The organism is Gordonia iterans (assembly GCF_002993285.1).
Taxonomy (GTDB): Bacteria; Actinomycetota; Actinomycetes; order Mycobacteriales; family Mycobacteriaceae; genus Gordonia; species Gordonia iterans.
This window is the reverse complement of sequence record NZ_CP027433.1, coordinates 2,700,781-2,816,123: the sequence shown is the minus strand read 5'-3', so window position 1 is coordinate 2,816,123 and position 115,343 is coordinate 2,700,781. Positions and strand designations below refer to the sequence as shown.

Genomic DNA, 115,343 nt, shown 5'->3' with positions numbered 1-115,343 from the left:
CGCGGAAGAAGTGGCCGAGGCGGGCGCCGAGCGGTGCGCCGCCGGAAATGGCGAGCTCGCACTGCCCGCCGAGGGCGGCGGTGAGTTTGGAGTAGACGAGCTTGTCGTACAGCTTGTGACGCAGTTCCAGGAGGGTCCCGACGGAGCCTTGATCGGTGGCTTTGGAGTAGGCGATCGCGGTGGACGCGGCCCGGTCGAAGATCTTGCCCTTCACCGGACTCGCGTCGTAGGCCTTCTGCCTGGCCGAGTTGTACACCTTTTCGAAGACTCGCGGCACCGAGAGGATGAGCGAGGGGCGGAACACCTCGAACGTGGTGAGCAGGTTCTTGATGTCCGACGTGTAGCCGACCTGTACCCCAGCTTCGATGGCCACCAGGTTGATCGCGCGGGCGAGCACGTGGGCCATCGGCAGGAACAGGAGCAGGCGCTTGTCCTCGCCGAGCAGCTCTTGCAGCGAGGTGTCGAGCACTCCGCCGATCTCGCCGAGCAGGTTCCGGTGGTAGCACATGACGCCCTTGGGGCGGCCGGTGGTGCCGGAGGTGTAGATCAGGGTGGCGGGGGAGTCGGCGGTGAGAGAACGACGACGTGCGTCCAGTTCGGCATCGGTGACGCCGGCGCCTGCCGCGGTGAGCTGTTCGACGACGCCGGGCCCCTGCGCCGTGTCGATCACGAACACGCTGGTCGCCGCCGTCACGTGGGCGACCTCGGCGAGGAGGTTCCGCTTCGCGTCGTTCTCGACGATGATCGCGGTGGCGCCGGAGTCCTCCATGATCCAGTCGATCTGGGCGGCCGAGGAGGAGTCGTAGATGGGGACGGGAGTGGCGCCGGCGGACCAGACGGCGAAGTCGAGCAGGGTCCACTCCAGACGGGTCGCCGACAGCAGCCCGACACGGTCGCCGGCGTTGACACCGGACGCGATCAAGCCCTTCGCCAGCGCGCGCACCGTGTCCGCGGCCTCCCGGGCGCTGACCGGCAGCCAGTCGGCGCCGTCCTGCCTCAAGAAGACGGTCCGGCCGGGGTTGGCGGCCGCGACGTCGAACAGGACGTCGCCGGCGTTACGCTCCGGTGGGATCGTGTATGCGGCGGGCACGCGGCATTCGGCCATGGAAGTGAACACCCTTCGGTTGCGGCGTCGATCTACGCACTGATCGGCGATCAGCGAAAGTCTAACGCTCGCACCGGTGCCGCTGATCGGCACGGGTGACTTTCGCCGTCGGCGGACCGTGTGTGATGCTAATGGGGTGACGACCATTCAGGTGGCTGACGAGACCTTTGTGGCCGCGGCCCCGACGACGGCCGGCGCCGTGGTGAACGATCGCGCGCGCTGGAAGCGGTGGTTCGGCGATCTGCGGCTCGAGGTGGTCGAGGATCGCGGTGATCAGGGCGTGCGCTGGCGGGTGAGCGGGCCGCTGGAGGGCACGATGGAGATCTGGTGCGAGGCGGTTCTCGACGGCTTCGTCCTGCACTACTATCTGCACGCCGAGCCGACGCGTCCGTTGCCGAGCGAGCCGGCGGCGGCCATGGCCGAGGTCGCCGAGCTGAACAAGCAGCGCCGAGTGGCGGGCAAGGAGATGTCGTTCGAGGTGAAGGCGCTGCTGGAGGGCGATCGCGAGATCGGCGGGCCGGCGACCCCGGACCCGGCCTGCGCAGACCCGGCGAGCGCTGATCCGGGGAGCGTCCGTGGCTGATCACACCGAGCGGTCCATCGTCGTCGGCGCCGACGTGGACGCGATCATGGACGTGATCGCCGACTTCGACAACTATCCGTCGTGGGTCACCGCTGCGCGCGAGGTGACGGTGCTGGAGACCGGTCCGGACGGCCGCGCGGCGAAGGTCCGCTTCGAGCTCGATGCGGGTGTCCTCACCGACACCTACGTGCTCGACTATCAGTGGGCGGCCGACGGCACGGCGGTGTCCTGGCAACTGGAGTCCAGTGACCTCCAGCGCGACCAGCGCGGGTCGTATCGGCTCAGCCAGCAGGTGCCGGGCTCGACCAAGGTCACCTACACGCTCACCGTCGACCTGAAGATTCCGATGATCAGCCAGCTGAAACGGCGAGCCGAGAAGGCCATCACCGATGCCGCGCTGACCGACCTGAAGAAGAGGGTCGAAGGCTGATCGATCTGGCACCACTCCATCTGGTTCTCGGGCCCGGTGGTTCGGGGGTATCCGTGCTCGCCGCGGCCGGGGCGCTGGACCTGGCCGAGGCGTCCCGGGCGACCCGCCGTGCCGACGGAGCCGGCGCGACGCGGCCGTCGTGGGCTTCGGTCGGCAGCACTCTCCTGGTGACGGTCGACCCGCGGTCGCCGCTCCCGCGCCTGCTCGGTGTGTTCCGGGTTCCGGGCGAGGCGGTCTCGGTGACGGCCGAGTTGGACCTGCTGACGCTGGATCGGCTCGCGGTGACCGAGTCCGCGTGGATCGACTTCACCGCCGCCCTGAATTCGGCGGGAGCGGTCGGCAACCTGTTGCCGGTCGTGGGCACGATCGCCGGCATCGATGCCGGCGAGCTCGCCGGACTGCCCGGCGCCCAGGAGTTTCTGCTGCTGCGGGCGGTCCGCGAGGCGGCGACCTCGGGCCGCTGGCAGCGGATCGTGGTCGACCTGTCCGGTGCCGGCGACCCGTACGAGCTGCTACGCGCGCCGACGGTGCTGGCGACGGCGATCAGCCGGCTCTGGCCCCGTCATCGTCGGCTCGCGGAGGCATCGGAGAAGCCCGCCCTCGCCCCGCTCGCGGGAGCCGTGGAGGGCATCGCCCGCGACTGTGAGGACCTCGGCGAGCTTTTCACCGATCCGCACGCGGTGGCCGCCCACCTGGTGCTCCCCGGCGGCGAGCGTGGGGTCGAGGCACTGGGCGACCATGCGGCGCTCGCGGACCTGATGGGCCTGCCCCTGCGTTCGGTGCTGGTCGACGCCGGCCCGGGCCTGCTGCCGACGGATCCCGTGACCGCGGCGGCGCGGAGGGTGTTCGGCGCGGAAGCGGGTTCGGCCGTCTCCGTCCTCGCGATCGACGGCGCGGACGCCGCCCCGTCACGGTTGTCGCAGCTGCGCCGGCTGGACGTGCGGTTGCCGGCGCCGAACGGCAGGCCACGGGGTGCGGCGGCGGCGAACGTCGTGCACCTCGGGGGCGAAGGCCTGGCTGCGCGCTATCGGCTCAGCTGGCGTCAGCGCCTCGCCGATCCCGAGCGTCTTGCTCTCGGTCGGTCGGGCGACGACCTGCTGGTGACGGTATCCGGATTCCGGCATCCGGTCCGGCTGCCGTCGGTGCTGCGTCGGTGCCGGGTGACCGGGGCCGACTGGGACGGGGAGAGTCTGCAGGTGGACTTCGCCCCGGATCCGGCGGTCTGGCCGCAGCGCTGAACGTCCGGCGCTGAAGCATCCGTCCGGCGCCGAATCGTCCGGCCGGCGAGGAGCGCCGGCGCGGCGGAGAGTATTCTGTCCAGACCGCCGAAGACGATGAGGGGATCGCGCGAGATGACCGACGCCGGACAGGGAAGCGCCGGAGACGCCGCAGGCGATCCGTTCGGTCCTCTGCTGCTCGGATTCGCCGCGCAGATCGATCAGCTCGCCGGCCTGATCGCCGGAAGCAGTGTCGGCGGAACCGGTCCGGCCGCATCGTCGGCCGGGGGAACCGAGCACGGCGTTCCGGTCGGCGAGTTGATGTCCGAGGTCGGCACGCTGGTCGGCGAGCTCGGGGATCTGCTCGCCCGGCTGCTGAGTGCGCTGATCGCGGTCCTCGAGGCCGTCGCGGCGATGCTCAGGTCGGACCAGGGGACGCCCGGGCGCGCGCCCACCTCGTTCCAGACGATTCCGGTGCGGATCACCACCGCACCGGCCCATCCGTGACAGGGTGTTCGCGTGAGCACCATGAATGATCTCACCATCGGCATCGACATCGGGGGCACCAGCGTTCGCGCCTCCGTGGTCGACGGCCGCGGAAGCATGCTGGACACGTTGCGTGCGGCCACCCCGCCCACCGCCGGGGCACTGGAACACTGCCTCGACCGCCTGGTCGCCGAGTTGCGCGACCGGTGGGCGGTGCGCGCGGTGGGGCTCGCCATCGCCGGGTTCCTCTCTCCCGACTGTCAGACGGTCCGCTTCGCGCCCCACCTGGCGTGGCGGGAAGCCGCGGTGCCCGCCGAGATGAGCGCCCGGATCGGCCTGCCGGTGTTCGCCGAGCACGACGCGAACTCCGCCGCACTGGCTGAACTGCACTTCGGCGCCGCGGCCCGCGGGCACAACACGCTGGTGATGGCGCTGGGCACCGGTATCGGCGCCGGCATGCTCATGGGTGGCGAGATCTACCGCGGAAGCTTCGGGGTGGCACCCGAATTCGGCCACATCGTCGTCGTTCCGGACGGACGGCCGTGCGACTGCGGAAAGCGCGGCTGCCTTGAAAGGTATTGCAGCGGAACGGGTCTGGTTGATACCGCAGTGGAGTTGCTGGCACGTGAAGACGCGCGGCATTCGGTTCTCGCGGCCGAGTCGATGGCCGATCCGGGCTCGTTGACGGGCCGCCGGGTCGCGGCGGCGGCCGCCGACGGCGATCCGATCGCGCTCGCGGCGTTCGCGAGTCTCGCGCGATGGCTCGGTCAGGGCATGGCGATGATCGCCGACGTCTTCGATCCCGACCTGATCGTGATCGCGGGCGGCCTCGGCACGGCGTCGGGTCTGTATCTCGATGAGGCGCGCGAACACTACGCCCAGGTGGTCACCGGGGCCGGTCACCGGCAGCTCGCCCGGATCAGGGCGACGCAACTGGGCGAGAGCGCCGGTGTGATCGGGGCCGCGCAGATGGCGCGGCTGCGGCTGGCGAGCCGGTCCGCGCAGGCCGAACCGGCGCTGTCCGCCGCTGAAGTAAAGTGAGGGCCCATACTCAGGTCCCGCGTCGACAGAGCGGGCACAGCGAGGCAGGGAGCGGGTCGGCAGATGTGGTATTACCTCTTCAAGTACGTGCTGATGGGGCCGTGGTTGTGGCTCATGGCGCGGCCGAAGGTCGAGGGCTTGGAGAACATCCCGGACGACGGTCCCGCACTGCTTGCGAGTAATCACCTGGCGGTCGTCGACAGCTTCTATCTGCCGCTGATGGTGCGGCGGCGCATCTTCTTTCTCGCGAAATCCGAGTACTTCACCGAGCCGGGTCCCAAAGGCCGCTTCAAGAAGTGGTTCTTCAGCTCCTCGGGGCAGATTCCGATCGACCGTTCCGGTGCATCGGCGGCGGCCGGGGCGCTGTCCGCGGGCAAGCGGGTGATCGAGTCCGGCGGCCTGCTGTGTCTCTATCCCGAGGGCACTCGTTCACCGGACGGCCGTCTGTACAAGGGCAAGACCGGGCTCGCGCGGATGGCGCTGGAGACCGGAACCCCGGTGATCCCGGTCGCGATGATCGGCACGGACAAGATCAACCCGCCCGGAACCATCCTCCCGCGGCCGACGCGGATCACCTTGAAGTTCGGTAAGCCGCTGGACTTCTCGCGTTACGAGGGGATGGCGGGCAACCGCTTCATCGAGCGGGCGGTGACCGACGAGATCATGTACGCGCTGATGCGCCTGTCCGGTCAGCAGTACGTCGACGTGTACGCGGCGAGCCTGAAGAATGCGACGACCGACGACGCTCCGGCCAAGGGCGACACCGCCGCCTGATCACCGTCCGCGGCGCTCCGCGGCGGGGTCCGCTGCGTCGGTCGGGGTCACCGCGGGGCCGTCGTCGGCGATGCGAAACGGTTTGACGGCCAAGAGCAGCAGAAAGCCGAGCGCCCACAGCAGGTAGGCGTTCCCGGCGATCTGCTGCCACCACGACCACGCGGTCACATCCTCGGGCATCAACTGGAACGGACCGATCGCGAAGATCGGGATGCCGACCACGCCCAGCAGTCCGAAGAGACGTCCGCCGAGCCGATCACGCGTCGCCACCCCGATCGTCAGGCAGGCGAGCACGGCCGGCAGCGACCAGACCCAGTGGTGCGACCAGGTGGTCGGCGCCACCAGCAGCCCCCAGAAGGCGACGATGCAGGCCGCGATCAGGGCGTTGACGTCGTCGCGCGGAGTCGGCGCCGGTCCGAAGGACTCGCTCGGGCGGCTCCGCCACAGCGCCACGGCCGCCAACGCGGTCACGACCAGGGCCGAGATCACCCACGCCGCCGGCGCCGCTGGGTTGTCGACGCCCAGCAAGCGCAGCCACGCGGCGTTGAGGTTCTGATTGATCGGACCCTCCGGCACCCCGATCCGGGTCGTGTGGAAGACGGTGTACGACCAGTACTTCGCCGAATCCGCGGGCAGCCAGGCTGCGGCGATCAGCCCGGCGGAGACGAAGGCGCCGACCCCGACCCAGGCCGCCCGCCAGCGCCCACTCGCCGCGAAGACGCCCAGGAAGACGAGCGGAGTGAGCTTGACCGCTGAGGCCAGCCCGATCAGCGTGCCCCGCAGCGGTCCGTCCGGGCGGACCACGAACAGATCCACCACGATCAGCACCAGCAGGATCACATTCACCTGACCGAAACTGAGCGTCATGCCGAACGGGTTGAACCACACCGTCGCGGCCGAGATCACCAGGGCCAGCAGCACGCGGTTGCCGGGGTGGCCGATGCCGAGCAACCGCAAGAAGACCACGGTCACGTACACCAGACACGCGATGCTGACGACGGACAGGCCGATCCCGGCGATCCCGAGGGGGATCGCGCCGAGCGGCGTGAACAGCAGCGCCGCGAACGGCGGATAGGTGAACGGGAGCCAGATGCCGTCCTGGGTGAACGGCAGCGAACCGTCGGCGTACAGGCTGATGCCCTGCTGCCACAGCGCGCCGCCGAGCCGGTAGACGTCCAGGTCGAACCGCGTCCGGGTGCCGAAGCTGGAGGTGCCCGGCACCCCGACGATCTGCAGCACAGCCGAGACTGCGAAGACCAGTGCGGCGGCGGCCCAGGCGAAGGCCCCGGGCCGCCAGCGTCGCAGGGCGATCGCCGTCGGACGCGCGTGCGGGGACATGGCGTCAAAGGTACTTCGAAGCGGGCGTCGTGGATAATCGGCACTCGTGCGCTACTTCTACGACTGCGAGTTCATCGAAGACGGCCGGACGATCGACCTGATCTCGATCGGCGTGGTCGCCGAAGACGGTCGTGAGTTCTACGCGGTGTCGACGGAGTTCGATCCGGCCAAGGCCGGCCGCTGGGTGCGCGACAACGTCTTGGACAAACTGCCCTCGCCGGCCGACAAAGCGTGGCGGAGCCGACGGCAGATCCGCGACGAGCTGTACGAATTCCTGGTGGCGGGCGAGGGTGAGGTCGAACTGTGGGCCTGGGTCGGGGCGTACGACCACGTCGTCGTCTGCCAGCTGTGGGGTTCGATGGTCGACCTTCCGCGGGAACTGCCGCGCTTCACCCGGGAACTGCGGCAGTACTGGGAGGCAGCCGGTTCGCCGCCGCTGCCCGCGACCAGCCGGGACGCGCACAGCGCCCTGGTCGACGCCCGGCAGAACCTGCTGCGCTGGCGGGCCATCGAGGCGGCCGCGGCGGCGCCTACTCGGTGATCGCCGCGGGTGCGCACACGATACTGTGGAGCCCGTGGTGAACTGGACCGTAGACGTGCCCATCGACGAACTGCCGGAGCTGCCCCCGTTGCCGGGCGCGCTGGCCGACGAGTTCGCGGATGTGATCTCCCGCCCGGCGCTGCAGCAGCCGAGCTGGCCGGCGGAAGAGGCCCGCAAGATGCGGACCGTGCTGGAGTCGGTGCCGCCGATCTGCATGCCGTCGGAAGTCGAGAACCTGTTCGGTCAGCTCGGCGAGGTGGCCCAGGGCCGGGCGTTCCTGCTGCAGGGCGGCGACTGCGCCGAGACCTTCGCGGCCAACACCGAGCCGCACATCAAGGCCAACATCCGCACGCTGCTGCAGATGGCGGTCGTGCTGACCTACGGGGCCAGCCTGCCGGTGGTGAAGGTGGCGCGGATCGCCGGTCAGTACGCCAAGCCGCGGTCCTCGGACACCGATTCCCTGGGCCTGCTCAGCTACCGCGGCGACATGATCAACGGCCTCGAGCCGAACGACGCTGCGCGCGTGCACGATCCGTCGCGCCTGGTGCGCGCGTACGCCAACGCCGCGGCGGCCATGAATCTGGTGCGTGCGCTGACCGGTTCCGAGGCGAGACTGGCGCGCGTGCACGACTGGAACCGGGAGTTCGTGCGGACCTCGCCTGCCGGTGCGCGCTACGAGGCCCTCGCCGCCGAGATCGACCGGGGCCTGCGCTTCATGGATGCGTGCGGAGTCCACGACTCGAGCCTGGAGTCGGCATCGATCTTCGCCTCCCACGAGGCGCTGGTGATGGACTACGAGCGCGCCATGTTGCGGCTCGCCGACGACCCGCAGGGCGGCGACGATCCGGTCCTGTACGACCTGTCGGCGCACTTCCTCTGGATCGGTGAGCGGACCCGCCAGCTCGACGGTGCCCACATCGCGCTGGCCAAGACGATCGCCAACCCGATCGGCGTCAAGATCGGTCCGACGACGACGCCCGAGCAGGCCGTCGAGTACGTGAAGCTGCTCGATCCGCAGAACCGTCCGGGCCGCCTCACCCTGGTCGCCCGCATGGGCAACGACAAGGTGCGCTCGGTGCTGCCGCCGATCATCGCCGCCGTCGAGGCCACCGGACACAAGGTGATCTGGCAGTGCGACCCGATGCACGGCAACACCCATACCGCGTCGAACGGGTTCAAGACCCGGCACTTCGACCGCGTGGTCGACGAGGTGCAGGGCTTCTTCGAAGTGCATCGCGCTCTTGGGTCACATCCGGGCGGCATTCACATCGAACTGACCGGCGAAGACGTCACCGAGTGCCTCGGCGGCGCACAGGATCTGTCGGATCTCGATCTGGAGAGTCGCTACGAGACCGCCTGCGACCCCCGTCTGAACACGCAGCAGTCGCTGGAACTGGCCTTCCTCGTCGCCGAGATGCTGCGCGGCTGACACTCATGACCGCGGGTTCGGCACCCGATGCATGGCCGAAGTGGAATCGGTGGCTCACGATCGCCGGCGGCGTGCTGCTGACTCTGGAGTCGGCGGCGCTGGGGCTGTTGACCGTGATCTACTTCCTCTCCACAACGATCTGCGGGTTGTATTGCGAGCAGGCCTGGGAGTACTTCGGGCGCGGCCTGACGGCGCTCGCGATCGGCGGGCTGGTGACGGTCGGCGCGGTGATCGGGGCGTGCGTGTGGCGACGCTGGTCCAGCGTGTTCCTGCTCGCCGGGATCCTGGTGCTGGCGGTGACCTTCGTCGTGATGATGCTCGTGGGGACCGGGCCGCTCGGCGAGGCGTAGCCGAGCTCCTCAGGACACGAACGTCTTCAGGACACGAGCAGGGCACCGACCATCCAGCCGGCACCGGCCAGGATACCGGCGACGGCCAGGACGACGATCATCCAGACGACGACCGTCACGCCGCTCGCCAGGTGCGGGGACTCGTCGAAGAGCGGTTCGCCGAGGTCGTCGTCGAGAGCGGGCCGCCCGGGTCCGCCGAACCGGCGTCCGGGGCTTGCGCGGTCGGGATCGTCTCGCTCGAAGGGATGGTCGCCGGGGTAGGCGTCAGCCGGATCTCGATCGTGGGGGTCGCCGTATCCGCCGTACTGGTCCCTCCCGTTCTCGTCCCTGTCGTCGTCGTAGTCGTCGTCCTCGCTGTATTCGTCGTGCCCCGGTGCGGGATCGTGCTGCCGGTCGGCTCGTGCGGGGGCGATCGGGCGTGCGATCGCCGAGGTGACCCGAGCCGAGGCCCGGCGGGGTGCCGGCACCGTGAACGGGGGCAGCCCGAGGTCGTCGATGGCGTCGAGCAGTGCGTGCTGCATCGCGAACCCGTCGGCGTAACGGTGTGCCGGGTCGCGCTCGGTGGCGCGCAGCACGATGTCGTCGATCTGGGGCGGCACGCCGGGAATCACGTCGCTGGGCGCGGGGACGTCGTACGACAACCGCTGGTAGGCGAGGGCGAGCGGGGTGGAGCCGCGGAACGGCTGCCGTCCGGTGAGCAGCTCGTAAAACAGCACCCCGGCGGAGTAGACGTCGCTGCGGGCGTCGATCTGAGTGGAGCTGACCTGTTCGGGGGAGAGGTAGGCGGCGGTGCCGAGGATGATGCTGGCGGAGGTGACTCCCGCTTCGGCCACGGCCCGGACGAGACCGAAATCGGCGACCTTGACGTCGCCGGTGTCGGAGATCAGGACGTTTTCCGGTTTCACGTCGCGGTGCACCAGGCCGGCCCGATGCGCGGTGCCCAGACCGCCGAGCGTGGGCAGACCCACCGCGGCCACCGCGTGCGGCGGCATGGGGCCGCGCTCGCGCAGGAGTTCGCGCAGGCTGCCCCCGCGCACCAGCTCCATCACCAGGAAGGCGATGTCGCCGTCGATGCTCTGGTCGTACACGGAGACGAGGCCGGGATGGCTCAGCCCGGCGACCGCGCGCGCCTCGAACTCGAAGCGGCGGAGGAACTGCGGGTCGCCGAGGTAGCGCGCATCCATCACCTTGACGGCGACCCGCCGGCCCAGCCGCAGATCGGTGCCGACGTAGACCGACGACATGCCGCCGCGCGCGATCGGCGCGTCGATCCGGTAGCGCCGCTCGAGCACACGGCCCAGGAGCGGATCGTCGGGGGAGCTCACGAGGGCGAATCTACCCTGATCCGCGCGGCGCGTCGGTGACCCCGGGCCGGTTTCGGGTGTCGCGGGGGCGGTGCCGGGATTGGTAGTGTCAACGACCGTGAGTTCCCTTCCGCTGTCCATCGGCATCCTTCCCGACGACGCCGAGGTGCTGACGCTCGACGAGGCCGCCGACAGCCTCCGCGTCTCGCCGAACCGGATCCGGACGCTGATCCGGGACCATCATCTGCTCGCGGCGTCCCGAGACGGCCAGCCGGTGATCCCGGCCCTCTTCTTCTCCGGCGACGGCCACCTGGCCAAGCATTTCGAGGGTCTGGTGACGATCCTGCTCGACGGCGGGTACACGCGTGACGAGGCGCTCGCCTGGTTCTTCACCGAGTACGACGATCTGGGGATGTGCCCGGCGCAGGCGCTGCACTCGCATTCGGCGCGCGAAGTGATCCGCCGCGCGCAGGCGCAGGCCTTCTAAGACTCCGCAGAATCTCACTCCGCGGATCCGCGCGGCACACGGGCCTGTTTCCGCGGATCCGCGCGCACACCGCGCCGATCCGCGGAACAGTCCCTGGATTGTGCTCCGCGGCTATCGGTGTCCGAGCGTGACCGCCGACTGGAGCGCGTGGCGCAGGCGCCGTCGGCCGGGTACGACGGCCCGCCGCGCGAAGATCTGGTAGTCGGAGCCTTCGATCTCGGCGAGGATGTCGCTGTACGAACGGGCCGCGGCGGCGATGGCCGGGCGAGACCGGCGCGGAAGCGCGGCGATCGCCGGTGTCGTGCGCCGGTACTGATCTCGGTTGAGCGCGATCAGATGCTTGAGGGCGCGTCGCAGTGCGCGGCCTGTGCGCCGCCGGGCCCGGTCCGCACGCAGTCGTTCCTCGTCGACGTCGAACGCGGCCAGTTCGGACAGCGGCAGGTAGATCCGGTCGCGGTCGAGGTCTTCGCCGACGTCGCGCAGGAAGTTGGTCAGCTGGAACGCCTCGCCGAGCAGTTCGGCGCCGGCCGCGATCTCGCCGAAGTCGGCGCGGGCGGCCGGGACGCCGAGGATCGGCAGCATCTGCCGCCCGATCACCGCGGCGGACCCGTACGTGTATTCCGCGAGCTGAGCAAGGGTGGCGTAGCGGTTGCGGAACTCGGCGGTGCCCGGCAGGTCCATGCGCATCGAGTGCAGGAAGGCGCCGAAGGTGGCGGGATCGATCCCGAAGCGGTTCACGGTGTCGGCCAGAGCCGCGAGCAGGCTCTCCTGTTCGGACGAGAGGGCAGGTGCGGGCGGCCGGGCCGGTTCCGCGGGCGCGGGCCGGCCGCTGTTCGTGGCTCGCCGGTGCAGGACCGCGTCGAGCCCGGCGGTCACGGCGTCCAGGGCGCTCACCTGCGCTGCCGGATCGCCTCCGGGCGCGTCGACGATGTCGTCGGTCATCCGGGCGAAGCCGTAGAGGGCGAACACCCCCTGCCGGTGGGCCGCCGGGAGCAGCGCCGAGGCCGAGTAGTAGGTGCGGCCGGCGGATGCTGTCATGCTCCGGGCGAGTGCATAGCCGCGGGCGGCACTCACCTCCGCCGGACGTCGCCGTTCCGCGGTGTCGGGACCCGCGCCGTTCCACACGGTCTTGTCCGGCACGTCAGGAACCGTCGTCGGACGACGCGGACGTCCGCCCCGGCGACGCCTGGGCGTGGGCGCCGCGCGCCCGATCCGGGGCGTCGAGGGCGAACGCCCAGCGCCGGAGGGCGTCCAGGCGAAGCGGATCTCGCCGCCCCAGGGAGACCGCCGCGAGCACGGCCAGGGCCAGGGCGATCACGGTCTCCAACGGCTTGTAGAACAGGATCGAGTCGTCGGGCTGGAACACGATCAGGAAGAACACGCTCACCCCGACGACGATCTGTCGCACCCACAGGGGAAGCGGGAACGCCACGGCCAGCACCAGCGTCCAGACGTAGTACCAGGGCAGGGTGGACGGCTCCAAGAGGAGGACGGCGAGCATCGCCCAGGCCGCGCCCGCGACCGCCGAACGCGTGTCCGCGCGGAACCGCCACCACAGCCAGACCAGCAGGACGGCCAGGACCACCGAACCGATGCCACGAGTCACCGGCAGGACCTCTTGCAGGTTCCACACGCGGAAGGGCGCGGCGACGTAGGTGACCACGTGCCCGGCGAACGTCGGGATGCTGAACGGATTGATGATGCGCGACGCCCAGGAAAGGCCGTTCAGCCAGCCGACGCCGAGCCCGAGGAGCAGAGTGAACGCCCCGAAGACCGCCGCGGGGATCAGCGCGGTGGCGGCGAACACCCCGGCACGGTCGCGCGGGGTCACCGGCCGCCGGGTGCGGAGTTGATCCAGCCACATCCAGAACACGAACGGGATCGCGATGGCCGCGGTGATCTTGATCGACGCCGCGATGCCGAGCAGCAGCAGTCCGACAGCCGGGCGTCCGCGCGCGGCGACGGCCGCTCCGGCCGCGAGGAAGCCCATCATCAGCAGTTCCACGTGGGGGCCGGCGACCAGGTGTGCCAGCAGCATCGGGTTGAGCAGCACCAGCCACAGCGCCATCACGGGTGAGGCGCCGAACCGGGTCGCCAGGGCGGGCAGCGCCCACAGACACAGGGCGAGGCCGACCAGCAGCACCAGTCGCATCAGAAAGACGCCGGCCCAGACGTTCTCGCCGGTGACTCCGACCACGCCGCGGGCGAGGAGCAGGAACGCGGGCGTGTACGGCGCCGTGGTCGGCGCCCAGATCTGGGCCATGCTGTCGACGGCGGGCCCGGGATGATGGGCGGGACCGTCGAGATACGGGTTGAACCCCTCCGCGAGGACGATGGCCTGGCCGAGGTACGCGTAGACGTCTCGGCTGAAGACCGGGATCGCGAAGACCATGGGCGCGGCCCAGGCGCCGACCGTCCAGCGCGCGCGGCGAAGGTCCAGCGGGGCGCGTCCGGATGTCCGGCGACCCGACGGGGTGTCGAGGGCCCGGCCCATCCGCACCCAGGCGATCACCATGAGGAGCGCGCCGCCCCAGAAGACGAGCCACGCCAGGGTCTTGCCGTGACCGTAGGTGAAGGGGGCCAGGCCGAGGTCGGCCAGCGTCGAGTCGTTCCGGGGGATGTCGGCCAGCCCGTACGTGCCGACGCTGAACATCAGTGAGCCCAGGAATCCCAGAACCGCGTCGGGGTGGAGACGACCGCGCAGGGAGTCCGGCCGGGATCGGGTCAGCGCGCGCATGTCGGTCATTCTCGCAGGCCGCCCTGCGGGAGCGCGGAGGGCCTCACCTGGTCGGCCGCAGCAACGCATCGACGCGGTCGGCGGCCAGGCCTCCGGAGACCAGGACGGGTGGAATGCCCACGCCGGGCACGGTGGCACTGCCTGCCAGGAAGAGATTGCCGATCCCGGGCCAGGTGTTCGGGGTCCGGAGCGGACCGGTCTGGCCGACGGTGTGGGCCGCGGAGAACGGTGTTCCGGCGGGCAGTCCGGCGCGCTGCCAGGTGCGTGGATGGTCGACGCGCAGCACCCGCATGCGCTCGACGCCCGGATATCCGCGCCGGGCCAGCTCGGCCAGCACCTCGGCGACGTACGGGCGGGCCACCGCATCCCAGTCGAGTGCCGCGCTCTCCAGGTTCGGCGTCGGTGCGAGCACCGAGATCGACTCCAGCCCGTCAGAGACGAACGTCTCCGGGTCGCTGATCGCGCTGCGGGTCACCAGGAAGGAGCCGTCGCTCATCGGCCGGCCCCGCCGCCCGGTGATCTCGGCGAAGGTCTGCGTCCAGGCCGCGCCGAAGTCCAGGGTGTGATGGCCCGATCGCCAGGCCTCGGTGGTCCCGACCGGCACGACGCCGTGGGCGACCACCGCGCTCGGCGAGTACCGCAGACGGCGGGCGGGCCGCAGGCGCCGGCGAGGCCGTCCGGTGATCAGCGCGGCCACCGCATCCCGTTCGGCGGTGGCGATCACCGCATCGGCGGGGATCGTCTCGCCGTCGACGTCGACTCCGTGCACCGCGTGCGGGGAGCGCAGGGGCAGGCCGCGTGCGAGGGTGCCGTACCGGAACGTGACACCTGCCTTGGCGAGGGCGTCGGCGAGCACCCGGCCGATCCGACCCATGCCCCCGGCCGGAGCGGACAGCCCGCGGCCGATGTCCATGTCGGCGATGATCGCGTAGATGGCGCGGGCCCGGTGCGGCGGCACTCCGGCGTAGAGCGCTTGGAAGGTGAAAGCGCGCTGGACGCGCTCGTCGTCGACGAATCGGGCGACGGCGCCGGTCAGACCGCCGAGGGTGTGCAGGCTCGCGAGGCGCAGCGCGGCGCGGCGCGTCCGGGCGCCGGTGAGATCGCGGACGCCGTCGAAGTTGCGGGCGATGAACACGTCGAACTCGGCGTCGTACACCTGTCGTAACCAGTCGAGAAGCTCCCGGGTGCCGCGGGCGGCCGCCGGACCGAAGGCGTCGGCGACGGCCTCCGGGATCCGCGCCGGATCGTGCGGCACGGCCAGGGACGTGCCGTCGGCGTAGTTCATCACGTAACCGGGATCCACCGGGCGCAGTGCGAGGCGGTCGAGTGCCTGGGCAGGGTCCAGACCCAGTGCGACGAGGGGGTCGACGATCAGGCTCGGCATCGTGAGGATCGTGGCGCCGGTGTCGAACCGGTGACCGTCGACGGTCTCGGTGCGGACCAGGCCGCCGGGGGCGTCGGTCGCCTCGACGACGGTCACCTCGTAGCCGCGTCCGCGGAGGCGGGCGGCCGCGGCCAGGCCGGAGAGGCCGGCGCCGACGACGACGACGTGGGGAGCGGGGGTCATGAAGTCTCTCGGGGTTCGGCGGGGCTGTCAGGTGTGCCGGTGCGCGATGCGGCGGGCCAGCGCGCGCAGGTCGTCGCGCGCGGCCGCGTCGACCGGCAGGGCGTCGATCTCGTCGAGTGCGACGGTCAGGTGCCCGTCGACCTGGGCCTCGACTTCGGCGAGCGCGCCGGAGCCGGTGAGGATCTCGCGTGCCTCGGACAGTTCGTCGTCCGACAGCGACCGGCCCAGGAACCCGCGGAGGTCGGCGGCGACGGCCGGTACCGAGCTCGCCAGCGCCTCGGTGACCAGCACGGTGCGCTTACCCGAGACCAGGTCGTCGCCGGACGGCTTGCCGGTCTGCGCCGGATCGCCGAACGCGCCGAGCACGTCGTCGCGCAATTGGAAGGCGAGGCCGAGACCGGTGCCGATCCGGCGGAGCGACTCCGACAACTCCCGGGGCGCCTCGCCGAGTGCCGCACCGATCTCCAGCGGGCGCGCGACGGTGTAGGCGGCGGTCTTGTACTCCATCACCCGGTAGGCGGCGTCGACCGACTCGTCGCCGGACACCTCGTTCGTGATGTCGAGCAGTTGTCCGCCGAGGACCTCGGTGCGCATGCGGGACCACAGAGTCCCCGCGGCCGCAGGCAACGGCATCCCGGCCGGGCCGGTCGCCGGGCTCGCACCGGCAGGGGCGTAGCCGTGGACCAGATCGTCGGCCCAGGCGAGCGCGAGGTCGCCCAGCAGAATCGCCACCGACACGCCGTGGTGGGCGGCTTCGCCGGACCAGGCGAGATCGTCGTGCAGCCGCTCGAAACGACGATGCACGGTCGGATTGCCGCGCCGGGTGTCGCTGCGGTCCAGTATGTCGTCGTGCACCAGGGCGCACGCCTGAATCAGCTCGATCGCCGCCCCGGTCCGCAGCATCAGCGGCTCGGTGCGCGCCGGATCCGGGCGTTCGTCCGGCGGACCGGCCGAGAGCGCGCAGCGCCAGCCCGCGTGGACGAACAGCGGCCGGATGCGTTTGCCGCCGCCCAAGACGAACTCGGCGAGGGCGTCGCCGACCTGGGTCACGACCGGGGAGATCTCGTCCAGGGCGGTCGCGGTGGCGTCGAAGTAGTCCCGCAGGACGCCTTCGACGGCGCGGGGCACCTGCTGCTGACTCAACACGCGGGCAATCCTACCGAGCGGCAGCGCTAGCGGATCCGGGCCGGGGCAGTCAATACCCTTCGCAGGCTTGCACAAAACTCGTTCGGCGAATCGCTCCCCGCGGCGTTCGGCCCGTAACATCGGGCGCGTGACTGCTCATTCCGCCGAATCCGCCGGGCAGCCGACCGTCGTCGAGCGGCTGGCCGCTCCGCACAGCGGGCCCGTGCCCTTCTCCGTCGAGTTCTTCCCGCCGCGGTCGGCGGACGAGGAGGCTCGCCTGTGGCATGCCGTGCGGGTCTTCGAGCGGATGAACCCGGCGTTCGTCTCGCTCACCTACGGAGCCGGCGGTTCGACGCGGGACCGCACCGTCCGCATCGCGGGCGAGCTGGCGACGTCGACGACGCTGACGACGGTCGCACATCTGACCGCGGTCGATCACAGCGTGGACGAACTGCGTGGGCTGGTCGGCGCCTACGCCGACAAGGGCATCACCAACCTGCTCGCACTGCGCGGCGACCCGCCCGGGGATCCGCTCGGCGAGTGGGTGGCCCACCCGGAGGGCGTCCAGTACGCCAATCAGCTGGTGGAACTGATCAATTCGCTCGGCGAGTTCCACACCGGCGTCGCCTCGTTCCCGGAAGGCCACCACCGCGCCCCGAACCTCGCCGCGGACACCGGCAATCTGGTCCGCAAGCTGCGGGCCGGCGCCGAGTACTCGGTGACGCAGATCTTCTTCGACGTGGAGCACTATCTGCGTCTGCGCGACCGGGTGGTGGCGGCCGACCCGGAGCAGGGTGCCAAGCCGATCATCCCGGGGATCATGCCGATCACCTCGCTGGCGAGCGTGCGCCGGATGGTCGAGCTCTCCGGCAGCGTCCTGCCGGCAGCTGTCGCCGATCGCCTCGCCGCTGCCGCCGGAGACGGGCCCGAGGAGAACCGTGAGGCGGTGCGCGCGGTCGGTATCGACCTGTGCACCGAGATGTCGCAGCGGCTGATCTCCGAAGGGGTGCCGGGCCTGCACTTCTGCAGCCTCAACTTCGCCCGCGCCACCAGCGAGGTGCTCGAACGCATCGGCGTCGACACCCGCGGCGCCCTGACGCCGGCCTGACGCACCCGCCCGGTGAGCGCCCCGCGGCAAGCGCCCCGCGGGGGAACGACCAGCCCGCCCGCTGTCAGTCTGTTCGGTTCTTCGCGGGCTGCCGCCGATCCGCGGAGTCGCCGTCGGCCGACTCGGCGTCGTCTCCGCCCTCAGCCGAACCGCTGCGTCGGAAGAACCTTGTGCCCAGCAGGCCGGGCCCGGGGGAGCCGGAGTCCGGGCGCGGTGCGACGTAGCGCGGTGTGCGATCGCGGAATCGGTAGGCCAGCGCGCCGACGAGCGCGACGACGGCCAGGCAGAGCAGCACCATGAACCAGGTCCAGCTCGGCAGTGCGGCGGTAGCCGGATCCGGATACTCGGCATCGGCGTTGAAGTCGGCGTTCTGGCCGGGTTCGGGGATCCAGCTCACCGAGTTCTCCCCAGCGCGTTCGCCGTTGGTCGCCACGACCGGTCCGCCGAAGTCGACGGTGAGGGCCAGATAGTCGTTCTGCGGCGTGAGGCCGGTGAGCGCCGCCCCGCCGCGCAGCCGAACGATGTCGCCGCTCCGGGTGGCGCTCAAGTCGACCGTCGCGCCGTTGCCGAGCGCGCCGGAGACGATGTCACCCAGCTGGCCGAACTGTCCGGCGGTCAGGTTGGAGAAGGTCATCCGGGAACCGTTCTTCCCGGCGGCAGGGGACTCCGGGTCGTCGCCCCTCCGGGCGGGTCCGTCGCCGGGGAACTCGGTCACCGCGATCGACCCGGACATCGAGGCCGGAATGTCGAAGGTCGGCGGCGACGGTGAACTGGCCGGTGTGGCCGCGACCACGATGGAGCCGGAGAACTGATCGCCGACGTTCTCCGAGCGGGTCAGGCAACCGCTGAGCAGCGGGACGAGCGTCAGCAGCGCGACGGCGGCGAGAACCGGAAGGCGAGCGAGGGAAGACACGCCTGTCATCGTGCCAGAGTCGGCGGACAGTCCGGGGGAGGCTGGTCGGGCAGGGGCAGGGTGCGGCCGAGGAACGCGAACGGCCGTGGATCGCCGGCGAAAGTGAAGTGCCGCAAGACGTCGGTGAAGCCGAGGCGCCGGTACAGGGCCCATGCTCGGTTGTTCTCGCCCTGGACTTCCGGAGTCGAGAGCAGGACCCGGGACTCCGCGCGTCCGGTGAGCAGACCGGTCAGCAGCGCGTGTCCCACACCGCGCCCCTGGGCGAGCGGATGGACGTGGATCTCGGTGAGTTCGAAGTAGTCCGAGGCGATCGCGTCGATCTGCGCACGCGGAACTCCGCGGCCGGCCAGCCCGGCCCGCAGCTGCCGGTTCCACCATTGATCGGGATACCCGGTGTAGCCGTACGCGATGCCCACCAGGATCTCGTGGTCGCCGGTCCACGGGGCCTCGATGCGCAGGCGAGAGTACGTCGTCCGAAGGAGATCCATCGACGAGGCGGTCTGCATCGCCGCCACCGCCCGCCAGCCCGGTCTCCTCAGGTGGTCGCGCCAGAGGCCGATCCGGTTGAACTCGGTACCGCGGGGATACCGCATGGCGGTGACGTAGGTGTGCACGGCGGGCTCGAGCCACCGATGAGCATCGGCGGCGGGAAGCTCGATCAGCCGTGTCGACATCGTCCTGCACCTCGGGTCCGCGCACTCGTCTCCGGCGGGTGACCGGGGCGCCGCGGGCGCAGCGAATCGTGCGTGTGCGCAGAGACTATCTGGACTTGCCCCGGTCCAGGTGTCCGGGCTACTCTGGCCAGTATCGAACAAATGTTCGATGAAAGGCGGCGGTCCGGTGGGGAAGACACCGGACCGCCGCCGCTTTCGTCGCCGACCGGAATTGTCGGTGGGTCGTGAGAGGTTCTCCTTGACGAAAGGAGGTGGCGCGATCATGACGGTCGATCCACATGTCGTGCACCGCAGCCGGGACCTGCTCGAACGGGCCGAGGTGCTGTTCGAGGAGGCTTCCCGGGTCACCGACGACGGGGCCGAGCGTTTCCGGCAGTTCTATCTCGCCGCCATCCGGGCGTCCGGGGCGGTGCTGGCCCTGTACGAACCGCCGGGTCCGGTACGCCGAAGGCGGAACGCCCGGGACGCGTGGAGCCGCATCAAAGCGGTCGCCCCGCAGTACGCCGACCTCGCCGAGTATTTCGGTGGACTGTCGCGGATGCGGTCACGTGTCGAGGCAGGGCTGGTTCGTCAGGTCGACGACACCCTGTGCGCCCGCGTCGAGCGCCGGGCGGCGGAGTTCCTCGACGCCGCCGACGCGAGCCTGCTCGCGTACGAGCAGGGCCGATTGGGCGGGAGTACGCGCTCGGAGCGCAGGTTGGGAGCCTGAGGCGCGGCTCCGGTGGGTCTTCCGGCGGGTAATGGTGGTCGCGCGCCGGTAGAGCTTCTACTATGGACGTATAGGCCGTCGACGAGGATTCGTCGCCGGCACGCACTGACAGTGAGGGAGGAGCGCGGTGCCGCTTTCGGAGCATGAGCAGCGAATGCTCGATGAGATTGAGAGCGCGCTGTACGCCGAAGACCCGAAGTTCGTCTCCAGCGTCAGTAAGCAGCGCGTCGGGCGCCCGGATGCGCGGCGCCGGTGGCAGGCCGCCCTGCTGCTGTTGGTCGGACTCGCCCTCCTGGTCAGCGGGATCATGGTCGACGTGCGGATCGGTGACTTCCCGATTGTGAGTCTGGTCGGCTTCTTTGTGATGTTCGGCGGCGGTCTGCTGCTGATCTTCGCACCGCGCGGCGGTTCGTCGCTGTCGGCCAAGAAGCTCGGTGCCGAGGGCAAGAAGGTGCCGGAGAAGGGCTCGTTCTCCTCACGCATGGAAGACCGCTTCAACAAGCGATTCGATCAGGACGGTCGCTGACCGTCCACTCGGCGGCCTGAAGCCGCTCGCGACACCCGAACGGGGTCGCAGTCTCCACGAGACTGCGGCCCCGTTTTTGCATCCCCCACCGCGCCCCACCCCGGTCACCCACTTTGCCCCACCATGACTCATATCGATGTCCCACCAGTCACTTGAGATGGATTTAGACTCACTGATCTCGATCGTGACGCGCCGGGGACGCGCCTGCCGACGCGCGAATGACTGCTGTGAAAATCGCGTCAACCTGCACTAATAGTGCTGTGTGGTGGATGAGTGGGGCGCAGTGGATGGAAAGTGGAGGAAAGTGGGGTAGTGTGGTGCACATCGGCCGGGGGGATCCGGAAAGTCCCCGCCCGATGCCCGGGCAGGAGGTGACGGCGTGGCTGGCTTCGTCGGTACCTACTCGCCCAAGCTCGACGACAAAGGGCGGCTGACGTTGCCCGCGAAGTTCCGCAACGCATTGTCAGGAGGTGTCGTGGTCACGAAGGGCCTGGATCACAGCCTGTCGGTGTATCCCGCGGAGAAGTTCGACGAGACCGCGGCCAAGGCGAACGAGGCATCGCGCAACGACCCGGCGGCGCGCGCCTACGTTCGGCTGATGATGGCCGGCGCCGACGAGCAGGTGCTCGACGGGCAGGGGCGCGTGCATCTGAACGCCGGGCTGCGTGACTGGGCGCAGTTGCAGAAGGAATGCGTGGTCACCGGACAGTACGACCACCTGGAGATCTGGGACGCGGCGCGCTGGGAAGCCTACGAGGCCGCCCACGAAGAGGCCTTCGCGGCCGGCGGCTCCGCCGCGCTGGACGCGATTCTCTAAGACAAATGAAGAACTGGACCGCTGCGGTGAGGCGAGGCCTCAGCCCGGCCGACCCTGGCGTACTTCCCCAACGTCAGGTGCGACTCGGGCGGGGACCCCGCCTCACCGCAGTGTCAGTTCCCGCGCCGGACGATTGCTCGCGTCCCGGCCAGACCCCCGACCGCACAGCGAACCGCAGGGGAGTAGTGATGACGGAACAGCCTTCCACGCCGTCCGGCGATTACGGGCACGTCCCGGTGATGGCGGACCGGATGTTCGAGCTGCTCGCTCCGGCGCTGACTCGTTCCGCGCCCGACGGTGCCGGGGCGGTGCTGATCGACGGAACCCTGGGTGCGGGCGGTCACTCAGAGATGTTCCTCACCCGGTTGCCGGGCCTCACGGTGCACGGGATCGACCGAGACGACAACGCGCTGGCCACGGCCGGCGAGCGGCTCGCCGGATTCGGTGAGCGAGTGGTGCTCCACCACGCCCGGTACGACGAGATCGGCGAGGTGGCCGCCGACGCCGGCCTCGCCGAGGTAGACGGGGTGCTCCTCGACCTCGGAGTCTCGTCGATGCAGTTGGACCAGGCCGAACGTGGTTTCGCTTACGCCACGGACGCGCCCCTGGACATGCGGATGAACACCGAGGACGACCTCACCGCCGCCGACATCCTCAACACCTACGATCACGGTGCCCTGGCCCGGATCCTCAGCGAGTACGGCGAGGAGAGGTTCGCCGGCAAGATCGCCTCGGCGATTCTCCGGGCGCGCCAGCAGGAGCCGTTCACCACCAGCGGGCGCCTCGTCGAACTGCTGTACGCGACCATTCCCGCAGCCACCCGGCGCACCGGCGGGCATCCCGCTAAGCGGACTTTTCAGGCGCTTCGGATCGAGGTCAACCGGGAGCTCGATTCGCTCCGCGCCACGGTTCCGGCGGCGCTCGCACTACTGGCCGTCGGCGGACGGCTGGCGGTGATGAGCTACCAGTCGCTGGAGGATCGCATCGTCAAACGCGACTTCGCTCAAGCGGTGCGCAACACCACCCCGGCCGGCCTGCCCGTCGACCTGCCCGGCACGGCGGCGAAGTTCGTCCTGGTGACCCGCGGGGCGGAGCAGGCCGATGAACGCCAGCGGGCCGAGAACCCGCGCAGCAATCCGGTCCGGGTACGGGCCATCGAACGAATCGAACCAGACCGAATCGAACCAGACTCTGATGAAGGGAACCGGCGATGACACTGCTCGACGATCGCCGGACCACGGTACGCACTCGCCGGAGCACGATCGGCGTCGACGGCTCGTCGGCCGGCGCCGCGCGTGCGGAGTCCGGGGCCAGCGCCGGCCGCCGGCCGCGGCGCGCCGCGCAGCCGGCGCCGACGCAGCCGGCGGGCGCGCTGTCCGGGCTGTCCGACGTGCCGTTCATCGTGCCGATCGTGCTGCTGGTGATCGGCGCACTCGGGCTCACCCTGTACCTGTCCACCAAAGCGGCGCAGGACTCGTACTCGCTCGAGTCGCTCCGGCAGAGCAATCGCGAGCTCACCGAGAAGCGCGACAGCTTCAAGCACACCGCAGACGCCGGCGACTCGGCGGCCGAACTGGCGCGCAAGGCGAGCGAACTCGGGATGATTCAAGGTTCGCCGGCCCCCCAGCTGGTGGTCGGCGCGGACGGCAAGGCCCGACTCAAGGGTCGGTTGGTTCCGGCCGAGGGCAGTACATTGCCGCCCCTGAACCCGACACCCGACCCGGCCGAGGAGATCGACGCCAGCAAGGTCGACGACTCCGGGGGCCTGGACGGAAACCCGGCGCCGTCGTCGGACCAGCCCACGGATGCCGGGCCTGCCGAGTCCGCCGAGGCCGGCGACACGCCGCCGCCCGCGCTGACCACGCCGCCCGCCGGCCAGGCGCCTGCGCCCAACGTGCTGCCGCCGGGTGCCGCCACGCCGGGCGCCAATCCCCGCCGCAGTCGATGATCGAGGAGAGGATGGAGTCATCATGACCGCTCCCCGTCGTCCCGCTGCTGCTCCCGCCCGCGTCGGCGCCGATCTCCCGGCTCGGCGATTCGTGCTGCGCACCCGGCTGCTGACGGTGTTCGCCGCCGTGATCGCGCTGACGGTGGCCGGACGGCTGGTGTACGTCAACGTCATCGATGCGCCGACGCTGTCCGCGCAGGCGGCCCAGCAGCGCGAAGACACCGTCACGCTGTACGCCAAGCGCGGTGCGATCCTCGACCGCAACGGCAAGCCGCTCGCGTACACCGGTGACGCCCGCTCGCTGACCTTCCTGCCGAAGGCGGTGCGCAAGGCGATCGCCGACGAGCACGAGAAGAAGCCGGAACTGCCCGACGTCGAGACCCGGCTGCGGGAGATCGCCGACGGCGTCTCCGCCGGGCTGGGCGGGTCGATCTCGCCGGACGATCTGCTGGAGAAGCTGCGCTCGGACCAGCAGTTCGTCTACCTGGCGCGCTCGGTCAGCGTGGAGACGGCCAACCGGATCACCCGCGAGTTCCCCGAGGTCGGTGCCGACCCGCAGGCGATCCGCCTGTACCCGGGCGGCTCGCTCGCGGCCAATGTGATCGGCGGGGTGAATTTCGACGGCCTCGGGGCGATCGGCCTGGAGTCGTCCCTCGACCCGATCCTGGCCGGGATGAACGGCACCGAGACCTTTGACCGCGGCTCCGACGGCGCCGTGATCCCGGGCAGCAAGCGCAATGTGCACCCGGCGATCGACGGGAAGACGGTGCGTCTGACGCTCGACTCGGACATCCAGTGGTTCGTGCAGGCACAGGTCAACGAGGCGAAGCGGAAGTCCGGCGCCAACAACGCCTCGGCGGTGGTGCTCGACGCCAGAACCGGCGAGGTGCTGGCGATGGCCAACGACAGCACCTTCAACGCGGCTCGTCCGCTCTCCGAGCAGAAGGATGCCGACCTGGGCAACCGTGCGGTCACCTCGCCGTTCGAACCGGGTTCGGTGAACAAGCTCGTGGTCGCTGCGGCCGCGATCGAGCACGGCCTGACCACGCCGAACACGGTCCACCGGGTGCCCGGTGACATCAGGATGTCGGGCATCACGGTCAAAGATGCGTGGGCGCACGGTGTCGTTCCGTTCACCACCACCGGGATCTTCGGGAAGTCGTCGAACGTCGGCACCTTGATGCTGGCCCAGCAGGTGGGTGAGAAGCGCTTCGCCGACATGCTCACCGCCTTCGGACTCGGGCAGCGGACCGGTATCGGGCTGCCCGCCGAGAGTGCCGGCTCGGTCCCCGCCCTGAGTCAGTGGTCGGGCGGCTCGTTCGCGAACCTGCCGATCGGTCAGGGTCTGTCGATGACGCTGTTGCAGATGACGGCCATGTACCAGGCCGTAGCCAACGACGGCCTGCGCATCGAGCCGCGGATCCTGGTCCCGGTCGACGGTGAGCGCGGCGCGGGTTTCAGCGAGCCGAAGCAGGTGCGCGTCGTCAGCCCGCAGACGGCCAAGACCGTCCGTGAGATGTTCCGCGCGGTGATGCAGGACGATCCGACGGGAGTGCAGAGCGGCACCGGCGCCAAGGGTGCGATCGAGGGTTATCAGACGTCGGGTAAGACCGGCACGGCCCAGCAAGTGGATCCGAAGTGCAACTGCTACTCGCAATCGAGCTACAACATCACCTTCGCCGGGATCGCACCGGCCGATGATCCCCGCTACGTGATCGGCATCATGCTCGACAACCCGACGCGGAGTTCGGACGGCAGCGGCGGACAGTCGGCGGCGCCGCTCTTCGGCACGATCGGCGCCTGGCTGCTTCAGCACGACCAGGTGCCGCGGTCGGCCGCTCCGGCCCCGCGCGTGAAGCTGGAAGCATAGGCCGCGTGCGGGCGGCATAAGCTGGGCGAGCGGACCGGGCCTGCGACGGCCGGCCCGGAGGGTCGTCGAACGCGGCCCGGAGGGACATTCGTAACAGACCCCAGCGACGTGAGGACGCGTGAGACGTGGCGGAGATGGTACGGCCGGAACGGCCGGTGGGAGCAGACCTGACCGAACTCGCCGGTCTGGCGGGGGCCGAGCTGGTCGGCGGTGATCGCGCCGTCCTCGGCGCCACCCTGCGGGCGCAGGACGCCGCCCCCGGCGACCTGTTCGCCGCGCTGCCCGGGAACCGGGTCCACGGTGCGCAGTTTGCGGCGGAGGCGCTCGCCGGCGGTGCCGTCGCGGTGCTGACCGATGCCACCGGACTGGAGCTGCTGCGCGCCGATCCGGCCACCGCCGACGTCCCGGTGCTGGTGCACGACGACCCGCGCGCGGTCCTCGGTCCAGTCGCGGCCCGCGTGTACGGCGACCCCTCGGCCCGCCTGACGCTCATCGGCATCACCGGGACGTCGGGCAAGACGACGACGGCCTATCTCACCGAGGCGGCCCTGCGCGCTGCCGGCCGCGTGGTCGGCCTGGTCGGCACCGTCGAGATCCGGATCGACGGTGAGCGTGTGCCGAGCTTGCTGACGACGCCGGAGGCGCCTGACCTGCAGCGGCTGCTGGCAGTGATGCTGGAGCGGGGCGTGGACACCGTCGTGATGGAGGTGTCCAGCCATGCGCTCTCTCTCGGCCGGGTCGCCGGCAGCCGGTTCGCCGTCGGCGGGTTCACCAACCTCTCGCAGGATCATCTCGACTTCCACCCGACCATGGACGAGTACTTCGCGGCGAAGGCGCAGCTGTTCGACGGCGCCTCGCCGGTGCGTGCGGCGTCCGCGGTGATCTGCATCGATGACGTCTGGGGCGAGCAGATGGCGACGATCGCGCGTTCGAGCGCCGAACAGGTCGTGACGGTGTCGACCGCAGGCGGGACCGACTGGTCCGTCGCCGCGGAGGTGGAGGTCTCCGAAGCCGGTTCGCAGACCGTGGTGGTGCGCTCGCCCGACGGCGCCGAGCACGTCATGGTGGTGCCCCTTCCGGGCGCCTACAACGTCGCGAACGCCCTGCTCGCGGTGGCGCTGGCGGCCGCGGCCGGGGTGCCGACCGACGTCGCGGTCGGCGGACTGCCGTTGGTTGCGGTGCCGGGACGGCTGGAGAAGGTGGATCGGGGACAGGACTTTCTCGCGCTGGTCGACTACGCCCACAAGCCGGCGGCGGTCGAAGCGGTGCTGGCCACGCTGTCGGGCCCGTCCGCCGGGCGGATCGCGGTGGTGCTGGGGGCCGGCGGCGACCGGGACACCGAGAAGCGTCCGCTGATGGGCGCCGCGGCGGCGCGAGGCGCGGATCTGGTGATCGTGACCGACGACAATCCGCGTTCGGAAGACCCGTCGGCCATTCGCGCGGCGGTGCGGTCGGGCGCCGACTCGGTGCCTCCGGAACAGCGGCGGACCGCCGAGATCCTGGAGATCGGAGACCGCGCCGAGGCGATCACCGCCGCGGTCCAGTGGGCCGGGTCGGGCGATGTGGTGCTCGTCGCGGGCAAGGGCCACGAGACCGGGCAGGAAATCGACGGTCGCAAGCTGCCGTTCGACGACCGCGAGGTGCTCGCCGCCGCGCTGGCCGAACGGGTCGCTGCGCCCGAGCCCGGTGCCGAGTCCGGACGGCGCCCCGGCGCGGGCGCGCCCCTGACGATCCTGACAGTGTCGACCGTCGAGGAGCGCGCGTCTGTCGGCCAGGCGCGGCGGCTGCTGCGCGAAGCGGTGGCGCGCGCCGCCGATCTGGGCATCGGCAGCGCCCACCGCACTCCGGGCTCGGATTCGTCGGCGGGACGTCGTACCTGGGCGATCTTCGGAGAGCTCGGATCGGACGAGGCGACCGACGAGAACGCCCGGTGCATCGAGCACGATCTGCTGGGCAGGCAGGCGGTGCGGCTGGCGGTCGACCGTACCCTGGCGGTGGGCGGAACCAGAGTGATCCGGGCGTTGTATCAGGGTGCCATCCAGGAAGGCTCCTGGGGTGACGAAGCGGCGTTCTACACCGATGCAGGAGAGTTGGTCGCGGCGCTGCGGGAGACCGCTGGGACCCCGGACGCACCGCGCTCGGGCGACCTGGTGCTGGCGGCCGGCGGCGCCGGCCTGATCGAGGAGTTGCTGGCGCTCTGGTCCGCCGATCCGGCGCTCGACGTGGTGGTGCAGACCCTGTGAGCGTGCGACGACCGCGCACCCGGCACAATGTCTCTGACCGATACCCGACGGTAGCCCTCGCGCGCGCCCGGGTCACGACTCGGCCGCCGCGGGACGCGGCGGCGAAGGACGAAGGACGCATGCTGTGACTCAGATCCTGATCGCCGGCGGCATCGCGCTGGCCGTGGCGATTCTGCTGACACCCGTCCTGATCCGGGAGTTCTCCCGGCGCCGATGGGGCCAGGAGATCCGGCAGGACGGGCCGGCCAGCCACCAGGCGAAAGCGGGCACGCCCTCGATGGGCGGGGTGGCCATCCTGATCGCGATCTGGGCCGGCTACCTCGGGTCGTACCTCTTCAGCTGGGCGGTCGGCGACGGCGGACCGACGGCGTCGGGCCTGCTGGTGCTCGGGCTGGCGACGGGTCTGGGCCTGGTCGGTTTCCTCGACGACTTCATCAAGCTCGCCAAGCGGCGCAATCTCGGACTGAACAAGACGCAGAAGACGATCGGGCAGGTGCTCGTCGCCGTGGTGTTCGCGATCCTGTTCCTGCAGTTCCCCGATGAGCGCGGTCTGAAGCCCGCGAGCGAACACCTCTCGTTCGTGCGGGACATCGAGGTGATCACCCTCACCGGCGTCGGGTTCGTCTTCTTCTGCTGGCTGGTGGTGTACGCCTGGAGCAACGCCGTCAACTTCACCGACGGGCTCGACGGTCTGGCCGCCGGATCCACCGCGATGGTGATGGGCACGTACGTGCTGATCACCATGTGGCAGGACACGTACTCGTGCGCCAAGGACCCGGTCGCCGGCTGCTACGAGGTGCGCGACGCCCACGATCTCGCGATCGTCGCGATGGTCGCCGCGGCGGCATGTCTCGGCTTCCTGTGGTGGAACGCCGCCCCCGCCAAGATCTTCATGGGCGACACCGGCTCGCTCGCCTTGGGCGGCGTGGTGGCCGGACTCTCGATCGCCAGTCGCACCGAGCTGCTGATGGTCGTCATCGGCGCGCTGTTCGTCGCCGAGATCGTGTCGGTGATGATCCAGGTCGCCTCGTTCCGCACCTCCGGCAAGCGGCCGTTCCGGATGGCTCCGTTCCACCATCACTTCGAGCTCGGCGGGTGGGACCAGACCACCGTCATCATCCGCTTCTGGCTGCTCACCGCGATCGCCTGCGCCCTGGGGCTCGGGTTGTTCTACGGCGAGTGGGTCACCGGCTAGGGCTGCGGACCGACCTGACATGACGTTCTCCACTGATCCGCTGGTGCTCGACGGCGCACACGTTCTGGTGGCCGGCGCGGGCACGACCGGCGCCGCCGTGGTGGCCGCGCTCGACCAGTTCGGTGCGCGCAGTGTCCTCGTCGATCGTCGATTCGGCGACTGCGAGAACGAGCGCGAACGTGACCCGGAAGGCTATCTGGCCGCGCCGGGCGCATTCGTCGGCGTCGATCTGGTGGTCACCTCCCCGGGCTTTCCGCCCGTCGACCGGTTCCTGGTGGCCGCCCGGGCGGCCGGGATCCCGGTGTGGGGCGACGTGGAGCTGGCCTGGCGCCTGGATCGGGCCGGGCTCACCGGACCGACCCGGACGTGGCTGGTGATCACCGGGACCAACGGCAAGACCACGACGACGGCGATGACCGAATCGATCTTGCGTGCGGCGGGTGTTCCGGTGCGGGCTTGCGGCAACATCGGGTTGCCGGTGGTCGCGGCGCTCCTCGAGGAGCCGCGCGCGGCGGTGCTCGCGGTGGAGCTGTCGTCGTTCCAGCTGCACTGGGCGCCGTCGGTACGCCCCCGAGCCGGTGTGGTGCTGAACGTGGCCGCCGACCACCTCGACTGGCACGGCTCGTTCGAGGCGTACCGCGATGCGAAGGCGCAGGTGCTCGGCGGCGAGGTGGGCGTGGTCGGCCTGGACGACGAGGTGGCGGCGAGCCTGCCGGTGGGGCCTGGCACCCGGCGGGTCGGATTCACTCTCGCTGCGCCGGCGCCGGGCGAGCTCGGACTCGACGGCGGGCCGCGCGCCGGGGTGCTGGTCGACGCGGCCTTCGCCGACGACGGCTGCCCGCGTGCCCTCGGGACCGCTCCCGCCGAGTTGTGCGCGGCCGGACGGGTGCGGCCGGCGGGTCCGTCGGGGATCTCGGATGCCCTGGCCGCGGCGGCCCTCACCCGATCGATCGGGGTCGCGGCGGATGCGGTCGAGCGCGGGCTGCGCCAATTCTCGCCCGCGGCCCACCGGGGTCAGACCGTCGCCGAGATCGACGGGATCCGCTTCGTCGACGACTCCAAGGCGACCAACCCACACGCGGCGCAGGCCGCGCTCAACGCGCACGACCGCGTCGTGCTGATCGCCGGCGGACTGCTCAAGGGCGCCCCGGTCGACGAGCTGATCGCCGGTTCGGCCGAGCAACTGGCCGGAGTGGTGGCGATCGGCCGGGACCGGGAAGTGATTGTGGACGCGATTGCGCGACACGCCCCACAGGTCCCAGTAGTCACAGTGTTCACAGGGGACGATGGTGCAGTGATCATTCATCGCGCCTTCAACACCGTGTCGGTGCCCGCTGCACCGGGTCTTCCGGCCGCCGATGCCGTGATGGCACAAGCTGTCGGCGAGGCCTGGTCGCTGTCTCAGGCCGCCTCCGGCACCGAAGCCGTTCTCCTCGCGCCGGCCGCGGCGTCCCTGGACATGTTCGCCTCGTACGGCGCGCGGGGGGACAGTTTCGCGGCCGCGGCGGCGGCGCTGGCCGCGGAGGCCGGCGGCCGTACGGCGGACGCGGAGCGCTGACATGGCGCCCAGCGACCCGGCCGGCGATCAGTTCGCCGTCGCCGGGGCGGAGCCGACCGACGCCGGGGTCCAGTCCGATCCGCCCGGTCCCGACACCCCGGCCGGTGACCCCCCCGAACCCGCTGCCGACGCCCCGGACGAGAGTTCGGTCACGTCGCGCCGCGCCGACGACGCCGGTCGTGACGACGCCGGTCGTGACGACGTCGGTCGTGACGACGACGATCGTGACGACGCCGCCGGCAGTGACGGCGCGGCGGGAGGCGACGCTGCCGACCGGATCGGCGGGGCTCGCCGCCGGCGCCGGGCCGGAGAGGCCGTGCGGCCCGCCCCGCGGAAACGGCGGTCGGCGCAGCACGAGGCGGCTCGGCCCCTGCACGTCGCCGCCCCGCAGCTGAACCTGCGGGCCTGGGTCCACACCGCGGGGGAGGGCATCCGCACGTTGATGGCGCGCCCGCTGACGTCGTTCCATCTGGTGGTCTTCCTGACGGCGATGCTGACCGTGCTCGGCTTGATCATGGTGTGGTCGGCGTCGTCGGTCGAGGGCTATGCCGAGAACCAGTCGTCGTACGGGGCGTTCGTCACTCAGACCGGATTCGCCGTGCTCGGCTGGTTCGGGTTCTATCTGATCCTGCGCCTGCCGATCCGGTTTTTCCGGAGGTTCGCCACCCTCGGGCTGGTGCTCAGCATCGTGCTGCTGGTGCTGGTGCTGGTGCCGCAGTTCGGTGTCGAGGTGGACGGTGCCCGCCGGTGGTTCGTCGTGGCCGGCGTCTCGATCCAGCCGTCCGATCTGGCCAAGGTGGCGCTGTGCGTGTGGGGCGCCCACGTGCTGGCCTCGCGCCGCGCCGGCGTCTGGTGGGGCCGGGAACTGCTGTTTCCGCTGGTGCCGGTCGCGGTGTTCATGTCGGTGCTGATCATCCTCGAGCCGAACCTGTCGACGACCGTGATCCTCCTGATCATCACCGCAGCGCTGTTGTGGTTCGCCGGACTGCCCGGGACGATCTTCGCCGGCTTCACCGGCTTCTTCGCGCTGGCCGGCGTGATCGCGGCGTTCAGCGCGGACTACCGTGCCGCCAGAGTCTTCAGCTTCCTGGGTTCGGCCGATCCGCTCGACGGCGGCTATCAGGCGATGCAGGCCAAGTACGCACTGGCCAACGGCGGTGTGTTCGGGGTCGGCCTCGGCCAGAGCACCGCCAAGTGGAGCTACCTGCCCAACGCGCACAACGACTTCATCTTCGCGATCCTGGTCGAGGAGACCGGGCTGGTCGGCGGCATGACCGTCGTCGGATTGTTCCTGCTGCTGGGCTACGTCGGCATGCGGATCGCGCGCCGGTCGGTGGATCCGTTCCTGCGGCTGCTCACCGCGACCATCACGGTGCTGATCACCGCGCAGATGTTCATCAACGTGGGGTACGTGGTCGGCCTGTTGCCGGTGACCGGAATCCAGTTGCCGCTGCTCTCTCAGGGCGGTACCTCGATGCTGACGATGCTCGTGATGCTGGGCATGCTGGCGAGCGCGGCCCGGCACGAGCCCGACGCCGTCGTCGCGCTCGCCGGGGGGCGTCCCGGCGGGCTGTCGCGGCTGCTGCGGCTGCCGCCGCCGGCCGAGTACCGGCCGCGGGTGGTCGATCAGGCCCGGGACCGGCTGGAACGACGGCGCAGCGCCGGCCGGGTGCCGGACGCACGCCGGGACGCTCACCGCGCGCCCGCGACGGCGGCGCCGGGGTCCGGATCGGCCCGCCGCGGCGCGGCCCGGCCGACGCCGCCGCCGCGGTCGGCCACACCCCGGAACGGGCGCCGGACGATGCCTCCGCTCACCGATCGGGCGCGTGCGCAGCGCAGCGACGAGATCCACTATCCTGCTAGGAGGACGGGCGACCCCAGGGCGGGTGACACAGCGCCCACCGATCCGCGGCGCCCGGCGCCTCGCGGGAACGCGGCGGCCCCTGACATCCGTCGAGCGGCGCCGCCGGGAGTCTCGTACCCGCGAGCCCCCCGTCCCAGATCCCCTCATCTCAGATCGGAGTACAGGCACCGGTGAGCAGCAGCAGTTCCGAGCTCGGTCACGTTCCCGGTCGACTCTCGGTGGTGGTCGCCGGCGGCGGCACTGCCGGGCACATCGAGCCGGCACTGGCCGTCGCCGATGCCGTTCGGCGGCTCGATCCCACCGCGCGGATCACCGCACTCGGTACCCCGAAAGGTCTCGAAGGGACCCTGGTGCCGTCCCGTGGCTTCGACCTGGAACTGATTCCGCCTGCGCCGCTGCCACGCAAACCGGGCCGGGACCTGGCACTGACACCGTTCCGACTCTCCCGTTCGGTGAGCGCGGCTCGCAAGGTGCTGACCGAGGTGGACGCCGACGTGGTGGTCGGCTTCGGCGGGTACGTGGCTCTGCCGGCCTATCTGGCGGCGCGCGGTCGGCCGGGTCGCCGTCGCCGGGTGCCGGTCCTCATCCACGAGGCGAACGCCAGCGCGGGCATCGCCAACAAGATCGGCCGGCGGTTCGCCGACGAGGTGGTGTCGGCGGTGCCGGACTGCGGGCTCCCCGGGGCGCAGGTGGTCGGCATCCCGGTGCGCCGCGAGATCGCCGAACTCGATCGGGGCGCGCTGCGCGCTGAGGCGCGAGCGTTCTTCGGACTGGATCCCGACGCGCCCGTCCTGCTGGTCTTCGGCGGGTCGCAGGGCGCGCAGCAGCTCAACGAGGCGGTCGCCGGCGCTGCGGGCGCCCTGGGGGCCGCGGGCATCGGCGTCTTGCACGCGCACGGCGCCAAGAACACGGTCTCCCCGGCGTCTCCGCCGGGTGCGCCGTCGTATGTGGCGCTGCCCTACATCGACCGGATGGATCTGGCCTACGCGGCCGCGGATCTGGTGATCTGCCGCTCCGGTGCGATGACCGTCGCCGAGGTGACCGCCACCGCACTGCCGGCGATCTACGTGCCGTTGCCGCACGGCAACGGGGAGCAGCGATTGAACGCATCGCCGGTGGTCGAAGCGGGGGCGGCGTGCCTGGTCGACAACGCGGACATGACGTCGGACTATGTCGCCCGCGAGGTGCCCGCGCTGTTGGGGGATCCCACCCGGCTGGCGGCGATGCGCGCCGCCGGGGCTGACAGCGGGCATCGTCGTGCCGCGGAGACAGTGGCGACGCTGGCGCTCGCGCTCGCGACCGGCCATCGACGCGACACCGAGGCCCGGCGATGAGCCCCGCTCGCGCGTCCTCAGCCCGGACCGGCGGTCTGCCCGACCGGCTCGCGCGCGTGCACATGGTCGGTATCGGCGGCGCCGGCATGTCCGGTCTCGCACGGATCCTCCTGGCACGCGGGGGACAGGTGTCGGGCTCGGATGCCCGGGAGAGTCACGGGGTGATCGCTCTGCGTGCGCGGGGCGCGCTGGTGCACGTCGGTCACGACCCGGCGGCGCTCGATCTGATCGAGGGCGGGCCCACCGTCGTGGTCACCACGCACGCCGCGATCCCGGACGACAACCCGGAGCTGGTCGAGGCGCGCCGTCGCGGCATCCCGGTCCTCTACCGGCCGCAGGTGCTGGCGCAGTTGATGGAGGGTTACCGCACGCTGCTGATCAGCGGCACCCACGGGAAGACGTCCACCACCTCGATGGCGGTGGTCGCCCTGCAGCACTGCGGCGCCGACCCGTCCTTCGCGATCGGCGGCGAGCTCAACGAGTCGGGCACCAACGCCCATCACGGGAGCGGCGGGATCTTCGTCGCCGAGGCTGACGAGAGCGACGGCTCGCTTCTGGAGTACCGGCCGGACGTCGTGGTGGTGACCAACATCGAGGCGGACCATCTCGACTTCTTCGGCACCGCGGAGGCTTACACCCGGGTCTTCGACGAGTTCGCCGACCTGATCCGGCCCGGCGGCGCCCTGGTGGTCTGCCTGGACGACCCCGGCGCCGCGGCGCTGGGACAGCGATCGGCGCAGCGGTTGGCCGAGAAGGGCATCGCGGTGCTCGGCTACGGCACCGGCACCGGCGCACCGGGGGCTCCGGCCGTCCCGTGCGTGGGCCGCTTGAGCGAGGTGGTCGCCGGCGGCACTGGAAGCACCACCCAGGTCGTCGTCGCACCACCGCTGGTGCCGGCCGCGACGACGCGCAGCATGCGGGTCACGCTCCCCGGCATCCACATGGCGCGCAACGCGGTCGGGGCTCTGCTCGGCTGTCTCGCGGTGGACCCGGATGCGCAGGTGGCCACCGTGATCGACGGCATCGAGGGCTTCGGCGGCGTGCACCGACGCTTCGAGTTCCGCGGCGAGGTCGCCGGGGTGTCGGTGTACGACGACTACGCGCACCATCCGACGGAGGTGCGCGCGGTGCTGTCGGCGGCGCGCGACTTGGCGCGGGAGAACGGCGGCCGGGTGGTCGCCGTCTTCCAGCCGCACCTGTACTCGCGCACCGAGGAGTTCGCGACCGAGTTCGCCGAAGCCCTGAGCTTGGCGGACGAGGTGATCCTGGCCGACGTGTACGGCGCCCGCGAGGAGCCGCGCCCGGGGGTCACCGGTCGGCTGATCTCCGACGCGGTGTCGGTGCCCGCGGTGTTCGTCCCGGCGATCTCGGATCTGCCTGCGGCCGTCGTGAGCCGCACGGCCGCGCGCGACGTCGTGCTGACGATCGGTGCCGGCGACATCACCATGCAGGGGCCGTACATCCTGGCCGCACTGGGGTCGTGACGGCGCGCCGGGCGGCGGCCTCGCGCGCGAAGCCGCACGATGAGGCGCACGAGGACCTGCGCCGGTCTGGTCGTCGCCGGCTGTGGCGGCTGGTCGGCCTGCTCGCAGTCCTCGGTGTTCTCGGGGGACTCGGCGCCGCGGCGTACTTCTCGCCGCTCATGTCGGTGCGCACCATCGACGTGCAGCAGCCGGACGTGCAGGGCGGACCGATGGTGCCGCGCGAGGAGATCGTGGAGGTCGCCGACGTGCCGCTGGGCACCCCGCTGCTCCAGGTCGACACGGCTGCGGTCGCCGGCCGGGTCGCCCGGATACCGGCGGTCGAGTCGGTGCGCGTCGACCGGAGCTATCCGTCGGCACTGACGATCGAGGTGCTCGAGCGGCGCGCGACCGCCCTGATCGAAGGGCCGGACGGCCGGATCGGCGTCATGGACCGGCTCGGGGTGGTCTACGTCGAGTTCGCGTCGCGTGCGGCGATGGGCGACGCGGCGGCCGGGAAGCGGGTCTACCGGACCCTTCCGGTGCTCGAGGTGCCCAACCCCGGCCCGCAGGACCCGACGACCAGGGCGGTCCTGGACACTCTGCAGAGCCTGCCCGACTGGCTTCGGCCGCAGGTGACGTCGGCGACGGCATCGTCGCCGGCGGACATCAAGCTCCACCTGAGCCGGGAGCGGACGGTCGTCTGGGGCGACAGCGGCCGCCCGGTGGACAAGGCCGAGGCCCTCGCGCATGTCATCACATTGCGGGGAACGACGTTCAACGTCTCCAGCCCGGAGTATCCCGCGGTCAGTTGACCGCGGATTCGTTCGGAGAAAAACGCGCGGCGCACGGCGCGCCTCCTGGCTCCGCGGCGTGCGGTCGATACCGTCGTTCTCAACACCGGTACTTGACATAACTATAACCCTATGGTTGAGCTTTAGGGTTTGAATCGGAGCAGGAAGGCATCATGACGCCACCTCATAACTACCTCGCCGTCATCAAGGTCGTCGGCATCGGCGGCGGCGGCGTCAACGCCGTCAACCGCATGATCGAGCAGGGCCTCAAAGGTGTGGAGTTCATCGCGATCAACACCGACGCACAGGCGCTGCTGATCAGCGACGCCGACGTCAAACTCGACATCGGCCGCGAATCGACCAGGGGTCTGGGCGCCGGCGCGAATCCGGAGGTGGGCCGCAAGGCCGCCGAGGATGCGCGGGACGAGATCGAAGACCTGCTGCAGGGCGCGGACATGGTGTTCGTCACCGCCGGTGAAGGCGGCGGCACCGGCACCGGCGGCGCGCCGGTGGTGGCCGGGATCGCCCGCAAGCTCGGTGCGCTCACCGTCGGCGTCGTGACCCGCCCGTTCTCGTTCGAGGGCAAGCGTCGCGGCAATCAGGCCGAGGAGGGCATCGCGGCGCTGCGCGAGTCCTGCGACACCCTGATCGTCATCCCGAACGACCGCCTGCTGCAGCTCGGCGATTCGCAGGTGAGCCTGATGGACGCGTTCCGCAGCGCCGACGAGGTGCTGCTCAACGGAGTGCAGGGCATCACCGACCTCATCACCACGCCGGGTCTGATCAACGTCGACTTCGCGGACGTCAAGGGCGTCATGAGCGACGCGGGCAGCGCGCTGATGGGCATCGGGGCATCCCGGGGCGAGGACCGCGCCCGCAAGGCCGCAGAAGCGGCTATCAACTCGCCGTTGCTGGAGGCGTCGATGGAGGGCGCGCGGGGCGTGCTGCTCTCGATCGCCGGCGGCAGCGATCTGGGTCTGTTCGAGATCAACAACGCGGCCACCCAGGTCCAGGAGGCGGCCCACGAGGACGCCAACATCATCTTCGGCACGGTGATCGACGACAACCTGGGCGACGAGGTGCGGGTCACCGTGATCGCGGCCGGGTTCGACGGCGGTGCGCCGCGCAAGCGCGTCGAGAATCCCGCAGCGGCCAAGGCCGCGGGCACCGTGGAATCGGCGAAGGCCGGTCAGGTCTCGTCGGCGCCGGCCGACGATCCGCTGTTCGGCCGCGCCGCCCCGGCCGGCGACCCGTTCGCCGGCTCCGCCGCGCCGCGCCGCAACTCGGTGCGGCTCGACGACGACGAGGTCGACGTCCCCGACTTCATGAAGTGATGGCGCCCGCGTGCCGGGTCCGGCGCGTGGTGACCACCCGCGCCGGTGGGGTGTCGCGTGCGCCCTACGACTCCTTCAATCTCGGTGATCACGTCGGCGACGATCCGGCGGCCGTCGCGGCCAACCGGGAGCGGCTGGCCCGCGACCTCGGCCTCGATCCGTCGCACGTGGTCTGGATGGAACAGATCCACAGCCGCAACGTCACGGTGGTCGACGGACCCGTCGACGGAGCCGTACCGGCCACCGACGCCCTGGTGACTACGACACCGGGGCTCGCCCTCGCCGCGCTCAGCGCAGACTGCGTTCCGCTGCTGATGAGCGACGACGAAGCGGGAGTGATCGCCGCAGTGCACGCCGGACGCGTCGGCGCCCGCATCGGCATCGTTCCCGAGGTGCTTCGCGTGATGGTCGGGCTGGGCGCCCGGACGGACCGCATCGGCGTGTTGCTCGGTCCGGCGGCGTCGGGCGAGCGATACGAGGTTCCGGACGAGATGCAACGCGACGTCGAGAAGCATCTCCCGGGCAGCGCCTGCCGGACGGCGAAGGGCACTGCGGGCCTGGACTTGCGCGCCGGCATCGCGCGGCAGCTGACCGACGCGGGAGTCGGCGGCGTCGTCGTGGACCCGCGCTGCACCATCGGTGATCCCGACCTGTTCAGTCACCGACGAGGTGCTCCGACGGGGCGGTTGGCCTCGGTGATCTGGATGGACGTGGCGGAGCAGGGGTGAGGCTGCCGGTGGATACGGACCACGGAGCGCCGGCGCGCGGCGAGGATCTGCGGCGCGCGGAACTGGGCGCGGCACTCGAAGCGGTGCGGGCCCGCGTCGCCCGTGCCGAGGCGACGGCCGGGCGCGCACCGGGCAGTGCGCGCCTGATGGTGGTCACCAAGTTCTTTCCCGCCGGGGATCTGGCACGGCTGATCGACCTGGGAGCCACTGAGTTCGGCGAGTCCCGGGAGCCCGAGGCGGGGCGGAAGGTCGCCGCGGTGCGCTCGGAGCTGCCCGGCGTGGCGTTCGACGTCGACATGATCGGGTCGCTGCAGCGGAAGAAGGCCAAGACGGTGGCGCGCTGGGCGCGTCGTGTCCAGTCGGTGGACTCGCCGGATCTCGTCGATGCGCTGGCCCGGGCGACGGCGGCGGCGTTGGAGGCCGGTGCCCGGGTGCAGCCTCTGGGGATGCTGCTGCAGATGAGTCTCGACGGCGATCCGACGCGCGGGGGAGCGGTCGAATCGGACCTTCCCGCGCTGGCCGATGCGGTCACCGGGCACGACGGCCTGCTGACCCTGGACGGGCTCATGGTGATCGCGCCGTTGCACGGGGAGGCCGAGGCGCACCTGGCGCACGCCGCGCAGATCGCCGAACGCTTCCGGGCGCGTCATCCCGCGGCGACGGAGCTCTCGGCGGGCATGTCCGCGGACGTGGAGTCGGCGATCGCACACGGATCCACATGTGTGCGTGTCGGAACCGCGATCATGGGCCCGCGACCGTTAGCCTCTCAGTAATCACATTGGTCACAACAGAACCATCAAGATCATTTCTCACGAGGAAGGCAAGTCGATGACGACGATGCAGAAGTTCAAGGCATATTTCGGCATGGTGCCTCCCTCCGAGTATGAGGACGACTATCTCGCCGACCCGATGTCCGACTCCATGAACGGCTCGATGGGCGGCCGCTACGAGCCATCCGGTGAACCGCCGCGCCGCGGTGCGCAGGCCGGCCGGCACGACGAGCAGATGAGCGCTCGCGAGCGGCTGTACCTGGAGCGTTACCGGGGCGCCGCAACCCACGCCGACGGCTACTACGACGACGAGCCCTACGAGGCCGATTACGCCGAGGTGGAGTACGGGCATCGCGGCGACGAGCGGGTCTTCAGTGAGCGGGTTATGCACGTCGAGGCCGAGCGTGGTCCGGTCGCCGCTCGCGGACGACTCGAACCCCTCTCGCACAGTGCCAACGTGACCGCTCGCGGGGCGGCGATGGTGGTGCGGGGCGCCAACGCGCTGGCACCCGAGCCCCGGGCTGACGTCGCCGCCGAGACCGCCGGACGGATCACCACCCTGCGGCCGGCCGACTACTCCGAGGCGCGCACCATCGGTGAGCGCTTCCGTAGTGGCAGCCCGGTGATCATGGACCTGGTGGACATGAGCAACGACGACGCCAAGCGTCTCGTGGACTTCGCCGCCGGCCTGGCGTTCGGGCTGCGCGGGCAGTTGGAGAAGGTCGCCACCAAGGTGTTCCTGCTCTCGCCCGCCGGCATGGACGTGAGTCCGGAAGAACGCCGCCGCATCGCCGAGACCGGGTTCCACAACCAGAGCTGAAAGGAACGCCACGACGGCCGCCGGGCGCGCCCGGCGGCCGTCGTGGCACTGTAGACACGTGGGTACCTTTCTCTGGATTCTCTATCTGATCCTGGTCCTGTACTGGCTGCTGCTGCTTGCCCGGTTGGTGATCGAGGTGGTGCAGTCGCTGGCGCGCCACTGGCGGCCCAACGGCGCCGTGGTGATCCTGCTGGAGGTGGTCTACACACTGACCGATCCGCCCTTGAAGGCGCTCCGCCGCGTCCTCAAACCGATCGCGCTGGGAGCCGTGCGCCTGGATCTGTCGCTGTTGGTGGTGTTGCTGGTGGTCACGATCGGAATGCGGATCACCGGCGCGTTCGCAAGCCGCGAGGCGCCGGCCGTGGCCGCCGCTCTGGCGCTGATGTGACGTAGGCGCAGGTCAACAGCTTTCCCATCCCGCGACGGCGAGTGCCGACGGCGGCTGCTCCAGAGCATCGAAAGGCTGAGTTTCGGTTGCGAACAGGACGCGGGCGGGCAACAGAACTTGGTCCTGATGTGACAAGATGACACGCTAGTTACGCAGTGCTACTGGTATTAATAGAACTGCGACCGGCCTGTCGCCGGTCGCCGACCATGAATCAGAGTGTTTCGACGGACACGCTCGAGGACCAAAGGGGAAACCGAAATGCGGCTGACACCAGCTGATGTGCACAACGTCGCGTTCAGCAAACCGCCGATCGGTAAGCGCGGTTACAACGAGGATGAGGTCGATCAGTTCCTCGATTTCGTCGAAGCCGAGCTTGCGCGCCTGATCGAAGAGAACACCGAACTCACCGAGCGGGTCGCCGATCTCGAGACCGAGTTGGCCGCCGCCCGCGCCGGGGCGCCTTCCGGCGGCGACCAGACTCAGGTCTTCGCCGCGGCCGCACCCGCACCCGCACCGGAGCCGGCGCCTGCAGCCCCGCAGGCGCCGCTCGACGAGGAAGCCAGTGTCCGCGCCGCTCGCGTGCTCGCGCTGGCACAGGACACCGCCGACCGCGTCACCGGTACCGCCCGCAGCGAGGCCGAGGCCCTGCTCGCCGATGCGCGCCAGCGCAGCGACGCCATGGTGAACGAGGCGCAGGCCACCGCCGACGCAACCCTCGCGGATTCGCGTCAGCGGGCCGAGGCGCTCCTGGCTGACGCGCAGACTCGCGCCGAGACCCAGGTCCGGCAGGCGCAGGAACGTGCCGACTTCTTGCAGCGCGATGCCGAGCAGAAGCACTCGGAGATCATGTCGACCATCAACCAGCAGCGCACGGTGCTGGAAGGCCGGATCGAGCAGCTCAAGACCTACGAACGCGAGTACCGGACCCGTCTGAAGACCTACCTGGAGTCGCAGCTGGAGGAACTGCAGCAGCGTGGCAGTGCGGCTCCGGTCGATCAGGGTTACAGCGGGGAGAACGGGCACCCCCAGGGCTGATCGGCCCGGGCGTGTTTTTCGTTGAGTGGAAAAGGGGCCGGCAATGCTGACCTTGGCACTTGCTGCGACGCTGATCGGGTTCGGTCTGCTCGTAGTCGCGCTGATCACCGGTAACTTCTGGCTTGCGGTGGCTTGCATCGTCGTCTGCGTGATCGGTCTGTTGGTGCTCCTGGTGGACACCGTCCGGTCGAGCCGCCGCGGTGGAGGGGCCGGGGACGAGCCGTTGTTCACGATTCGGGACCGGGAGCCGGGCGAGCGCGCGGCCCCCCTGCACGACGACGAGCCTTCGGCTCCGTCGGGGCAGCCGGGCACGACGGCGTCGCGCGCCGACTCGACCCGGGCGACGGCCTCGGGCTCGGCGGACAGCAACGGCGACACCGGACATCGCACGGACACCGGGGCCCCGTCGGGCGGGCTCGGTTCGCTCGTCGATCGCGGGACCGCTGTGCCGGGTTCGTCGCCCGAGGACGCGGCCTCCGGCACGCTGCCCGGTGACATCGGCGCGGGCGGCGACGCGGGTGAGGCGGACGTGGTGACCGGCGATGCGAACGACTATGTGAGATCGGTGACCGGATCGTTCCCGATCCCGGTGCAACGTCCGCCGTCCGGTGCCTGGCCAACCTCGTCCAGCCCGATCCCGGGTGCCGGCGAGACCGCCCCCGCCGCGGGACCGGCCGCGCCGCGCTCGGCCGATCGTCCGCACGTGTCGTCCGGCGGACCCGCCACCGGACCCCTGCCCGCCGCATCCCCGTATGTGGGGCGGCGGCGCCGTGCGGCGGACGCCGATGCGCAGGCGACTCCGGACGCGGCCGCTGCCGATGCCGCTGCTGACGGGAACCCCGCTGGCCCGACGCCCGCCGATACGACCCCCGCCGACACGACGGCCGGTGCAAGGCCTGGCGGGCCGTCGACGGACTTCCGTCCGGCCGGTCCGGCGCCGGCTGCGTGGACGCGGCAGCACGAGACGTCGTCGTCGGCCGAGGCGGCCGGTGACGGCCTGGTCGTGCACGACCACACCGGTCCGCTTCCCAAGATGACCTTCAAGAACGAGGAAGAGTAGACTTCTCTCCCGACAGCGTCGATCCGGCTATCACCGGGGAGCTCCTGGAAGAACCGGTCCGACCGCCGCGCGCGGCGGCCTCAGTAGAACCAGGCGGGTACGGCCCGACACAGCCGTGTGAGCGATCCCGGTACTTCGGGATCGGCTCCGTGAGCGGCATCGCCCGTCGGCGATGCAAGCGGGGTGGTACCGCGCGTCCGCCGAGACCGGCATCGCGTCCCCGTGCCCGAGAGGTGAGTCGGCCGACGGCCGGCACCGCAGGCACGAGGAGAGCCCACGCCGATGACCGAGGCCCACGCCCCCGATTCCGCAGTAACCGACGCGGTCGCGTCGCACCCCGGTGAGCCCGGGTCCGGATCCGATTCCGGGGCGACCGGCCGGGTGTACCCGATCGTCGATCTGGCCGACGGCGCCGGACGCGGCGCACCGTCGTTCCCGGCCCTCGAGGAGAAGGTGCTCGCGTACTGGGCCGAGGACGAGACCTTCGCGGCCTCCCTCGCCCAGCGGGCCGACGCCGAAGAGTTCGTCTTCTACGACGGCCCGCCCTTCGCCAACGGTCTGCCGCACTACGGTCATCTGCTCACCGGATACGTCAAGGACATCGTTCCGCGCTACCAGACCATGCGCGGGAAGAAGGTCGACCGTCGCTTCGGCTGGGACACGCACGGGCTGCCCGCTGAACTGGAGGCCGAGCGCCAGCTGGGGATCACCGACAAGTCGGAGATCGAGGTGATGGGCGTCGACAAGTTCAACGAATACTGCCGGGACTCGGTGCTGCGGTACACGGGCGAGTGGCGCAACTACGTCACCCGGCAGGCGCGCTGGGTCGATTTCGACAACGACTACAAGACCCTCGATCTGGACTTCATGGAGTCGGTGATGTGGGCCTTCAAGCGGCTGTACGAGAAGGGCCTGGTGTACCAGGGGTACCGCGTGCTGCCGTACTCCTGGTACGAGCAGACGCCGTTGAGCAACCAGGAGGCCAAGCTCGACGACGCCTATCGGATGCGGCAGGACCCGGCGCTGACCGTCACCATGCCGTTGAGCGTGCCGGACTCGCCGCTGGACGGCGTCAACGCCCTGATCTGGACGACGACCCCGTGGACGCTGCCGTCGAACCTGGCGATCGCCGTCCACCCGGACACCGAGTACTCACACGTGCGCACCGCCGACGGCGCCGAGTACCTGCTCGCCGCGGCACTGGTGGGTGCCTATGTGCGCGAGCTGGGAGAGACCGAGACCGTCGGCACCTACCGTGGCAGCGAACTCGCGGGACTGGAGTACAGCCCGCCGTTCGCCTACTTCCGCGGTCACCCGAACGCGCACCGCATCCTGACCGCCGACTACGTCACCACCGACAGCGGCACCGGGGTGGTGCATCTGGCGCCGGCCTTCGGTGAGGAGGACATGGAAGTCGCGACCGCTCAGGGCATCGAGGTGGTCCAGCCGCTGGATCCGGGCGGCAGGTTCACCGAGATGGTGCCCGACTACGAAGGACAGATGGTCTTCGATGCGAATCCGAACATCATCAGGGACCTCAAGGCGGCCGGGCGCGTGCTGCGGCACGAGACCATCGAGCACTCCTATCCGCACTCGTGGCGGTCCGGCCAGCCGCTGATCTACATGGCAGTGCCGTCCTGGTTCGTGGCGGTCACCAAGATCAAGGACCGCATGCTGGAGTTGAACCAGGAGATCACCTGGTCGCCGTCCCACATCCGGGACGGGCAGTTCGGCAAATGGCTCGAGGGCGCCAAAGACTGGAACATCAGCCGCAACCGGTACTGGGGTGCGCCCATCCCGGTGTGGATCTCCGACGATCCGGCCCATCCGAGGATCGACGTCTACGGAAGCCTCGACGAGCTGGAGGCCGACTTCGGTGTGCGCCCGACTGATCTGCATCGTCCGAACATCGACGAGCTGACCCGCCCGAACCCGGACGATCCATCCGGCCGGTCGACGATGCGCCGGGTCCCGGAGGTGCTGGACTGCTGGTTCGAGTCCGGGTCCATGCCGTACGCGCAGGTGCACTATCCGTTCGAGAACACCGACTGGTTCGACGGCGGGAACGGGGAGGCGGCGCACAATCCGGGCGACTTCATCGTCGAGTACAACGGGCAGACCCGCGGGTGGTTCTACAACCTGCATGTGCTGGCGACGGCGCTGTTCGACCGTCCTGCGTTCAAGACGGTGGCGGCGCACGGCATCGTGCTCGGCGACGACGGCCAGAAGATGAGCAAGTCCAAGCGAAACTACCCCGACGTCAACGAGGTGTTCGACCGCGACGGGTCGGATGCGATGCGCTGGTTCCTGATGGCCAGTCCGATCCTCCGCGGCGGCAATCTGGTGGTCACCGAGCGCGGCATCCGCGAGGGAGTGCGTCAGGCGCTGCTTCCGATGTGGAACGCCTACAGCTTCTTGCAGCTGTACGCCGAGCGTCCGGCGACCTGGCACACCGATTCGGAGAACGTGCTCGATCGGTACATCCTGGCCAAGCTCGCGGTGACCCGGGACGAGATCACCGAGGCGCTCGACGTCTACGACATCGCCGGCGCGTGCGAGAGCTTCCGCTTGTTCTGCGATTCGCTGACCAATTGGTACGTGCGACGGTCCCGCGCGCGCTTCTGGGCGGGCCAGGACGCCGAGCCGGAGGCCTTCGACACGTTGTTCACGGTGCTCGAAGTGGCCGGCCGACTGGCGGCGCCGCTGCTTCCGCTGGCCACCGAGGCGATGTGGCGCGGACTGACCGGGGAGCGGTCGGTGCACCTGACCGACTGGCCCGCCGCGGACGAACTGCCCGCGGATCCGGATCTGGTCGCGGCGATGGACGCGGTGCAGTCGGTCTGTTCGGTGGCGTCGAGTGTGCGCAAGGCGAACAAGCTGCGGGTGCGGCTGCCGCTGCGGAAACTGACCGTGGCCTCGCCCGCCGCCGATGCGCTCACGCCGTTCACCGGGCTGATCGCTGACGAGATGAACGTCAAGGGCGTCGAGCTCAGCACCGACGTCGACGCGTACGGCCGAGTGGAGGTGGCGGTGAACGCCCGGGCGGCCGGCCCGCGGATCGGCAAGGACGTCCAGCGGGCGATCAAGGCGGTCAAGGCCGGCGCCTGGGAGCTGGGCGTCGACGCCGCGACCGGCGAGCCGGTGGTGATCGTCGACGGCATCGAACTGCGCGGCGACGAGTTCACCCGGAAGCTGGTCGCGGTGGAGCCGGACTCGACGGGCGAGCTGCCCAGCGGCGGGGGCCTGGTGGTGCTGGACACGACCGTCACCCCCGAGCTCGAGGCCGAGGGCTGGGCCAAGGACCGGATCCGCGAACTGCAGGACGCGCGCCGCAACCTCGGGCTCGACATCTCCGATCGGATCGTCGTGCGCCTCGTGGTGCCTGCCGAGAACACCGGCATCGCGCAGACCCATGCCGGACTGATCGCCCAGGAGATCCTGGCCACCGATTTCAGTGTCGCGACCGGTCCGGCGGGCGCCGTCGAACTGGGCGACGGCGTGACGGTCGACATCGCGAAGGCCTGAGTGACCGCGCCGCAGCATCACCGGAGCGAGAGCTCATGGACCGGCCGGGCGGCACCCGGCGCGGCGACGCGTTGGGGCCTGGTGGCGTGCGGGGCGCTGGTGGTGCTGATCGCCGTCTACTGGGCGGCGGTGCGGACCTACACGGGGCAGCGGGTGGAGAACGCGGCCCTGCGCGGGTCGTACCAGGTGAACGCGGACGAGCTGAGCACCGCCGACACGGCTCTGGCCTCTCTCACGGTCACCAGCCTGGCGGTGGCGGTCGCGGTGCTGGCGGTGATCGGCTGGGTGCGCGGCGGGATGAGGCTGGCCGCGGTCGCGGTGGGAGTGGTCGGCGGCGCAGCCCTGCTCACCGAGGGGCTCAAGAACTACGTGCTGACCCGTCCGCATCTGGTCGATTCACCGCAGCAGTGGCTGCACAACAGCTTTCCGAGCGGGCACACCACCGTCGCGACGGCCGTCGCGTGCGCGACGCTGATCGTCGTGCCGTGGCGGTGGCGGACCGTGGCGATGCTGGTCGTCACAGCCTGGACGGTCGGCGTCGGCGCCTACACGGTGATCGCCCGGTGGCATCGGCTCTCGGACACCCTGGGCGCCGACGCCGTCGCGTTGCTGGCCGCCTCTCTCGGTGCGCTGTACCTGGCGCGGCGGGGACTGGTGCGCGAGGTCGCCGCCGACCGGAGCGCGCCCGTCCGCACGCTCCTGGTGGTGCTCGCGGTGCTCTACGTGCTCGGTGTCGGGGTGCTCGGCGTCTACGTCGGTCTCGCCGGGATCGTCGGTCGCCGACTACAACATCTACCTCGCCGCGCAGTCTCTCGCCTCGGTCGGGTCCGTGCTCACGATCCTGGTGGCATGGGCGTCGTGGCACCGTCTCGAATCGGCGGGGAGTCCGGCCCGCGGCTGACCGGGCGCCGCGGTGCACACACCGCGCCCGGACGCGAGCCGGAGCTTCTTTTGTCGGTGGTGGATGAAACCCTGCACGTATGACTGTGAACGACTCGCATGCGAGCGACGGAGCCGAGCCGTCGGGTCGCCTCCCCGACTACGTGATGCACGGCTGCCGGCGGTGCTGGCTTTCACCGTCGCGGTGACGGCCGCGTCGTGGTTGTTTTCCGTTCTGACGGGTGCGGCGACTGCGGCGCTATTCGTCTTGGTGGTGTTGCAGTTCGTCGACACCCGGCATCGTCGGTCGGGCCTGTGCTTGCGGTGCTTCGCGACCGCGCCGCTCGACGGCTCCGGGGAAGCGGAACGTCGTCGCGGGCTGCTGAGGGTGTTCCACAGCGTCGCCACTCCTTTCGGCCTTGCGTTGTTCTTAGCCGGCATGATGACACCGACGCTCCTGCGCGTGGTTCTCGACGGTGCTGACAGGTGGCGGATTCCTAGCCAGGTGCTGGTCTTCAGCGTAATGGGTCTCACTTGGGTGCACCGTCGCTACCGACCCTGGTGCCCCTACTGCCGGAATTGGGACAATGACGGAGACCGGGAACCGTCGCCGCCGCCGACGAATGAGCACCGACTCGACGCCTGACCTGGTGCGCTCGGAGCTCCTGATCCGTCCGGAGCTTCGCCGTCGCCCCGAGTGGGGCGCCGGCGAAGGATTCCGTGCGAACGGCGGTGTGTACGGCTCAGGCGTCGCGGCGCTGGACCGCGTAGACGCCGAGGGCCAGCATCACCACCACCTGGCTGGCGAGCACGCCGAGTCCGGTCCACGGACCGAGAACGTCCGGGTTGAACGGCACCACGCTGGTGATCGCCTGGGTGGAGTTGCCGGGCAGCACCTTGGCCACCCACGTGCCCCAGTCGCCGGGCAGCGCCCACGCGAGGCTCGCGAGTACCGCGACGATGCCGAGCACGATCGAGATCGCCGCGGCCGTGTGCCGCACCAGCAGGCCGACGGCGAAGGTCAGCAGTCCGAGCAGTGCGAGCACCACACCGTTGCCGATGAGCGCGCGGAGGAGGCCCTCGGAGCCCCAGGGGACGCCGCTGCCAGCCTCGGTGAGGAACCAGTTGCCTGCGAAGTACCCGCCGAATGCCGTGACGAGACCGCCGATCAGCAGGACTCCGGTGAGCACGGCGGCTTTGGCGGCGATGACCCGCCCGCGCCGAGGTGTGGCGGCGAAGGTCGCCCGGATCATGCCGGTCCCGTATTCGGACGTGATCACCAGGGCGCCGAGCACGATCGCCGGGATCTGCGCGACCATGGTTCCCCACGTCACGAAGGAGCCCGGCACCTCGTCGGCCTCGCCGCTGGCCAGCCAGTCCGCGCTGGCCCAGCAGACCGCCGTCGTGAGGCCGACGCCCAGCAGGATCATCACGATGAGCGACCAGCGCGTCCCGCGGACGGTCCAGAACTTGATCCATTCGGCACGCAGGGTGTCAGCGAACCGGGCGGTGGGGGCGACGGTCGGCGCGGTGCGCTCGATCGCCGCGGCGGACAGGGTCGCGGTCATGCTGCTGCTCCTTCGGTGGCTGCGGCACCGGCGGCCGCGGTGGCGTGGTAGTCGACGCTGTCAGCGGTGAGCGACATGAAGGCGTCTTCCAGTGAGGACTGGATCAGGGTGAGTTCGTGCAGGATCAGGCCCGCGGAACCGACGAGCTCACCGACCCGGGCGGCGTCGGCGTCGTGCACGCGCAGTTCTCCGCCGTCGTCGTGCACCGTGAGCCCGGCCTCGCTGAGCACCCTCCGGACGTCCCGGTCCTGCGGGGTGCGGACCCGGACGTAGGACGCGGCGTGCCGGTCGATGAACTCGGCCATCGTGCAGTCGGCGAGGATCGAACCGCGCCCGATCACCAGAAGATGGTCGGCGGTCAGCGCCATCTCCGACATGAGGTGACTGGAGATCATCACCGTGCGGCCCTCGCCTGCCAGATCGCGCGCGAGTCCACGGATCCACCGGATGCCCTCGGGATCGAGCCCGTTCACGGGTTCGTCGAGCACGACTACCGCCGGGTCGCCGAGAAGGGCGGAGGCGATCCCGAGACGCTGGCGCATACCGAGTGAGAATCGCCCGACGCGCTGGCCCGCGACGTCGTCGAGTCCGACCTGCCCCAAGACCGCGTTCACCCGGGAGGAAGGCAGCCCGTTGCTTGCGGCGAGCCAGCGCAGATGATCGCGCGCCGAGCGGCCGGGGTGGACGGCATGGGCTTCCAGGAGCGCTCCGACCTCCCTGAGCGGCGCCGGTGAGCCGAGGTAGCGGCGGCCGTCGATCACCGCTGAACCGGACGTCGGCCGGTCCAGACCGAGGATCATCCGCATGGTGGTCGACTTCCCCGCGCCGTTGGGGCCGAGGAAACCCGTCACGACGCCGGACCGGACGGTGAAGTCGACATGGTCGACGGCCGTGAAGTCGCCGAAGGTCTTGGTGAGTTCTCGTGCTTCGATCATGGTTCTCACGCTCTCCCGGATGCGCTGCGCACACATCCGGGAAGGCCCCCGAATCGCGGCTGAACAAACCCTGAGATGCACCCTGAGTCGCCGGTGTCCGCAGACGACGAGGCGAGCGCGCGGCCGGGCGGGGGATGACCACACCGGGCCGACCCGCGCGACGCAGGGGGAGACGTCGCGCGAGCCGAGCCCGCCCGGCCTGTCGTTCGGGCGAGATCCGATGCGGCCATCCGCCGGTGTCGCAGGAGTATGGAGTTCTCAAACAACACACCGCGTCGGAAAGCGCTCCGGCACGGAACGGAAGGTGTTCTCCGGTGCGGCCACCGGGATCTCCTCCGTGGAATCAAAGATATAACTCACCTCTGACAAGAACAAACATTCGAATCCCCTTCGGCGTCTGAGTCTCCGCTACCGACAGAAGTCTGACGTGCAACCCATGCCGCGAAGGCGAGGTCCGAGTCTTGATCATCACCAATGTCGTACCCCTGTCGTAGAGTGACGTCAGAAGGTAGAGAAGAGCCGGAGGTTCCGGTTCTACCAGCGGGAACAGCACTTCGGGGGAGGTGAGCGTCATGAGCGTCAACGGTGTTTCGTGCAACGACGACGCTGCGGCCGCGGGTGCGCGCGATGGCTCGGGTTCTGCTCCGGCCGGTGCCGATCCGGCTGGCACCGGTTCTGCCGGTTTCGATTCTGCTGGTTTCGATCCCGACGCAGCCGTCGCCTGTTTCTCGCCGACACAGTTGTTGGCGGTCCAGACCGCCGCCGAAAAGCGCCTCACCACGGAGGCGACGGCGTTGTTGGCTGCCGAGTCCGAGAACGGTCTGTTGGGGCTGCTGGATGCGCGTGAGCAGTGCCGCCGCCGCGCCGAGGTGTTCGATGCCGCCCTGTACGTGGAGGTCTCCGATCGGGGCGTGTACCGCACCGCCGGACACATCTCGGTCCATCAGCTGTACGCCTACGGGGTGCGACTGGGCGCCGGGGAGGCCCGCCGCCGCCGGATCACCGCCGAAGGCATCGCCGCCATGGGCACGTTGACCGGTGAACGCCTCGAACCGCACCTGACCGCCACCGCGACGGCGGTGGCTGATGGGGAGGCCGGCGCCGCCCACGCGGCCGCGGTCGCGGAGATCATGGACAAGCTGCCGTCGGCGGTCACCCACGATGACGGGGTGAAGGCCGAGGCCATGCTCGCTGATGCGGCGCGGCGGCTGGATCCTGCCGCGGTGACGGTGGTGGGTAACCGGATCCTGGCGTGGCTCGACCCCGACGGCACCCTGGCCGACGACCACGACCGGGCCCGGCGGCGTACGTTCAATCTGCAGCCGCAGAATCGGCAGTTGATGAGCAAAGTGCGGGCCCTGCTGACTCCGGTGTTGCGGGCGAAGCTGGAGGTGGTCTTGCATCAGTGGGCTGCGGCGGGGATGAACAATCCCGGCGACCCGGACTCCCTGCGCGGGGCCGCCGACCAGCCCGGCCTCGACCCCGCCCTGCTCGCCGCCGCGGCCGAGCGGGACACCCGCACTTTGGGGCAGCGTCAGCACGACGCCCTCGAAGCCCTGTGCGACTGGGCGTCGGCGCTGGCCGGGCAACCCGCCCCCACCCGGATCCCCTCGCAGACCGTGGTCACCGTCACCGATGAAGATCTGGCGCGGCAGGCCGGGATCGCCTGGACCGCGACCGGCACCCGCATCCCGGTCACGGATCTGGTGCAGTTCGCCGCCGACCCCATCCCGTATCTGGCGGTGTTCTCCAAGGCCACCGGCAGGCGTAGTCCTGAGCATGCGTGGCGGAGCTTGCGACGACACGCGGTCGAAGGGTGCTGTACCTGGGGCGGGCGAGCCGGTTCGCGACGGCGGCGCAAAGGTTGGCGTTGTTCGCCCGCGACCGGGGCTGCACCGCGCCGGGCTGCACCGTCCCGTTCATCCGCACATCCAAGCCCACCACATGCCCGACTTGACCGACAACGGGCAGACCGACCCTTCGACTCCGCTCAGGACAGGTATCGACCGCTTGGGTGGGGCGTGTGGCCGGCACAACCGGATGAACGGTAAGACGCCTGGGCATTGGGAGTCGACGGTCCTCGCCTTCGGTCCCGACGCCGGACGCGTCGGCTGGAGGCCCGCCGGGCGTGGCGCGCGGTGGCAGAGCAACATTCTGTTCCACCCCGAACGCCTGGCACCCGACTCCGGCCACGGCCACCGGGCCACAGCAGCCGGGCCGGACGACCTCGCACCACCCGGCGACCTCGGAACACCCGAAAACCTCGGGCCATATGGCGACACCGGGCCACCCGAGGATCTCGGGCCACCCGAAGAGAAGGACCCGGACTTGGACCTCGACGACGATCGATCGAATCCGACGATCATCGTCCACCACCGGCCGTCCCCGATCCGGGCGATCACCCCGATCGCCCCGATCGACCCACTCTCGGGAGCCGAACAGATCCTCGCCCGGCTCCTGGCATAGGCGGCCTGACCGCACCACCGCGGCCAGGCCGCCGGTGCTGCCAGCGAATCGCCACCCGCCGACGTCGTCCGCCACCGCCGCCGGATCAGCAGTCCGCCGTCAGGCCGGGAATGATCGCACCGGTGCCGACAGAATCGCGCCCGCAGCCGGTGGCCAGCGCGTTCGCGACCGCGCCGACGACATGCGCTGGAACACCCCCCCGGCGCCACCGGTATCCTCACCCTCCGCGCCGAACACGCCGGCAATCGCCTCGACGACGACTGAAAAGACCCGCACATCCTGACAACGACCACCCTGATCAGTACTTGAGTCGCCACCACCTGCAGGAATCTGACGCACACCCGGCCGCGGTGCTCGCACTGTCCGAGGGCCCTCGTACTCTGTCCGCGTGGAGTATCAGGCGATCGACGCATTGCGAGAGCACCACGCAGGCTGGCGTCTCCTGCGTGCAGGCAACGCTGCGCTGATCCTGTCGTTCCTCGGCGAGTACTTCGTGGACGGGAATCGGGGTGCGTGTGCGGCGAGCGAACTGGCCGGGCAGCTCGACGACCACCTCTACTGGCTGAACCAGGAGTTGTCCCCGAGCGGGCAGACGCCGAGGTTTCCGCGCAGTCCGCGCGAGTATCTCGAGGACTGGGCATCGGCCGAGTCGGGTTACCTGCGGCGGTTCTATCCGCCGGGCGACGACGAGGTGTACTACGAGGTCACACCCGCTTTCGAGAAGGCTTACGCCTGGATCGAGTCGCTGCGGTCGCGGGAATTCGTCGGGACCGAATCCAGGTTGCACACCGCGGTGGAGCTGCTGCGACAGATCGTGCACGGCACCGACGCCGACCCCGAGCGGCGCCTGGCCGAGCTCCGCCGCCGGCGTGCGGCGATCGACGAAGAGATCGCCGAGGTGGTCGCCGGCGAACTGACGATGCTCGCGCCGACGGGTGTCCGGGACCGGTTTCAGCAGTTCACCGCGACGGCGCGCGAACTGCTGTCCGACTTCCGCGAGGTCGAGGAGAATTTTCGGCGCCTGGACCGGGCCGCACGGGAACGGATCGCCACGTGGGACGGCGCCAAGGGTGAGCTGCTCGCCGATCTCGTCGGCGGACGCTCGGAGATCGCCGATTCCGATCAGGGCGCCAGCTTCGCCGCGTTCTACGAGTTTCTGCTCTCGTCGTCGCGGCAGCAGGAGCTGGCGGACCTGCTCGAGCAGGCGACGGCGCTCGACGCGGTGCAAGTGGATCCCCGAATCAAGGGTGTCCACCACGATTGGTCGGAGGCCGCCGAACGTGCACAGCGCACGGTGCGCCAGATCTCCGAACAGCTGCGCCGGTTCCTCGACGATCAGGTGTGGCTGGAGAATCGGCGGGTCCTCGATCTGGTCCGCGACGTCGAGGCGGCGGCGCTCGCGGTGCGCGATGCGCCGCCCTCGTTCGGGCTCGAGGTCGACGAGCCCGGCATCGCCATCGCGCTGCCCTTCGAGCGACCGTTGTATTCCCGGCCGCCGACGGCCGAGGTGGAGAGCCTGATACCGCCGACGACGGCCGAGGCCGATCCAGATGCGCTGTTCACCCAGACCTTCGTTGACCAGGCACAGCTCATGCGCAACATCTTCAGCTTGCTGCCCGAGCATTCGAGTGCCCTGCTGTCGGACATCGTCGAGATGTATCCGGTTGAACAGGGCGCCGCCGAGATCGTCGGCTACCTGGCGCTCGGCGACGACGACCTGGCGGTCGAGATGGATGACGACGACCGTACGGAGATCGACTACCCGGATCCGGAGAACCCGGAGGTCACCAAACGTGCGCGCCTGCCGAAGGTGACGGTGAGGAGACGATGAACGACGAACAGGCGGTACCCGCCGCGATCATCAGACTGATGCAGGGCGTGGTGTACCGGGAGAACGACGAGGACACCTGGCGCACGGTGGAGCGCTCCGGCGCGAGCGTGCGGGACCATTTCGCCACCATCGGCGTCGACGTGGTGATCGACGAGGACGAGGGCTACGCGTTTCTCCGGACCCGGCCCGACGTCGAGGGCGAGGAGCCGCTCCCGCGCCTGGTCCGCCGACGGACGCTGACCTACAAGGTCAGTCTCCTGCTGGTGCTGTTGCGCAAGCGGCTCGTGGAGTTCGAGACGAGCGGGGGCGAGGGAAAGCTGGTTCTGACCACTGAGCAGATCGTCGAGATGATGCGGCTCTTCCAGGCCGAGTCGACCAACGAGGCCCGCGTGGTGGACGGCGTCGAGGCGACGGTGAAGAAGGCGGCCGAACTCGGGTTCCTGCGTCAGCTGCGCGGTCAGTCCGATCACTGGGAGGTGCGCCGCATCCTCAAGGCATACGTCGATGCGCAGACACTGTCGGACTTCGCCGGGAAGCTCCGCGAGTACGCAGGCGCGGAGGTCGGAACGTGAGCAGCGGACTGTTCTCGGCCGTGGAACTGGGGTCCGGCGAGCGCGCCGGTTATCGGCTCCAGCGACTGGAGGTGTTCAACTGGGGCACCTTCGACGGTCAGATCTGGGGCTTCGCACCGGACGGCGACACCGCGCTGCTGACCGGTGACATCGGATCGGGGAAGTCGACCCTGGTCGACGCGCTGACCACGCTGTTGATGCCGGCGCACCGGATCGCCTACAACCGGGCGGCCGGCGCCGACACGCGCGAGCGTACCCTGCGGTCGTACGTCGAGGGACACTACAAGTCGGAGCGGAACGAGGCGACCGGGAAGTCGCGCCCCATCGGACTCCGTTCGGGCGGGCGAACCTACTCGGTGATCCTGGGCCGATTCCGCAACGACGGATACGACGAGGACGTGAGTATCGCCCTGGTGCTGCAGCAGCGCGACTCGTCGGGGCAGCCGTACCGGTTCTACGTGACAGCGCCGCGGGCGCTCTCCATCGCGGACGACTTCGCCGATTTCGGTTCGGACTTGCGAGAACTGCGCAAGCGGCTGCGCGGCGCGGGCGCCGAGATCTTCGACGAGTATCCCAAGTACGGGACCTCGCTGAAGCGAATGCTGGGCATTCGCTCCGAGCAGGCGCTGGAGCTCTTCCACCAGACGGTCTCGATGAAGTCGGTCGGGAATCTGAACGACTTCGTCCGTGATCACATGCTCGAGCCCAGTGACTCGTCCGAGCGGGTCCGCGGGGTCATCAGCCACTTCGAGGACCTGTCGAAGTCGCACGACGCGGTCACGCGCGCGAGGGAACAGCTCGAAGCGCTGGATCCGGTCGTGTCGACCGCGGCGAAGTACGACGCGGCGCTCGCCTCGCGTGAAACCGCCGAGGCCGAGCGCGCGGCGGTTCGGTTGTACATCGCGGAGACACGGTCGACGCTGCTGGCAGGCGAGATCGCCGAACTCGAGGTTGCGGGGAGGCAGCTATGGGCGGAACAGGACCAGGCCAAGGCCCGTCAGAGCAGACTCACCGCCGACCGTGAGGCGCTGATCGAGGAGCGGGCCCGGGCCGGCGGCGACCGGATCGGAGAGCTGGAACGACTCGCTGCCGATGCGCGACGGGACGCCGCACAGCGCCGCGATCAGCGCGCGCGGTTCGACGCCGCCGTTGCGGAGGCGGGCTTCAAAGCCATCGCCGATCCGGACGGGTTCGCCGCGCTGGCGTCCCAGGTGACCGGTGAACGCGACCGGATCGCGGGGCAGAAGAAGCACCTGGACGCGGCCGTGGCCGAAGCGATCGCACGGGAGAAGGACGCCGAGCGGGAGCGGGATCGGATCGCCGACGAGCTGGCGAGCCTGGAGAATCGGACGAGCAACCTGCCCGCCGAGCAGATCGACCTCAGGGATCAGCTCTGCCGGGATCTCGGCGTGACCCCGGAGGATCTGCCGTACGCCGGTGAGTTGCTCGACGTCGCCGACGAGCACGCGCAGTGGCGCGGCGCGGCCGAGCGTGTGCTGCGCGGGTTCGCGCTCTCCCTGCTGGTGCCGCAGCGCCACTACGATGCGGTGACGTCCTGGGTGGACGGCCGCCGGCTGACGGTGCGGGGTCGCGGCGGCCGGGAAACGGGTGCGCGACTGACATACGAGCGCGTTCCGGATCGGCAGCTCCCGGTCCGGTCGACCACGCCGGGTCTGCTGCTGGCCGACTGCCTGGAGACCAAGGACGGCCCGTTCCAGGGCTATCTGGAGGTGGAGCTCGCGAAACGGGCGGACCACCGGTGCGCATCCACGCTCGCGGAGTTCCGGGCTGAGCGACGTGCCGTCACCGTCGCCGGACAGGTGCGTTCGGGTGAGCGGCACGACAAGGACGACAGGCATCGGGTCGACGATGCGCGACGCTGGGTACTCGGCTGGGTGAACGAGCGCAAGATCGCCGCGCTCCGCGCGGAGTACGACGACCTCGAGGGCAAGCGCGTTGCCGCGGCCGCGGAGTACGTGGACATCGCCCGACAGCGTGACCACAACCAGGCTCGGGGGGAGGCACTCGCCAGACTGGAGGGATTCCGATCGTGGATCGAGGTCGACGTCGACGAGGCGGTGGCGCGGGCCGAGGCGCACGACGCCGAGCGGGCACGCATCGAAGCCGGATCCTCGCGGCTGGCCGAGCTCACCGACGCGCTCGAGCGCAACGCCGCCCAAGCGCGGACGGTCAACGCCAGGATCGAAGAGCTAGTCGGCGAGTTGGCCACGTCCGCAGCCGCGGCAGAGGACGCCCGGCGAGCCAAGAGCCGCGACGACGGGCTCGTCGCCGCGACCGACTCCGCCGCGCTGGAGCGAGGGCGAGAGGCCTACGCTGCGCTGGCCGAGAGACTCGGCGGCGTCCCGCAGCGGTCGGACGCCTGCGCTGCGGCCGAGTCGTCGCTGACTGATGCACTGTCGCAACGGATCGAGAGCCTCGGTAAGGAGCTGGCACGCTACGGGAACGGGTTGGTCCAGCATATGGGCGAGGTGTTGCGGCGGTGGCCGGAGCTGCGGTCCGACATGGACGCCTCGGTCGAGTCACGGGCCGACTTCGTGGACTATGCACGGCAGGTCGCCGACGACGACCTGCCGCGCTTCGAGAGCGAGTTCAAGGACCAGCTGAACAAAGGGGCCATTCAAGAGCTGGCCGGCTTCAACAACTGGCTGGCCCGTCAGGCGGCTGCGATCGACGAGCGCATCGACCGGATCAACGAGGCGCTCGGCGCGGTTCCGTTCAACCCCGGCCGGTACATCAAGCTGGAGAAGGAGTCGACGACCAACCGCGAGGTCTCCGAGTTCCGCGCTGAGTTGCGCACACTGACCGACGACGCCCTGGTCGAGAACGGCGATCAGTACTCCGAGCAGCGGTTCGGCGACGTCAAGCGGATCATCGAGCGTTTCCGCGGCCGCGACGGGCACACGGATGCGGACAAGCTCTGGACGCGTCGGGTGACCGACGTGCGGAACTGGTTCGTCTTCTCGGCGTCGGAACGGGATTTGGACACCGACGAGGAGTGGGAGCACTACAGCGACTCCGACGGAAAATCCGGCGGGCAGAAGGAGAAGCTCGCCTACACGATCCTGGCGGCTTCTCTCGCGTACCAGTTCGGGCTGGAGTGGGGCGCCGAGAGATCCAAGGATTTCCGGTTCGCCGTGATCGACGAGGCGTTCGGCCGCGGATCGGAGGATTCGGCCCGCTACGCGCTCGACCTCTTCGCCAAGCTCGGTCTCCAGGTGCTGGTGGTGACGCCACTGCAGAAGATCCATGTGATCGAGCCCTACGTGAAGGCCATCGGCTTCGTGCAGAACCCGGCGGGCAGGGCGTCGTATCTGGCGACGATGACAATCGAGGAGTACCGGGCCCAGCGGGACGGCCGCCGGTCGTGAACAGCTGGTCCACGCCCGTCGACGTCGCAGATCGGGTCCGGCGGCGCTGGGACGACGGCACCCTGCTGCGCGGGTATGCTCGCCGGGCGACGTTTCCGGTGATCGAGGTTCCGCTGCGGGGGCCGAGACCGTCGGAGATCGGCGACGATCTCTCCGCTGTCCGGACCTGGGTCGACGACCTCGACGCCGGCAGCCGGGGCGGACGCCGATACACCCTCGTCCGCAAGAGCGTGGGCGGACGGGTCATCGGGCGCAACGAACTCCCGGTGCGCGCGGTCGTGTCCGACTACGGGCAAGCGTGGTCGCTGCTCGGCACGACGTCGACCGTCGCGGCGTACGACCGGCTGCTCTCCGTGGCCGAAGGGATCCCGGTGGTCCTGGACTGGGTCGTCGAGCATCCGCACCGAGCCCTTGCTCTCGGCGACGATCTGGGTGCGCTCATCGGGGCGTACCGATGGCTCGACGCGCACCGTGGTTCGGGACGCTATCTGCGGGAGATCAGTGCGCCCGGCGTGGACACCAAGTTCGCCGAGCGCCACCGCGCAGTGCTGGCCGCGATGCTCGACGTCCCGTCCTCGGCCACGGGTTTCCTTCGCGGCCTGGGTCTGCGGGCCAAACCTGATCTCGTTCGGCTGCGCCCGGCCGGCGATCTCGGGTTGCCCGCGCCGGTCACCGAACTGGGGCTGCGGGCCGGGGAGCTGGCCCGGCTCCCGGTGCAGCCGCATACCGCGGTCGTCGTCGAGAACGAGATCACGTACCTGAGCGTCGACGTGCCGGCTGGCGGAATGGTGGTCTGGGGCAAGGGTTTCGACGTCGACCGCATCGGGCGGCTGCCGTGGCTCGCGGAGACCGACGTCGTCTATTGGGGCGATCTCGACACTCACGGATTCGCGATCCTGGATCGGTTGCGGGCCTGGCTGCCGCAGACGCGATCGGTGCTGATGGATCGGGAGGCGCTGCTCGCGCATCGCACGCGGTGGGGCCGGGAGGACAGGCCGGCGCGGTCGGTGCTGTCCCGGCTCACCGAAGACGAGCAGCAGTTGTATTCCGAACTGGTCGCCGATGTCTGGGGTGATCGGGTACGTCTGGAGCAGGAGCGGATCGACTGGACCTGGGCGCAGGAGCGACTTCCGACCGCCTGATGCCGCTGACCGACGGCGACTGGTCGAGATCCGGTCTCCGCGTCGACGAGGAGGAACCATGTGCGACGACCTCGAGCGCCTGCGTCGCTGGGCCGGCTCCGGCGGGATGGTGCGGATCCTCGGCGATGCGGGAGGCCGGCTCTCGGTCGGCCTGCTGACCTGCGACGGCGGCGAGGAGATGGAGCGTATCGTCACTGCCGACCCGGAGGTGCGTCGCTGGTGCACCGAGCACGCGGAGACGTGATCCGGCGCGGGGTGATCCGACGCGGCCGGCCGCGGAACCCGGGGAGAGGCGTGACCGGCCCTGAGCGAGTCGCTACAGTCCCGCGGCCGAGAGTTGCCAGTGCAACTGGGCGTCGAACACACCGGCGGGATCGGCGAAGGTGTCCGGGCCGTAGCCCTCGAAGACCTCCTGGCCGACGGCGCCGATCAGCCAAGTCCACAGCGCCACAGTCACCACCAGGGCGCCCGGCGGCAGATCGACGTCGGCCTCGGCGGCCACGGCGGCGAGTTCGGCCTTCAGCGGGGCGGGCACGACGAGCCCGGCCGGCGCAGTCAGCCCGGCCTCGGTGCACAGCCGCAGCAGCACGGCGATCACCCTGGTGCCCGGCCCGGTCGTCTGCTCTGCGGGTGCGGAGTAGCCGGGGACGGGACTGCCGTAGAGCAGGGCGAATTCTGAGGGGTGGGTGACGGCCCACGCCCGGAAGGCACGCATCGCGGTGCGCAGGCGCTCGCCGGGCGTATCGGCCGCGGCGGCGACTGCGGCGTCGACGTGGTCGCCGAGATCGTCGTACGACGCGACCACCAGTCTGGTCAGCAGCTCGTCGCGGCTGGCCACGTACCGATACACCGCCGACGAGACCATGCCGAGTTCCCGCGCGATCGCGCGGACCGAGAGCGCCGCTGCCCCGACCTGGGCGAGTTGGGTGCGGCCGGCTTCCAGGATCTGGCGGTCGAGCTGCTGTCGACGTCGTGCACGGGCACCGGTCATGCCGCCATCCTCGCACATCGAGAGCGGCGCTCCGGGGCGCCGGACCACGATCGCGCAACCAGTTCGCTCCGTGCGGAAGGGCGGGGTCGGTCGGCGCGTGCCCGGAGCTACGATCAGGCGCGTGGAATTCGACCCGGCCGAGACGAGCTCGCGCTGGGTGATGCACATCGACATGGACGCCTTCTTCGCGTCGGTCGAACAGCTGACCCGGCCGACACTGGCGGGCCGCCCGGTCCTGGTCGGCGGGGCCGGCGGTCGCGGAGTGGTGGCCGGAGCGTCGTACACGGCCCGGGCCTACGGCGCACGCTCGGCGATGCCGATGCATCAGGCGCGGCGGCTGATCGGCCCGTCCGCGGTGGTACTGCCGCCCCGCGGCGGGGTATACCGGGCGGTGAGCGGCCGGGTCTTCGAGATCATCCGGCGCCGGATTCCGGTGATCGAGACGCTGTCCTTCGACGAGGCCTTCGGTGAACCCGACGAACTGGCGGGCGGCACCGCAGGCGATGCGCGGGAGTTCGCCGAACGGCTCCGCGCGGAGATCCGGCAGGAGGTCGGTCTGCCGGCGTCAGTCGGGTTCGGCTCGGGCAAGCAGATCGCCAAGATCGCCTCGGGTCAGGCGAAACCGGACGGCGTCGCGGTGATCGGCCCGAGTGGGCAGCTGGGATTCCTGCAGGCGTTGCCCGTGCGGAAGCTCTGGGGGATCGGACCGGTGTCGGGGGACCGGCTGGCCCGGCTGGGCATCGAGACGATCGGCGACTTCGCGGCGATGGCGCCGACCGAGGTGGTCTCGGTCCTCGGCGCGACCGTCGGACCGTCGCTGCATCGGCTGGCGCACGGGATCGACGACCGCCCGGTCGCCGAACGCGCCGAGGCCAAACAGATCAGCGCCGAGTCGACGTTCGCGGTGGACATCGTCGACCTGCCGAGCCTGCGTAACGCAGTGGCCGAGGCCGCCGCGGGCGCCCACCGACGACTCCTCGACGACGGGCGCGGCGCTCGCACCATAGTGGTCAAGCTCCGGCGCGCCGACATGTCGATCCTCACTCGCTCGACCACCATGCCGGCGGCGAGCACCGACCTCCAGGTGCTGACTGCTGCGGCGCAGCGCATCGTCCTCGATCCGCTCGAAGTCGGTCCGATCCGGCTGGTCGGCGTCGGCTACTCCGGACTCACCGGCGCAGAGCAGTTCACGCTGTTCCCGGATCTGGACGAGCCGGCTCCGGCGGCCGCAGGGCCTGCACCGGAACGACCGGGGTCGACGAGCGCGTCCGCCGCGCGACCGGACAGCCCGGCCGAGCCGTGGCCGACCGGATCGGACGTGCACCATCCCGACTACGGGCACGGCTGGGTGCAGGGCGGCGGTCACGGCTTCGTGACTGTGCGCTTCGAGACGCGCGCCACCGGCCCGGGCCGGGCGCACACCTTCCGGTGGCCGGACGAGCGTTTGCGGCGTGCCGACCCGATCGACAGTCTCGCCTGGGACTGATCGTCCCTCAGGTCGGGCCGGATGCGGCGAAGAAGTCCGCGATCTCCGAGCGGGAGGCTCCGGTCGTGAGGAGCGCGATCATGGCCATGCGGGCCTGCGGACCGCGCAGCCACGGCGAGATGACCGCGCCCGCGCGGGCCAAGTCGACTCCGCCGCCGCCACCGCCGTAGGTCGCCTCCACGGCGCCGTACGGAACCCGGGAGGTGACGACGACGGGGACGTTCCGCTGCTGCGCGAGGGCCACTTCCGCAGTGATGTCCGGGTGGGTGTTGCCCGAGCCGGTCGCCGAGAGCACGATTCCCGCGGCGCGCTGGGCCACCGCCGCGGCGATGAGCCCGGGAGAGACGCCCGGGTACAGGGCCAGGAGATCCACCCGGGCGGGCATTCCGGACGGGATCGACACCGGGATCAACGGGCGCGGCAGGTCCGGATGCACCGTGTCGAAGGCCTCGATCGAGGTGGTCGACACCTTGAACAGCCCGCGGGCGCCGAGCACACGCCCGCCCAGCGCGACGAGCACGCCCCTGCCGCGCGCATCGGGGTCGCCGGCCAGGGCGACGGCGGCGGCGATGTTGGCGGGACCGTCGGACCGCGGATGGTCGACCGGATACTGGGCGCCGGTGAAGACCACCGGCCGAGGGTCTGCGGCGAAGACGTCGGCCAGGAAGGCGGTCTCCTCCAGCGTGTCGGTGCCGTGAGTCACCACCACGCCCGCCACCTCTGGATCGTCCAGTGCGTCGGCGATCGCGCGGATCACCGCGAACTGCTCGCGAACGGTCATCGCCGAGGAGTCCACGCTCATCAGGTCCACCGGACGAACCAGGACGTCGTCGACGGAGTCGGGGAGCAGGTCGGCGGCGTGCAGGACCGGGACGGCGCCGTCGTCGGTGGTGCGCGAGGCGGCGGTGCCGCCGGTGGTGATCATCACAACCTGCTGTGGGCTCATGCACCGATTCTCGCACTAAAGAGCGGCGCGTGTGCGCAGGTCACCTCGCCGGGCCGTGACGATTGGGGGCAGTGGTGCGAGCGGGAGTCTGTGAGAGAACTCAGGATTGTTTGGCATAGTGGTTCCGAGCTCGGGGCATGTCAGCGAGAGACCGGGCGTGATCGCATGGAGGTTTGATTCGGTGAAGTACCGGAAGTTTGTGATGGCAGGCGCCATCGCCGCCCTGGCCCTCGTGCCGGTGGCGTGCGGCAGCGACGACAATCTGCCGCCCGTTCCGCAGGCGGCATCGGCCACGGAGAGCGACTCGGCCGTGGCGCAGGAGCAGGGCCTGGAGGCCGAGCTGTCCAACGGCACGAAGCGGCCCAGCATCGAGGCGCTGAACGAGATGCTGCAGATGGCGCTGGATCCGAAGATTCCGTCGAAGGACAAGACCGAACTGGTCGAGGGTTCCGAGGTGGACCCGAAGCTCTTCGATCAGCTGGTCGAGGTGGCCGAGGACAACCCCGACGTCACCTACACGATCATGAAGCCGGTGATCAGCAACGGTCCGAACCGGGCCAGCGTGAAGTTCGAGATCCGGATCCCGGACAACCCTCCGACCAAGATCGATGCGTCGATCGTCTACGACCAGGGTCGCTGGAAGCTCTCGAAGCAGACCGTGTGCCCGCTGCTGTCGGCGCAGAAGGTGAAGACCCCGCTGTGCGAGGACGAGGCCTCCTCGTCGTCGGCCAAGAAGTCGACCACCGCCAAGCGCTCGGCCTCCCGGACCACGACCCCGTCGAACTGATTCTCCGGCCCCGAGACAGAGCACCGGTCTGAGCAGACCGAACGGCGCGCCGCCTGTGCATCCGCACGGGCGGCGCGTCGTTTCGTCGTCCGGTGCCGTGGACGCGTGCCGGTGCTCTGCCGGCCGCCTCGGTCAGGCGTGCCGGTCCGGCGGACCCGGGTCGGGCGGGCTCAGTCGGTCGGCGTCCAGGCGAGGTCGAGGGTGGTGTGCTGCAGGATCGGGCGGTTCGGGTCCGTGCCGACCAGTTCCCGTGCTCCCTGGAGCTTCAGCGACGCCGATGCCGGCAGCAGGGTCGTCAAGTCGATCGTCACGCTGCCCGTGCCGGCATTGCGGTAGCGGGTCAGATCCAGCGTCGCGTTGCTGCCGGGGATGCGGAAGATCGGGTCGACGGGTGTCTCGTCCACGCTCACGGACACCGTCAGGCGGTCACCCTCCCACGCGGTGACGGTCACGTCCATCGTCTGAGTGAGGGTCGTTGCCGACGAGACAGTCCGGGTGACCCGCCACTTCGCGCCCGGCCCGATCGCGGTGGTGGGCACCGGCACGGCCAGTGTGAACGCCGTCACGAGGGACTGCTCGACGGCCCGGGTCGCCGGGTCCTCGGCGTCGGCGGGAGGCAGGATGCGCAGTTCGGTCGGCGCCAGGCCGTCGGCGTACGTCACGCCGCCGTCGGCGCCGTCGAACGCCGCCAGCGCGGGTTCCAGGGCTCCGTCGGGTGAGGTGGGGGTGCCGAGCGTGAACTCCAGGTTCTTCGGATCGGTGCAACCGGCGCGGGCGGTGAGCGGGAGCGTGACCGACTCGACTGTGGACGACGGCTCCTGCCCCGACACCACACTGGTCTCGCGGGACTCGGTGGTCACGGTCACCCGCTGCGGCGCATCGGTGCGCGGCGCCGAGGCCGGGACCCGCAGCTCGCCGGTGCCCGGCTCGGTGACCGTCAGGTGCGCGGGCGGCAGTTCGATCGGCCGGACGCCGTCGGCATCCCGGCTGGAGGCCTCGTCGCAGCCGCGATCGGGATCGGTCGCCACCCCGTCGTCGGAGGAACACGCGGTCAGCGTCAGCGCGACCGCCGCCGAGAGTGATACCAGTCCGGTCGCGGCGCGAGGGAATCGGGGAGCGGACACGCGTCCACCCTAGTGGAGGCTTCGCAGGGCGCCGAGGCGGCCCGGACCGGGGCGGGTGGCCGCCGAACCGCCCGATTGTGGACAATCGACGGTATGAACGACGCCGCACCGCACGGTGCTTCCGGCTCGGACACCGATCCCGCACCGCGGTCGCGGTCGCGCGGCCTGCTGATCACGCTCGCGCTGATCGCCGTGGTGATCTATCTGGCCGACCTGCTCACCAAGACGCTCGCCGTCCGCTACCTGGACCCGGCGGCTCCCACCGAGATCATCGGCGACGTCGTGACGCTGCGCCTGATCCGCAACAGCGGCGCGGCGTTCTCGATGGCGACCGGTTACACGTGGGTCCTGACGATCATCGCGCTGGCGGTGGTCGTCGCAATCGTCAAGTTCAGCGGCCGGCTGGGCTCGACGGCCTGGGCGATCGGTCTGGGCCTGGTGCTCGGCGGTGCGCTGGGGAACCTCACCGACCGGTTCTTCCGGGAGCCCGGCCCGATGCGCGGGCACGTGGTCGACTTCGTCTCGGTGGGCTGGTGGCCGGTGTTCAACGTGGCCGACTCGGCCGTCGTGTGCGGCGCGGTCCTGCTGGTGGTCCTGACCCTCCTCGGCTTCGACTACGACGGTTCGCGATCAGGCTGGGCCGCTCGGCACGACGAGGCGGCCGCCGACGACGATGCAGCGACCGACGACGCAGTGACCGACGACGCAGTGACCGACGACGCCGACGCCGACCGTTCCCGGGCCGGCGACGAAGGCTCCGGGCCCGACGGCGGCGCCGGGGCCGCCGACGCACAGGAGCGCCGGGATGCGTGAGTCGCGGGCGATGCCGGTACCCGACGGGCTCGACGGCATGCGGGTCGACGCCGGTCTCGCGCGACTGCTGGGTCTGTCCCGGACCGTCGCCGCGAGCCTGGCCGACGACGGAGACGTGACGGTGGACGGCGCGGCGGTGGGCAAGTCGCACAAGCTGCGGGCCGGGACCTGGCTGGACGTCACCCTGCCCGAACCCGAGCAGCCGCTGCGGGTGGAGCCGACGCCGGTGGAGGACCTCCAGGTGCTCTATCACGACTCGGACATCATCGTCGTCGACAAGCCTCCGGGGGTGGCTGCACATCCGTCGCAGGGCTGGACCGGCCCGACCGTGGTGGGCGCGCTGGCCGCCGCGGGTTTCCGGATCTCCACGTCGGGCGCCGCCGAACGCCAAGGAATCGTCTCGCGACTGGACGTCGGGACCTCGGGCGTCATGGTGCTGGCCGCCTCCGAGCACGCGTACACGATGCTCAAGCGGGCCTTCAAGGAGCGCAACGTCGACAAGGTCTATCACGCGGTGGTGCAGGGCCACCTGGATCCGCCGGTGGGCACCGTCGACGCGCCGATCGGCCGCCACCCGGGTTCGGACTGGCGGTTCGCGGTCACCTCCAGGGGCAAGGAGTCGGTGACCCACTACGAGACGATCGAGATGTTCGCGGCGGCGAGCCTGCTCGACATCGACCTGGAGACCGGACGCACCCACCAGATCCGCGTGCACTTCTCGGCGCTGCACCATCCGTGTGTCGGGGACCCGACCTACGGCGCCGATCCGAAGCTCGCGGCCCGGCTGGGTCTGGACCGGCAGTGGCTGCACGCCCGATCGCTCTCGTTCGCGCATCCCGCCGACGGCCGCCGGGTCGAGTTCACCGCGCCCTACCCGGCAGATCTCCAACACGCACTGGACGTCCTCCGCGAGTCCTGAAGGCGGCCCTCGAGCGGATTCCCTTCGTTGGTCGAGCGGAGTCGAGACCACACCAGTCACACCCGGGCGAGCCTGAGAGATCCTGTCGGAGGGGCGGCCTAGAGTGGGGTGGTTCCCTCGTTCGCGGGGCCGTCCCACAACCCGACAGGAGCGCTGAGTGACCGGTTCGTTCGTTCACCTGCACAACCACACCGAGTACTCGATGCTCGACGGTGCGGCGAAGGTGTCACCGCTGTTCGCCGAGGCGCAGCGGCTGGGAATGACCGCGATCGGGATGACCGACCACGGCAACATGTTCGGCGCCAGCGAGTTCTACAACACCGCGATCAAGCACGACATCAAGCCGATCATCGGCATCGAGGCCTACATCGCGCCGGAGTCGCGGTTCAACACCAAGCGTGTGCTGTGGGGTACCCGCGAGCAGAAGGGCGACGACGTCTCCGGCTCGGGTGCCTACACCCACATGACGATGGTCGCCGAGAACGCGACCGGACTGCGCAATCTGTTCCGCTTGTCGTCGCTCGCCTCGATCGAAGGCCAATTGGGCAAGTGGTCGCGCATGGACGCCGAGATCATCGCCCAGCACGCCGAGGGCATCATCGCGACCACCGGCTGTCCCTCGGGAGAGGTGCAGACCCGCCTGCGCCTCGGGCACGACGCCGAAGCGCTCGAAGCGGCGGCGAAGTGGCAGGACATCTTCGGGAAGGACAACTTCTACCTGGAGGTGATGGAGCACGGCCTGGAGATCGAATCGCGGGTGCGCGACGGTCTGCTCGACATCGGCCGCAAGCTCGGCATCACGCCGCTGGCCACCAACGACTGCCACTACGTGACGCGTGATCACGCCGCGGCGCACGAGGCGCTGTTGTGCGTGCAGACCGGCAAGACGCTGTCGGATCCGACGCGCTTCAAGTTCGACGGCGACGGCTATTACCTCAAGTCCGCCGCTGAGATGCGGCAGCTGTGGGACGACGTGGTGCCCGGCGCGTGCGATGCGACCGTGGAGATCGGCGAGCGCGTCGAGTCGTACCAGGACGTGTTCACCCACCGGGACCGGATGCCGGTCTTCCCGGTGCCCGACGGATACACGCAGGAGACCTGGCTCGAACATGAGGTGATCGAGGGCCTCAAGAGGCGCTTCGAAGGCGACGCGGTGCCCGACGAATATCGGAGCCGCGCCGACTACGAGCTCCAGGTGATCAACCAGATGGGTTTCCCGGCCTACTTCCTGGTGGTCGGAGACCTGATCGCGCACGCCCTCGAGGTCGGCATCCGCGTCGGCCCCGGCCGTGGTTCGGCAGCCGGTTCGCTGGTCGCGTGGGCGTTGGGCATCACCAACATCGACCCGATCCCGCACGGCCTGCTGTTCGAGCGGTTCCTGAACCCCGAACGCGTGTCGATGCCCGATATCGACATCGACTTCGACGACCGCCGACGCGGCGAGATGGTCCGCTACGCCAGCGAGAAGTGGGGCAACGACAAGGTCGCCCAGGTCATCACCTTCGGCACCATCAAGACCAAGGCGGCGCTCAAGGACTCGGCGCGGGTTCAGTTCGGACAGCCCGGTTTCGCCATCGCCGATCGGATCGCCAAGGCGCTGCCGCCGCCCGTGGCGGCCAAGGACATCACGGTGGCGGGCATCACTGATCCGTCCAACGAGCGCTATGCCGAGGCCGCCGAGGTCCGCACTCTGATCGAGACCGACCCGGACGTCAAGAAGATCTACGACACCGCGCTGGGACTGGAAGGCCTGATCCGGAACGCGGGCGTGCACGCGTGCGCGGTGATCATGTCGTGCGAGCCGCTGACCGATGCGATCCCGGTCTGGAAGCGCGCGCAGGACGGCGCGATCATCACCGGGTGGGACTACCCGTCGTGCGAGGCCATCGGCCTGCTGAAGATGGACTTCCTCGGTCTGCGCAACCTGACCGTCATCGGTGACGCGCTGGACAACATCAAGAACAACCGCGGCATCGACCTCAATCTGGACAAGCTGCCGCTGGAGGATCCGAAGACCTACGAGCTGCTGGCCCGGGGCGACACCCTCGGCGTGTTCCAGCTCGACGGCGCGGGCATGCGCGAACTCCTCAAGATGATGCAGCCGACGGGGTTCGAAGACATCGTCGCCGTGCTCGCCCTGTACCGACCGGGCCCGATGGACGTCGGCGCGCACCACTCGTATGCGCGCCGGAAGAACGGGCTCGAGGAGATCAAGCCGATCCATCCCGAGTTGGAGGAGCCTCTCAAGGAGATCCTCGCCGAGACCTACGGCCTGATCGTCTATCAAGAGCAGATCATGGCCATCGCCCGGAAGGTCGCCGGGTACTCGCTCGGCGAAGCAGACCTGCTCCGTCGAGCCATGGGCAAGAAGAAAAAGGAGATCCTCGACGAGGCCTACGGAGGCTTCGCCGAAGGCATGACCAAGAACGGCTTCTCGCAGGCGGCGATCACCGCGCTCTGGGACACGGTTCTGCCGTTCGCCGGCTACGCATTCAACAAGTCGCACGCCGCCGGGTACGGGCTGGTCTCGTTCTGGACCGCCTACCTCAAGGCCAACTATCCGGCCGAGTACATGGCCGGTCTGCTCACCTCGGTCGGCGACGACAAGGACAAGTCGGCGATCTACCTGGCCGACTGCCGGAAGATGGGCATCACGGTGCTGCCGCCGGACGTCAACGAATCGCGCGCGGACTTCGCGGCGGTCGGCGACGACATCCGATTCGGCCTCGCGGCGATCCGCAACGTCGGCTCCGGTGTGGTGTCGTCGATCATCGCCTCCCGCGAGGAGAAGGGCGCCTTCAACGGCTTCTCGGACTATCTCGGCAAGATCGACGTGACGGCCTGCAACAAGAAGGTCACTGAATCCCTGATCAAGGCCGGTGCGTTCGACTCGCTCGACCATCCCCGCAAGGGCCTGTTCCTGGTGCACGCCGACGCCGTCGACTCGGTGCTCGGCACCAAGAAGGCCGAGGCGATCGGGCAGTTCGACCTCTTCGGTGACATGGGCGGTGGGGACGAGGCGATCAGCGAGGTCTTCGCCGTCAAGGTGCCCGACGAGGAGTGGGAGTCCAAGCACAAGCTCGCCCTCGAGCGCGACATGCTGGGCCTCTACGTCTCCGGGCATCCGCTGGCCGGGGTGGAGCACGCACTGGCCGCGCAGACCGACACCTCGATCACCCAGCTCCTGGAAGATCAGGTGAAGGACGGCGCCCAGATCACCATCGGCGGCATAATCTCCTCGGTCACCCGGCGGGTGAACAAGAAGGGCGAACCGTGGGCGGCGGTGACCGTCGAGGACATGGTCGGCGGCGTGGAGGTCTACTTCTTCCCGCGCGCCTACGTGGCGTTCGGCATGGACCTGACGGTGGACAACATCGTGTTGGTCAAGGCGCGGGTCAACAAGCGCGACGACTCGATGATGATCAGCGCCAACGACCTCGCCGTGCCCGACCTCTCGGCCGTCGGAACCACCAAGCCGCTCAATCTGACATTGCAGGCTCGCGCGTGCACGCCGTCGAAGGTGGCCTCGCTCAAGCAGGTGCTCCAGCGGCACGCCGGGACGTCGGACGTCCACGTGACGCTGGTCAGCGACCAGAAGCAGACGCGACTGCTGCTGACCGACGCCCTGCGGGTCACACCGTCCTCGGCCCTGATGGGCGACCTCAAAGCCCTCCTCGGCCCCAGCTGCTTGTCCTGAGCTCGTGGCGGAGCGTGCGACGACGCGAAGTCGAAGGGCCTGTCCTGAGCTCGTGGCGGAGCGTGCGACGACGCGAAGTCGAAGGGCCTGTCCTGAGCTGGTGGCGGAGCTGACTGGACGGGGCGACTAGTGCTGGTGCTCGACGGTGCGGACGAGGTGGTCGAGTCGACCACGATCCGCAAGTCGCGGTTCGTCGCGACCGTGGCACCCGTGTCCTCCGAGGACGAACTGAGTGCGCTGGTGGACCGCAAGCGCGATCCGTCGGCGAACCACACGTGCTGGGGTGCGGTGATCGGCAGCGGCCCGCAGCGGATCGCGCGCTGCAGCGACGACGGCGAGCCCGCCGGAACGGCTGGTCCGCCCATTCTGGCGGCGCTGACATCGCGCGAGGTGGTCGACGCCGCGATTGTGGTGGTGCGCTGGTTCGGCGGCGTGAAACTCGGTGCCGGCGGGCTGGTGCGCGCCTACGGCGGCAGCGCGACGGCGGTGCTCGACAAGGCCTCGCTGCGCGAGGCGCGGCCGGTCACCCGGATGCGTCTGGACGTCCCGGTTCACGATGCGGGACGGGCCGAGCGCCTCCTCTATTCCCTCGGCGATGTGCACGGGGCCGTTTACGGCGCTGCGTGCGTCACGTACACCGTGGAGGTGGGCGCCGAACACGAAGGCAGTCTGCGTGATCGGCTGATGTCCCTCACCTCCGGCGGAGCGCAGGTCGTCGAGGTCGCGCGTCGTCTGGCCTGATCACGGGCACGCCGGGTGCCAGGTTTCGGTAGCCCGAAGTTTTCCTGTCGGCGCATGCTACAGTCGAGTTGTGACGACACTGAACAACGCTTACCGCCGACCCGCAATGCGGGCGCGTGATCGACGGAACACCGCCGCCGCGCCGACGGCTGACGTCTTCGGTGTCGCATGGCCCCTCTACAAGCTGCACGCTGTCGTCGCAGCCGTCCTCGCCGTGGCCGTCGTGCTGGTCGCCGGCGGGTCCGGCGTCGTGGCGATGTGGGTCAGCGCAATCGCGATGCTTGCCGTCTGGTGGGGCGAGCGTGTCGTGATCGGCGCGCGGTGGGACGATGGTGGACGTGACCACCACGCCCGCGACTGATACACCCGCCGTCACCGGACTCACTCCGGCCAGCATCGATGCGGCCGCCGCCACGCTCGACGGCGTCGTCTCCCGAACCCCGCTGGAGGCCTGCCCGCGTCTGAGCGAGGCGACCGGCGCGAACGTGCACCTGAAGCGCGAAGACCTGCAGGCGGTCCGTTCCTACAAGATTCGCGGTGCGTACAACGTGATGGCGCAGTTGACTCCCGAGGAGCTCGCCGCGGGAGTCGTCGCCGCCAGCGCCGGCAACCATGCGCAGGGCGTCGCGTTCGCGTGTCGCACCATGAAGGTGCGGGGACGCATCTACGTCCCGACCACCACGCCCAAGCAGAAGCGTGACCGCATCTCCTGGCACGGCAAGGAGTACGTGGAGCTGCTCGCGGTGGGCGACACGTACGACGCGGCCGCCTCCGCGGCGCAGACCGACGTGCTGCGGACCGGAGCCACCTGGATCCACGCGTTCGACGACCCCCGGACCGCCTCGGGTCAGGGGACCATCGGCAAGGAGATCGTCGAGCAACTCGGGGCGAAGCCCGACGTGGTGGTGCTGCCGGTCGGCGGCGGCGGCTGCCTGGCCGGCATCGTGACGTACCTGCGCGACGCGTACCCCGACACTGCGATCGTCGGCGTCGAGCCCGCCGGAGCGGTCTCGATGGCCGCGGCGTTGGTGGCGGGCGAGCCCCACACGCTGGCGGAGATCGACCCGTTCGTCGACGGCGCCGCGGTCAAGCGCATCGGCAGTCTGGGGCACCGGGTCCTGGCGCAGGCGGGCGCGCGCGTCGTCGAGCACCCGGTGCTCGCCGAGATCACCGGTGACCCGAAAGCGCCGGTGATCTCTCGCGACGCGGTCGACCTGGCGCCTGGAAGCGTCACCGTCACGCACGTCGACGAGGGCGCGATCTGCTCGACGATGCTGGAGCTCTATCAGAACGAGGGCATCATCGCCGAGCCCGCCGGGGCACTGGCCGCGACCGCCCTCGCCGAGCTGGATCTGCCCGAGGGCGCCGAGGTCGTGGCTCTGGTGTCGGGCGGCAACAACGACGTCTCCCGGTACGGCGAGATCATCGAGCGCTCGCTGGTGCACCGCGGTCTCAAGCACTACTTCCTGGTGAACTTCCCGCAGGAGCCCGGGGCGCTGCGCCGCTTCCTCGACGAGGTGCTCGGCCCCGACGACGACATCACCCTGTTCGAGTACGTGAAGCGGAACAACCGAGAGACCGGCGCCGCGCTGGTCGGTGTCGAGCTGGGCAGCAGGGACTCCTTCGATGCGCTGCTGGACCGGATGAAGCACTCGCGCCTGGACGTCGAACTCCTCGAGCCGGGCACCCCTGCCTACGACTACCTCACCTGACGACGCAGTGTGTGTCGGCGCACCTGCACACTGCGCCTCGGCGGGTTCGCCGACATTCTGTGACGAGCGCCCGTAGCGGCGCCGAGCCGCGGAGGCCCGACCTCAGGTCGGACTTGAGACTTTCGGCGCGGCGCCCGTTCCGGCCGCAGCGGACTCGTCCGGATATCTGATAAGCGGATGTAACCAGACTTATTACTGTTCAGTAAGGTTTCCGGCTCCGGATGTGTCGGCAATCACAGGTACCGGACCGAGGGCCGGTTGAGACACGACCCCGATCAAACGTGAGGGCGAACACATAAGGGCTTCTCAGGTATGTATATTCCTACCCACGGGTCAGGTCCGATCGGCCCGAAACAGGGTCTTGGTCCTCTTGCGGACCGCGCGACCGCCAAGACGGATGTGAAGGCAGGGGAGTGAGCACAGACACTGTCGATGCCGGCGCGCCGCTTGCTCGGAGTCGCCGAAGGTTCTCGGACACCGGCTTCGGAAAGTGGTGGCGCGAACACATCACCAAGTCCTTCGAGACCTTCGGCCGTCAGCTGGCCATGTTCGTCGAGGTCTTCAGGGTGCTCGTCACGGATCTGGTCAAGGGTCGCTTCCCGTTCGGCGAGTTCGTCCGGCAGTGCGGGTTCATGGCCTCGACGTCGGTCTTCCCGACGCTGTTGGTCGCCATCCCGATCGGCGTCATCGTCTCGATCCAGGTGTCGAACATCGCCGGGCAGATCGGTGCGACGTCGTTCGCCGGCGCCGCGACCGGTCTCGGTGTGATCCGGCAGGGCGCGCCGCTGGTCACGGCGCTCATCATGGCCGGTGCCATCGGCTCGGCCATCGCCGCCGATCTCGGCTCGCGGACCATCCGCGACGAGATCGACGCGATGAAGGTGATGGGTGTCAACCCGGTCGAGCGCCTGATCTCGCCGCGACTGCTCGCCACCATGGTCGTCAGCTTCCTGCTCTGCGGCTTCGTCTGCTTCGTCGGCTTCATCACCGGTTACGTGTTCAACGTGTACATGCAGGGCGGCACCCCGGGCAGTTACACCGGCACGTTCGCGTCGTTCGCCGGACCGCCGGACCTGATATTCGCCTTGGTCAAGGCGGTGATCTTCGGCGCCATCGTCGCCGTGGTCGCCTGCGACCGCGGGCTGACCACGAGCGGCGGTCCGGCCGGCGTCGCGAACTCGGTGAACGCGGCCGTCGTGAACTCGGTGATCATGCTGTTCACCGTCAACGTGGTGCTGACCCAGCTGTTCGCGCTCGTCGTTCCGACGAAGGTGGTGTGACGTGACCGCGTCCCGGTATGTAGCACCGGTCCTCCGGCCGCTCGAGTGGCTCAAGCAGCTGTGGATCGTCCCGCGCGATGCGCTGGTCTCGATGGGCCACTTCGTGACGTTCCTGGTGAAGTCCATCGGTCTGGCACCGATCACCTTCCGGCATTACCAGAAGGAAGTCTGGCGCCTGCTGTCCGACGTCGCATGGGGCAACGGCGCGATCGTCGTGGGCGGCGGCACCGTCGGCGTCATGGTCATCCTGGGCATCATGGGTGGTGCGACCGTCGGCATCGAGGGCTATACGGCGCTGAACCTGCTCGGCATGGAACCGTTGACCGGTGCGCTCTCGGCCTTCGCCACCACCCGCGAGATCGCCCCGCTGCTCGCGGCGACGGCCTTCGCCGCACAGTCGGGCTGCCGATTCACCGCGCAGCTGGGCTCCATGCGGATCAGCGAGGAGATCGACGCCCTCGAGGCCATCGCGATCCGGCCGCTGCCGTACCTGGTCACCACCCGCATGGCGGCCGCGGTGCTCTCGATCGTGCCGTTGTACGCGATCTCGCTGGCCGCGAACTACATCGCGGCCCAGGTCGTCTTCCAGCTCCAGAGCGGGCAGGGTGCCGGCACCTACCTCCACTACTTCCAGCAGTTCATGCTCTCCTCGGACGTGATCTTCTCGTTCCTCAAGGTCGTGGTCTTTGTGCTGTTGACTACCTTCATCCAGTGCTACTACGGGTACTTCGCCTCGGGCGGGCCGGAGGGCGTCGGCATCGCAGCCGGTCACGCCATCCGATTGGCGATCATCGCGATCGTCTTCGCCAGCCTGATCATGACGCTGGTGTTCTGGGGCACCACGTCGGGAATCAAGATTTCGGGGTAACAGGACATGGTTCGTGTAGATACAGGTGGCCGCGACCCGTCGGTGGGCGCGTACTTCTGGCGCGGTGTCGCCGCCATGGCGGTCGTCCTCGTCGTCGCCGTGCTCCTGTTCATGCGGTACGACGGCAAGTTCGACTCGGTGGTCGAGGTCCAGGCGCAGATGACCGACGTCGGCGACGGCCTGATTCCCGGATCGGACGTCCGCTACAACGGTCTCATCGTCGGGGTGGTCGACAGCGTCGAGACCACGGGTAACACGGCCAACGGGCCGAACAAGAGGGTCAACATCCTCCTCGAGCCCGATCAGGCGCGCGGGATCCCGAGCAACACCAGGGCGCGCACCGTGCCCGCCAACCTGTTCGGCGTCAACTCCGTCGAGTTCACCACGCCGGAGAACCCGGTCGCGGGCCGCCTGACCGACAACTCGGTGATCGAAGCCGACACCAGTGCCAAGACGATTCGCCTGCAGGATGCGCAGAACGAACTGCGCGACCTGCTTGCCGCGGTGCCTGCCGAGGACCTCGGCATGGTCCTGGGCACCCTCTCCGAGGCACTCAAAGGCGGCGGTGCGGCCTTCAAGACCTTCCTGCCGGTGCTCGACACCTACTTCAAGGAACTCAACGCGCAGTTCCCGCCGGGTGCGCCGTCCGGCTTCGACAACTTCAACGCGGCGGTCTCCGGAATCTCCGAGTCGACGCCGGAACTGCTCGACGCACTCGGCCGCAGCGTCGTCCCGGCCATGACCATCGCCGAGAACCAGCGCAACCTCACCGCGCTGCTGTCGTCCGGGCAGGGCCTTCTGGATCAGACGCAGTCGCTGTTCGCCAAGAACGGGGACGGCGGCATCGAGATCGTCGGCGACCTGAACACGATGATCGGCGCCGTCGTCTACGACCCCGATGCCATGCCGCAGGCGGTCCGTGAGCTGTACGTGCTGGCCGGCCGGGTCCTCGGCGTCTTCACCGGGACCAACGGCAAGGTGCAGCTGAACCTGGGCATCAGCTTCAGCCCGTTCCTCCAGTACACGCGGCAGAACTGTCCGGTGTACGACGGCGGCAAGTACGGTCAGCTGCGCGGCCCGGGGTGTGTCGGTCCGGGTACCGGCACCGGTCCGACGATGTCCGGCCCGTTGAAGATCTATCCGGAGAACGGCATCCAGCGCCGTGCCGTCGCCCGCGGCGTGACCACCAAGCAGGATTCGAAGACCCTCGGCGAAGCGCTGGGCCGCAAGCCGTCGGCGGCCGAGCAGCTGATGCTCGGCCCGCTGGTCTCGGGAGTGCGTCCGGTGCCCGACGCGAAGGGAGGAGACAAGTGAGTCAGCCAGCCGCGAGTATCCGCACACCACTGCTCGGCTTCACCGCCTTCGCCGTGGTCGCGCTGTTCATGACGTACCTGATCTGGTCGACCCTCGAACGCACCCTCGACGGACCGACCAGCGACTACCGGGCGACCTTCAACGACGCCTCCGGACTGGCCGTCGGCGACGACGTCCGCATGGCCGGTGTGCGGGTCGGCCGCGTCGAATCGATCGAGCTCGTCGACGGCAAGGCGCAGGTCGGATTCGACGTCCTCAACTCGCAGAAGATGTACCAGAACACCCAGGCGTCGATCCGCTACCAGAACCTGATCGGCCAGCGCTATCTGGCGCTGAACCTGTACGGCGAGGAGGGGGCGGGCGTCGAGCTGCCGAAGGGGAGCGCGCTCAAGCTCCCGGGCGTCGACTCGTTCGACGTCTCGGTGCTGCTGGCCGGGTTTCAGCCCGTCTTCGAGACCATGACCCCCGAGCAGGTGAACGATCTGACGATCAGTCTGATCAACACCTTCCAGGTCGGCGACGCGGTCTCGCTGACCAACACGATCGCCCAGATCGGCCAGGTCGCCGAGGACATGGCGAACCGCGACGAGGTGCTGGGCACGATCATCAACAACCTGTCCGTGGTGATGCGCGAGCTGGCCTCGCAGGGTGACCAGGTCAAGGACCTGATCGACAACACGGCCAGGCTCGTCGAGGGCCTCAACAGCAACTCCGCGGCCTTCGGCAAGTCGGTTCAGTTGATCGGCCGCACCGCACAGGGCTTCGGCAACGTGCTCGCCAAGAGCGAGGAGTCGCTGCAGACCGCGGGGCTGGCCGCCCGCAGCTCCACCACCAAGCTGATCAACATCGGCGGCACGCTCGACCGGGCCGCGGTGGTGCTGCCCAGTTTCCTCGTGCATTTCCCGATGGTGATTAGCCAGGGCACCTACCTGAACATCTACGTCTGTGAACTCGACATCTCCTTCGGAGGCGTCTTCCTTCCGCCCGGTCTGCTGACCCAGATCGGCGGCAAACAACACTCGGTGGTGTGCCGATGAAGAAGCGTCTGTCCGCGTCGTGGGGTGAACGCCGCCTGCTCTGGTACGGGCTGATCGGATCGGTCGTGATCATCGCGATCATGGTCGGGGTGGTCGGCTGGAGTTCGCTGGGTATCGGCAAGACCAACTACACGGCGTACTTCACCAATGCCGGCGGCATCCGATCGGGAGACAAGGTCCGAGTGGCGGGCATCGACGTCGGCGAGGTGTCCGGCACCGAGCTCGACGGTTCCCGGGTCAAGGTGACCATGCGCGTCGACGACGACGTGAAGGTCACCGACGACGGCACCGCGACCATCAAGCTGTCCACCCTGCTGGGCCAGCGCTTCGTCGAGATCGACATGGGTTCGGGCGGTGCTCCCGCCCGGGACGGCGTGATCCCGAACACCGAGGTCCCCTACGACCTGCAGAAGACGCTCGAGGCCGGTGTGCCGATCATCGCCGGAATCGACAACGAGCAGCTCGCCACCAGCCTCACCAGTCTCAACAAGCAGCTCGCCGGCGTTCCGGACATCGCCAAGCCGACACTCGACGCGCTGACCCAGATGTCGGACGTCATCAACAACCGCCACGACCAGATCAATCAGCTGATCAAGGACACCGACTTCGTGAGCTCGCAGATGGCGGACAGCCAGAAGCAGCTGTCCATCATCGTCGGACAGGGGGCGCAGCTCGCCGGCAAGATCCAGGCGCGCGAGGCGATGGTCACCCGGCTGCTCAACGGTCTGGCCGAACTCATGGCGCAGTCGGAGAAGGTCGCCGAGCAGAACCAGGACCAGTTCGCCCCGTTCATGGCGAATCTGAACACCATCAGCCAGGGCCTGGAGAAGAACCGTGACAATCTGCGCAACCTGCTGGACATCCTGCCGGTGACGGCGCGTTCGATCGCCAACCTGACCGGCGACGGACCCTACGCGAACAGCTACCTGCCGTGGGGTCTGTTCCCGGACAACTGGCTCTGCAAAGCAAGGGTGGTGGACGGATGCTGACGCGGAAGACCCGGTGGCGCCGGGTATGGGCCGCGACCGTGATGACCACGGTGGTCGCGCTGGGCCTCACCAGCTGCGCACTGGTGCCGACGAGTTGGAAGACGGCGGTCGGCAGCTGGCAGACGTACATCGCCTACTTCGACAGCGCGGCCGGTCTGTACGAGGGCAACGACGTCGCAGTGCTGGGCATGCCGGTCGGCCGGGTCGTCTCGATCACGCCGACGGGGACTCGGGTGAAGGTGGAACTCGCGGTCGACGACGACATCGCGATCCCGGCGGACGCGACGGCCGCGATCGTGAACACCTCGATCGTCACCACCCGGCACATCGAGTTGACGCCGGTCTACACCGAGGGCGAGAAACTGCAGCCCGGTGCCACGCTGGCGCACACCGCTTCCCCGGTGGAGATCGGCACACTCCTGGACTCGATCGACTCGCTGGTGGCCAACCTGGCCGGCGAGGAGAACGGCGATCGTCCGATGGCCGAGCTGATCGACATCGCCTCCGGCATCGCCGACGGCAACGGTGAGCGGCTCCGTTCGGCGCTCAGCGCGCTGGAGAAGGCCGCGCGCCTGGGTGCGACCAACGCCGACGGCATCGGTGAGATCATCGAGAACATCAGCGAGCTGTCGAGCACGCTGGTGGCCAACTACCCGAAGATGCTCGCGTTCTCCGACTCGGTCACCAAGGTGGCCGACATGCTGGGCGAGCAGAGCGTCGGTCTGGAGGCCACGCTGGCGAGCGTGAACGAGACCCTCCAGAACACCGCGGAGTTCCTGGAAGGGAACTCGGGGAACATCTCGTCGTCGTTCAGCCGACTCGCTGCTCTCGCCTCGAACTTGTCGGACTACTCGCGCGAAGTGGTCGACGCGGTCGACATGGCGCCGCTGCTGTTCCAGAACCTGGCCAACTCGGTCTCCGCCGAGCAGGGGGCCTGGCGTGCCCGAGTACTGCTGGACAAGTCGCTGATCGACAACGAGATGTTGTCCCGGTTCTGCGAGGCGATCAACCTCCGCAAGAACGGCTGCCGCACGGCGCAGTTGAAGGACTTCGGTCCGGACCTGGGCATCTTCTCCGGACTGTTGGAGTTGAGCAGGCGATGAACCGGATCAAGAAGCTGGCCCTCGGCGCGGTCACCGTGGTGACCACGGCGAGTCTCACCGCGTGCGGCGCCCTGCCGGGCATCACCGTCGAGCAGATCCCGCTGCCGTCGCCGGGCGGACTGGGCGAGACCATTGAGCTCAAGGCGAGGTTCGACAACGCGCTGAATCTCCCGAATCAGGCCAAGGTGCGTCTGAACGGCACCGACGTCGGCGAGGTCGCCGACATCACCGCCGACAACTACCAGGCGGTCGTCACCATGAACATCTCGGAGTCGGCCAAGATCCCGGTGGGGACCGGGGCCGAGCTGCGGCAGGCCACCCCACTGGGCGACGTCTTCGTGGCGCTCGACCTTCCGCCGACCGCCGACCAGGGCTTCATGACCGAAGGCCAGACGCTGTCCGGCGAGACCTCGGCCGCGGCGACCGTCGAAGACCTGCTGATCTCGATGACCGCCCAGGTCGACTCCGGTTCCATCGCCTCCCTGCAGACCATCTTCACCGAGTTGAGCACCGCGATCTCGGGCGAGAACAAGTATCAGGAGCTGCAGGGCGCCATCAACGGCTTCACGACGGCGATCAGCAAGTTCAACGCCAACGCCGCCGAAGTGGACAAGGCGATGGCGAACACGGCCAAGCTGACCGGTCAGCTCGCCGCCGGCCGCAACCAGATCGCGGCGGCCGTGAACAAGCTGCCGCCGGCCATCAACGTCGTCAACGACGAACTCGGGCTCATCCTGGACACACTCGCCAAGTCGAACCAGGTCACCCAGGCGACAGCCGACTTCCTGAACAAGCGGGAGGGCGCGCTCATCGAGTTGACCGGGCACCTCGCGACGACGATGGTTGCGCTGGACAAGACCGCTCCGCAGCTGGAACCGCTGATGAAGCGCCTGTTCGAGCTGAATCCGAAGTGGCAGAACAGCACGCCGGGCTCGGCCGCGACGGTCGCGACCAGACTGTGGTGGCTCACGCCGGGTGTCGGCTTCGACTCCGGATCGCGCTGGCCGGAACTGCAGGACATCCCGAATACCGTGGAGAGCCTGCAGCAGACGCTGACGCTGATCCTCGCGCGGCTGACCGGGACGAGGGGGGCGAACTAGCATGGCGTTCCTGCGCAAGCATGCGATTCTGCTCGGCAACATCGCGCTCCTGCTGGTGATGGTGGTCGGACTGGCCTACCTGGCGTTCGTCTCCTTGAACCTGCGGCCGTGGCAGAGCCGGTACGACGTCCTGGTGAAGTTCCCCGTCTCCGGCGGTCTGCAGGAGACCTCCAAGGTCGCACTGCGCGGCGTGGAGATCGGCTCGGTCAAGAGCATCCAGGTGACTCCGAAGACCGTCGACGTCACGGTGGAACTGCAATCGAAGTACAAGATCAACCGCGATTCGACGTTCTATGCGTTGGGTCTGTCGGCCGGGGGCGAGCAGTACGTCGACATCGTGCCGAAAACGGACGACGGTCCCTATCTGAGCGACGGCGCGGTGATCGAGCCGGCCCAGACGGACGTCACCGTGCCGTTCCCACAACTGCTGGAATCCACGCTGGAGCTGATCGACCAGGTCGACACCGACAAGCTGTCGGCCGCCCTCGGCGAGCTGACGATCGCCCTCAACGACGACCAGCCGAATCAGCTCAAGTCGATCTTCCAGTCGGCGGGCACGATCTTCGCGCAGCTGTACAACGTGATGCCGCAGACCACGGAGATGATCCAGAACCTCGGCACCATCCTGAAGACCACCGCCGACGTCCAGCCCGATCTGGGCAGGCTGATCAGCGGCGGCGCCGATCTGATCAACGCCGCAGCCGCCTCCGATGCCGAGCTGCGCACCCTGCTGGGCACCGGCCCGGGACGGCTCACCAGCCTGACCGGTTCGCTGGACACGATCACCGATCCGGTGACCGACGTGCTGGGTCAGTTCCTCGACGTCGCGCAGCAGGGCGCCCTGCGCGCTCCGACGCTCGCGGTGCTGATGCCGTCGATCCGCGACGGCGCCGTCCAATCGCAGAAGATGTTCCACGACGGCGCGTGGTGGACGATGGCCTCACTGTTCATCCGGCCGTACTGCGACTACCAGGTGACGCCGACACGGCCCACGCAGATCCTGGAGTCGTCGGTGCCGAAGAACCTCTACTGCGTGACCAGCGACCCGAACCAGCAGATCCGGGGCTCGGTCAACGCCCCGCGGCCGAAGGGCGACGACACCGCCAATCCGCCCCCGGGCTTCGACCCGAACGCCCGCACGGTCCCGCTGAAGTAGCGTCGGCGCACTCCGATCACAGCCTGTGGTCGGTAGCGCCGACCGGGGCACGGGACCGGTCGGCAGTACGCTGAGGACCATCCGAGAACGACGAGATGATGAAGGATCTATGAGTTCCGACCCGACTCCGCAAGACCCCGACGAGCAGCCCGTGGACGACCAGACGACGGAGGTCGTCGAGACCGAGGCGCCGGCCGACGACGCGGTGGCCGCCGAGGACGAGGCCGAGGAGACCTCCGCCGAGGACACGGTCGAGGTAGAGCGTCCGGCTGATCGGGCAGCGGCGAAGAAGACTGCCGCGAAGAAGTCCGCCGGGAACAACGAGAATCCGGGCGCGGCGAAGGCCAAGAAGCCGGCGAGCGCGGCCGCGGCGAAGAAGGCCGCAGATGCCGACGACGCACCGGCGCGCCGGTCTGGCGAGTTCACCGTCACCACCGCCGGCCTGGTGCGCGCCGGACTGGCTCTGCTGGCGATCGTGGCCGTCGTCGCGATCGGTCTGCTCAGCTGGCAGGTCGTGGCCAAGTCCCGGACCCTGGCCGCCTTCGACGACTCCAAGGCCGCCTCGGAGCACTTCGTGAAGACCTACTTCCCGACGATGATGGCGCAGGGCGCCACCGAGGAGCAGATCAAGAGCGAGATCTTGCCGCTGACCGCAGGGGAGGCCAAGGAACGGATCGAGCTCGACGCCAAGACCACGGTCCAGTGGGCGCGGGACGCCGGGCTGGCCAACATCGAGATCGCGGTCGGAGTGGTGACCGTCGAGTCGTTCAGCGCCGACCGCGCGACCACCCTGGTGACCGCGGAGATGTCCGGTACCAGCGCGGCTGCGCCGGGCGGCGGCAAGCAACCCTTCCTGCTCGAGCTCGACCTGGTCAAGGACGGGGGATCGTGGCTCGTCTCGCGGATGACCACCGTGCAGGGTGTCTCGGCCGACCCGGCAACCGGGCAGACGCCGCCGGGGCAGCCGCAGAATCCGGTGCCGCAGAATCCGGTGCCGCAGCCCACGCAGCAGGCACCCGCAGAGCAGCCCGGGGGCTGATCCCCGGGGCGCGGCTCATTCGGCGACGTCGTCGACCCGCTCGAGAATCGCCACGGATCGATCGCCGAGCAACTCGTCGGTGCGGGTGCGCCCCGCGTGTACGTCGCCGGTGCGCACGTCGTACCATCGGCCGTCCGGGAGATTCACCTGGGCTTCTTCCCGCTCGGGCCCGGTACGGAAGGTCTGCGACATGCGCACCGCCACCACCACGACGTCGGGTTCCCGTCCGCACCGGCCGCGCGCGAACGCGATGATGTGGCGTGCGCGGGTGCCGCGGGCGGTCACCTCGTGATAGGCGCCGGCGCGGCCGAACGCCGCGGGGTGCCGGCGCCGTACTGCGAGCGCCTCGCTGATCAGCTGGAACTTGGGCTGGTCCCGAGGCCGTCGGTAATCGACGGGGCGCCGGTTGTCCGGGTCGGTGAGCGAATCGTCCCACCACTGGGTGCCCTGGTAGATGTCGGGGACACCCGGTCCGAGTAGCGCGATCGCCTCTCTGGCCAGGCCCTCGTCCCGGCCTGCCGGTCCGATCAACCGAACGAACTCGGAGATCATCGCGGCCGGCGCTCCGGTGAGCAAGGAGGCGAGCCATTCCAAGGTCTCCTGCTCGGCATCCTCGTTGCGGTCCGACCACGACGTGATCAGCGCGGCCTCGCGCATCGCCTTGGCCGTGTACGCGGAGAGTCGACTGTGCAGCGTCGGCCCGGGCAGACCCTCCTCCGGCCAGACGCCGACCACGTTCTGCAGGAGCAGGTAGGCGGTGCGCGGGTGCGGGGGCGGGCACAGCTCCCAGATCCGGTGCACCAGCACGTTCCAGCGCTGGGGGACCTGCGCGATGATCGAGATGCGGGCCCGCACGTCCCCGCTGCGCTTGGTGTCGTGGGTGGAGGTCGACGTGAGCGCCAGCGGCCAGCTGCGTGCGCGTTCGCGATTGCGCTCGTGGAAGACGGGCCGGCTCACCGAGGGCTGGCGCGGGTTGCACCCGATCTCCTGCACCGACACCAGGCGGGCGGTGCGGTGGAAGCCGATCGACTCGATCGCGGTGGCGGTGACCACCGCGGCCAGTTCGCTCACCCGGAACACGGCCTCGGGATATTCGTCGGGGGCGAAGAACACCGCGGCCAGCGCATCGAATCCGGCCGTGGCCGTGGGTACGCCGGCGCGGGCGTCCTCAATGATGTCCAGGACCGCCGGCAACAGCGGCGGATAGTCCGGCCGGCTGATCCGGAGGCAGACCACGAACGCCGCGACGGCCTGCTCCACCACGTACAACGGCACCGACGGCGCCGCCCCGCCGACGGCGGCACTGGCCCAGCGCAGCCGGTTGGAGTAGCTGGTGCGGAGGGTCTCCTCGCGGATGCGCCGCGCCTGGGCGAGCAGCTCGTCGCCGTCGCCGTGCATGCCGGTGACCCATCGATAGATCTCGTCGAGCTCGATCACCCCGGGTGCGGCGGTGAAGATGGCCTCGATCAGCTGGAGCTGGTCGTAGCCGGTGGTGCCGTCGACGGGTAGGCCCGGGTCGAGCCGCTCGTCCACCGCCAGCCCCTTCTCGACGTAGATGAGCCGGTCGGGACCGACCAGGTCGCGGAGCCGCCGCAGGTAGCCGGGAGGGTCGCGCAGACCGTCGAGGTGGTCGACCCGAACGCCGTCGAGCAGGTCGTCGTCGAGCATGTCGCGGAGCCAGCGGTGGGTGGCGGCGAAGACGGCCGGCTCCTCGACGCGCAGGCAGGCCAGCTCGGTGATGTTCAGGAATCGCCGATACCCGAGCGGGCCGCCGACGCTGGGCACCAGGCGGTAGTGCTGTCGTGCCAGCACCGTGCGAGGGTCGTCGCCGGGGGCGGCGGTGCCCGGCGCGGTGGGGAGCGTCCATTCGTGCAGGCAGAGGTTGGCGTCGTCGTCGAGGCGCAACAGGTTCAGGTCGTCGAGCGAGCCGAGGACGGGCAGACCGATCAGTCCGTCGACGCCCTCGATCGTCATCGGGTGCAGGTCGAAGTAGTCGGCGTACGACGACGCCATCCCGTGCCGCAGCACGTCTGCCCACCACGGATTGGCGGCGGCGTCGCCGATCCCGACGTGATTGGGGACGATGTCGACGATGATGCCGATGCCCACGGCGCGCGCGTGCGCGCGGAGCAGTCGGTACCCGTCCAGGCCGCCGAGTGCGGGAGCGACGCGCGGCGGCGGACTCCAGTCGTACCCGTGTTCAGAGCCGGGCATCGCGGCCAGGATCGGGGAGAGGTACAGGTGCGAAACCCCCAGCTCGACGAGGTGGTCGAGGATCCCGACGACCTCGGCGAAGGCGAATTCCGGGGTCAGTTGCACCCGGTAGGTCGCGATCGGCTCGATCGGGATGGTGGTCACCGCCGAATCCTATCGCCCGGACGTGTTCGACCAGGGTCAGGCGGCGCTACGGGCCGCCCTGGCGCCGTCGAGGATCACCTCTAGTGCGTCGGTGAACTCGGCCGCGAAATCGCGGCCCGACGGACCGGTGACGCCCAGTCGTTCCATCTGCTTCCGGGTCTGCTCTTCGATGGTCAGCCCGATGGTGAGCTGACAGATCCCGGTGGCGACGGCTCGAGCGGCGCCCTGCGAGAGGCCGCCGGTCGCCGCCTGGGCGGCGATCCGCCCGGCGAGGTCGTCCTGGGCCAGGCCGGAGGCCCACGCGGACGAGACCACTTCGGCGCTGTCCGGCACGGCGAGCAGTGCGCCGCGCATGGCGGTCGCCATCTCGCGCAGGCCCTGGTCCCAGGCCGCTGTCGCGGGTGCGGAGACGCCGGCGAGCAGATCGTCGGCCAGCGCGGCGAGCATGGACTGCTTGTTGGGGAAGTGCCAGTACAGCGCGTTCGGGCGGACTCCGACCTCGGTGGCCAGCCGTCGCATCGTCAGTTCGGCGAGGCTGTGCTCGGCCAGGATGCCGCGCGCCGCCTGGAGGATGTCCGCTCGGGTGTTCGTCACGCCGCCACCCTATACCGCCTGCGTGCGGTCCTGTACATCGTTCAGGTGTCTGGGCTACTCTGTCTCGACACCAGCCCTGTACGTTGTCCAGGTCGCTCACCGGAAGGAGGTCGCAGTGGACGCTGCGCAGATCGCCGATCTCGACGCCGAGCACGTCTGGCATCCGTACGGGGGCTTTCCCGCGTCGACGCCGCCGCGCGTGGTCGCCTCGTGCGCCGGCACACGTATCGTGCTGGCCGACGGCTCCGAGCTCCTCGACGGGATGAGTTCGTGGTGGGCCGCGATCCACGGATACGCGCACCCGGTGCTCGATGCGGCCGCGACGCGGCAGCTCGGCGCGATGTCGCACGTGATGTTCGGCGGTCTCACGCACCAACCGGCCGTCGCGCTGGCTGCCAGACTCGTGGAACTGACGCCGGAACCGCTGACCAAGGTGTTCTTCGCCGATTCCGGGTCGGTGTCGGTGGAGGTCGCGGTCAAGACGGCGATCCAGTTCCAGCGCAGTCTGGGTCGCCCCGAGAAGCGGCGGCTGCTCACCTGGCGCGGCGGCTACCACGGCGACACCTTCGCACCGATGAGCGTCTGCGACCCCGAGGGCGGCATGCATGCGATGTGGCGCGGCGTGCTGACCGAGCAGGTCTTCGTCGGCGCCCCGCCCCGCGATTTCGATCCGGCGTACGTCGCGGAGCTGGAGGCGGCGCTGGCGGCGCACGCGCACGAGCTCGCCGCCGTGATCGTGGAACCGATCGTCCAGGGTGCGGGCGGCATGCGATTCCACGATCCGCGACTGCTGGTCGAGCTGCGCCGGCTGTGCGACGAGTACGACGTATTGCTGATCTGCGACGAGATCGCCACCGGTTTCGGGCGCACCGGGGAACTGTTCGCGGTGGATCACGCCGGCATCAGCCCGGACGTGATGTGCGTCGGGAAGGCGCTGACCGGCGGATACCTGACGCTGGCCGCCACCCTCACCACCGGGCGGGTGGCGGAGGTGATCAGCGCGGGCGAGGCCGGCGGCCTCGCGCACGGCCCCACCTTCATGGCCAACCCGCTCGCCTGTGCGGTCGCCGGCGCCTCGCTGAGTCTGCTCGACGACGGAGCCTGGCGCGAACGGGTCGCGATGATCGGCGACCGACTTGCCGCCGGCCTCGCCGAGGTGTCCGGCCTCCCCGGGGTAGCCGACGTCAGGACCCTCGGCGCGATCGGCGTCGTCGAGCTCGATCGCGCCGTCGACATGGTCGCCGCGACCGACGCCGCCGTGGCATGTGGCGTCTGGCTGCGTCCGTTCGGCAAGCTGATCTACGCGATGCCGCCCTACATCTGCACCGAGGCCGAGGTCGATGCGGTCGCCGCCGGAATGGCGGCGGCGGCGCGGGCCAGCCTCGCGGCGACGGCCGACGCGGTGGCGGGAGTGGCATGACCATCGACACCGGAACCGCCGCCGCGATGCGGTCCTCCTCGGCGCCGGTCGACCCGCTCGGGTGGCTCGCCGAGGAAGCCGCGGCCGTCGAGGCGGCGGGCCTGCACCGTTCGCCGATCGCGCGGCAGGCGCACGCGAGCGAGGTGAATCTCGCCTCCAACGACTACCTCGGGCTCTCTCGGCATCCCCGGGTGATCGCGGCCGCGGCGCGTGCGGCGGCCGTATGGGGTGCGGGTTCGACGTCGTCGCGACTGGTGGTCGGCACCACTGCGGCCCACGTCGACTTCGAGGACGACGTCGCCGACTTCCTCGGCTTCGATGCGGCACTGCTCTTCTCCTCCGGCTACCTCGCGAACATCGGGGCGATCACCGCGCTCGCCGGTCGCGGGGACCTGATCGTCAGCGACACGGGCACCCACGCGTCGCTGATCGACGGTTGCCGCCTGTCGAGGGCCCGCGTGGTCGTCGTCGAACGCGGTGACGTCGACGCGGTGCGCCGCGCACTGGCGGCCCGCTCCGAACGACGTGCGTTGGTGGTGACCGATTCCATCTACAGCATCGACGGCGAGTGTGCGCCGATCGCCGACTTGTACGGCGCCGCTTATGAATCCGGCGCGACCTTGCTGGTCGACGAGGCGCACGCGCTCGGGGTGCGGGGCCCCGGAGGCCGCGGCGTCGTCGCCGAGTGCGGGCTCTCCGGTGCGGACGGGTTGGTGGTGACCGCCGTGGCGTCGAAGTCGCTCGGCGCGCAGGGCGGGATCGTCGCCGGCCCCACGCTGCTGCGTGCGCACCTGATCGACCGGGCACGCACGTTCATCTTCGACACCGGCCTCAACCCGGCAGCCGTCGGTGCAGCGCACGCAGCACTGGGTGTGCTGCGGGACGATCCGGAACTGCCTGTGCGACTCGGTGAATCGGCGTCGGCATTCGCTGCGGCCGTCGGCGCGCCGGTGCCCGGTTCCGCGGTGGTCTCGCTGATCGTCGGCGATCCGGTCGCCGCGGTCGCCGCCGCCGCGTACTGCCGTGACCGCGGCATCCTGGTGGGCTGCTTCCGTCCGCCGTCGGTGCCCGCCGGGACGTCGCGGCTGCGCGTGACCGTGCGCGCCGACCTGAACCGGCCCACCTTGGAGACGGTCGCCGGCGTCGTCGACGATGCCCTCCGTCACGTGGGGGCGCGATGACACCCGGGCAGGTACTGGTGGTCACCGGCACGTCCACCGACGTCGGCAAGACGGTGACAGTCGCCGCGCTGGCGGCCGCGGCGCAGGCCGACGGTCTGCGCGTCGCCGTCTGCAAACCCGCGCAGACCGGCGTCGGCCCGGACGAAGCCGGTGATCTCGACACCGTCGTCGCGCTGGCGGGCGAGCTCCGCACGGCCGAGGTGGTGCGCTATCGCGAGCCGCTCGCACCGGAGACGGCGGCGCGTCGCAGTGGGCAACGGTTCGTGCGGATCGACGAGGTCTGCCAGACCGTGGAGCAACTGCGCTCGGAAGCGGATCTGGTCCTGGTCGAAGGAGCCGGGGGAGTACTCGTGCGGCTCGCGCCGGATCTCACGCTGATCGACGTCGCTGCTGCCCTCGACGCCCCCGTCGTCGTGGTGACCGATCCGGGTCTGGGGACGTTGAACCACACCGAACTCACCGTCGACGCGCTCCGAGCGGGCGGGTGCGAGGTGGCCGGTCTGGTTCTCGGCTCGTGGCCGCAGCGGCCCGACCTCGCCATGACCTGCAACGCCGACGACCTGCCTCGCCTGACCGGCGCACCGGTGCTCGCCGCCGTTCCGGCCGGCGCCGGCCGGCGCTCGTCGCGCGACTTCCGGGCCGCCGCACCGTCGTGGTTCCGCGGCTCCCACCTCTGGGAACGCTCCGCCGATCCAGCCATCCCTCTCTCCGATCGAGCGGTTCCGTTCGCTGATCGAGCGGTTCCTGTTTCTGATCGAGCGGTTCCGTTCGCTGATCGAGCGGTTCCGTTCGCTGATCGAGCGGAGTCGAGATCACCCGTCACCCATTCAGCCCCCGTACAGAAGGAGACCCTGTGACCACCGTCGACGAGGCCCCCGCGGCCGCCACCGACCAGACCGAGAGCGACATCCTCGTCGTCGCACGCGAACAGGTCCTCGAGTGCGGCGAAGCGCTGCGCTACGAGCAGATCCTCGACGTGCTCCGGCTGCCTGAGGATCGCCTGACCGAGCTCCTCGAACTGGCGCACGACGTGCGCATGCGCTGGTGCGGGCCGGAGGTGGAGGTGGAGGGCATCATCTCGCTGAAGACCGGCGGGTGCCCCGAGGACTGCCACTTCTGCAGCCAGTCCGGGCTGTTCGCCTCCCCGGTGCGCAGCGCCTGGATCGACATCCCGTCGCTCGTGGAAGCCGCGAAGCAGACCGCCAAGACCGGCGCCACGGAGTTCTGCATCGTCGCCGCCGTCCGCGGTCCGGACAAGCGGCTGATGAGCCAGGTCGCCGCCGGCATCGAGGCGATCCGCAACGAGGTCGACATCCAGATCGCCTGCAGCCTCGGCATGTTGACCCAGGAACAGGTCGACGAACTCGCCGCGATGGGCGTGCACCGCTACAACCACAATCTGGAGACGGCGCGCAGTCACTTCCCGAAGGTGGTGACCACCCACACCTACGACGAGCGCTGGGACACGCTGCGGATGGTGCGCGAGGCGGGCATGGAGGTCTGCTGCGGAGGCATCCTCGGCATGGGCGAGACCGTCGAGCAGCGTGCCGAGTTCGCCGCGGAGCTGGCGACCCTCGACCCCGACGAGGTGCCGCTGAACTTCCTCAATCCGCGTCCGGGCACACCGTTCGGCGATCTCGACGTCCTCCCGGCAGCCGAGGCGCTCAAGTCTGTCGCCGCCTTCCGCCTTGCGTTGCCGCGAACGATTCTCCGTTTCGCCGGCGGCCGCGAGATCACCCTCGGCGATCTGGGTGCCAAGCAGGGCATCCTGGGCGGCATCAACGCCGTGATCGTGGGCAACTACCTGACCACGCTCGGTCGACCCGCTGAGGACGACCTCGACCTGCTCGACGACTTGAGCATGCCGATCAAGGTCCTCAACGACACCCTCTGATCGCTGGTCGCCGCGCTCGTCGCTTCGCTCCTCTCCGGCTCAACCATCGGTAGGCGAGGCCGACCACCCTGTCGCATCTCGGTGGGCGAGCCCCCTCGCCGCGTGTGCCGGGTGATTGTCGTTTCGATGGTGCGCTTGCCGCGAGTGCGGGCGGCTGTCCTTTCGATGGTTGAGCCGGGCCGAGGCGCTAGCCGAGGTCCGTGTCGAAACCACGCTCGGTAGCCTGGGGAGCGATGAAGGAGAATCCATGACCACCGTGCCCGGACCACTGGAGTCCCCGCTCAAGTACGGCGTCTACACGGGCATCGAGTTGGAGTTGCAGTCCCCGGATGCGATTCCCGAGGCCGCGCGTCTCGGGTTGGAGCCACCGCGCTATTGCGGACAGTGCGGCCGCCGGATGGTGGTCCAGGTGCGCCCGGACGGCTGGGACGCGCGATGCTCCCGGCACGGCGTCGTCGATTCGGTCGAGCTGGGACGACGATGACGACACCGGCCCCGCCCGTCTCCGTGGAGGGTCCCGTCCGTCCCGCGCGGCGCTTCGACCCGGCGGCCTCGATCGTCGGCGGGGTGCTGTTGCTCCTCGGTGTCGGCTCGGGGGTGCTGTGGGCGTTCGTGACGCCGTACGCGACGGTGGAAGTGACCGCCGAGGGCGGCGGGTTCTCGGCGCCGGAACTGGCGCATCTGTTCGGGGGCGTCGCGGTGTTCGCACTGATCGCCTTCGCGCTCGGCCTGGTGTGCGGCGGCGTCGCCTGGGGCGCGCTGCGGGCCGTCCGCGGGCCGGCCGGTCTGGTGTACGCAATGGTGGTCGCGGCGGGTGCTTCTGCGGTCGGAATGCAGGTCGCGGATTTCGTCGTGCGTCGTCGTTTCCCGCCGATCGACCCGCACGAGCCGGGGATCTACCATGCCGCCGGGAGTCTGTGGCTCACCGATGCGAGCCTGGGATTTCTGCCCGCACCGTGGCTGCTGCTGGTCTGTGCGCCCGGCATGGCGGCACTGAGCTACTTCGTGTGCGTCGCCGGTACCGGCGATGCGGCGCTGCCGGGAGACCCCGCCGAGGCCGGTGGAGTTCGCGCGCCCGGGGATGCGGCTCCGCAGCCGCCGGCGGGTTGGACCTATCCGGGCGACCCGGCAATGGGGTGGGCACCGGCGGACACCGGGAATCCCGGGCGAGGCAACCCGGGGACGCCTGCATCGGATCGCGGCGAACCGCTCACGGGGGCGGACGCAGAGTCGCGAACTCGTCCGTGACCACCAGGCGGTCATCGGCGAAGCTGTAGAGGGCGGGCGGCCGGCCGCCGCTGCGGCCGGTTCGTCCGACGGTGCCGGTCGCGACCACCACGCCGCGGCGGGAGAGGACGCGGAGCAGATTGGTCGCGTCCACCGGATAGCCGAGCGCCGCGCCGTAGATCTCGGAGAGCTCGGACATCGCGAACCTGGTGGGCGCCAGGGCGAACGCGAGATTGGTGTACGAGAGCTTCGCGGCCACGCGGGCTCGGGCGAGCGCGACGATCTGATCGTGGTCGTAGGTCAGCGGCGGCAACTCATCGACGTCGAACCACGCGGCCGCGTTCGGTTCGCCGGGCGCGGGATCGGCGGGAACGTCCGTCGGCACCAGTCCTAGATAGGTGGCCGCGATCGTGCGGATCCCGGGAACCCGGTCGGGGTCGGACAGTACTGACAGCTGCTCAAGATGGGCGATTCGGGTCAGTCCGGACTGCGTGCCGAGATGGCGCCGGGCCGCGGCGGCCGCCGTCTCGCGGTCGCCGATCTCTCCGCCGGGGAGCGCCCAGCACTCGTCGTCGTGCTTCTGCAGCAGTGTGTGGAGCGCGACCGCGCCGGCGTCGTCGTCACGCACCTGAAAGACAGCGCTCCGCACTTCGACCGCGGTGGAAGAGGGCGCGGTGGAAGAGGGCATGGAGCGAGTCTATGCGGCGGCCGGACCGGTACGGCGGCGACCGCACCGGTACAGGGCGGTCACCAGCACGAAGCTCGAGCTCACCAGGAGCAGCCACGAGCCGAACTTGCCCAGGTGGACCAGGCTAGGGCGGTGAGGATTCCGACCACGCCGAAGCAGCATTGCAGCTGGATCACGCCGAAGCGCCAGAGCTGGGCGAAGAAGTGGGCCGGTGCGCTCGACGATCGTGGTGCGCTGGGCGGTCGCCGTCGGACTGGTCACCACTTCTTCGTCGTCCGGCTCGGCCGGCGCGGGGAGCGTGCATCTACTCATCCGGCTCGCCGGGCCCAGGTGCGACGGTGCGCGGGAATCGTCTCGTCCGGCCCGGTGTTACGATGGCAGGACGGTTTTCGATCTAGGGTCGAAAACCCCTCCCGGCACCAGCCCGTCCCGGGGGAGCAGTGAGTGAGAGGGCGAAAGCCATGACCTCGAGTGTGATCACCCGTACCGAGACCGATCTGGGCATGCCCGATCCGCGCACCGGGATTCCGGCGGCCTACGGAGGCGTCGAGGCGACGCCGGAGTGGGCCGATGAGATCAAGCGGCTGGCCAAGGCCCGCAACGCGGTGATCCTGGCGCACAACTACCAGCTGCCGCCGATCCAGGACATCGCCGACCACTGCGGCGATTCGCTGGCGCTGTCCCGGATCGCTGCCGAGGTCGACGCCGACGAGATCATCTTCTGCGGCGTGCACTTCATGGCCGAGACCGCCAAGATCCTCAGCCCGGACAAGCGGGTGCTGATCCCCGACGAGCGCGCCGGGTGCTCGCTCGCCGACTCGATCACCGCCGACGACCTGCGCGACTGGAAGGCCGAGTTCCCGGACGCACTCGTGGTCTCATACGTGAACACCACGGCCGAGGTGAAGGGTCTGACCGACATCTGCTGCACGTCGTCGAACGCCGTCGACGTCGTCGCGTCGATCGATCCCGACCGCGAGGTGCTGTTCCTGCCGGACCAGTTCCTCGGCGCGCATGTGAAGCGCGAACTCGGTCGCGACAACATCCACATCTGGGCAGGCGAGTGCCACGTCCACGCAGGCATCAACGGTGACGAGCTGACCGCGCAGTCCGACAGTCACCCGGACGCCGATCTGTTCATCCACCCCGAGTGCGGGTGCGCCACGTCGGCGTTGTACCTCGCCGGCGAGGGCTTCGTTCCCGAGGAGAAGGTGAAGATCCTCTCGACCGGCGGCATGATCGACGCCGCGCGCGAGACCAAGGCCTCGCAGGTGCTGGTGGCGACGGAGGTCGGCATGCTGCACCAGCTGCGCAAGGCCGCTCCGGAGATCGATTTCCAGCCGGTCAACTCGCGGGCCGCCTGCCCGTACATGAAGATGATCACCCCGGCCGCGCTGCTGCGCTGCCTCACCGAGGGCAAGGACGAGGTGCATGTGGCGCCGGACGTCGCCGAGCGGGCACGGCTGAGCGTCGAGCGAATGATCGCGATCGGCAACCCGGGCAGCGGTGAGTGAGCCGGTGGGGCCGGGCTTCGTCGGACAGGCCGAGGCGCGCGAGGGCCTGGACTTCGCCGTCACCGAAGAACTGCTCGCGTTGATCTCGACGGCGCTCGACGAGGATCTGCGTTACGGGCCGGACGTGACGACGCTGGCCACCGTGCCGGCCGACGCGGTGGCCGACGCGCGAATCGTCAGCCGTGCCGACGGTGTGCTCGCCGGGGTGCCGGTGGTGCGGGCGGTGTTCGATCTGGTGATCGGCTCGGCCAACTACGTGGTGACCGAGGAACTGACCGACGGCAGCCGGGTGAAACCGGGCCAGACGGTCCTGGCGCTGCGGGCGCCCGCGGCGTCGTTGCTGACCGCTGAGCGGACGGCGCTGAATCTGCTGTGTCACCTGTCCGGCGTCGCGACGGCGACGGCACAGTGGGTGGACGCGGTCGAGGGCACGGGCGCCAAGATCCGGGATTCACGGAAGACTCTGCCGGGCCTGCGCTTTCTGCAGAAGTACGCGGTCCGCGCCGGGGGAGGAGCGAATCACCGAATGGGGCTGGGGGACGCCGCGCTGATCAAGGACAATCATGTCGTCGCCGCCGGGGGAGTCGGCGCCGCGCTCGAGGCCGTCCGCGCTGTCGCGCCGGACGTCCCGGTCGAGGTGGAAGTGGACTCGCTGACTCAGCTCGACGAGGTTCTCGCGCTGGAGCCCCAGCTGGTGCTGCTCGACAACTTCGAGCCCTGGGAGACGCAGATGGCCGTCCAGCGGCGGGACGCCCGCTCGCCGTCGACCAAGCTGGAATCGTCCGGCGGACTGACGCTGGACGTCGCGAGGGACTACGCGCGCACCGGTGTCGACTACCTCGCGGTGGGTGCGCTGACGCACTCGGTCAGCGTCCTCGATCTAGGGCTGGACTGGTGATCCAGCGCCGCTGAGGCGCTCGGATTCTCCGCTACGACCGCGACGAACGCAATACCTGCTCCGGCGTGTTGTGGACGGTGCCGGTTGTCCACAGTCCCTGACGATCAGGGGTCGACGGCGACGGACTCCGGCGCGAGGCTGAGCGCATGGGAATCCGCTATTACGCCTATCCGCTGCACGCCGCCGACGTTCCGCTCGCGGAGGGTGATCCTCGACAGTTCGTGTCCGCTGATCCGCTGGCCGACGCCTGGGGGCTGGACCCCGGTCGGCCGAAGCCCAGGATGCTGTACCTCGACAAGGCATGGCGACCGCTTCAGCTGCTGTTCGCCGAGGCGGCAACGGGTGAGGATCCGCCGATCTCCGCACAGTTGGTGGCCGGTCGGGTGTGGCAGTCGGGCCAAGGATGGTGGGAGCCGCATATCAGCGTGCTGCCGCCTGAACAGGTAGCCGCGATCGCCCGGGACATCGTCCGGTTCGGGCCGGTCGATCAGGCGACCGCCGAACGGATCGATCGCCTCGGGCCCTCGGCGGACTACGTGAACGACTACCTGGTCCGCGCCCAGGAGTTCACCGCGGAGATCGCCCGCGACGGTCTCGGACTGGTGTACATGATCGGGTGACGGCGATCAGTCCAGTCCGGCTTGGTGGAGGATCTGCGCGCGCAACTGCTCGAACTGTTCTTGTGTGACGATCCCCGCCTCGCGGAGCTGCGCCAGCTTTTCCAGGCGAACCACCGGGTCGCCACTGGACTGGCTCGCGACGACGGAGATCTGCGGAGACGGAGGTGGTGCCGAGTCTGCGGGTGGCGCAGGTGTGGAACCTCCGACGTGGACCTGTGCGCCGGGGAACAGCTGCTGGATCCGGGACACCACGTCGTCGGTCGGCGACTGGTCAGCGGCGTCGTGTCCGGGAGCGTTGAGGTGATCGACCATGGCGGCGGCCTGTTGTCTGCCGAGTTCGTCACCGGTGGGTACCTCGTCCCAGAGCACTTCGACGTCGTGCAGATTCCGGGGATCGACCGAGACGGGCAGGCTACGCCCCGGCGACGGCCACTTGGAGACCCGGCACACCAGCTTGCTGTAGGCGGTCTGGTACGCAGGCATCCCGGGCAGTTCGACGACCAGCGTGGCCGAGACGTTGCCGTGCGTGGCGGCGTGCGGGGGTCTGGTGGCCGCGATCACCTGAGCCGTTCCGCGTACCCGGCCGGGGCCGTGCTGCTCGCGGCCGAAGAATATGTCGAGGACGCCCATTCGCGCACCACCAGTTCGGTCGGGACCGATCATCCCGCGACCGGTCCGCAGGTCTTCGGTAGCTCGAGGATATTCCGCCGATGCCCGATCGTGCGCGGATGCTGGGTCGTCCGACACACGGGCGCCCCGGGTTGGTCCGTCCTGACGGTTGCTCATCGGAGCGTCGGGGAGCAGGGGGCCAAGCGAGATGTGACGAGCTCTTGGAGAACAGTGCGTCGGGTGCGCTGAGTTCGGTGCCTCGTCACCGGAGTGCGCATCAGTTCGAGGCGGTCGGACCCGGCGGTCGACAGTCGAATAATCGTACTTGCGTTCGATTTGAATATGAGTTAACCTGGAGTAGGACAACACCCGCCAGCGACCCCTATCTGAGACGACAGAGCACTACCCGCCGTTCGTGCATCGCTTCAGAAGGAGACTCGCGTCATGGATGCCACCACCCTCGCCGACTTCACCGACCTGCTGATCGACGACCTCACCGTCGGCCGGCTCGGTACGCTCCTCGATCAGCTGCGCCCCGCGCTCGACGACGACGCGGTCGTCGCCCTCATGGTCGGCGCGGTACGGCTGCGCAACGTCGCCGACTACCTCATCGCCCAGACTGTCGTGGCCGCCGAACGCCTCGCCATCCCGGCCCGCAGACACCTCAAGAAGAGCTCCGATCTGCTGGCAGCGCTCGGCGTCGCACCCGCGGCTGCCTACCGTGCGGCTCGCGTCGGCCATGCGAGCGCGGCGCTGCCGACCGTTGCTCGCGACCTGCGCGAGGGTGCCCTGAGCATCGAGCACGCCGATGCGATCGTCAAGGGCGTCGGCCACATCGGCAAGCGCATCGACCTCGACGACGATCAGCGCGCGGCCGTCGTCACCAAGCTGACAGTTCAGACCACGCCGGCCGCCATCGATACCAGAGCCCGCGCCATCGCGATCGAACTCGCTCCCGCACCCGAGGGCGCCGCCGCCGACTACATCCCACCGGCGGAGAACCATGCCCTCAACGACATGACCCTCCACCAGAACGACGAGGGACGCGTCGTCGGCGAGTTCGACCTCGACGTGCTGTCCGGAGAGGAACTCCACGCCGCTCTCGACCCGCTCTGCAAGCCCGTCCCCCTGCCCGACGGCTCACCTGATCCGCGTTCGGCCAGCCGCCGCCGCGGCGAGGCCCTCGGGCAGATCGTCCGCACCTACCTGGCGGGCGCCCAGCGCCCGTCCTCCGGCGGCGTGCTCCCACACGTCACCCTGTTGCGCCCCGCCGGCGTGTGGCTTTCCGCCTCTGTTCACACCGGGAGCCCAGTCTCCGCAGACCCTGTCGCCGACGTCACCGGCAACGACGTCGACGTGCTTGGCTTCACCGGACCAGTCACCGCCGCCACTGCCGACCTCGTCGGATGCGACGCCGTCCTCACCGACATCCACATCGACCAGAACGGAGCACCGCTCGACGTCGGGCGCACCGCCCGGCTCTTCCCGCCGAAGCTGCGTCATGCCCTCAACGCCCGCGACCACGGGTGTGCCTTCCCCGGATGCGGCCGACCCGCCCAATGGTGCGACGCGCACCACATCGTCCACTGGAGCAAAGGCGGCACCACCTGCGTCGACAACGGCGTCCTTCTGTGCCGCATGCACCACACCGTCGTTCACCACGAAGGCTGGGAAGTGTTCCTCGGCCGCGACCGCCACCCCTGGTTCCTGCCACCGATCGACCCCGAACACCCCAACCGTCACCGCGAACCCATCTGCTCTCACGCCCGTCGCACCTTGACCAATCTCCCGCGCGCCTGCTGATCCACTCCCACCTGGCAGGTTGATCGGGTACGGCGGAACCACCGCCATTTGACCGGGTGTGGCGGCTCCTTCGACGGTTGAGCGGGTGTGGCGGCTCCTTCGACGGTTGAGCGAGCGCAGCGAGTCGAAACCAGAACACCGACCATCGGCAGTACCCCGCCTTCCGCCACCGGCCTGGAACAGGCTGAGACAGCGGGTCGAGCTCTCCCCGTCAGCCGGAGAGGGCGCACGTTCTTTGAGAACTTCATATCGAAATCCGGGGCAGCCGCGGGAGGCCGGACCCACACAGAGGGTCCGCGCCTCTTCAGGCCGCGCGGCATCGGTGTACCGCAGGTCGTCGGGTTGTCGCGGTGCGGCTCAGCGATACCGCGTCGTGGTGCCGGAGCGGATTGCGGCGGGACCGTGGAGCACGGCGCGGGCGAAGTCGGCCAGGTTCGGATCCTGCCGAGGGAATGGCGGCCACCCGACGGCGCCCTGCGTCGAACCGAGCGAGTCGACGACGTCCCGGGCCGGCCGGATGACGTCGTCGACCCGGCGGGCGTCGAAGCGCGCCGACCGGTCGCCGGGAGCCCAGCCGCACGCCTCGAGGGCGAAGGCCACGTCGCGCCAGCGGTCGTCGCGACCGAACGGCGCCGGCTCGCGACCGTCCGCGTAGGTGAGCAACAGTGCGGTCGCGGCTACCTGGGCGCCGGGGGAGAGCTTGTGGAGAAACCGTGCGGTGAGGGCGTCCCACAGATCGTCGACGCTGTTCGCGGCGCGGTGCCCGTACGCGGTGCGGACCAGCCGTCCGTGCAGCGTGCGGACGACGCCGAGCCGGGTGGCGGCTTCGCGCAGCCTCAGGATGGGAAACGTCAGGTCCTCCCGGTTGCCTTTGCCCATGCGGTCGTCCTGCCAGTCCAGGGTGGTCATACCGTCGTGCACGACGGCGGGCGGGAGCCATCCGGCCTTCGACAGCTGCACTCCTTCTGGGCCGACTGCGTCGAGAAGCCAGGCGAAGGGCGCGACGAGTTGCGCGCGCACCTGCGGGCCGACCTCGACGGGCTTTAGGAGGCCGGTGCGGCGGGCGTACTGGCGGAACTCCGAGCGGACTCCGGCCGGCAGGCACGAGGCGAAGTCGGCGAGGAGCGCGTCCGGCCTCAGGTCGCCGGGACCGCGCACGTCGTCGGCCAGCACCAGACCGGAGAGATCGTGCGGATCGCGTTCGTCGGCGCGGTAGCCGAACCGGGTGTCCAACTCGGCCTGGATCGAGTCGACGTCGAATGTGTCCGGGGTCGGCGGGAACCAGGGGCCGGCGACGGTCCTCGTCCACCCGACGACCGAAGCGTGGTCCGGATGTCCGGGATCGGCCAGTGCTGCCACCTGCTCCCTGTACCCGGGCGGGCCGCCGGAGTCCTCGACCGGACCGCGGCCGGATCCGCCGAGCAGCGTGACCGGGCGCGGTCCGCCGATCGCCGTCGCCGGTGCGGACGCATCGATCCGGTGCGTCCAGCCGTCGCCGAAGTCGTATTCGTACCAGATCGGACCGTCCGTCACGGCCTCGGCGACCGTCACCGCGGATTCGGACCCGAAGCCGTCGAGCCGCAGGTCGCTCAGCTGGCACTCGTCGCCCCAGCAGCGCGTTCCCGGGCCCGGGCGTTCGGTGTTGCGGAACAGGTGCGCATGCACGTCGCGCCAGCCGAACGCGATCTGCAGCGCCGCGTGCAGATCGGCGAGGGAGAGCGAGCCGTCCACGTGCAGGGTGCGCGTGATGGAAGGTTCGATCCCTTCGATTCGAACCCGCAGGCAGATCAGTCGCGTGGCCACCGACCCGACTTTACGTCGGTGCGCAACTCCGGCACCGGGACGAGGTCGGCGCCCGGGTCCGACTGAGATGCGAGCCTCGTCGGCGACGGCGCGCGTCAAGCACTAGCGGCGACCGCATATCCTGGAAGGACATTCGAAGCCACACACACCCGAGGATTCACTCCATGCTCGCCAGAACCGATCTGCGCGGCGCCGACGTCACGCTGAGCCAGCTGCGTCGCGCCCTGCCGCGCGGAGGCACCGACATCAACTCCGTCCTCCCGGTGGTCGCGCCGGTGGTGGAGGCGATCGCCGAGCACGGAGCCTCCGCCGCCCTGGACTACACCGAGCAGTTCGACAAGGTCCGCCCCGACTCGGTGCGGGTCCCTGCCGAGGTGATCGCGCAGGCGCGCGAGGACCTCGACCCCGCCGTCGCCGACGCGCTCGACGAGGCGATCCGTCGTGCGCGCCTGGTGCACGCCGACCAGCGCCGTCAGACCACGGTCACCACCGTGGTCGACGGCGGCACGGTCGCGGAGAAGTGGATCCCGGTCGGTCGCGTCGGGCTCTACGTGCCCGGCGGCAACGCCGTGTACCCGTCGTCGGTCGTGATGAACGTCGTCCCCGCGCAGGAGGCCGGAGTCGGCTCATTGGTGGTGGCCTCGCCCGCGCAGGCCGACTTCGGCGGCTGGCCGCACCCGACGATCCTGGCCGCGTGCGCTCTGCTCGGCGTTGACGAGGTGTGGGCCGTCGGCGGCGCCCAGGGCGTCGCGCTGCTCGCCTACGGCGGGACCGACACCGACGGACGCGAGCTGGACCCGGTGGACCTGATCACCGGGCCGGGCAACATCTACGTCACCGCCGCCAAGCGGCTGGTGCGCGGGGTGGTCGGCATCGACTCCGAGGCCGGTCCCACCGAGATCGCCGTCCTGGCCGACGAGACCGCCGATCCGGCGGTGATCGCCGCCGACCTGATCAGCCAGGCCGAGCACGACGTGCTGGCCGCCTCGGTCCTGGTCACCGACAGCGAGGAACTGGCCGACGCCGTCGATGCCGAGGTGGCTCGCCAGGCTGCGGCGACCAAGCACACCGAGCGGGTGCAGACGGCCCTGGGCGGCCCGCAGTCGGGCATCGTGCTGGTCTCCGACGTCGACGAGGGGCTGCGCGTGGTGGACGCGTACGCTGCCGAGCACCTGGAGATCCAGACCTGTGACGCGCAAGCGGTGGCCGACCGGGTCACCAGCGCCGGCGCGATCTTCGTCGGCACCTACTCACCGGTGAGCCTCGGCGACTACTGCGCCGGCTCCAACCACGTGCTGCCCACGTCGGGTTCGGCGCGGTACTCCTCGGGGCTGTCGGTGCAGACCTTCCTGCGTGGGGTACACGTCGTCGACTACAGCCGCGACGCCCTCGCCGGGGTCGCCGCCCAGGTGGTGACCCTGGCCCAGGCCGAGGATCTTCCGGCGCACGGTGACGCGGTCCAGGTCCGGTTTCGGCAGGACCGGCCAGCGGGAAACGACCAGTGACGGCGCCGGGAAGCAAGGCCTCGCTCGACGATCTGCCGCTGCGTGAGAGCCTGCGCGGAAAGAGCCCGTACGGGGCGCCGCAGCTGCAGGTGTCAGTGGTGCTCAACACCAACGAGAACCCGCACCCGCCGAGCCGGGCCCTGGTCGACGACATCGCCGAGGCCGTCGCGGATTGCGCCGGCGCGCTGCACCGGTACCCGGACCGGGACGCGATCGCGTTGCGCACGGATCTCGCGGACTACCTCTCCGAGGCGACCGGCGTCGCCCTGACCCGGGACAACATCTGGGCGGCGAACGGCTCCAACGAGATCCTCCAACAGATCCTGCAGGCCTTCGGGGGCCCCGAGCGCACCGCACTGGGTTTCACCCCGTCGTACTCGATGCACCCGATCATCTCCGACGGCACGCAGACCACCTGGCTCGAAGCCAAGCGGACTGCCGACTTCGGTCTGGACGTGGACTACGCGGTGGGCGAGATCGCCGCCCGGCGTCCTGACGTCGTGTTCGTGACCTCGCCGAATAACCCGACCGGCGGGTCGATCGGCCTCGACGACCTGCGCCGCATCCTCGAGGCGGCACCGGGCATCGTGATCGTCGACGAGGCGTACGGCGAGTTCTCCGACCAGCCGAGCGCGGTCGCCCTGATCGACGAGTACCCGGCGAAGATCATCGTCAGCCGCACCATGAGCAAGGCCTTCGCCTTCGCCGGCGGGCGGCTCGGCTACCTGGCCGCCGCGCCGGCGATGATCGACGCGCTGCTGCTGGTCCGGCTGCCGTACCACCTGTCGGTCCTCACCCAAGCCGCCGCCCGGGTGGCACTGCGACACAGCGCCGAAACGCTCGCCGGCGTGGCGGCCATCGTCGCCGAACGCCAGCGAGTGGCCGCCGAGCTCACCGCAATGGGTTTCGACGTGGTCGAGTCGGACGCGAACTTCCTGCTCTTCGGCGAGTTCGACGACGCGCCCGCGGCCTGGCAGCGCTACCTGGACCACGGCGTGCTGATCCGCGACGTGGGCATCCCCGGCCGCCTTCGTGCGACGATCGGATTACCCGACGAGAACGACGTGTTCCTGGATGTGAGCCGACGGCTCCGTGCCGGAACCGTCGGCGCCCCGGCCGCCACCGAACGAAAGGCCCGACCATGAGCCGCAGAGCACGTATCGAGCGCACCACGCGCGAGTCGTCGATCATCGTCGAGATCGACCTCGACGGCACCGGGACGACCGACGTGTCCACCCGGGTGCCGTTCTTCGACCACATGCTGACCGCATTCGGCGCCCACGGGGGCTTCGACCTGACCGTGCAGGCCGTCGGCGACATCGAGATCGAGGCGCACCACACCGTCGAGGACACGATGATCGTGCTCGGCCAGGCCATCGCCGAGGCGCTCGGCGACAAGCGCGGCATCCGCCGCTTCGGCGACGCGTGGATCCCGATGGACGAGACCCTCGCGCAAGCGATCGTCGACGTCTCCGGGCGTCCGTACTGTGTCTTCACCGGCGAGCCCGACCACCTGCTGACCTCCGTCATCGGCGGCTACGGCGGCAGCGACAAGGGCCCGGTCACCTCGTATGCGACGGTGATCAATCAGCACGTGTGGGAGTCGCTGGCGCTCAACGCCCGGATCGCCCTGCACGTGCGCGTTCTGTACGGCCGCGACCCGCACCACATCACCGAGGCCGAGTTCAAGGCGGTGGCCCGCGCACTGCGCTCCGCCGTCGAACCTGACCCCCGGGTGACCGGCATCCCGTCGACCAAGGGGACTCTGTGACCCCGGGCGAGGTGAGCGCAAGCAAGGTGGCGCTGCTCGACTACGGCTCGGGCAACGTCCGCTCGGCGCAGCGGGCTCTGGAGCGGGCCGGCGCGCAGGTCGAAGTGACGTCCGACTTCGCCACGGCCCTGGACGCCGACGGCCTCCTGGTGCCGGGCGTCGGCGCGTACGCGGCCTGTATGGAGGGTCTGCGCGCCGTCGGCGGCGATCGGATCATCGGTCGGCGACTCGCCGGCGGTCGTCCGGTCCTGGGCATCTGCGTCGGCATGCAGATCCTGTTCGACGAGGGCGTCGAGTTCGGCACGGCGACCCGCGGCTGCGGCGAGTGGCCCGGCGCGGTGACCCGGCTGCCCGCGGACGTGCTCCCGCACATGGGCTGGAACACCGTCGATGCGCCGGACGACTCGGTGATGTTCGCCGGGATCGACCCCGCGGCGCGCTTCTACTTCGTCCACTCCTACGCCGCGCAGGCGTGGGAGATGGACAACGACGGTTCACCGCTGACCGCACCCAGGCTGACCTGGACCGATTATGGTGCTCCGTTCCTGGCCGCGGTGGAGAACGGCCCCCTGTGGGCCACCCAGTTCCACCCGGAGAAGTCCGGCGACGTCGGCGCGGCGCTGTTGCGCAACTGGGTGGCGACGCTGTGACAGCGGGCCGGGCCCCCGGCGGCCGCACCCGCGCCGACGAATTCTCGTTCGGCCGCATGGTGGCGCGCTCGCTCGGCGCCGCGGTGCTGGTGCTGATCGTCGCGGTCCCGATCATCTGGTGGCTCGCCAAGACCATGGCGACCCTCGCGCTGGTGATCGCCGTCGGCGCCGTCGTCGTCATGCTGATCGTCATGGCGCTCGTCGCCCGGCACGAACTGCGGCACGTGCAGCGCGAGATCGACGAACTGAAGAACTCCGCAGAGAACAACCGACACTCGAGAGAAAGCCGATCCGACTGATGGCCCAGATTCTGGAACTCCTGCCCGCCGTCGACATCGTCGACGGTCAGGCCGTGCGGCTCGTGCAGGGCGCGGCGGGATCGGAGACCTCGTACGGCACGCCGCGCGACGCGGCCCTGGCGTGGGAGCGTGACGGCGCCGAGTGGATCCACATGGTCGATCTCGACGCGGCGTTCGGGCGCGGCGAGAATCGCGCGGTGATCAGCGAGGTCGCCGCCGAACTGACGGTCAAGCTGGAACTCTCCGGCGGCATCCGCGACGACGCCTCGCTGGCCGCCGCGCTGGAGACCGGATGCACCCGCGTCAACCTGGGCACCGCGGCGATCGAGAACCCGCAGTGGTGCGCGCAGGCCATCGCCGAGTACGGGGACAAGATCGCCGTCGGCCTGGATGTACTGCGCGACGACGACGGCGCCTACCGGGTTCGCGGCCGGGGCTGGGTCACCGACGGCGGCGATCTCTGGGACATCCTGGACCGGCTGAACCGGGACGGCTGCGCGCGCTACGTGGTGACCGACGTGAGCAAGGACGGCACGCTGTCCGGACCGAACCTGGAACTGCTCGAGCAGGTGGCCCGGCGGACGGACTCCCCGGTGGTGGCGTCGGGCGGCATCTCGGCGCTCGACGACCTGGTCGCGATCGCCGGCCTGACGCCGCTGGGCGTCGAAGGCGCCATTATCGGCAAGGCCCTGTACGCGGGCCGCTTCACCCTTCCCGAGGCGCTGAGCGCCGTGGCCGCCACGGCGCAGTAGCCCGATGACCGCGGTGGACTCGTCGGCGTTGCCGGGCCTGCTGGCCGTGGCGGGCGAGGTCCTGGACGAGGCCGTCCCGGACTTCCTCGCCGGGCTCGGTGCGCCCAGTGCGGTCGCCAAGGGCGGCACGGACTTCGCCACCGAGATCGACTTCGCCCTGGAGCGCCGTATCGGCGGCGAACTACAGCGCCGCACCGGGATCGACGTGCACGGCGAGGAGTACGGCGGACCGGACCCGAGCATCGGCGCGGTGTGGCTGCTCGACCCCATCGACGGCACCTTCAACTACTCAACGGGTCTGCCGCTGACCGCGATGCTGGCGGCGCTGGTGGTCGACGGCGAACCGGTCGTCGGCCTGACCTGGATCCCCGGACGCGACCAGCGTTTCGCCGCGCACAAAGGCGGCCCGCTGCTGGTCGACGGCCGGCCTGCGCCCGCGCTGAGTGCGGCGACCCTGCATTCGAGCGCGATCGGGTACGTCTCCTACTACTTCGACCAGGCCGGACTGTTCCCGGGCGCCGGGCGCAACCGAGTGCAGGGCGAGATCACGCGGCGGCACGCGAGGATCCGCATGCACGGATCCACCGGCGCGGACATGGCGTACGTCGCGGCCGGGCGCCTGGCGGGCGCGATTTCTTACGGCCGGCATCCGTGGGACCACGCGGCCGGGGTCGCGCTGGTGCGTGCGGCCGGGGGAGTGGCGACCGACGTCTACGGCCGGCCGTGGACGGTCTCGACACCGTCACTCGTCGCGGCGGCCCCGGGGGTCCACGGAGAACTGCTGGACATCCTGGCCGACGGCGACTGGCCGGAACCGACCACGCTGACCTTCTGACCGCGCCGGCGCGCGGTGCAGACACCGAACAACGAGAAGCGAACTCGCCGAAACGAGAGGGACGAGCATGAGCCTGGCAGTACGGGTGATCCCGTGTCTGGACGTCGACGACGGCCGCGTGGTCAAGGGCGTGAACTTCCAGAACCTCCGCGACGCGGGCGACCCGGTCGAACTGGCCGCGCGGTACGACGCGGAGGGCGCCGACGAGCTGACCTTCCTCGACGTCACCGCCTCCAGTTCCGGCCGCGCGACGATGATCGACGTGGTCAGCCGGACCGCGGACCAGATCTTCATCCCGCTGACCGTCGGGGGCGGGATCCGCACCGTCGACGACGTCGACGCGATGCTGCGTGCGGGTGCGGACAAGGTCAGCGTGAACACCGCGGCCATCGCCCGGCCCGAGGTGCTCAGCGAAATGAGCCGCCGCTTCGGTGCGCAGTGCATCGTCTTGTCGGTCGACGCTCGCGGTGTCCCGGAAGGGGGCGAGCCCACCCCGTCGGGCTGGGAGGTCACCACGCACGGCGGGCGCCGGGGAACGGGCATCGATGCCGTCGAGTGGGCCCGCCGCGGCGAGGAACTCGGGGTCGGCGAGATCCTGCTGAACTCGATGGATGCCGACGGCACCAAGGACGGCTTCGATCTGCCGATGATCGAGGTGGTCCGGGCCGCAGTGAGCGTTCCGGTGATCGCCAGCGGCGGCGCGGGCCGGGCCGAGCATTTCCCGCCCGCCGTCGAGGCGGGTGCCGATGCGGTGCTGGCGGCCTCGGTCTTCCATTTCGGCGAGCTCACGATCGGCGATGTGAAGGCCGCGATGGCCGCCGACGGCATCGTCGTCCGCCTCGACCACGACTGATCTGATCAACCTGACTGGAGTCCCCATGGCACTGCCCCCCGACCTCGCCGCCCGCCTCAAGCGCACCGACGACGGCCTCTTCGCCGTCATCGCCCAGGAGGCCGGCACCGGCGAGGTGCTGATGATGGCCTGGATGGACGACGAGGCGCTCGAGCGCACGCTCGCCACCCGCCGCGCCACCTACTACTCGCGGTCCCGACAGCAGTACTGGGTCAAAGGCGAGACCAGCGGTCACGTGCAGTACGTGCGCGATGCCCGTCTCGACTGCGACGGCGATACCCTGCTGTTGACGGTCGACCAGACCGGTGCGGCCTGCCACACAGGCAATCACAGCTGCTTCGACACGACCCCGTTGGAGTTCGGCGCCCCCGCCCGCTGAGCACCACCGACCCCGACCCAGGAAGGATCGACGCCATGCCGCTCATCCAGATCTCCCAGACACCCGGCCTGAGTGACCGGGTGAAGAACGAGACCATCGCCGCGGTCACCGAGGCGTACGCGCGCGCGACCGGGAAGGACCCGGATTCGGTGTGGGTGACGATCAACGAGATCCCGCGCACCCAGTGGGGCGTCGGCGGGGTGCCCCTCGGATGACGGTTAAGCACACCACCACCCGGGAGCAGTTCCTGGACCTGGCCGCCGATCACCGCGTGGTGCCGGTCACCCGGAAGCTCCTCGCCGACTCGGAGACTCCGCTGTCGGCGTACCGCAAGCTCGCCGGCGACAAGGAGGGGACCTTCTTGCTGGAGTCCGCCCAGAACGGCCAGTCGTGGTCGCGCTGGTCGTTCATCGGGGCCGGCTCACCGTCCGCGTTGACCAGCATCGACGGGGAGACGCATTGGTGGGGCACCATCCCAGCGGGCGCGCCCACGCACGGTGATCCGCTGCAGGCGCTGGCGGCGTCGCTGAGCCTCTTGCAGACCGACCGGCTGCCCGGCTTGCCGCCGCTGACCGGCGGCTTCGTCGGATTCATGGCCTACGACTTCGCGCGGCGGCTGGAACGCCTGCCCGAGCGGACCGTCGACGATCTCGGGCTGCCCGACATGTTCTGGCTGCTCGTCGCGGATCTGGCCGCCTTCGATCATCACGAGGGCACCATCACGCTGATCGCCAACGCCATCAACTTCGACGGGAGCAGCGATCGCGTCGAGCAGGCGTACGACGACGCCGTCGCCCGTCTCGACGCGATGACGGCGGCGCTCGCCGCACCGGCGCCGTCGACGGTCTCCACCTTCTCGCGGGTGGAGCCGGACTTCACCGCCCAGCGCACCCTGGCCGAGTTCACCCCGGTGGTCGAGGGCCTGGTCGAGGCGATCGAGTCGGGGGAGGCCTTCCAGGTGGTGCCGTCGATCCGCTTCGAGATGGCGACACAGGCCGATCCCATCGACGTCTACCGGGTGCTGCGTGCCTCCAACCCGAGCCCGTACATGTACCTGCTCCGGTTGCCTGCCCTGGGCGCCTCGGGTGCGGCGGCGCAGCCTTTCAGCATCGTCGGCTCCTCCCCGGAAGCACTGGTGACGGTCGCCGACGGCACCGCTACCACGCATCCGATCGCGGGCACCCGGTGGCGCGGGTCCACCGAGGAGGAGGACCTGCTGCTCGCGAAGGGGCTGTTGGAAGACGAGAAGGAGAACGCCGAGCATCTGATGCTGGTCGATCTGGGCCGCAACGATCTGGGCCGCGTCTGCGAACCCGGCACCGTACGGGTCACCGACTACCGACGGGTGGAACGGTACAGCCATGTGATGCATCTGGTGTCGACGGTGTCGGGCCGGCTGCGCGCCGGCAAGCAGGCGCTCGACGCGGTCACCGCCTGCTTCCCGGCAGGCACGTTGAGCGGGGCGCCGAAGGTGCGTGCGATGGAGCTGATCGAGGAGAACGAGCTGACCCGGCGCGGTCTGTACGGCGGCATCGTCGGCTATCTGGACTTCGCGGGAGACGCGGACACCGCGATCGCGATCCGCACAGCGCTGATGGCCCAGGGCCGCGCCTACGTGCAGGCCGGCGCCGGTGTGGTGGCCGACAGCGACCCCGAGTACGAATTCAACGAGGCGCGGAACAAGGCGAACGCGGTGCTGGGCGCGATCGCTGCGGCAGCGACGATGCGGCCGGTCGCCGACGCCGGAAAGGTCCCGTCATGACCACACCCGACCAGGATCCGGTTCACCAGGGTCCGGCCGAGCCCCAACCGGCGCAGCCCCAACCGGCCCAGCCTGCCCACCCCGATAGGGCGGCGGCTCCCGCGCCGAGCCGGCGACCGCAGATGGTCGCGGTGGTCGCCCTGCTCGTCGCCGCCGCGGCGCTGTGGGGGGCATCGCGCATGCAGTGGGCGCAGGTCTACACCGAGGACGGACTCACTCAGGCGCGCACCTTCAGCGTGATCGGCGCGGACTGGAGTCCCTGGCTGGTGGCCGTGGCGATCTTTTTCCTGGCGGCGCTGGCGGTGCAGTTCGTCTTGCACGGGGTGATTCTGCGTGCCGCGGCGGTGCTGGTCGCGCTCGGTGGGGTGGCGGCGGCGTTCCCCGCGATCTCACTGCTGAACAGCACCGACGACCTCTACGCCACCCGGGTGGTCGAGATCCCGGCGCGCTCGACGGTGGTGGCGGTGACCACCGACTGGGAGCCGGGCGTGGTGGTGCTGTTCGGGGCGGTGTGCGCGGTGGTCGGCGCGGTCGCGATGATGCGGTCGGCGTCGACCGGGCGGCGGATGTCGTCCAAGTACACCTCGCCCGCGGCGCGGCGGGAGGATCTGGAGCGGCGCGCCTTCGCCGATTACGAGCGCCGACAGGCCTCCGGAGACGCCCGCCCGGCACCGACCGAACGAGAGTTCTGGGACTCGCTGGACTCGGGCGTCGACCCCACCGAGGAGCCCGGCGATCGCCCATAGGAGCGGTTACCGGGACCCGGAGGCGGCGGTGTGCGGGACGGTCTCTAATCTGGACTCCACTGGTCGGACAGAGCGGCGCAGCGCCGCAGCACGAAAGGGGACGGCTCGGTGACTGGCGGCACGGTACTCGACTCGATCATCGAGGGGGTCAGGGCTGACGTCGCCGCCCGCGAGGCGGTTCTCGATCTGGCCGCGGTGAAAGTCGCCGCCGCCCGAGCCCCCGAACCCCGGGACGCGACCGCCGCGCTGCGGCAACCCGGTATCGGCGTCATCGCCGAGGTGAAGCGGGCCAGTCCGTCCAAGGGCGAGCTGGCCAACATCGCCGACCCGGCCGATCTGGCCCGCGCCTACGAGGCCGGCGGTGCCCGCATCATCAGCGTCCTCACCGAGGAACGACGATTCCGCGGCAGCCTCGCCGACCTCGACGCGGTGCGTGCGGCCGTCGACATCCCGATCCTCCGCAAGGATTTCATCGTCGGGCCCTATCAGATCCACGAGGCACGCGCTCACGGCGCGGACGTCATTCTGCTGATTGTGGCGGCCCTGGAGCAGCAGGCGCTGGCCTCGCTCCTCGACCGCACCGAATCGCTCGGCATGACCGCTCTGGTGGAGGTGCACACCGAGGAGGAGGCGGACCGTGCGCTCGAGGCCGGTGCCACCGTCGTCGGCGTCAACGCCCGTAACCTCAAGACGCTGGAGGTCGATCGCGACTGCTTCGGCCGGATCGCGCCCGGCCTGCCGTCGAAGGTCATCAAGATCGCCGAGTCCGGTGTCCGCGGCACCGCCGACCTGCTGGCTTACGCCGGTGCGGGCGCGGACGCGGTGCTCGTCGGCGAGGGGTTGGTCACCAGTGGCGACCCCCGGCAGGCGGTCTCCGACCTGGTGACGGCGGGCACGCATCCGTCGTGCCCCAAGCCATCACACTGAGTTCGGCGCGCACCACAAGTAAGGGGATCTGGCAGCCATGACCGAGGATCGTTTCCCGCGCGCCAGCGACGGTGTCGCTCAGCGCTCTCCGATCGGCCCCGACGAGCTCGGGCACTGGGGCGTCTTCGGTGGGCGGCATGTCCCGGAGGCCCTGATGGCGGTGATCGAGGAGGCCACCGCCACCTACGAGAAGCTTCGCACCGACGACGGCTTCTTCGCCGAGCTCGACGGTCTGCAGCGCGACTACACCGGCCGCCCGTCCCCGCTGTACGAGGCCAAGCGGCTGTCCGACGAGGCCGGTGGCGCCCGGATCTTCCTCAAGCGCGAAGACCTGAACCACACCGGCTCGCACAAGATCAACAACGTCCTGGGCCAGGCGCTGCTCGCCAAGCGCATGGGCAAGACGCGCGTCATCGCCGAGACCGGCGCCGGCCAGCACGGGGTGGCCACGGCGACCGCGTGCGCACTGCTCGGGCTGGACTGCGTGATCTACATGGGCCGCGTCGACACTGAGCGGCAGGCGCTGAACGTCGCCCGCATGCGGTTGCTCGGCGCCGACGTCGTCGCCGTGGAGACGGGCTCGGCGACCCTCAAGGATGCGATCAACGAGGCCCTGCGCGACTGGGTGAGCAACGCCGACGACACCTACTACTGCTTCGGCACAGCGGCGGGACCGCATCCGTTCCCGATGATGGTGCGCGACCTCCAGCGCATCGTCGGCATGGAGGCCCGGGTGCAGATCCTCGACCAGGCCGGGCGGCTTCCCGACGCGGTCGTGGCCTGCGTCGGCGGCGGATCCAACGCGATCGGCATCTTCCATCCGTTCATCGACGACGACGGGGTGCGCCTGGTCGGCTTCGAGGCGGCCGGCGACGGCGTGGAGACCGGTCGGCACGCGGCCACGTTCACCGGCGGCAGCCCCGGCGCCTTCCAGGGCGCGTACTCGTACCTGTTGCAGGACGACGACGGGCAGACCATCGAGTCACACTCCATCTCGGCGGGTCTGGACTACCCCGGCGTCGGACCCGAGCACGCCTACCTGCGGGAGATCGGTCGCGCCGAGTACCGCCCGGTCACCGATGTCGAGGCGATGGACGCGCTGGCGCTGCTCTCGCGCCGGGAGGGGATCATCCCGGCGATCGAGTCGGCGCACGCCGTCGCCGGCGCCCTCGAGCTGGGTCGCGAGCTCGGTGCGGGCGCGGTGGTCGTCGTCAGTCTTTCCGGCCGAGGCGACAAGGACGTCGACACCGCGGCCGAATGGTTCGGCCTGTTCGGCAAGCCGCCGTCGGAGTTCGAGTATGCCGAGCAGATCAAGCAGCGGCAGCGCGGCGCCGACGACGCACCGGGGCTCGACGCAGAGGGGAACGCCCGATGATCACTGACCGCAACGCGGTCGGCACAAGCCGACTCGAGGGGACTTTTGCGGCCTGCCGCGCCGACGACCGTGCCGCCCTGATCGGCTACCTGCCGGTCGGCTACCCGACTGTGGCCGACTCGCTGACCACTCTGCGCACCATGGTCGCCGCCGGGTGCGATGTCGTCGAGGTCGGCATCCCGTACTCCGACCCCGTGATGGACGGCCCGACGATCGCGAAGGCGACGCAGGTGGCTCTCGCCAACGGCAGCCGGGTGCGCGACGTGTTCGCTGCGGTGGAGACGGTCGCCGACGCGGGGGCCGCGCCGGTGGTGATGGTCTACTGGAACCTCGTGCTCAAGTACGGTGTCGACGCGTTCGCACGGGACCTCGCCGCCGCGGGCGGGCTCGGGCTGATCACCCCGAATCTCATTCCGGATGAGGGCGCCGAGTGGGAGGCGGCCTCGGACGCCCACCGACTGGACCGCATCTACCTGGTCGCGCCGTCGTCGACGCCTGAACGGCTGGCGATGACGCTCGATCACTGTCGCGGCTTCGTGTACGCGTCGTCGACCATGGGGGTCACGGGCGCGCGCGACGCCGTCTCGAATCTGGCTCCGGAACTGTGCGCCCGGATCCGCGAGCACTCCGACATCCCGATCGGCGTCGGTCTCGGTGTGCGCAGCGGCGCGCAGGCCGCCGAGATCGCCGAATACGCCGACGGGGTGATCGTCGGGTCGGCGATCGTCTCCGCGAGCGAGCAGGGTCAGGAGGCCGTCGCCGCCCTAGTGAGCGAACTCGCCGACGGGGTGCGCGGCAACGCCTGAGCACGCCGACGGAGCTGTCCGTTAGGGTGGCACGCGTGAGTTCCACGAGCATTCTCGCCTATCTGCCCAGCCCGCCCCAGGGGGTCTGGCACCTCGGGCCGGTGCCGTTGCGTGCCTATGCGCTCTGCATCATCGTCGGCATCGTCGTCGCCGTCTGGTGGGGCGACCGGCGCTGGCGGGCGCGCGGCGGACAGCCGGCCGATGTGCTCGACATCGCCCTGTGGGCGGTGCCCTTCGGACTCATCGGCGGTCGGATCTACCACGTCGCCACGGACTGGCACCGCTACTTCGGCGCCGACGGCAAAGGCGTCGGCGGAGCGCTGGCCATCTGGGACGGCGGACTCGGCATCTGGGGTGCGGTGTTCTTCGGCGCACTCGGCGCGTGGATCGGCTGCCGCGCCAAGGGCATCAAGCTGCCGCCCTTCGGCGACGCGATCGCCCCGGCGATTCTGCTGGCACAGGCGATCGGCCGACTGGGCAACTACTTCAATCAGGAACTGTACGGTGGTCCGACGACCCTGCCGTGGGGCCTGGAGCTGTACGTCCGGCAGGACGGCATGCGCGAGGGGATCGCGCTGCCCGAGGGGGTGTCGACCGGGACGGTGGCCAGCGTGGTTCACCCGACCTTCCTGTACGAGATCGTGTGGAACGTCCTGATCGTGGTGCTCCTGGTGGTGGTGGACCGGCAGTTCCGGATCGGGCACGGCCGGTTGTTCGCGCTGTACGTCGCCGGATACTGCGCCGGCCGGTTCTGGATCGAGTTGATGCGCACCGACGAGGCCACACAGGTGCTGGGCCTCCGCATCAACCTGTTCACGTCGGCGATCGTCTTCCTGTGCGCCGCGCTCTACTTCGTCCTCGCTCCGCGCGGCCGGGAGACGGGGCTGTCGATGTACTGGCCCGACCGAGCCGAGGAGCTGGCCGCCGAGGGTCACCTCGGATATGTGCCGCCGGCGATCGACGATGAGGATGCGTCGGACGGGGATGCGTCGGACGGGGAGGACGGCGCAGCGGTGCGGCAGGAGTCGGCCGTCCAGGGCGACGGCCCGGAACCCGACGAAGTAGAAGCGCCGGACGAGGCCTACGAGCAGGGCGGGTCAGACAAGCTGGGCGGCGAAGCGCGCGCCTGGGCCGCTGACCCGGACGAGGAGGAGGTCCGGGAGGCGGCCGATACCGAGGAACCCAGCGGTGTCGAGCCGGACGACGCTGAAGAGCCGGACGACGCTGAGGAGCCGGACGACGCTGAGGAGTCGGAGAAGCCCGCCGCCGAGTCCTCCGGCGCGACCGAGGCAGGCGTCGCCTCCTCTTCCGACGACGACCCCGCCGTGACGACCGCCGCAGGGACGACCGCCGCAGGGACGACCGCCACAGGGACGACCGCCGCGGTGCCGGTCGACTCGGACGAGTTCGATGACGCCGAGGTGCCGCCTGCGGCGGCGGTCTACACCGTGCAGTCGGATCCGGTCGCCGGCGGGGGCATCGAAATCCGCGAAGTGGTGGCCAGTGAGGACGTGTCGATGGTGATCGTCAACGCCGCCCCGTCCGGTGCCGATGATCAGGAGTCGGACGAAGAGCCGGGTGAGCCGGCATCCGGAGAGGTTCCGTCTGACGGTTCGCGGGAGTAGGACTAGCCTTAGCCGGGTGACTCGTCGAACCAAGATCGTCTGTACCCTCGGCCCTGCAACCAACACCCAAGAGCGCATCACCGAGCTCGTCGAAAGCGGGATGAACGTCGCCCGCATGAACTTCAGCCACGGCACTCACGAGGACCATCGCGCCGTTTATCACGCGGTGCGCGAGGCCGCGAAGACCACCGGCAAGCCGGTGGGCATTCTCGCCGATCTCCAGGGCCCCAAGATCCGTCTCGGCTGGTTCGAGGACAACGGCCGCCCGAACGGCGCCGTCGACTGGAACACCGGCGAGACCGTCCGCATCACCGTCGACGACGTCGTGGGCGACCACGACCGGGTGTCGACCACCTACAAGCAGCTGGCCCAGGACGCGACGCCCGGCGACCGGCTGCTCGTGGACGACGGCAAGGTCGGCCTCGTCGTCGAAGGGGTGGACGGCAACGACGTGGTCTGCAAGGTCACCGAGGGCGGCACCGTCAGCAACCACAAGGGGCTGTCGCTGCCGGGCATGAACATCTCGGTGCCCGCGCTGAGCGAGAAGGACATCGCCGATCTGGAGTTCGCTCTAGAGCTGGGCGTGGACCTGATCGCGCTCTCGTTCGTCCGGAGCCCCGGCGACGTCGAGCTGGTGCACGAGATCATGGATCGTGTCGGTCACCGCGTGATGGTGGTGGCCAAGTTGGAGAAGCCGGAGGCCATCGACAACCTCGAGGCGATCGTGCTGGCCTTCGACGCCATCATGGTGGCGCGCGGGGATCTGGGCGTGGAGATGCCGCTCGAGCAGGTGCCGTTGGTGCAGAAGCGTGCCATCCAGATCGCCCGCGAGAACGCCAAGCCGGTGATCGTGGCCACCCAGATGCTGGACTCGATGATCGATAACTCGCGGCCGACGCGGGCGGAGACCTCCGACGTCGCCAACGCCGTGCTCGACGGCGCCGATGCGGTGATGCTGTCCGGGGAGACCTCGGTGGGCAAGTTCCCGTTCGAGACCGTCCGCACGATGAGTTCGATCGTCGTCGCCGCCGAGGAGAGCCGTCGAACCGTGCCCGACCTCAAGCACGTTCCGCGCACCCAGCGCGGGGTGCTGACGTTCGCCGCCCGCGACATCGGCGAACGGCTGAACGTCGCCGCGATCGCGGTCTTCACCGAGACCGGCGACAGCGCCCGGCGCATCGCACGCCTGCATTCGCGGCTCAAGCTGATGGCGTTCACCACGAGTGAACTGATCCGCAACCAGCTCGCGTTGAGCTGGGGCGTGGAGCCTTTCCTGGTGGGCCGGGCGTCCAGCACGGACGCGATGATCGACCAGCTCGATGCCTTCTGCGACGAGCACGGCGCAGTCAAGCGCGGCGGCGTCGTGGTGGTGGTCGCGGGCGCGCCGCCGCAGGTCCCCGGTTCCACCAACCTGCTGCACCTGCACCGGATCGGCGAACAGGACCACTGAGCGGCGACGGTACCTCCGCGGTGGCGTGAGCGCCGTCGCATAGGGTTGTGGGATGACGCGCAACCTGGACGAGCAGAACTCTCAGAACGCCGGTGATGTCCAAGGCGGTGACCTGGAGAAGCTGATCGCCCTCCTCGACATCGACCAGGTGGAGGACGATCTCTTCGTCGGTCAGCACCCGACCCAGAAGACTGCGCGCACGTTCGGCGGGCAGTTGCTCGGGCAGGGCGTGGTGGCCGCCGGGCGGACGCTGACCCGCGGCGCTCCGCCGGTTCACGCGCTGCATGCGCACTTCATCCGCGGCGGCGACGTGAGCCGCCCGATGGAGTACCGCGTCCAGCGTTTCCGCGACGGCAAGGCTTTCGCCAACCGGCAGGTCACCGCGATGCAGGGCGGCGAGGAGGTCTTCACCATGCTCGTGGCGTTCCAGGACAACAGCGCGGGACTGGAGCACGCGGTGGAGAGTCCGCTGGTGCCGTACCCGGAGGAACTGCCGCCGCTCGGCGAGCACTTCAAGGGCTATGAAGATCAGATCGCGCTCTTCGTCAACGCGCTGCATCCGATCGACATCCGTTTCGCGAACGACCCGACGTGGAAGGTCAAGAGCGCCGGCGAGACGCTCGAGCACAACCGCGTCTGGATGAAGGCCGACGGCGCGCTGCCGGACGATCCGCTGCTGCACGTCGCGGCCATGGCGTACGCGTCGGACACCACGGTGCTCGATTCGATCATCACCACCCACGGGCTGTCGTGGGGCATGGACCGGCTGTTCGCGGCCACGGTCAACCATTCGATGTGGTTCCACCGCGAGTTCCGGTTCGACGAGTGGATGCTCTACGCCACGGAGTCGCCGGTGGCCGCGGGCTCGCGCGGCATCGGCTCGGGACGGTTCTTCCTGCGCGACGGGCTGCTGGCGACGTCCGTCGTGCAGGAGGCGCTGATCAAGTACTTCCCGCCGCGCGGCTGACGACCGGACGAGAGGGGACACCACGGTGAGCGAGCCGCAGGATTCGGACACGGCGGCGGGCGGAACGGCTCCGGGGGCGCACCAGACCGAGCGGGCAACTCCGGTGGAGACCCGCCCGGACATGGCGTTCCCGCCGTCGACGCCCGACGCCGGGCGCGGGGTGCCGTTTCCGGCCGCCGCCGATCCGTACTCGGCGCTGCCGCCGGAGCCGCGAGTCCAGTACTTCCAGCCGCCTGGGCCGCCTCTGCCGCCGAGGGCGTGGCGACGGCATCTGCGCGCGTGGGTGTGGCCGGTCAGTGTGCTCGGCGGGATGCTGATGCTGGTGCTGGCCGTCGGAGCGCTGGTGCTCGGCATCTACGGCCAGCTGTACTTCACCGCGTCCGGATCGGTGCGAGCCGACTGTGCCACCGGCACGGCGGTCGCCGACAGCGAGGTCCGGGCCGGTTCCCCGGTGCGGCTCTACGACACGGCCACCGGCGACCTGGCCGCGGTCGGGGTCCTGCGCGGGATCGTCGAGTCCGCCGACGACCGCTGCGTGTTGCCTTTCACGATCGACGACGTCCGTTCGGCGGATGCCTTCCTCGTCGAAGTCGGTGGTCTGCCGCCGCAGCGGGTGACGCAGGACGAACTATCGAGCGGCGTGGTGATCGGATAGCGGTTCGACGGTGAGCCAGCGCGTCGTCGCGGCAGGTACGCGACGATGATCGTGACGCACGGGAACACCAGGGTGGCCAGATCCAGCGCCACCAGGTGGGGACCGTCGGCGAGGAAGCTCAGGCCCGGCGCGTCGTCGAGGTCGAGCATCGTCTCGAACGTCTTCGCTTCCAGCACGGTGACGAACGCCAGCACGGCCCCGATCGCGATCAGCACCCGGGCGCTCTTCCGACGCCGGATCAGGAGCACCGTCCCGACGGTGAGCACGACGGCGACGAGCGCCGATGCGATGCTCACCGCGGACAGC

107 protein-coding genes (2 of these 107 only partly in view) are annotated in these 115,343 nt (G+C 69.9%); 86 read left to right on the top strand and 21 right to left on the bottom strand.

What is annotated here, in order from left to right:
• A protein-coding gene (locus tag C6V83_RS12900; RefSeq protein ID WP_105942731.1) for an AMP-dependent synthetase/ligase crosses the window boundary here: on the bottom strand, window positions 1–1,105 show its 5' portion. 704 nt of this gene lie to the left of the window's left edge; only the first 1,105 of its 1,809 coding nucleotides appear in the window; it begins with the start codon at window positions 1,103–1,105; its stop codon lies beyond the left edge, outside the window.
• Window positions 1,106–1,241: 136 nt separating this feature from the next.
• Between C6V83_RS12900 and C6V83_RS12895 the strand changes: the two genes are divergently transcribed.
• The 6 genes from C6V83_RS12895 (at window position 1,242) to C6V83_RS12870 (ending at window position 5,636) form a co-directional block, all read left to right on the top strand.
• Window positions 1,242–1,688, top strand: a complete 447-nt coding sequence (locus C6V83_RS12895; RefSeq protein ID WP_199832515.1) for a hypothetical protein — start codon at window positions 1,242–1,244, stop codon at window positions 1,686–1,688.
• A complete protein-coding gene (locus tag C6V83_RS12890) occupies window positions 1,681–2,118 on the top strand; it encodes an SRPBCC family protein (protein ID WP_105942730.1) in 438 nt (145 codons plus the stop codon). The genes C6V83_RS12895 and C6V83_RS12890 overlap by 8 nt, the downstream gene beginning before the upstream one ends.
• Window positions 2,119–2,138: 20 nt before the next feature.
• Window positions 2,139–3,356 (top strand): ArsA family ATPase, encoded by a 1,218-nt coding sequence (locus C6V83_RS12885; RefSeq protein ID WP_105942729.1) that lies wholly within the window; start codon window positions 2,139–2,141, stop codon window positions 3,354–3,356.
• A gap of 114 nt (window positions 3,357–3,470) precedes the next feature.
• Window positions 3,471–3,842, top strand: a complete 372-nt coding sequence (locus C6V83_RS12880) for a hypothetical protein (protein ID WP_105942728.1) — start codon at window positions 3,471–3,473, stop codon at window positions 3,840–3,842.
• A gap of 21 nt (window positions 3,843–3,863) precedes the next feature.
• Window positions 3,864–4,862, top strand: coding sequence for an ROK family protein (locus C6V83_RS12875; protein WP_105942727.1), 999 nt, complete (start codon window positions 3,864–3,866; stop codon window positions 4,860–4,862).
• 63 nt (window positions 4,863–4,925) lie between these two features.
• The gene (locus tag C6V83_RS12870) at window positions 4,926–5,636 is read left to right on the top strand and encodes a lysophospholipid acyltransferase family protein (RefSeq protein WP_105942726.1); all 711 of its coding nucleotides are present in this window, start codon (window positions 4,926–4,928) and stop codon (window positions 5,634–5,636) included.
• Here the strand turns inward: C6V83_RS12870 and C6V83_RS12865 are convergent, their stop codons facing one another.
• Window positions 5,637–6,974: a glycosyltransferase 87 family protein gene (locus C6V83_RS12865; protein WP_105942725.1), complete on the bottom strand. Its 1,338-nt coding sequence runs from the start codon at window positions 6,972–6,974 to the stop codon at window positions 5,637–5,639.
• Window positions 6,975–7,020: 46 nt separating this feature from the next.
• Between C6V83_RS12865 and C6V83_RS12860 the strand changes: the two genes are divergently transcribed.
• From C6V83_RS12860 to C6V83_RS12850, 3 genes are read left to right on the top strand one after another with little or no spacing between them, the layout of a single operon-like run.
• A complete protein-coding gene (locus C6V83_RS12860) occupies window positions 7,021–7,515 on the top strand; it encodes a polyadenylate-specific 3'-exoribonuclease AS (RefSeq protein WP_105942724.1) in 495 nt (164 codons plus the stop codon).
• Window positions 7,516–7,549: 34 nt separating this feature from the next.
• Window positions 7,550–8,944 (top strand): class II 3-deoxy-7-phosphoheptulonate synthase, encoded by a 1,395-nt coding sequence (locus tag C6V83_RS12855; RefSeq protein WP_105943935.1) that lies wholly within the window; start codon window positions 7,550–7,552, stop codon window positions 8,942–8,944.
• Between the two features lie 5 nt (window positions 8,945–8,949).
• Window positions 8,950–9,294 carry a hypothetical protein gene (locus C6V83_RS12850; RefSeq protein WP_105942723.1) on the top strand — a complete coding sequence of 115 codons (345 nt, stop codon included), beginning with the start codon at window positions 8,950–8,952 and terminating at the stop codon, window positions 9,292–9,294.
• A 26-nt stretch (window positions 9,295–9,320) separates the two neighbouring features.
• On the opposite strand, the gene C6V83_RS12845 is transcribed toward C6V83_RS12850, so the two are convergent.
• Window positions 9,321–10,619 (bottom strand): protein kinase domain-containing protein, encoded by a 1,299-nt coding sequence (locus C6V83_RS12845; protein WP_105942722.1) that lies wholly within the window; start codon window positions 10,617–10,619, stop codon window positions 9,321–9,323.
• Between the two features lie 97 nt (window positions 10,620–10,716).
• On the opposite strand from C6V83_RS12845, the gene C6V83_RS12840 reads away from it, so the two are divergent.
• The gene (locus C6V83_RS12840) at window positions 10,717–11,085 is read left to right on the top strand and encodes an Rv2175c family DNA-binding protein (protein ID WP_105942721.1); all 369 of its coding nucleotides are present in this window, start codon (window positions 10,717–10,719) and stop codon (window positions 11,083–11,085) included.
• Window positions 11,086–11,196: 111 nt separating this feature from the next.
• Here C6V83_RS12840 and C6V83_RS12835 read toward each other — a convergent pair whose 3' ends face one another.
• From C6V83_RS12835 to C6V83_RS12820, 4 genes are read right to left on the bottom strand one after another with little or no spacing between them, the layout of a single operon-like run.
• Window positions 11,197–12,225: a phytoene/squalene synthase family protein gene (locus C6V83_RS12835; protein ID WP_234353721.1), complete on the bottom strand. Its 1,029-nt coding sequence runs from the start codon at window positions 12,223–12,225 to the stop codon at window positions 11,197–11,199.
• Window position 12,226: 1 nt separating this feature from the next.
• Window positions 12,227–13,822, bottom strand: a complete 1,596-nt coding sequence (gene mptB / locus C6V83_RS12830; protein WP_199832658.1) for a polyprenol phosphomannose-dependent alpha 1,6 mannosyltransferase MptB — start codon at window positions 13,820–13,822, stop codon at window positions 12,227–12,229.
• A 43-nt stretch (window positions 13,823–13,865) separates the two neighbouring features.
• Window positions 13,866–15,389 carry a phytoene desaturase family protein gene (gene crtI, locus C6V83_RS12825; RefSeq protein ID WP_105942720.1) on the bottom strand — a complete coding sequence of 508 codons (1,524 nt, stop codon included), beginning with the start codon at window positions 15,387–15,389 and terminating at the stop codon, window positions 13,866–13,868.
• A gap of 27 nt (window positions 15,390–15,416) precedes the next feature.
• The gene (locus tag C6V83_RS12820) at window positions 15,417–16,535 is read right to left on the bottom strand and encodes a polyprenyl synthetase family protein (protein WP_234353720.1); all 1,119 of its coding nucleotides are present in this window, start codon (window positions 16,533–16,535) and stop codon (window positions 15,417–15,419) included.
• 127 nt (window positions 16,536–16,662) lie between these two features.
• On the opposite strand from C6V83_RS12820, the gene C6V83_RS12815 reads away from it, so the two are divergent.
• Window positions 16,663–17,622, top strand: a complete 960-nt coding sequence (locus C6V83_RS12815) for a methylenetetrahydrofolate reductase (protein WP_234353719.1) — start codon at window positions 16,663–16,665, stop codon at window positions 17,620–17,622.
• Window positions 17,623–17,686: 64 nt separating this feature from the next.
• On the opposite strand, the gene C6V83_RS12810 is transcribed toward C6V83_RS12815, so the two are convergent.
• Together C6V83_RS12810 and C6V83_RS12805 are read right to left on the bottom strand one after the other, a co-directional pair.
• Complete coding sequence (locus tag C6V83_RS12810) at window positions 17,687–18,544, bottom strand: LppM family (lipo)protein (protein ID WP_407646165.1); 858 nt, start codon at window positions 18,542–18,544, stop codon at window positions 17,687–17,689.
• A complete protein-coding gene (locus C6V83_RS12805) occupies window positions 18,541–19,209 on the bottom strand; it encodes a GNAT family N-acetyltransferase (protein WP_105942717.1) in 669 nt (222 codons plus the stop codon). Before C6V83_RS12805 ends, C6V83_RS12810 begins: the two co-directional genes overlap by 4 nt.
• 262 nt (window positions 19,210–19,471) lie before the next feature.
• On the opposite strand from C6V83_RS12805, the gene C6V83_RS12800 reads away from it, so the two are divergent.
• The 23 genes from C6V83_RS12800 (at window position 19,472) to C6V83_RS12690 (ending at window position 46,712) form a co-directional block, all read left to right on the top strand.
• Window positions 19,472–19,918, top strand: a complete 447-nt coding sequence (locus C6V83_RS12800) for an SAV_6107 family HEPN domain-containing protein (protein ID WP_105942716.1) — start codon at window positions 19,472–19,474, stop codon at window positions 19,916–19,918.
• Window positions 19,919–20,045: 127 nt separating this feature from the next.
• Complete coding sequence (locus tag C6V83_RS12795; protein WP_105942715.1) at window positions 20,046–20,444, top strand: DUF3040 domain-containing protein; 399 nt, start codon at window positions 20,046–20,048, stop codon at window positions 20,442–20,444.
• 379 nt (window positions 20,445–20,823) lie between these two features.
• Entirely contained in the window at window positions 20,824–21,261 is a 438-nt protein-coding gene (mraZ, locus tag C6V83_RS12790; RefSeq protein WP_105942714.1) for a division/cell wall cluster transcriptional repressor MraZ, read from the top strand.
• A gap of 188 nt (window positions 21,262–21,449) precedes the next feature.
• Window positions 21,450–22,475: a 16S rRNA (cytosine(1402)-N(4))-methyltransferase RsmH gene (gene rsmH / locus C6V83_RS12785; protein ID WP_105942713.1), complete on the top strand. Its 1,026-nt coding sequence runs from the start codon at window positions 21,450–21,452 to the stop codon at window positions 22,473–22,475.
• Window positions 22,472–23,209, top strand: coding sequence for a hypothetical protein (locus C6V83_RS12780; protein WP_105942712.1), 738 nt, complete (start codon window positions 22,472–22,474; stop codon window positions 23,207–23,209). The genes rsmH and C6V83_RS12780 overlap by 4 nt, the downstream gene beginning before the upstream one ends.
• 22 nt (window positions 23,210–23,231) lie before the next feature.
• Window positions 23,232–25,079, top strand: a complete 1,848-nt coding sequence (locus C6V83_RS12775) for a peptidoglycan D,D-transpeptidase FtsI family protein (protein ID WP_105942711.1) — start codon at window positions 23,232–23,234, stop codon at window positions 25,077–25,079.
• A gap of 134 nt (window positions 25,080–25,213) precedes the next feature.
• Window positions 25,214–27,322, top strand: coding sequence for a UDP-N-acetylmuramoyl-L-alanyl-D-glutamate--2,6-diaminopimelate ligase (locus C6V83_RS12770; RefSeq protein WP_105943932.1), 2,109 nt, complete (start codon window positions 25,214–25,216; stop codon window positions 27,320–27,322).
• Between the two features lie 124 nt (window positions 27,323–27,446).
• Window positions 27,447–28,517, top strand: a complete 1,071-nt coding sequence (mraY, locus tag C6V83_RS12765; RefSeq protein WP_105942710.1) for a phospho-N-acetylmuramoyl-pentapeptide-transferase — start codon at window positions 27,447–27,449, stop codon at window positions 28,515–28,517.
• A 19-nt stretch (window positions 28,518–28,536) separates the two neighbouring features.
• A complete protein-coding gene (gene murD / locus C6V83_RS12760) occupies window positions 28,537–30,075 on the top strand; it encodes a UDP-N-acetylmuramoyl-L-alanine--D-glutamate ligase (RefSeq protein ID WP_105942709.1) in 1,539 nt (512 codons plus the stop codon).
• A gap of 1 nt (window position 30,076) precedes the next feature.
• On the top strand, window positions 30,077–32,113 hold the full coding sequence (gene ftsW / locus C6V83_RS12755; RefSeq protein ID WP_105942708.1) for a putative lipid II flippase FtsW: 2,037 nt from the start codon (window positions 30,077–30,079) through the stop codon (window positions 32,111–32,113).
• Entirely contained in the window at window positions 32,110–33,273 is a 1,164-nt protein-coding gene (gene murG, locus C6V83_RS12750) for an undecaprenyldiphospho-muramoylpentapeptide beta-N-acetylglucosaminyltransferase (RefSeq protein ID WP_234353718.1), read from the top strand. Before ftsW ends, murG begins: the two co-directional genes overlap by 4 nt.
• Window positions 33,270–34,757 (top strand): UDP-N-acetylmuramate--L-alanine ligase, encoded by a 1,488-nt coding sequence (gene murC / locus C6V83_RS12745; RefSeq protein ID WP_105942707.1) that lies wholly within the window; start codon window positions 33,270–33,272, stop codon window positions 34,755–34,757. Before murG ends, murC begins: the two co-directional genes overlap by 4 nt.
• Window positions 34,754–35,548, top strand: a complete 795-nt coding sequence (locus C6V83_RS12740; RefSeq protein WP_234353717.1) for a cell division protein FtsQ/DivIB — start codon at window positions 34,754–34,756, stop codon at window positions 35,546–35,548. The genes murC and C6V83_RS12740 overlap by 4 nt, the downstream gene beginning before the upstream one ends.
• A 152-nt stretch (window positions 35,549–35,700) precedes the next feature.
• Window positions 35,701–36,861, top strand: coding sequence for a cell division protein FtsZ (gene ftsZ / locus C6V83_RS12735; RefSeq protein ID WP_105942706.1), 1,161 nt, complete (start codon window positions 35,701–35,703; stop codon window positions 36,859–36,861).
• Window positions 36,861–37,589, top strand: a complete 729-nt coding sequence (gene pgeF, locus C6V83_RS12730; RefSeq protein ID WP_105942705.1) for a peptidoglycan editing factor PgeF — start codon at window positions 36,861–36,863, stop codon at window positions 37,587–37,589. The genes ftsZ and pgeF overlap by 1 nt, the downstream gene beginning before the upstream one ends.
• Before the next feature lie 8 nt (window positions 37,590–37,597).
• On the top strand, window positions 37,598–38,362 hold the full coding sequence (locus C6V83_RS12725; protein ID WP_105943929.1) for a YggS family pyridoxal phosphate enzyme: 765 nt from the start codon (window positions 37,598–37,600) through the stop codon (window positions 38,360–38,362).
• 55 nt (window positions 38,363–38,417) lie between these two features.
• On the top strand, window positions 38,418–39,179 hold the full coding sequence (locus C6V83_RS12720) for a cell division protein SepF (RefSeq protein WP_105942704.1): 762 nt from the start codon (window positions 38,418–38,420) through the stop codon (window positions 39,177–39,179).
• Between the two features lie 58 nt (window positions 39,180–39,237).
• Complete coding sequence (locus tag C6V83_RS12715; protein ID WP_105942703.1) at window positions 39,238–39,567, top strand: YggT family protein; 330 nt, start codon at window positions 39,238–39,240, stop codon at window positions 39,565–39,567.
• Between the two features lie 258 nt (window positions 39,568–39,825).
• Complete coding sequence (gene wag31 / locus C6V83_RS12710; RefSeq protein ID WP_105942702.1) at window positions 39,826–40,602, top strand: DivIVA-like cell division protein Wag31; 777 nt, start codon at window positions 39,826–39,828, stop codon at window positions 40,600–40,602.
• A gap of 43 nt (window positions 40,603–40,645) precedes the next feature.
• Window positions 40,646–41,662 carry a hypothetical protein gene (locus C6V83_RS12705; RefSeq protein ID WP_105942701.1) on the top strand — a complete coding sequence of 339 codons (1,017 nt, stop codon included), beginning with the start codon at window positions 40,646–40,648 and terminating at the stop codon, window positions 41,660–41,662.
• A 282-nt stretch (window positions 41,663–41,944) separates the two neighbouring features.
• Window positions 41,945–45,187, top strand: a complete 3,243-nt coding sequence (gene ileS, locus C6V83_RS12700) for an isoleucine--tRNA ligase (RefSeq protein ID WP_105942700.1) — start codon at window positions 41,945–41,947, stop codon at window positions 45,185–45,187.
• Complete coding sequence (locus C6V83_RS12695; RefSeq protein ID WP_105942699.1) at window positions 45,188–46,171, top strand: phosphatase PAP2 family protein; 984 nt, start codon at window positions 45,188–45,190, stop codon at window positions 46,169–46,171.
• Between the two features lie 79 nt (window positions 46,172–46,250).
• On the top strand, window positions 46,251–46,712 hold the full coding sequence (locus C6V83_RS12690; protein ID WP_105942698.1) for a hypothetical protein: 462 nt from the start codon (window positions 46,251–46,253) through the stop codon (window positions 46,710–46,712).
• A 97-nt stretch (window positions 46,713–46,809) separates the two neighbouring features.
• On the opposite strand, the gene C6V83_RS12685 is transcribed toward C6V83_RS12690, so the two are convergent.
• Window positions 46,810–47,634 (bottom strand): ABC-2 transporter permease, encoded by an 825-nt coding sequence (locus C6V83_RS12685; protein ID WP_108702777.1) that lies wholly within the window; start codon window positions 47,632–47,634, stop codon window positions 46,810–46,812.
• The gene (locus C6V83_RS12680) at window positions 47,631–48,569 is read right to left on the bottom strand and encodes an ABC transporter ATP-binding protein (RefSeq protein ID WP_105942697.1); all 939 of its coding nucleotides are present in this window, start codon (window positions 48,567–48,569) and stop codon (window positions 47,631–47,633) included. Before C6V83_RS12680 ends, C6V83_RS12685 begins: the two co-directional genes overlap by 4 nt.
• 572 nt (window positions 48,570–49,141) lie before the next feature.
• On the opposite strand from C6V83_RS12680, the gene C6V83_RS12675 reads away from it, so the two are divergent.
• The 7 genes from C6V83_RS12675 to C6V83_RS12650 all read left to right on the top strand — a co-directional run bounded on the left by C6V83_RS12675 (window position 49,142) and on the right by C6V83_RS12650 (window position 58,213).
• A complete protein-coding gene (locus C6V83_RS12675) occupies window positions 49,142–50,620 on the top strand; it encodes a DUF222 domain-containing protein (protein ID WP_105942696.1) in 1,479 nt (492 codons plus the stop codon).
• Entirely contained in the window at window positions 50,610–51,035 is a 426-nt protein-coding gene (locus C6V83_RS18370; RefSeq protein ID WP_159067514.1) for a hypothetical protein, read from the top strand. The genes C6V83_RS12675 and C6V83_RS18370 overlap by 11 nt, the downstream gene beginning before the upstream one ends.
• Window positions 51,036–51,423: 388 nt before the next feature.
• Entirely contained in the window at window positions 51,424–52,866 is a 1,443-nt protein-coding gene (locus C6V83_RS12670) for a DUF3375 domain-containing protein (protein WP_105942695.1), read from the top strand.
• The gene (locus C6V83_RS12665) at window positions 52,863–53,438 is read left to right on the top strand and encodes a DUF4194 domain-containing protein (RefSeq protein ID WP_105942694.1); all 576 of its coding nucleotides are present in this window, start codon (window positions 52,863–52,865) and stop codon (window positions 53,436–53,438) included. Before C6V83_RS12670 ends, C6V83_RS12665 begins: the two co-directional genes overlap by 4 nt.
• A complete protein-coding gene (locus C6V83_RS12660) occupies window positions 53,435–56,827 on the top strand; it encodes an ATP-binding protein (protein ID WP_105942693.1) in 3,393 nt (1,130 codons plus the stop codon). The genes C6V83_RS12665 and C6V83_RS12660 overlap by 4 nt, the downstream gene beginning before the upstream one ends.
• Window positions 56,824–57,969, top strand: a complete 1,146-nt coding sequence (locus C6V83_RS12655; RefSeq protein ID WP_105942692.1) for a Wadjet anti-phage system protein JetD domain-containing protein — start codon at window positions 56,824–56,826, stop codon at window positions 57,967–57,969. The genes C6V83_RS12660 and C6V83_RS12655 overlap by 4 nt, the downstream gene beginning before the upstream one ends.
• 58 nt (window positions 57,970–58,027) lie before the next feature.
• The gene (locus C6V83_RS12650; RefSeq protein ID WP_105942691.1) at window positions 58,028–58,213 is read left to right on the top strand and encodes a hypothetical protein; all 186 of its coding nucleotides are present in this window, start codon (window positions 58,028–58,030) and stop codon (window positions 58,211–58,213) included.
• A gap of 72 nt (window positions 58,214–58,285) precedes the next feature.
• Here C6V83_RS12650 and C6V83_RS12645 read toward each other — a convergent pair whose 3' ends face one another.
• Window positions 58,286–58,960 (bottom strand): TetR/AcrR family transcriptional regulator, encoded by a 675-nt coding sequence (locus C6V83_RS12645; RefSeq protein ID WP_105942690.1) that lies wholly within the window; start codon window positions 58,958–58,960, stop codon window positions 58,286–58,288.
• A 160-nt stretch (window positions 58,961–59,120) separates the two neighbouring features.
• Here C6V83_RS12645 and C6V83_RS12640 point away from each other — a divergent pair, with 160 nt between their 5' ends.
• Window positions 59,121–60,446: a DNA polymerase IV gene (locus C6V83_RS12640; protein ID WP_234353998.1), complete on the top strand. Its 1,326-nt coding sequence runs from the start codon at window positions 59,121–59,123 to the stop codon at window positions 60,444–60,446.
• Window positions 60,447–60,453: 7 nt separating this feature from the next.
• On the opposite strand, the gene C6V83_RS12635 is transcribed toward C6V83_RS12640, so the two are convergent.
• A complete protein-coding gene (locus C6V83_RS12635) occupies window positions 60,454–61,392 on the bottom strand; it encodes an asparaginase (protein WP_105942688.1) in 939 nt (312 codons plus the stop codon).
• A 181-nt stretch (window positions 61,393–61,573) separates the two neighbouring features.
• On the opposite strand from C6V83_RS12635, the gene C6V83_RS12630 reads away from it, so the two are divergent.
• Window positions 61,574–62,179 (top strand): hypothetical protein, encoded by a 606-nt coding sequence (locus tag C6V83_RS12630; protein ID WP_199832514.1) that lies wholly within the window; start codon window positions 61,574–61,576, stop codon window positions 62,177–62,179.
• A 170-nt stretch (window positions 62,180–62,349) separates the two neighbouring features.
• Here C6V83_RS12630 and C6V83_RS12625 read toward each other — a convergent pair whose 3' ends face one another.
• The gene (locus C6V83_RS12625) at window positions 62,350–63,303 is read right to left on the bottom strand and encodes a hypothetical protein (protein WP_105942687.1); all 954 of its coding nucleotides are present in this window, start codon (window positions 63,301–63,303) and stop codon (window positions 62,350–62,352) included.
• A gap of 93 nt (window positions 63,304–63,396) precedes the next feature.
• Between C6V83_RS12625 and lspA the strand changes: the two genes are divergently transcribed.
• The 15 genes from lspA to C6V83_RS12550 all read left to right on the top strand — a co-directional run bounded on the left by lspA (window position 63,397) and on the right by C6V83_RS12550 (window position 81,071).
• Window positions 63,397–64,116, top strand: coding sequence for a signal peptidase II (lspA, locus tag C6V83_RS12620; RefSeq protein WP_105942686.1), 720 nt, complete (start codon window positions 63,397–63,399; stop codon window positions 64,114–64,116).
• Window positions 64,109–65,035: an RluA family pseudouridine synthase gene (locus C6V83_RS12615; protein ID WP_105942685.1), complete on the top strand. Its 927-nt coding sequence runs from the start codon at window positions 64,109–64,111 to the stop codon at window positions 65,033–65,035. Before lspA ends, C6V83_RS12615 begins: the two co-directional genes overlap by 8 nt.
• A gap of 157 nt (window positions 65,036–65,192) precedes the next feature.
• Window positions 65,193–68,732, top strand: a complete 3,540-nt coding sequence (dnaE, locus tag C6V83_RS12610; RefSeq protein ID WP_105942684.1) for a DNA polymerase III subunit alpha — start codon at window positions 65,193–65,195, stop codon at window positions 68,730–68,732.
• Between the two features lie 135 nt (window positions 68,733–68,867).
• Window positions 68,868–69,473 carry an IMPACT family protein gene (locus C6V83_RS12605; RefSeq protein ID WP_234353716.1) on the top strand — a complete coding sequence of 202 codons (606 nt, stop codon included), beginning with the start codon at window positions 68,868–68,870 and terminating at the stop codon, window positions 69,471–69,473.
• Window positions 69,474–69,543: 70 nt separating this feature from the next.
• A complete protein-coding gene (locus C6V83_RS12600) occupies window positions 69,544–69,834 on the top strand; it encodes a hypothetical protein (protein ID WP_234353715.1) in 291 nt (96 codons plus the stop codon).
• Complete coding sequence (gene ilvA, locus C6V83_RS12595; RefSeq protein ID WP_105942681.1) at window positions 69,803–71,185, top strand: threonine ammonia-lyase IlvA; 1,383 nt, start codon at window positions 69,803–69,805, stop codon at window positions 71,183–71,185. Before C6V83_RS12600 ends, ilvA begins: the two co-directional genes overlap by 32 nt.
• Before the next feature lie 506 nt (window positions 71,186–71,691).
• A complete protein-coding gene (locus tag C6V83_RS12590; RefSeq protein WP_105943926.1) occupies window positions 71,692–72,465 on the top strand; it encodes an MlaE family ABC transporter permease in 774 nt (257 codons plus the stop codon).
• A gap of 1 nt (window position 72,466) precedes the next feature.
• Window positions 72,467–73,333 (top strand): ABC transporter permease, encoded by an 867-nt coding sequence (locus C6V83_RS12585; protein ID WP_105942680.1) that lies wholly within the window; start codon window positions 72,467–72,469, stop codon window positions 73,331–73,333.
• Between the two features lie 6 nt (window positions 73,334–73,339).
• Window positions 73,340–74,647, top strand: a complete 1,308-nt coding sequence (locus C6V83_RS12580; RefSeq protein ID WP_105942679.1) for an MCE family protein — start codon at window positions 73,340–73,342, stop codon at window positions 74,645–74,647.
• Complete coding sequence (locus tag C6V83_RS12575; protein WP_105942678.1) at window positions 74,644–75,684, top strand: MlaD family protein; 1,041 nt, start codon at window positions 74,644–74,646, stop codon at window positions 75,682–75,684. Before C6V83_RS12580 ends, C6V83_RS12575 begins: the two co-directional genes overlap by 4 nt.
• Entirely contained in the window at window positions 75,681–76,673 is a 993-nt protein-coding gene (locus C6V83_RS12570) for an MCE family protein (protein ID WP_105943925.1), read from the top strand. Before C6V83_RS12575 ends, C6V83_RS12570 begins: the two co-directional genes overlap by 4 nt.
• Window positions 76,667–77,776 (top strand): MCE family protein, encoded by a 1,110-nt coding sequence (locus C6V83_RS12565; protein ID WP_105942677.1) that lies wholly within the window; start codon window positions 76,667–76,669, stop codon window positions 77,774–77,776. The genes C6V83_RS12570 and C6V83_RS12565 overlap by 7 nt, the downstream gene beginning before the upstream one ends.
• The gene (locus C6V83_RS12560) at window positions 77,773–78,876 is read left to right on the top strand and encodes an MlaD family protein (protein WP_105942676.1); all 1,104 of its coding nucleotides are present in this window, start codon (window positions 77,773–77,775) and stop codon (window positions 78,874–78,876) included. The genes C6V83_RS12565 and C6V83_RS12560 overlap by 4 nt, the downstream gene beginning before the upstream one ends.
• 1 nt (window position 78,877) lies before the next feature.
• On the top strand, window positions 78,878–80,032 hold the full coding sequence (locus tag C6V83_RS12555) for an MlaD family protein (protein ID WP_105942675.1): 1,155 nt from the start codon (window positions 78,878–78,880) through the stop codon (window positions 80,030–80,032).
• A gap of 109 nt (window positions 80,033–80,141) precedes the next feature.
• Window positions 80,142–81,071, top strand: coding sequence for a hypothetical protein (locus C6V83_RS12550; RefSeq protein ID WP_105942674.1), 930 nt, complete (start codon window positions 80,142–80,144; stop codon window positions 81,069–81,071).
• A gap of 15 nt (window positions 81,072–81,086) precedes the next feature.
• Here the strand turns inward: C6V83_RS12550 and treY are convergent, their stop codons facing one another.
• Together treY and C6V83_RS12540 are read right to left on the bottom strand one after the other, a co-directional pair.
• Window positions 81,087–83,429, bottom strand: a complete 2,343-nt coding sequence (gene treY, locus C6V83_RS12545) for a malto-oligosyltrehalose synthase (RefSeq protein WP_234353714.1) — start codon at window positions 83,427–83,429, stop codon at window positions 81,087–81,089.
• A 36-nt stretch (window positions 83,430–83,465) separates the two neighbouring features.
• Window positions 83,466–84,023, bottom strand: coding sequence for a TetR/AcrR family transcriptional regulator (locus C6V83_RS12540; RefSeq protein WP_105942673.1), 558 nt, complete (start codon window positions 84,021–84,023; stop codon window positions 83,466–83,468).
• A 115-nt stretch (window positions 84,024–84,138) separates the two neighbouring features.
• Between C6V83_RS12540 and C6V83_RS12535 the strand changes: the two genes are divergently transcribed.
• The 6 genes from C6V83_RS12535 (at window position 84,139) to C6V83_RS12510 (ending at window position 89,766) form a co-directional block, all read left to right on the top strand.
• Window positions 84,139–85,443 carry an adenosylmethionine--8-amino-7-oxononanoate transaminase gene (locus tag C6V83_RS12535; protein WP_234353713.1) on the top strand — a complete coding sequence of 435 codons (1,305 nt, stop codon included), beginning with the start codon at window positions 84,139–84,141 and terminating at the stop codon, window positions 85,441–85,443.
• The gene (locus tag C6V83_RS12530) at window positions 85,440–86,624 is read left to right on the top strand and encodes an 8-amino-7-oxononanoate synthase (RefSeq protein ID WP_105942671.1); all 1,185 of its coding nucleotides are present in this window, start codon (window positions 85,440–85,442) and stop codon (window positions 86,622–86,624) included. Before C6V83_RS12535 ends, C6V83_RS12530 begins: the two co-directional genes overlap by 4 nt.
• Window positions 86,621–87,481, top strand: a complete 861-nt coding sequence (gene bioD / locus C6V83_RS12525; RefSeq protein WP_108702776.1) for a dethiobiotin synthase — start codon at window positions 86,621–86,623, stop codon at window positions 87,479–87,481. Before C6V83_RS12530 ends, bioD begins: the two co-directional genes overlap by 4 nt.
• Entirely contained in the window at window positions 87,478–88,518 is a 1,041-nt protein-coding gene (gene bioB / locus C6V83_RS12520) for a biotin synthase BioB (protein WP_105942670.1), read from the top strand. The genes bioD and bioB overlap by 4 nt, the downstream gene beginning before the upstream one ends.
• A gap of 247 nt (window positions 88,519–88,765) precedes the next feature.
• Window positions 88,766–89,002, top strand: coding sequence for a biotin synthase auxiliary protein BsaP (gene bsaP / locus C6V83_RS12515; protein WP_105942669.1), 237 nt, complete (start codon window positions 88,766–88,768; stop codon window positions 89,000–89,002).
• A complete protein-coding gene (locus C6V83_RS12510) occupies window positions 88,999–89,766 on the top strand; it encodes a DUF2567 domain-containing protein (protein WP_159067513.1) in 768 nt (255 codons plus the stop codon). Before bsaP ends, C6V83_RS12510 begins: the two co-directional genes overlap by 4 nt.
• Here the strand turns inward: C6V83_RS12510 and C6V83_RS12505 are convergent.
• Together C6V83_RS12505 and C6V83_RS18520 are read right to left on the bottom strand one after the other, a co-directional pair.
• The gene (locus tag C6V83_RS12505; protein ID WP_105942667.1) at window positions 89,729–90,433 is read right to left on the bottom strand and encodes an NUDIX hydrolase; all 705 of its coding nucleotides are present in this window, start codon (window positions 90,431–90,433) and stop codon (window positions 89,729–89,731) included. The genes C6V83_RS12510 and C6V83_RS12505 overlap by 38 nt on opposite strands.
• Window positions 90,434–90,442: 9 nt before the next feature.
• Window positions 90,443–90,745, bottom strand: coding sequence for a hypothetical protein (locus tag C6V83_RS18520; RefSeq protein WP_199832512.1), 303 nt, complete (start codon window positions 90,743–90,745; stop codon window positions 90,443–90,445).
• A 191-nt stretch (window positions 90,746–90,936) separates the two neighbouring features.
• On the opposite strand from C6V83_RS18520, the gene nadA reads away from it, so the two are divergent.
• The 3 genes from nadA to C6V83_RS12485 all read left to right on the top strand — a co-directional run bounded on the left by nadA (window position 90,937) and on the right by C6V83_RS12485 (window position 93,465).
• The gene (nadA, locus tag C6V83_RS12495) at window positions 90,937–91,947 is read left to right on the top strand and encodes a quinolinate synthase NadA (protein ID WP_105943921.1); all 1,011 of its coding nucleotides are present in this window, start codon (window positions 90,937–90,939) and stop codon (window positions 91,945–91,947) included.
• 4 nt (window positions 91,948–91,951) lie between these two features.
• Window positions 91,952–92,845 (top strand): carboxylating nicotinate-nucleotide diphosphorylase, encoded by an 894-nt coding sequence (gene nadC / locus C6V83_RS12490; RefSeq protein ID WP_105943922.1) that lies wholly within the window; start codon window positions 91,952–91,954, stop codon window positions 92,843–92,845.
• 146 nt (window positions 92,846–92,991) lie between these two features.
• Window positions 92,992–93,465, top strand: coding sequence for a hypothetical protein (locus tag C6V83_RS12485; RefSeq protein ID WP_105942666.1), 474 nt, complete (start codon window positions 92,992–92,994; stop codon window positions 93,463–93,465).
• A gap of 6 nt (window positions 93,466–93,471) precedes the next feature.
• Here C6V83_RS12485 and C6V83_RS12480 read toward each other — a convergent pair whose 3' ends face one another.
• Entirely contained in the window at window positions 93,472–94,095 is a 624-nt protein-coding gene (locus tag C6V83_RS12480) for an SHOCT domain-containing protein (protein WP_105942665.1), read from the bottom strand.
• Window positions 94,096–94,518: 423 nt separating this feature from the next.
• Between C6V83_RS12480 and C6V83_RS12475 the strand changes: the two genes are divergently transcribed.
• On the top strand, window positions 94,519–95,877 hold the full coding sequence (locus C6V83_RS12475; RefSeq protein WP_105942664.1) for an HNH endonuclease signature motif containing protein: 1,359 nt from the start codon (window positions 94,519–94,521) through the stop codon (window positions 95,875–95,877).
• A gap of 357 nt (window positions 95,878–96,234) precedes the next feature.
• Here the strand turns inward: C6V83_RS12475 and C6V83_RS12470 are convergent, their stop codons facing one another.
• Window positions 96,235–97,680 carry a plasmid pRiA4b ORF-3 family protein gene (locus C6V83_RS12470; protein WP_159067512.1) on the bottom strand — a complete coding sequence of 482 codons (1,446 nt, stop codon included), beginning with the start codon at window positions 97,678–97,680 and terminating at the stop codon, window positions 96,235–96,237.
• Window positions 97,681–97,844: 164 nt separating this feature from the next.
• Between C6V83_RS12470 and hisD the strand changes: the two genes are divergently transcribed.
• From hisD to C6V83_RS12380, 18 genes are all read left to right on the top strand, one after another.
• Window positions 97,845–99,185 (top strand): histidinol dehydrogenase, encoded by a 1,341-nt coding sequence (gene hisD / locus C6V83_RS12465; protein ID WP_105942662.1) that lies wholly within the window; start codon window positions 97,845–97,847, stop codon window positions 99,183–99,185.
• Entirely contained in the window at window positions 99,182–100,330 is a 1,149-nt protein-coding gene (locus C6V83_RS12460; RefSeq protein ID WP_105942661.1) for a histidinol-phosphate transaminase, read from the top strand. The genes hisD and C6V83_RS12460 overlap by 4 nt, the downstream gene beginning before the upstream one ends.
• Complete coding sequence (gene hisB / locus C6V83_RS12455; RefSeq protein ID WP_105942660.1) at window positions 100,327–100,956, top strand: imidazoleglycerol-phosphate dehydratase HisB; 630 nt, start codon at window positions 100,327–100,329, stop codon at window positions 100,954–100,956. Before C6V83_RS12460 ends, hisB begins: the two co-directional genes overlap by 4 nt.
• An 11-nt stretch (window positions 100,957–100,967) precedes the next feature.
• Entirely contained in the window at window positions 100,968–101,606 is a 639-nt protein-coding gene (hisH, locus tag C6V83_RS12450; protein ID WP_105943920.1) for an imidazole glycerol phosphate synthase subunit HisH, read from the top strand.
• The gene (locus tag C6V83_RS12445; RefSeq protein WP_234353712.1) at window positions 101,603–101,905 is read left to right on the top strand and encodes a hypothetical protein; all 303 of its coding nucleotides are present in this window, start codon (window positions 101,603–101,605) and stop codon (window positions 101,903–101,905) included. The genes hisH and C6V83_RS12445 overlap by 4 nt, the downstream gene beginning before the upstream one ends.
• Window positions 101,905–102,657 carry a bifunctional 1-(5-phosphoribosyl)-5-((5-phosphoribosylamino)methylideneamino)imidazole-4-carboxamide isomerase/phosphoribosylanthranilate isomerase PriA gene (gene priA, locus C6V83_RS12440; protein WP_105942659.1) on the top strand — a complete coding sequence of 251 codons (753 nt, stop codon included), beginning with the start codon at window positions 101,905–101,907 and terminating at the stop codon, window positions 102,655–102,657. The genes C6V83_RS12445 and priA overlap by 1 nt, the downstream gene beginning before the upstream one ends.
• A 4-nt stretch (window positions 102,658–102,661) precedes the next feature.
• Window positions 102,662–103,492 carry an inositol monophosphatase family protein gene (locus tag C6V83_RS12435; protein WP_105942658.1) on the top strand — a complete coding sequence of 277 codons (831 nt, stop codon included), beginning with the start codon at window positions 102,662–102,664 and terminating at the stop codon, window positions 103,490–103,492.
• 67 nt (window positions 103,493–103,559) lie between these two features.
• Window positions 103,560–104,345 (top strand): imidazole glycerol phosphate synthase subunit HisF, encoded by a 786-nt coding sequence (hisF, locus tag C6V83_RS12430; RefSeq protein WP_105942657.1) that lies wholly within the window; start codon window positions 103,560–103,562, stop codon window positions 104,343–104,345.
• A gap of 25 nt (window positions 104,346–104,370) precedes the next feature.
• Entirely contained in the window at window positions 104,371–104,724 is a 354-nt protein-coding gene (hisI, locus tag C6V83_RS12425) for a phosphoribosyl-AMP cyclohydrolase (protein ID WP_105942656.1), read from the top strand.
• Window positions 104,725–104,759: 35 nt separating this feature from the next.
• Window positions 104,760–104,939: a tautomerase family protein gene (locus tag C6V83_RS12420; RefSeq protein WP_105942655.1), complete on the top strand. Its 180-nt coding sequence runs from the start codon at window positions 104,760–104,762 to the stop codon at window positions 104,937–104,939.
• Window positions 104,936–106,486, top strand: coding sequence for an anthranilate synthase component I (locus tag C6V83_RS12415; protein WP_105942654.1), 1,551 nt, complete (start codon window positions 104,936–104,938; stop codon window positions 106,484–106,486). The genes C6V83_RS12420 and C6V83_RS12415 overlap by 4 nt, the downstream gene beginning before the upstream one ends.
• A complete protein-coding gene (locus tag C6V83_RS12410) occupies window positions 106,483–107,232 on the top strand; it encodes a TIGR02234 family membrane protein (protein ID WP_105942653.1) in 750 nt (249 codons plus the stop codon). Before C6V83_RS12415 ends, C6V83_RS12410 begins: the two co-directional genes overlap by 4 nt.
• A gap of 108 nt (window positions 107,233–107,340) precedes the next feature.
• Window positions 107,341–108,159 carry an indole-3-glycerol phosphate synthase TrpC gene (trpC, locus tag C6V83_RS12405; RefSeq protein ID WP_105942652.1) on the top strand — a complete coding sequence of 273 codons (819 nt, stop codon included), beginning with the start codon at window positions 107,341–107,343 and terminating at the stop codon, window positions 108,157–108,159.
• A gap of 37 nt (window positions 108,160–108,196) precedes the next feature.
• Window positions 108,197–109,534 carry a tryptophan synthase subunit beta gene (gene trpB / locus C6V83_RS12400; RefSeq protein ID WP_105942651.1) on the top strand — a complete coding sequence of 446 codons (1,338 nt, stop codon included), beginning with the start codon at window positions 108,197–108,199 and terminating at the stop codon, window positions 109,532–109,534.
• Window positions 109,531–110,340 (top strand): tryptophan synthase subunit alpha, encoded by an 810-nt coding sequence (trpA, locus tag C6V83_RS12395; protein WP_105942650.1) that lies wholly within the window; start codon window positions 109,531–109,533, stop codon window positions 110,338–110,340. Before trpB ends, trpA begins: the two co-directional genes overlap by 4 nt.
• Window positions 110,341–110,375: 35 nt before the next feature.
• Window positions 110,376–111,965 carry a prolipoprotein diacylglyceryl transferase gene (lgt, locus tag C6V83_RS12390; protein ID WP_105943918.1) on the top strand — a complete coding sequence of 530 codons (1,590 nt, stop codon included), beginning with the start codon at window positions 110,376–110,378 and terminating at the stop codon, window positions 111,963–111,965.
• Between the two features lie 16 nt (window positions 111,966–111,981).
• The gene (gene pyk / locus C6V83_RS12385) at window positions 111,982–113,415 is read left to right on the top strand and encodes a pyruvate kinase (protein ID WP_105942649.1); all 1,434 of its coding nucleotides are present in this window, start codon (window positions 111,982–111,984) and stop codon (window positions 113,413–113,415) included.
• A 52-nt stretch (window positions 113,416–113,467) separates the two neighbouring features.
• Window positions 113,468–114,382 (top strand): acyl-CoA thioesterase, encoded by a 915-nt coding sequence (locus C6V83_RS12380; protein ID WP_105942648.1) that lies wholly within the window; start codon window positions 113,468–113,470, stop codon window positions 114,380–114,382.
• Between the two features lie 459 nt (window positions 114,383–114,841).
• Here C6V83_RS12380 and C6V83_RS12375 read toward each other — a convergent pair whose 3' ends face one another.
• On the bottom strand, window positions 114,842–115,343 hold the 3' portion of the coding sequence (locus C6V83_RS12375) for a hypothetical protein (protein WP_105942647.1). It continues 194 nt past the right edge of the window; only the last 502 of its 696 coding nucleotides appear in the window; its start codon lies off the right edge, out of view — the gene reads right to left on this strand; it ends in the stop codon at window positions 114,842–114,844.

What these genes read in the sequence shown, in the direction of transcription:
- C6V83_RS18520 (WP_199832512.1), bottom strand. Translation starts at nt 90,745, where the DNA reads ATGAGTAGATGCACGCTCCCCGCGCCGGCCGAGCCGGACGACGAAGAA.
- ftsW (WP_105942708.1), top strand. Translation starts at nt 30,077, where the DNA reads ATGGCGCCCAGCGACCCGGCCGGCGATCAGTTCGCCGTCGCCGGGGCG.
- C6V83_RS12615 (WP_105942685.1), top strand. Translation starts at nt 64,109, where the DNA reads ATGCGTGAGTCGCGGGCGATGCCGGTACCCGACGGGCTCGACGGCATG.
- rsmH (WP_105942713.1), top strand. Translation starts at nt 21,450, where the DNA reads ATGACGGAACAGCCTTCCACGCCGTCCGGCGATTACGGGCACGTCCCG.
- C6V83_RS12555 (WP_105942675.1), top strand. Translation starts at nt 78,878, where the DNA reads ATGGCGTTCCTGCGCAAGCATGCGATTCTGCTCGGCAACATCGCGCTC.
- hisI (WP_105942656.1), top strand. Translation starts at nt 104,371, where the DNA reads ATGGCACTGCCCCCCGACCTCGCCGCCCGCCTCAAGCGCACCGACGAC.
- bsaP (WP_105942669.1), top strand. Translation starts at nt 88,766, where the DNA reads ATGACCACCGTGCCCGGACCACTGGAGTCCCCGCTCAAGTACGGCGTC.
- C6V83_RS12800 (WP_105942716.1), top strand. Translation starts at nt 19,472, where the DNA reads ATGACGGTCGATCCACATGTCGTGCACCGCAGCCGGGACCTGCTCGAA.
- C6V83_RS12770 (WP_105943932.1), top strand. Translation starts at nt 25,214, where the DNA reads ATGGTACGGCCGGAACGGCCGGTGGGAGCAGACCTGACCGAACTCGCC.
- murD (WP_105942709.1), top strand. Translation starts at nt 28,537, where the DNA reads ATGACGTTCTCCACTGATCCGCTGGTGCTCGACGGCGCACACGTTCTG.
- C6V83_RS12570 (WP_105943925.1), top strand. Translation starts at nt 75,681, where the DNA reads ATGAAGAAGCGTCTGTCCGCGTCGTGGGGTGAACGCCGCCTGCTCTGG.
- C6V83_RS12865 (WP_105942725.1), bottom strand. Translation starts at nt 6,974, where the DNA reads ATGTCCCCGCACGCGCGTCCGACGGCGATCGCCCTGCGACGCTGGCGG.
- murC (WP_105942707.1), top strand. Translation starts at nt 33,270, where the DNA reads ATGAGCCCCGCTCGCGCGTCCTCAGCCCGGACCGGCGGTCTGCCCGAC.
- C6V83_RS12650 (WP_105942691.1), top strand. Translation starts at nt 58,028, where the DNA reads ATGTGCGACGACCTCGAGCGCCTGCGTCGCTGGGCCGGCTCCGGCGGG.
- hisB (WP_105942660.1), top strand. Translation starts at nt 100,327, where the DNA reads ATGAGCCGCAGAGCACGTATCGAGCGCACCACGCGCGAGTCGTCGATC.
- C6V83_RS12850 (WP_105942723.1), top strand. Translation starts at nt 8,950, where the DNA reads ATGACCGCGGGTTCGGCACCCGATGCATGGCCGAAGTGGAATCGGTGG.
- C6V83_RS18370 (WP_159067514.1), top strand. Translation starts at nt 50,610, where the DNA reads ATGAACGGTAAGACGCCTGGGCATTGGGAGTCGACGGTCCTCGCCTTC.
- C6V83_RS12635 (WP_105942688.1), bottom strand. Translation starts at nt 61,392, where the DNA reads ATGAGCCCACAGCAGGTTGTGATGATCACCACCGGCGGCACCGCCGCC.
- C6V83_RS12705 (WP_105942701.1), top strand. Translation starts at nt 40,646, where the DNA reads ATGCTGACCTTGGCACTTGCTGCGACGCTGATCGGGTTCGGTCTGCTC.
- C6V83_RS12485 (WP_105942666.1), top strand. Translation starts at nt 92,992, where the DNA reads ATGGGAATCCGCTATTACGCCTATCCGCTGCACGCCGCCGACGTTCCG.
- ftsZ (WP_105942706.1), top strand. Translation starts at nt 35,701, where the DNA reads ATGACGCCACCTCATAACTACCTCGCCGTCATCAAGGTCGTCGGCATC.
- trpA (WP_105942650.1), top strand. Translation starts at nt 109,531, where the DNA reads ATGATCACTGACCGCAACGCGGTCGGCACAAGCCGACTCGAGGGGACT.
- bioD (WP_108702776.1), top strand. Translation starts at nt 86,621, where the DNA reads ATGACACCCGGGCAGGTACTGGTGGTCACCGGCACGTCCACCGACGTC.
- C6V83_RS12480 (WP_105942665.1), bottom strand. Translation starts at nt 94,095, where the DNA reads ATGGGCGTCCTCGACATATTCTTCGGCCGCGAGCAGCACGGCCCCGGC.
- C6V83_RS12810 (WP_407646165.1), bottom strand. Translation starts at nt 18,544, where the DNA reads ATGACAGGCGTGTCTTCCCTCGCTCGCCTTCCGGTTCTCGCCGCCGTC.
- hisF (WP_105942657.1), top strand. Translation starts at nt 103,560, where the DNA reads ATGAGCCTGGCAGTACGGGTGATCCCGTGTCTGGACGTCGACGACGGC.
- trpB (WP_105942651.1), top strand. Translation starts at nt 108,197, where the DNA reads ATGACCGAGGATCGTTTCCCGCGCGCCAGCGACGGTGTCGCTCAGCGC.
- C6V83_RS12435 (WP_105942658.1), top strand. Translation starts at nt 102,662, where the DNA reads ATGACCGCGGTGGACTCGTCGGCGTTGCCGGGCCTGCTGGCCGTGGCG.
- C6V83_RS12410 (WP_105942653.1), top strand. Translation starts at nt 106,483, where the DNA reads ATGACCACACCCGACCAGGATCCGGTTCACCAGGGTCCGGCCGAGCCC.
- nadA (WP_105943921.1), top strand. Translation starts at nt 90,937, where the DNA reads ATGCCCGATCCGCGCACCGGGATTCCGGCGGCCTACGGAGGCGTCGAG.
- C6V83_RS12665 (WP_105942694.1), top strand. Translation starts at nt 52,863, where the DNA reads ATGAACGACGAACAGGCGGTACCCGCCGCGATCATCAGACTGATGCAG.
- C6V83_RS12380 (WP_105942648.1), top strand. Translation starts at nt 113,468, where the DNA reads ATGACGCGCAACCTGGACGAGCAGAACTCTCAGAACGCCGGTGATGTC.
- pgeF (WP_105942705.1), top strand. Translation starts at nt 36,861, where the DNA reads ATGGCGCCCGCGTGCCGGGTCCGGCGCGTGGTGACCACCCGCGCCGGT.
- hisD (WP_105942662.1), top strand. Translation starts at nt 97,845, where the DNA reads ATGCTCGCCAGAACCGATCTGCGCGGCGCCGACGTCACGCTGAGCCAG.
- C6V83_RS12685 (WP_108702777.1), bottom strand. Translation starts at nt 47,634, where the DNA reads ATGACCGCGACCCTGTCCGCCGCGGCGATCGAGCGCACCGCGCCGACC.
- C6V83_RS12530 (WP_105942671.1), top strand. Translation starts at nt 85,440, where the DNA reads ATGACCATCGACACCGGAACCGCCGCCGCGATGCGGTCCTCCTCGGCG.
- C6V83_RS12580 (WP_105942679.1), top strand. Translation starts at nt 73,340, where the DNA reads ATGGTTCGTGTAGATACAGGTGGCCGCGACCCGTCGGTGGGCGCGTAC.
- wag31 (WP_105942702.1), top strand. Translation starts at nt 39,826, where the DNA reads ATGCGGCTGACACCAGCTGATGTGCACAACGTCGCGTTCAGCAAACCG.
- C6V83_RS12675 (WP_105942696.1), top strand. Translation starts at nt 49,142, where the DNA reads ATGAGCGTCAACGGTGTTTCGTGCAACGACGACGCTGCGGCCGCGGGT.
- priA (WP_105942659.1), top strand. Translation starts at nt 101,905, where the DNA reads ATGGCCCAGATTCTGGAACTCCTGCCCGCCGTCGACATCGTCGACGGT.
- C6V83_RS12640 (WP_234353998.1), top strand. Translation starts at nt 59,121, where the DNA reads ATGCACATCGACATGGACGCCTTCTTCGCGTCGGTCGAACAGCTGACC.
- C6V83_RS12680 (WP_105942697.1), bottom strand. Translation starts at nt 48,569, where the DNA reads ATGATCGAAGCACGAGAACTCACCAAGACCTTCGGCGACTTCACGGCC.
- mptB (WP_199832658.1), bottom strand. Translation starts at nt 13,822, where the DNA reads ATGCGCGCGCTGACCCGATCCCGGCCGGACTCCCTGCGCGGTCGTCTC.
- C6V83_RS12720 (WP_105942704.1), top strand. Translation starts at nt 38,418, where the DNA reads ATGACGACGATGCAGAAGTTCAAGGCATATTTCGGCATGGTGCCTCCC.
- C6V83_RS12550 (WP_105942674.1), top strand. Translation starts at nt 80,142, where the DNA reads ATGAGTTCCGACCCGACTCCGCAAGACCCCGACGAGCAGCCCGTGGAC.
- crtI (WP_105942720.1), bottom strand. Translation starts at nt 15,389, where the DNA reads ATGACCCCCGCTCCCCACGTCGTCGTCGTCGGCGCCGGCCTCTCCGGC.
- C6V83_RS12565 (WP_105942677.1), top strand. Translation starts at nt 76,667, where the DNA reads ATGCTGACGCGGAAGACCCGGTGGCGCCGGGTATGGGCCGCGACCGTG.
- C6V83_RS12560 (WP_105942676.1), top strand. Translation starts at nt 77,773, where the DNA reads ATGAACCGGATCAAGAAGCTGGCCCTCGGCGCGGTCACCGTGGTGACC.
- C6V83_RS12870 (WP_105942726.1), top strand. Translation starts at nt 4,926, where the DNA reads ATGTGGTATTACCTCTTCAAGTACGTGCTGATGGGGCCGTGGTTGTGG.
- C6V83_RS12775 (WP_105942711.1), top strand. Translation starts at nt 23,232, where the DNA reads ATGACCGCTCCCCGTCGTCCCGCTGCTGCTCCCGCCCGCGTCGGCGCC.
- C6V83_RS12880 (WP_105942728.1), top strand. Translation starts at nt 3,471, where the DNA reads ATGACCGACGCCGGACAGGGAAGCGCCGGAGACGCCGCAGGCGATCCG.
- C6V83_RS12415 (WP_105942654.1), top strand. Translation starts at nt 104,936, where the DNA reads ATGACGGTTAAGCACACCACCACCCGGGAGCAGTTCCTGGACCTGGCC.
- C6V83_RS12505 (WP_105942667.1), bottom strand. Translation starts at nt 90,433, where the DNA reads ATGCCCTCTTCCACCGCGCCCTCTTCCACCGCGGTCGAAGTGCGGAGC.
- C6V83_RS12805 (WP_105942717.1), bottom strand. Translation starts at nt 19,209, where the DNA reads ATGTCGACACGGCTGATCGAGCTTCCCGCCGCCGATGCTCATCGGTGG.
- C6V83_RS12510 (WP_159067513.1), top strand. Translation starts at nt 88,999, where the DNA reads ATGACGACACCGGCCCCGCCCGTCTCCGTGGAGGGTCCCGTCCGTCCC.
- C6V83_RS12875 (WP_105942727.1), top strand. Translation starts at nt 3,864, where the DNA reads ATGAATGATCTCACCATCGGCATCGACATCGGGGGCACCAGCGTTCGC.
- ileS (WP_105942700.1), top strand. Translation starts at nt 41,945, where the DNA reads ATGACCGAGGCCCACGCCCCCGATTCCGCAGTAACCGACGCGGTCGCG.
- lspA (WP_105942686.1), top strand. Translation starts at nt 63,397, where the DNA reads ATGAACGACGCCGCACCGCACGGTGCTTCCGGCTCGGACACCGATCCC.
- C6V83_RS12645 (WP_105942690.1), bottom strand. Translation starts at nt 58,960, where the DNA reads ATGACCGGTGCCCGTGCACGACGTCGACAGCAGCTCGACCGCCAGATC.
- C6V83_RS12475 (WP_105942664.1), top strand. Translation starts at nt 94,519, where the DNA reads ATGGATGCCACCACCCTCGCCGACTTCACCGACCTGCTGATCGACGAC.
- C6V83_RS12780 (WP_105942712.1), top strand. Translation starts at nt 22,472, where the DNA reads ATGACACTGCTCGACGATCGCCGGACCACGGTACGCACTCGCCGGAGC.
- ilvA (WP_105942681.1), top strand. Translation starts at nt 69,803, where the DNA reads ATGGTGGACGTGACCACCACGCCCGCGACTGATACACCCGCCGTCACC.
- C6V83_RS12420 (WP_105942655.1), top strand. Translation starts at nt 104,760, where the DNA reads ATGCCGCTCATCCAGATCTCCCAGACACCCGGCCTGAGTGACCGGGTG.